Source organism: Kitasatospora sp. NPDC001309, from assembly GCF_042896295.1.
Classification (GTDB): domain Bacteria; phylum Actinomycetota; class Actinomycetes; order Streptomycetales; family Streptomycetaceae; genus Kitasatospora.
In genome coordinates, this window is record NZ_JBIAXC010000027.1 from 1 (window position 1) to 113385 (window position 113385).

Annotated in this window: 102 protein-coding genes, 9 tRNA genes and 1 pseudogene (1 of these 112 only partly in view); 82 read left to right on the top strand and 30 right to left on the bottom strand. The window is 72.6% G+C overall.

Annotation, left to right across the window (positions count from 1 at the left end; all coding sequences use genetic code 11):
• The first annotated feature begins 557 nt into the window (after positions 1-557).
• Positions 558-1091, top strand: a complete 534-nt coding sequence (locus ACFY2K_RS25135) for an NUDIX hydrolase (RefSeq protein WP_380528932.1) — start codon at positions 558-560, stop codon at positions 1089-1091.
• Here ACFY2K_RS25135 and ACFY2K_RS25140 read toward each other — a convergent pair whose 3' ends face one another.
• Positions 1092-2195 carry a hypothetical protein gene (locus tag ACFY2K_RS25140; RefSeq protein WP_387714205.1) on the bottom strand — a complete coding sequence of 368 codons (1104 nt, stop codon included), beginning with the start codon at positions 2193-2195 and terminating at the stop codon, positions 1092-1094. It lies immediately after the preceding gene.
• 380 nt (positions 2196-2575) lie between these two features.
• Between ACFY2K_RS25140 and ACFY2K_RS25145 the strand changes: the two genes are divergently transcribed.
• The 5 genes from ACFY2K_RS25145 (at position 2576) to ACFY2K_RS25165 (ending at position 5571) form a co-directional block, all read left to right on the top strand.
• The gene (locus tag ACFY2K_RS25145; RefSeq protein ID WP_380528935.1) at positions 2576-3103 is read left to right on the top strand and encodes an ATP-binding protein; all 528 of its coding nucleotides are present in this window, start codon (positions 2576-2578) and stop codon (positions 3101-3103) included.
• The gene (locus ACFY2K_RS25150; protein ID WP_380528936.1) at positions 3097-3300 is read left to right on the top strand and encodes a hypothetical protein; all 204 of its coding nucleotides are present in this window, start codon (positions 3097-3099) and stop codon (positions 3298-3300) included. The genes ACFY2K_RS25145 and ACFY2K_RS25150 overlap by 7 nt, the downstream gene beginning before the upstream one ends.
• Before the next feature lie 22 nt (positions 3301-3322).
• Entirely contained in the window at positions 3323-4441 is a 1119-nt protein-coding gene (locus ACFY2K_RS25155) for a radical SAM protein (protein ID WP_380592499.1), read from the top strand.
• 2 nt (positions 4442-4443) lie between these two features.
• Entirely contained in the window at positions 4444-4641 is a 198-nt protein-coding gene (locus tag ACFY2K_RS25160; RefSeq protein ID WP_380409893.1) for a hypothetical protein, read from the top strand.
• An 84-nt stretch (positions 4642-4725) separates the two neighbouring features.
• Positions 4726-5571 (top strand): GNAT family N-acetyltransferase, encoded by an 846-nt coding sequence (locus ACFY2K_RS25165; RefSeq protein WP_380528941.1) that lies wholly within the window; start codon positions 4726-4728, stop codon positions 5569-5571.
• On the opposite strand, the gene ACFY2K_RS25170 is transcribed toward ACFY2K_RS25165, so the two are convergent.
• Positions 5472-6323, bottom strand: coding sequence for a hypothetical protein (locus tag ACFY2K_RS25170; protein ID WP_387714211.1), 852 nt, complete (start codon positions 6321-6323; stop codon positions 5472-5474). The genes ACFY2K_RS25165 and ACFY2K_RS25170 overlap by 100 nt on opposite strands.
• Positions 6324-6514: 191 nt before the next feature.
• Positions 6515-7243: a gamma-glutamyl-gamma-aminobutyrate hydrolase family protein gene (locus ACFY2K_RS25175; RefSeq protein WP_380528945.1), complete on the bottom strand. Its 729-nt coding sequence runs from the start codon at positions 7241-7243 to the stop codon at positions 6515-6517.
• A gap of 158 nt (positions 7244-7401) precedes the next feature.
• Here ACFY2K_RS25175 and ACFY2K_RS25180 point away from each other — a divergent pair, with 158 nt between their 5' ends.
• The 3 genes from ACFY2K_RS25180 to ACFY2K_RS25190 all read left to right on the top strand — a co-directional run bounded on the left by ACFY2K_RS25180 (position 7402) and on the right by ACFY2K_RS25190 (position 10989).
• A complete protein-coding gene (locus tag ACFY2K_RS25180) occupies positions 7402-8802 on the top strand; it encodes a glutamine synthetase family protein (RefSeq protein ID WP_375890874.1) in 1401 nt (466 codons plus the stop codon).
• Positions 8803-8861: 59 nt separating this feature from the next.
• Entirely contained in the window at positions 8862-9650 is a 789-nt protein-coding gene (locus ACFY2K_RS25185) for a 3-oxoacyl-ACP reductase (RefSeq protein WP_387714215.1), read from the top strand.
• Between the two features lie 109 nt (positions 9651-9759).
• A complete protein-coding gene (locus ACFY2K_RS25190; protein WP_387714218.1) occupies positions 9760-10989 on the top strand; it encodes a DUF2510 domain-containing protein in 1230 nt (409 codons plus the stop codon).
• Positions 10990-11130: 141 nt separating this feature from the next.
• Here ACFY2K_RS25190 and ACFY2K_RS25195 read toward each other — a convergent pair whose 3' ends face one another.
• From ACFY2K_RS25195 to ACFY2K_RS25205, 3 genes are all read right to left on the bottom strand, one after another.
• Positions 11131-12054 carry a lytic polysaccharide monooxygenase gene (locus tag ACFY2K_RS25195; RefSeq protein WP_375890880.1) on the bottom strand — a complete coding sequence of 308 codons (924 nt, stop codon included), beginning with the start codon at positions 12052-12054 and terminating at the stop codon, positions 11131-11133.
• Positions 12055-12296: 242 nt separating this feature from the next.
• Positions 12297-12698, bottom strand: coding sequence for a hypothetical protein (locus ACFY2K_RS25200; protein WP_380644496.1), 402 nt, complete (start codon positions 12696-12698; stop codon positions 12297-12299).
• Between the two features lie 58 nt (positions 12699-12756).
• Positions 12757-13968 carry an alanine racemase gene (locus ACFY2K_RS25205; RefSeq protein WP_380528951.1) on the bottom strand — a complete coding sequence of 404 codons (1212 nt, stop codon included), beginning with the start codon at positions 13966-13968 and terminating at the stop codon, positions 12757-12759.
• Positions 13969-14059: 91 nt separating this feature from the next.
• Between ACFY2K_RS25205 and ACFY2K_RS25210 the strand changes: the two genes are divergently transcribed.
• Positions 14060-14833: an SseB family protein gene (locus tag ACFY2K_RS25210; RefSeq protein ID WP_375890885.1), complete on the top strand. Its 774-nt coding sequence runs from the start codon at positions 14060-14062 to the stop codon at positions 14831-14833.
• A 61-nt stretch (positions 14834-14894) separates the two neighbouring features.
• Here the strand turns inward: ACFY2K_RS25210 and ACFY2K_RS25215 are convergent, their stop codons facing one another.
• Entirely contained in the window at positions 14895-15272 is a 378-nt protein-coding gene (locus tag ACFY2K_RS25215; RefSeq protein ID WP_360230223.1) for a DUF1844 domain-containing protein, read from the bottom strand.
• 499 nt (positions 15273-15771) lie between these two features.
• Here ACFY2K_RS25215 and infC point away from each other — a divergent pair, with 499 nt between their 5' ends.
• From infC to ACFY2K_RS25275, 12 genes are all read left to right on the top strand, one after another.
• Positions 15772-16521 (top strand): translation initiation factor IF-3, encoded by a 750-nt coding sequence (infC, locus tag ACFY2K_RS25220; RefSeq protein WP_380528973.1) that lies wholly within the window; start codon positions 15772-15774, stop codon positions 16519-16521.
• A gap of 137 nt (positions 16522-16658) precedes the next feature.
• Entirely contained in the window at positions 16659-16853 is a 195-nt protein-coding gene (gene rpmI / locus ACFY2K_RS25225) for a 50S ribosomal protein L35 (RefSeq protein ID WP_030055648.1), read from the top strand.
• A gap of 109 nt (positions 16854-16962) precedes the next feature.
• Positions 16963-17358, top strand: a complete 396-nt coding sequence (gene rplT, locus ACFY2K_RS25230; protein WP_030055649.1) for a 50S ribosomal protein L20 — start codon at positions 16963-16965, stop codon at positions 17356-17358.
• 125 nt (positions 17359-17483) lie between these two features.
• Positions 17484-18350 (top strand): TrmH family RNA methyltransferase, encoded by an 867-nt coding sequence (locus tag ACFY2K_RS25235; RefSeq protein WP_380528955.1) that lies wholly within the window; start codon positions 17484-17486, stop codon positions 18348-18350.
• Between the two features lie 115 nt (positions 18351-18465).
• The gene (locus ACFY2K_RS25240; RefSeq protein ID WP_375890888.1) at positions 18466-19569 is read left to right on the top strand and encodes an ATP-binding protein; all 1104 of its coding nucleotides are present in this window, start codon (positions 18466-18468) and stop codon (positions 19567-19569) included.
• A gap of 223 nt (positions 19570-19792) precedes the next feature.
• Positions 19793-20914 (top strand): phenylalanine--tRNA ligase subunit alpha, encoded by a 1122-nt coding sequence (pheS, locus tag ACFY2K_RS25245; RefSeq protein WP_375890889.1) that lies wholly within the window; start codon positions 19793-19795, stop codon positions 20912-20914.
• The gene (gene pheT / locus ACFY2K_RS25250) at positions 20914-23415 is read left to right on the top strand and encodes a phenylalanine--tRNA ligase subunit beta (RefSeq protein ID WP_380592486.1); all 2502 of its coding nucleotides are present in this window, start codon (positions 20914-20916) and stop codon (positions 23413-23415) included. Before pheS ends, pheT begins: the two co-directional genes overlap by 1 nt.
• 110 nt (positions 23416-23525) lie before the next feature.
• Positions 23526-23963 carry a GntR family transcriptional regulator gene (locus ACFY2K_RS25255; protein ID WP_380528959.1) on the top strand — a complete coding sequence of 146 codons (438 nt, stop codon included), beginning with the start codon at positions 23526-23528 and terminating at the stop codon, positions 23961-23963.
• Positions 23960-24886, top strand: coding sequence for an ATP-binding cassette domain-containing protein (locus ACFY2K_RS25260; protein ID WP_375890895.1), 927 nt, complete (start codon positions 23960-23962; stop codon positions 24884-24886). Before ACFY2K_RS25255 ends, ACFY2K_RS25260 begins: the two co-directional genes overlap by 4 nt.
• Positions 24883-25848 (top strand): hypothetical protein, encoded by a 966-nt coding sequence (locus tag ACFY2K_RS25265; protein WP_387714226.1) that lies wholly within the window; start codon positions 24883-24885, stop codon positions 25846-25848. Before ACFY2K_RS25260 ends, ACFY2K_RS25265 begins: the two co-directional genes overlap by 4 nt.
• Before the next feature lie 119 nt (positions 25849-25967).
• Positions 25968-26810 carry a chitosanase gene (locus ACFY2K_RS25270; protein ID WP_380592482.1) on the top strand — a complete coding sequence of 281 codons (843 nt, stop codon included), beginning with the start codon at positions 25968-25970 and terminating at the stop codon, positions 26808-26810.
• 264 nt (positions 26811-27074) lie between these two features.
• Complete coding sequence (locus ACFY2K_RS25275; RefSeq protein WP_380644500.1) at positions 27075-28160, top strand: sugar ABC transporter substrate-binding protein; 1086 nt, start codon at positions 27075-27077, stop codon at positions 28158-28160.
• A gap of 76 nt (positions 28161-28236) precedes the next feature.
• Here ACFY2K_RS25275 and ACFY2K_RS25280 read toward each other — a convergent pair whose 3' ends face one another.
• Positions 28237-29106 (bottom strand): 3-hydroxybutyryl-CoA dehydrogenase, encoded by an 870-nt coding sequence (locus tag ACFY2K_RS25280; RefSeq protein ID WP_375890902.1) that lies wholly within the window; start codon positions 29104-29106, stop codon positions 28237-28239.
• A gap of 285 nt (positions 29107-29391) precedes the next feature.
• Here ACFY2K_RS25280 and ACFY2K_RS25285 point away from each other — a divergent pair, with 285 nt between their 5' ends.
• Positions 29392-30210: an SDR family NAD(P)-dependent oxidoreductase gene (locus ACFY2K_RS25285; protein ID WP_387714231.1), complete on the top strand. Its 819-nt coding sequence runs from the start codon at positions 29392-29394 to the stop codon at positions 30208-30210.
• A 51-nt stretch (positions 30211-30261) separates the two neighbouring features.
• Here ACFY2K_RS25285 and ACFY2K_RS25290 read toward each other — a convergent pair whose 3' ends face one another.
• Complete coding sequence (locus ACFY2K_RS25290) at positions 30262-31191, bottom strand: polysaccharide deacetylase family protein (protein ID WP_375890906.1); 930 nt, start codon at positions 31189-31191, stop codon at positions 30262-30264.
• Positions 31192-31410: 219 nt separating this feature from the next.
• Here ACFY2K_RS25290 and ACFY2K_RS25295 point away from each other — a divergent pair, with 219 nt between their 5' ends.
• Both ACFY2K_RS25295 and ACFY2K_RS25300 read left to right on the top strand, forming a co-directional pair.
• The gene (locus ACFY2K_RS25295) at positions 31411-32301 is read left to right on the top strand and encodes an SAM-dependent methyltransferase (protein WP_380644527.1); all 891 of its coding nucleotides are present in this window, start codon (positions 31411-31413) and stop codon (positions 32299-32301) included.
• Positions 32302-32439: 138 nt separating this feature from the next.
• A complete protein-coding gene (locus tag ACFY2K_RS25300) occupies positions 32440-32997 on the top strand; it encodes an HD domain-containing protein (protein WP_380592476.1) in 558 nt (185 codons plus the stop codon).
• Positions 32998-33074: 77 nt separating this feature from the next.
• On the opposite strand, the gene ACFY2K_RS25305 is transcribed toward ACFY2K_RS25300, so the two are convergent.
• Together ACFY2K_RS25305 and ACFY2K_RS25310 are read right to left on the bottom strand one after the other, a co-directional pair.
• A complete protein-coding gene (locus tag ACFY2K_RS25305; RefSeq protein WP_375890911.1) occupies positions 33075-33452 on the bottom strand; it encodes an RNA-binding S4 domain-containing protein in 378 nt (125 codons plus the stop codon).
• A 52-nt stretch (positions 33453-33504) separates the two neighbouring features.
• Positions 33505-33909 carry a VOC family protein gene (locus ACFY2K_RS25310; protein WP_387714236.1) on the bottom strand — a complete coding sequence of 135 codons (405 nt, stop codon included), beginning with the start codon at positions 33907-33909 and terminating at the stop codon, positions 33505-33507.
• A gap of 83 nt (positions 33910-33992) precedes the next feature.
• Between ACFY2K_RS25310 and ACFY2K_RS25315 the strand changes: the two genes are divergently transcribed.
• The 16 genes from ACFY2K_RS25315 (at position 33993) to cobA (ending at position 54311) form a co-directional block, all read left to right on the top strand.
• Positions 33993-35204, top strand: coding sequence for a methyltransferase (locus ACFY2K_RS25315; RefSeq protein ID WP_387714238.1), 1212 nt, complete (start codon positions 33993-33995; stop codon positions 35202-35204).
• A gap of 133 nt (positions 35205-35337) precedes the next feature.
• On the top strand, positions 35338-36366 hold the full coding sequence (argC, locus tag ACFY2K_RS25320) for an N-acetyl-gamma-glutamyl-phosphate reductase (protein ID WP_375890916.1): 1029 nt from the start codon (positions 35338-35340) through the stop codon (positions 36364-36366).
• A gap of 17 nt (positions 36367-36383) precedes the next feature.
• Positions 36384-37532: a bifunctional glutamate N-acetyltransferase/amino-acid acetyltransferase ArgJ gene (gene argJ / locus ACFY2K_RS25325; protein WP_380529874.1), complete on the top strand. Its 1149-nt coding sequence runs from the start codon at positions 36384-36386 to the stop codon at positions 37530-37532.
• A 163-nt stretch (positions 37533-37695) separates the two neighbouring features.
• Complete coding sequence (gene argB / locus ACFY2K_RS25330; protein WP_375890951.1) at positions 37696-38571, top strand: acetylglutamate kinase; 876 nt, start codon at positions 37696-37698, stop codon at positions 38569-38571.
• Positions 38568-39773, top strand: coding sequence for an acetylornithine transaminase (locus ACFY2K_RS25335; RefSeq protein ID WP_380529868.1), 1206 nt, complete (start codon positions 38568-38570; stop codon positions 39771-39773). Before argB ends, ACFY2K_RS25335 begins: the two co-directional genes overlap by 4 nt.
• 23 nt (positions 39774-39796) lie before the next feature.
• Complete coding sequence (locus ACFY2K_RS25340; protein WP_375890920.1) at positions 39797-40342, top strand: arginine repressor; 546 nt, start codon at positions 39797-39799, stop codon at positions 40340-40342.
• Positions 40343-40472: 130 nt separating this feature from the next.
• Positions 40473-41903 carry an argininosuccinate lyase gene (argH, locus tag ACFY2K_RS25345; protein WP_375890922.1) on the top strand — a complete coding sequence of 477 codons (1431 nt, stop codon included), beginning with the start codon at positions 40473-40475 and terminating at the stop codon, positions 41901-41903.
• A 108-nt stretch (positions 41904-42011) separates the two neighbouring features.
• Entirely contained in the window at positions 42012-42269 is a 258-nt protein-coding gene (locus ACFY2K_RS25350; protein ID WP_375890924.1) for a hypothetical protein, read from the top strand.
• Positions 42270-42519: 250 nt separating this feature from the next.
• On the top strand, positions 42520-43038 hold the full coding sequence (locus ACFY2K_RS25355; RefSeq protein ID WP_387714242.1) for a GNAT family N-acetyltransferase: 519 nt from the start codon (positions 42520-42522) through the stop codon (positions 43036-43038).
• Positions 43039-43586: 548 nt separating this feature from the next.
• A complete protein-coding gene (locus ACFY2K_RS25360) occupies positions 43587-44627 on the top strand; it encodes a methionine ABC transporter ATP-binding protein (RefSeq protein WP_380529863.1) in 1041 nt (346 codons plus the stop codon).
• Positions 44628-44632: 5 nt separating this feature from the next.
• On the top strand, positions 44633-45361 hold the full coding sequence (locus tag ACFY2K_RS25365; protein WP_380529872.1) for a methionine ABC transporter permease: 729 nt from the start codon (positions 44633-44635) through the stop codon (positions 45359-45361).
• 58 nt (positions 45362-45419) lie between these two features.
• On the top strand, positions 45420-46244 hold the full coding sequence (locus tag ACFY2K_RS25370) for a MetQ/NlpA family ABC transporter substrate-binding protein (RefSeq protein WP_375890929.1): 825 nt from the start codon (positions 45420-45422) through the stop codon (positions 46242-46244).
• Between the two features lie 208 nt (positions 46245-46452).
• Positions 46453-47088, top strand: a complete 636-nt coding sequence (locus ACFY2K_RS25375) for a GNAT family N-acetyltransferase (RefSeq protein ID WP_375890931.1) — start codon at positions 46453-46455, stop codon at positions 47086-47088.
• A gap of 163 nt (positions 47089-47251) precedes the next feature.
• Entirely contained in the window at positions 47252-48508 is a 1257-nt protein-coding gene (cbiE, locus tag ACFY2K_RS25380) for a precorrin-6y C5,15-methyltransferase (decarboxylating) subunit CbiE (RefSeq protein WP_375890933.1), read from the top strand.
• A 484-nt stretch (positions 48509-48992) separates the two neighbouring features.
• A complete protein-coding gene (gene cobT, locus ACFY2K_RS25385) occupies positions 48993-52958 on the top strand; it encodes a nicotinate-nucleotide--dimethylbenzimidazole phosphoribosyltransferase (protein ID WP_387714247.1) in 3966 nt (1321 codons plus the stop codon).
• A 105-nt stretch (positions 52959-53063) separates the two neighbouring features.
• Positions 53064-54311, top strand: a complete 1248-nt coding sequence (gene cobA, locus ACFY2K_RS25390; RefSeq protein ID WP_375890936.1) for a uroporphyrinogen-III C-methyltransferase — start codon at positions 53064-53066, stop codon at positions 54309-54311.
• 37 nt (positions 54312-54348) lie between these two features.
• Here the strand turns inward: cobA and ACFY2K_RS25395 are convergent, their stop codons facing one another.
• Entirely contained in the window at positions 54349-57090 is a 2742-nt protein-coding gene (locus ACFY2K_RS25395; RefSeq protein ID WP_375890937.1) for a SpoIIE family protein phosphatase, read from the bottom strand.
• An 89-nt stretch (positions 57091-57179) separates the two neighbouring features.
• On the opposite strand from ACFY2K_RS25395, the gene ACFY2K_RS25400 reads away from it, so the two are divergent.
• Positions 57180-57986 carry a TrmH family RNA methyltransferase gene (locus ACFY2K_RS25400; protein ID WP_375890939.1) on the top strand — a complete coding sequence of 269 codons (807 nt, stop codon included), beginning with the start codon at positions 57180-57182 and terminating at the stop codon, positions 57984-57986.
• 1501 nt (positions 57987-59487) lie between these two features.
• On the opposite strand, the pseudogene ACFY2K_RS25405 reads toward ACFY2K_RS25400, so the two are convergent.
• Positions 59488-60831, bottom strand: a pseudogene (locus ACFY2K_RS25405) (serine/threonine-protein kinase); the annotation flags it as partial.
• A gap of 406 nt (positions 60832-61237) precedes the next feature.
• Here ACFY2K_RS25405 and ACFY2K_RS25410 point away from each other — a divergent pair.
• Complete coding sequence (locus ACFY2K_RS25410) at positions 61238-61438, top strand: hypothetical protein (protein WP_360230161.1); 201 nt, start codon at positions 61238-61240, stop codon at positions 61436-61438.
• Positions 61439-61718: 280 nt separating this feature from the next.
• Here the strand turns inward: ACFY2K_RS25410 and ACFY2K_RS25415 are convergent.
• From ACFY2K_RS25415 to ACFY2K_RS25445, 7 genes are all read right to left on the bottom strand, one after another.
• A tRNA-Val gene (locus ACFY2K_RS25415) sits at positions 61719-61790 on the bottom strand.
• 44 nt (positions 61791-61834) lie between these two features.
• A tRNA-Val gene (locus ACFY2K_RS25420) sits at positions 61835-61906 on the bottom strand.
• Positions 61907-61950: 44 nt separating this feature from the next.
• Positions 61951-62022 (bottom strand) — tRNA-Val (locus ACFY2K_RS25425).
• Positions 62023-62066: 44 nt separating this feature from the next.
• Positions 62067-62138 (bottom strand) — tRNA-Val (locus tag ACFY2K_RS25430).
• A 41-nt stretch (positions 62139-62179) separates the two neighbouring features.
• Positions 62180-62251: transfer RNA gene (locus ACFY2K_RS25435), tRNA-Val, on the bottom strand.
• Between the two features lie 34 nt (positions 62252-62285).
• Positions 62286-62359, bottom strand: a tRNA-Cys gene (locus ACFY2K_RS25440).
• A gap of 40 nt (positions 62360-62399) precedes the next feature.
• A tRNA-Gly gene (locus tag ACFY2K_RS25445) sits at positions 62400-62472 on the bottom strand.
• 332 nt (positions 62473-62804) lie between these two features.
• On the opposite strand from ACFY2K_RS25445, the gene ACFY2K_RS25450 reads away from it, so the two are divergent.
• From ACFY2K_RS25450 to ACFY2K_RS25460, 3 genes are all read left to right on the top strand, one after another.
• Positions 62805-63884, top strand: coding sequence for a chorismate-binding protein (locus tag ACFY2K_RS25450; RefSeq protein ID WP_387714252.1), 1080 nt, complete (start codon positions 62805-62807; stop codon positions 63882-63884).
• Positions 63885-63909: 25 nt separating this feature from the next.
• On the top strand, positions 63910-64740 hold the full coding sequence (locus tag ACFY2K_RS25455; protein WP_387714255.1) for an aminotransferase class IV: 831 nt from the start codon (positions 63910-63912) through the stop codon (positions 64738-64740).
• Positions 64741-64813: 73 nt separating this feature from the next.
• Positions 64814-65659: a GNAT family N-acetyltransferase gene (locus tag ACFY2K_RS25460; RefSeq protein ID WP_375890048.1), complete on the top strand. Its 846-nt coding sequence runs from the start codon at positions 64814-64816 to the stop codon at positions 65657-65659.
• 44 nt (positions 65660-65703) lie between these two features.
• On the opposite strand, the gene ACFY2K_RS25465 is transcribed toward ACFY2K_RS25460, so the two are convergent.
• Positions 65704-66204, bottom strand: coding sequence for a DsbA family protein (locus ACFY2K_RS25465; RefSeq protein ID WP_380532803.1), 501 nt, complete (start codon positions 66202-66204; stop codon positions 65704-65706).
• Between the two features lie 111 nt (positions 66205-66315).
• Here ACFY2K_RS25465 and ACFY2K_RS25470 point away from each other — a divergent pair, with 111 nt between their 5' ends.
• Positions 66316-66798: a hypothetical protein gene (locus ACFY2K_RS25470; RefSeq protein ID WP_375890044.1), complete on the top strand. Its 483-nt coding sequence runs from the start codon at positions 66316-66318 to the stop codon at positions 66796-66798.
• 24 nt (positions 66799-66822) lie between these two features.
• Here ACFY2K_RS25470 and ACFY2K_RS25475 read toward each other — a convergent pair whose 3' ends face one another.
• Both ACFY2K_RS25475 and ACFY2K_RS25480 read right to left on the bottom strand, forming a co-directional pair.
• A complete protein-coding gene (locus ACFY2K_RS25475) occupies positions 66823-67392 on the bottom strand; it encodes a CGNR zinc finger domain-containing protein (protein WP_360230149.1) in 570 nt (189 codons plus the stop codon).
• A 440-nt stretch (positions 67393-67832) separates the two neighbouring features.
• Complete coding sequence (locus ACFY2K_RS25480; RefSeq protein ID WP_030056266.1) at positions 67833-68246, bottom strand: SsgA family sporulation/cell division regulator; 414 nt, start codon at positions 68244-68246, stop codon at positions 67833-67835.
• Between the two features lie 402 nt (positions 68247-68648).
• Between ACFY2K_RS25480 and ACFY2K_RS25485 the strand changes: the two genes are divergently transcribed.
• Both ACFY2K_RS25485 and ACFY2K_RS25490 read left to right on the top strand, forming a co-directional pair.
• A tRNA-Val gene (locus ACFY2K_RS25485) sits at positions 68649-68720 on the top strand.
• Between the two features lie 212 nt (positions 68721-68932).
• Positions 68933-69004: transfer RNA gene (locus tag ACFY2K_RS25490), tRNA-Val, on the top strand.
• Positions 69005-69082: 78 nt separating this feature from the next.
• On the opposite strand, the gene ACFY2K_RS25495 is transcribed toward ACFY2K_RS25490, so the two are convergent.
• Positions 69083-69850 carry an exonuclease domain-containing protein gene (locus tag ACFY2K_RS25495; RefSeq protein WP_375890042.1) on the bottom strand — a complete coding sequence of 256 codons (768 nt, stop codon included), beginning with the start codon at positions 69848-69850 and terminating at the stop codon, positions 69083-69085.
• 145 nt (positions 69851-69995) lie between these two features.
• Here ACFY2K_RS25495 and ACFY2K_RS25500 point away from each other — a divergent pair, with 145 nt between their 5' ends.
• The 4 genes from ACFY2K_RS25500 (at position 69996) to ACFY2K_RS25515 (ending at position 74497) form a co-directional block, all read left to right on the top strand.
• Positions 69996-70550 carry a DUF4365 domain-containing protein gene (locus tag ACFY2K_RS25500; RefSeq protein WP_360230145.1) on the top strand — a complete coding sequence of 185 codons (555 nt, stop codon included), beginning with the start codon at positions 69996-69998 and terminating at the stop codon, positions 70548-70550.
• Positions 70551-70582: 32 nt separating this feature from the next.
• The gene (locus ACFY2K_RS25505) at positions 70583-71743 is read left to right on the top strand and encodes a hypothetical protein (RefSeq protein WP_380593129.1); all 1161 of its coding nucleotides are present in this window, start codon (positions 70583-70585) and stop codon (positions 71741-71743) included.
• Between the two features lie 87 nt (positions 71744-71830).
• The gene (gene thrS / locus ACFY2K_RS25510; RefSeq protein WP_380526822.1) at positions 71831-73810 is read left to right on the top strand and encodes a threonine--tRNA ligase; all 1980 of its coding nucleotides are present in this window, start codon (positions 71831-71833) and stop codon (positions 73808-73810) included.
• 126 nt (positions 73811-73936) lie between these two features.
• On the top strand, positions 73937-74497 hold the full coding sequence (locus ACFY2K_RS25515) for an HIT domain-containing protein (protein WP_350507180.1): 561 nt from the start codon (positions 73937-73939) through the stop codon (positions 74495-74497).
• A gap of 74 nt (positions 74498-74571) precedes the next feature.
• Here ACFY2K_RS25515 and ACFY2K_RS25520 read toward each other — a convergent pair whose 3' ends face one another.
• Positions 74572-76218: a hypothetical protein gene (locus tag ACFY2K_RS25520; protein ID WP_380644662.1), complete on the bottom strand. Its 1647-nt coding sequence runs from the start codon at positions 76216-76218 to the stop codon at positions 74572-74574.
• A 199-nt stretch (positions 76219-76417) separates the two neighbouring features.
• On the opposite strand from ACFY2K_RS25520, the gene ACFY2K_RS25525 reads away from it, so the two are divergent.
• A complete protein-coding gene (locus ACFY2K_RS25525) occupies positions 76418-76864 on the top strand; it encodes a thiol-disulfide oxidoreductase DCC family protein (protein WP_387714262.1) in 447 nt (148 codons plus the stop codon).
• On the opposite strand, the gene ACFY2K_RS25530 is transcribed toward ACFY2K_RS25525, so the two are convergent.
• Positions 76852-78900 (bottom strand): elongation factor G-like protein EF-G2, encoded by a 2049-nt coding sequence (locus ACFY2K_RS25530; protein ID WP_387714265.1) that lies wholly within the window; start codon positions 78898-78900, stop codon positions 76852-76854. The two genes, ACFY2K_RS25525 and ACFY2K_RS25530, sit on opposite strands and share 13 nt — an antisense overlap.
• Positions 78901-79133: 233 nt before the next feature.
• On the opposite strand from ACFY2K_RS25530, the gene pgsA reads away from it, so the two are divergent.
• From pgsA to ACFY2K_RS25610, 16 genes are all read left to right on the top strand, one after another.
• On the top strand, positions 79134-79781 hold the full coding sequence (gene pgsA / locus ACFY2K_RS25535; RefSeq protein ID WP_380526828.1) for a phosphatidylinositol phosphate synthase: 648 nt from the start codon (positions 79134-79136) through the stop codon (positions 79779-79781).
• A gap of 16 nt (positions 79782-79797) precedes the next feature.
• Positions 79798-80763 carry a phosphatidylinositol mannoside acyltransferase gene (locus ACFY2K_RS25540; RefSeq protein WP_380526830.1) on the top strand — a complete coding sequence of 322 codons (966 nt, stop codon included), beginning with the start codon at positions 79798-79800 and terminating at the stop codon, positions 80761-80763.
• A gap of 45 nt (positions 80764-80808) precedes the next feature.
• On the top strand, positions 80809-81984 hold the full coding sequence (locus tag ACFY2K_RS25545) for a glycosyltransferase family 4 protein (RefSeq protein WP_375890026.1): 1176 nt from the start codon (positions 80809-80811) through the stop codon (positions 81982-81984).
• Positions 81985-82090: 106 nt separating this feature from the next.
• The gene (locus ACFY2K_RS25550) at positions 82091-82471 is read left to right on the top strand and encodes a 5-carboxymethyl-2-hydroxymuconate Delta-isomerase (RefSeq protein WP_380593126.1); all 381 of its coding nucleotides are present in this window, start codon (positions 82091-82093) and stop codon (positions 82469-82471) included.
• 43 nt (positions 82472-82514) lie between these two features.
• Positions 82515-83060 (top strand): hypothetical protein, encoded by a 546-nt coding sequence (locus tag ACFY2K_RS25555; RefSeq protein WP_375890023.1) that lies wholly within the window; start codon positions 82515-82517, stop codon positions 83058-83060.
• Between the two features lie 128 nt (positions 83061-83188).
• Entirely contained in the window at positions 83189-84100 is a 912-nt protein-coding gene (pdxS, locus tag ACFY2K_RS25560; RefSeq protein ID WP_375890021.1) for a pyridoxal 5'-phosphate synthase lyase subunit PdxS, read from the top strand.
• A gap of 96 nt (positions 84101-84196) precedes the next feature.
• Positions 84197-84814, top strand: coding sequence for a pyridoxal 5'-phosphate synthase glutaminase subunit PdxT (gene pdxT / locus ACFY2K_RS25565; RefSeq protein ID WP_375890020.1), 618 nt, complete (start codon positions 84197-84199; stop codon positions 84812-84814).
• 90 nt (positions 84815-84904) lie between these two features.
• Positions 84905-85663, top strand: a complete 759-nt coding sequence (locus ACFY2K_RS25570) for a YebC/PmpR family DNA-binding transcriptional regulator (RefSeq protein WP_375890018.1) — start codon at positions 84905-84907, stop codon at positions 85661-85663.
• A gap of 163 nt (positions 85664-85826) precedes the next feature.
• Positions 85827-86396: a crossover junction endodeoxyribonuclease RuvC gene (ruvC, locus tag ACFY2K_RS25575; protein ID WP_375890016.1), complete on the top strand. Its 570-nt coding sequence runs from the start codon at positions 85827-85829 to the stop codon at positions 86394-86396.
• On the top strand, positions 86393-87004 hold the full coding sequence (ruvA, locus tag ACFY2K_RS25580; protein ID WP_380406865.1) for a Holliday junction branch migration protein RuvA: 612 nt from the start codon (positions 86393-86395) through the stop codon (positions 87002-87004). The genes ruvC and ruvA overlap by 4 nt, the downstream gene beginning before the upstream one ends.
• 61 nt (positions 87005-87065) lie before the next feature.
• On the top strand, positions 87066-88136 hold the full coding sequence (gene ruvB / locus ACFY2K_RS25585; RefSeq protein WP_375890012.1) for a Holliday junction branch migration DNA helicase RuvB: 1071 nt from the start codon (positions 87066-87068) through the stop codon (positions 88134-88136).
• Between the two features lie 260 nt (positions 88137-88396).
• Positions 88397-88816 (top strand): preprotein translocase subunit YajC, encoded by a 420-nt coding sequence (gene yajC, locus ACFY2K_RS25590; RefSeq protein WP_375890010.1) that lies wholly within the window; start codon positions 88397-88399, stop codon positions 88814-88816.
• A 147-nt stretch (positions 88817-88963) separates the two neighbouring features.
• On the top strand, positions 88964-90799 hold the full coding sequence (secD, locus tag ACFY2K_RS25595) for a protein translocase subunit SecD (protein WP_375890008.1): 1836 nt from the start codon (positions 88964-88966) through the stop codon (positions 90797-90799).
• 4 nt (positions 90800-90803) lie between these two features.
• Positions 90804-91904 carry a protein translocase subunit SecF gene (secF, locus tag ACFY2K_RS25600; protein WP_380593125.1) on the top strand — a complete coding sequence of 367 codons (1101 nt, stop codon included), beginning with the start codon at positions 90804-90806 and terminating at the stop codon, positions 91902-91904.
• Between the two features lie 29 nt (positions 91905-91933).
• Positions 91934-92485, top strand: a complete 552-nt coding sequence (locus ACFY2K_RS25605; RefSeq protein WP_375890004.1) for an adenine phosphoribosyltransferase — start codon at positions 91934-91936, stop codon at positions 92483-92485.
• 96 nt (positions 92486-92581) lie between these two features.
• The gene (locus ACFY2K_RS25610) at positions 92582-95098 is read left to right on the top strand and encodes a RelA/SpoT family protein (RefSeq protein WP_375890002.1); all 2517 of its coding nucleotides are present in this window, start codon (positions 92582-92584) and stop codon (positions 95096-95098) included.
• A gap of 93 nt (positions 95099-95191) precedes the next feature.
• On the opposite strand, the gene ACFY2K_RS25615 is transcribed toward ACFY2K_RS25610, so the two are convergent.
• Positions 95192-96421, bottom strand: coding sequence for a DUF349 domain-containing protein (locus ACFY2K_RS25615; protein WP_375890000.1), 1230 nt, complete (start codon positions 96419-96421; stop codon positions 95192-95194).
• A gap of 265 nt (positions 96422-96686) precedes the next feature.
• A complete protein-coding gene (locus ACFY2K_RS25620) occupies positions 96687-97526 on the bottom strand; it encodes a peptidylprolyl isomerase (protein ID WP_380593124.1) in 840 nt (279 codons plus the stop codon).
• A 238-nt stretch (positions 97527-97764) separates the two neighbouring features.
• Here ACFY2K_RS25620 and ACFY2K_RS25625 point away from each other — a divergent pair, with 238 nt between their 5' ends.
• The 7 genes from ACFY2K_RS25625 (at position 97765) to rpsD (ending at position 105501) form a co-directional block, all read left to right on the top strand.
• On the top strand, positions 97765-98472 hold the full coding sequence (locus ACFY2K_RS25625) for an MBL fold metallo-hydrolase (RefSeq protein ID WP_360230103.1): 708 nt from the start codon (positions 97765-97767) through the stop codon (positions 98470-98472).
• Positions 98473-98483: 11 nt separating this feature from the next.
• Positions 98484-99746, top strand: a complete 1263-nt coding sequence (gene hisS, locus ACFY2K_RS25630) for a histidine--tRNA ligase (protein WP_375889996.1) — start codon at positions 98484-98486, stop codon at positions 99744-99746.
• Complete coding sequence (gene aspS / locus ACFY2K_RS25635; protein ID WP_375889994.1) at positions 99743-101533, top strand: aspartate--tRNA ligase; 1791 nt, start codon at positions 99743-99745, stop codon at positions 101531-101533. Before hisS ends, aspS begins: the two co-directional genes overlap by 4 nt.
• A 98-nt stretch (positions 101534-101631) precedes the next feature.
• The gene (locus tag ACFY2K_RS25640; protein ID WP_375889993.1) at positions 101632-102150 is read left to right on the top strand and encodes a GNAT family N-acetyltransferase; all 519 of its coding nucleotides are present in this window, start codon (positions 101632-101634) and stop codon (positions 102148-102150) included.
• Positions 102151-102270: 120 nt separating this feature from the next.
• Positions 102271-103092: a polyphosphate kinase 2 gene (gene ppk2, locus ACFY2K_RS25645; RefSeq protein ID WP_375889991.1), complete on the top strand. Its 822-nt coding sequence runs from the start codon at positions 102271-102273 to the stop codon at positions 103090-103092.
• A gap of 51 nt (positions 103093-103143) precedes the next feature.
• Complete coding sequence (locus ACFY2K_RS25650) at positions 103144-104574, top strand: replication-associated recombination protein A (protein ID WP_387714279.1); 1431 nt, start codon at positions 103144-103146, stop codon at positions 104572-104574.
• Between the two features lie 312 nt (positions 104575-104886).
• The gene (gene rpsD, locus ACFY2K_RS25655) at positions 104887-105501 is read left to right on the top strand and encodes a 30S ribosomal protein S4 (RefSeq protein WP_030240707.1); all 615 of its coding nucleotides are present in this window, start codon (positions 104887-104889) and stop codon (positions 105499-105501) included.
• A 100-nt stretch (positions 105502-105601) separates the two neighbouring features.
• Here rpsD and ACFY2K_RS25660 read toward each other — a convergent pair whose 3' ends face one another.
• Positions 105602-105919 (bottom strand): tetratricopeptide repeat protein, encoded by a 318-nt coding sequence (locus ACFY2K_RS25660; protein WP_375889988.1) that lies wholly within the window; start codon positions 105917-105919, stop codon positions 105602-105604.
• 48 nt (positions 105920-105967) lie between these two features.
• Complete coding sequence (locus ACFY2K_RS25665) at positions 105968-108187, bottom strand: ATP-binding protein (RefSeq protein ID WP_387714281.1); 2220 nt, start codon at positions 108185-108187, stop codon at positions 105968-105970.
• Between the two features lie 218 nt (positions 108188-108405).
• Between ACFY2K_RS25665 and ACFY2K_RS25670 the strand changes: the two genes are divergently transcribed.
• The 5 genes from ACFY2K_RS25670 to mltG all read left to right on the top strand — a co-directional run.
• Entirely contained in the window at positions 108406-108885 is a 480-nt protein-coding gene (locus ACFY2K_RS25670; protein WP_375889985.1) for a DUF948 domain-containing protein, read from the top strand.
• 4 nt (positions 108886-108889) lie between these two features.
• A complete protein-coding gene (locus tag ACFY2K_RS25675; RefSeq protein ID WP_375889983.1) occupies positions 108890-109321 on the top strand; it encodes a DUF6167 family protein in 432 nt (143 codons plus the stop codon).
• Entirely contained in the window at positions 109321-111990 is a 2670-nt protein-coding gene (alaS, locus tag ACFY2K_RS25680) for an alanine--tRNA ligase (protein WP_375889982.1), read from the top strand. The genes ACFY2K_RS25675 and alaS overlap by 1 nt, the downstream gene beginning before the upstream one ends.
• Positions 111990-112469 carry a Holliday junction resolvase RuvX gene (gene ruvX, locus ACFY2K_RS25685; RefSeq protein WP_380526855.1) on the top strand — a complete coding sequence of 160 codons (480 nt, stop codon included), beginning with the start codon at positions 111990-111992 and terminating at the stop codon, positions 112467-112469. The genes alaS and ruvX overlap by 1 nt, the downstream gene beginning before the upstream one ends.
• A gap of 159 nt (positions 112470-112628) precedes the next feature.
• A protein-coding gene (gene mltG, locus ACFY2K_RS25690; protein WP_380532164.1) for an endolytic transglycosylase MltG crosses the window boundary here: on the top strand, positions 112629-113385 show its 5' portion. Its footprint extends 479 nt past the window's final position; only the first 757 of its 1236 coding nucleotides appear in the window; it begins with the start codon at positions 112629-112631; the stop codon falls past the right edge of the window.

Consider the following 113385-nt stretch of genomic DNA (forward strand, 5'->3'; position numbering starts at 1 on the left):
CTCGCCCCCACCCCCCCCCTCCCCACCCCCCACCCCCCACCCCCCACCCCTCCTTCCGCCCGCGCCGTCGACCTCTCGTGCACAGGAAGTCGGTCCGACCGACTTCCTGTGCGGAACTGGAGATGCGGGACGGATTTTCAACGCGCCGCTTCGGCGAAGCCGACGCGGCGCGTTGAAGGATGAGGTGAGACGGGCATCGGGCACTTGACCTGCACTGAAACAACTGGAATGGACAGAACAACCAAGCGCGGCCCCTCGGATCGAGGGGCCGCGCTTGGTTGATGAATGACAGCACATCAAGAAGGATCGAGAGTCGGGAACCCGAGGGCGGCATGGAAAAGACCAAGGAAGCCGCCGATGGAAGACTGAAACGTTGCGGCGCCTCCTCGGCATGCCGAGGAGGCGCCGCAGTAACCGCCGTGCACCTCAGGCCGGGACCATCGGGGCCGTCAGTTGCCATCACCAATTCTCGTCACTCTGACGCGAATTCGCCGAGAGTGGCTGCCTTGGTTGCCGATGTCTGAGATGCTGAGGGTCCATCGAGGGAGGCTTCAGCCATGCAGTGGAAGATCCATGGGGAACGTCCGATCTACGAGAACCCATGGGTCAACCTGTGGCTGGCCGACATCGAGCAGCCCGACGGCCACCGCTGGGAACACCACGTGGTCAAGCTGCGGCACCTCGCGGTGGCGGCCGTAGTGAACGACCAGAAGCAGGTCCTCATGATGTGGCGGCACCGCTTCATCACCAACACCTGGGCCTGGGAACTCCCGATGGGTCTCATCGAGCCGGACGAGACCCCGGCAGAGGCGGCGGCCCGCGAGACGCTTGAGGAGACAGGCTGGAAGGTGGGTGAGGTCAAGTCGCTGATCTACGCCCAACCGGCCAATGGAATCACCGACTCGGAGCATTTTGTCTTCCGGGCTGATGCTGTCGAGTACATGGGCCCGCCGACAGAGCGCAACGAGTCCGACCGGATCGAGTGGGTCCCCCTGTCCGAGCTGCGCGGCATGATCGACCGACGCGAGATCGTCAGCAGCGGCACGCTCGTGGGCGTGCTGTACGTGCTGTTGGACGAGGCCGGCCTTTGATCACCCGGTCATGCCGGTGATCCGGTCGGACAGTTCCGCGACCGGGGCGCTGCTCCGGTAGGGCCTGAGGAGTTGGCGGAACTCCTGGAGGTGGACCCTTACCCTGGGGGACTCGACAGCCTCCGCGAGTGCGAGGGCCTCCCCGGCGGTCGCGCATGCCAATTCGACCTCTCGCTGCTGGAGTTGGGTGCGTGCGAGCCAGAAGGTGTGGAAGGCGCGCCCTCTGAGGTTCGCCATCGGCTCGGCTTGCAATCCTTCGGCGATGAGAGGCTCAGCAGCTCCGGCTTCACCCAGCTGGCCAAGGACGATGCCAGTGTCCACGGTTAGCTTGGTGTGGTCGAAGTACTGAACCCAGACAGGGTCGTCATCGCCATCGGCGATGCGCTCGAAGTGGTGATGCGCCTCGGTGATCGCACGATGGGCTGCCTCCCGATCGTACGTACTTGCGTGGCCGAAGGCTTCGCGCATCGACAGCATGGCCAGCAGCCTTGGTGTACCCGTGGCGAGGCGCGCGTTGTCCTGTGCGGCCCGGGCGAGCGTGATCGCATCCTGCGGCTTGTCCTGGTATGTCGCCTGGAGGCTGAGGCAGGCGAGCACATTGGCGACGAACGTACGGTCGTCGATGTCTCGCGCGAATCGAAGCGATTCGGTGAAGTAGCCCTGCGCTGCGCTGTACTGTCGCGCGTCGAAGTACGTCCAGCCGGCAAGGCGGGCGAGCTCGGCGGCGATGCCGTGGAGACTGTGCCGGTAGTTCGGGTCGGCGGTGTCCCGCATGACGCACGTCACGTACCTGAGTTGGCCGATCACTGCGGGCCGGAGTGCCTCACCGCCGTGTTGGTCGTCTCGCCTCCAGTAGTCCTCGATGGATACCTGGAGGGAGCGAAGGATGTTCGGTGTGGCTCTGGATCCGGCTGCGATGGCCAGGATGTCATTCAGGTCACCCCCGCTCGGCGCATCCCTGGCCGACTGCGAAGCGGGCACGGGGCCGACCGTCACAGGTGACCCGTGGCAAGAGGCGGACGACCGTTCCCAGTTGCGGTCTGCCAGGCCGAGCATGTGACCGGGGATTCGTAAGCCATCCGCGATGCGCTCGATGACGGCCATGTTCGTGATCTTCGGCCGCCCCTTCATCACCTCCCCCACTCTGCTGGGTGTCAGCTCACATGCTCGCGCGATGCGTGAAGGGTGGAACCCTGCTCTGCGCTTCGCAAGTTGGAAGATCCGTGCGAAGTCTCGGTCCGCGCAGGCCGCCCTCATCTCGGGGTCCGCAAGCAGGCGACGCGGAAGCCCGGACGACCCCAATGACTCACTCACGACCGGCCCCCAGCAGCAGAAGGATCATCGCTCGGTGTCACTTGAGATAACTGACCGCAAGTTTACCCATCGTGGGTACACGCGCTGGCCTTATCTCAAGGCAGCCGTCTCGGGATTCTGGTGGTCGTCCGGAGAGATGCCCGGAGCACCCGACTGAGACGGTCCCACCAATGAACTACATCGACACCGCCACGATCCCGAAGCCGCGCACCTGGGATGTCGAGCCGAACCCGGCGGCCATCCGGCCTGCGCGCCAACTGATCCGGTTCATCGCCGTTTCTTGGCGTGTTCCGTTGACGGACAACGCCTTGCGGGACGTGGAGTTGTGCGCTGATGAGTTGCTGGCCAATGCCATCGAGTACGTGCAGGAGCGCTGCCGCGTCACAGTCCAGTGGACTGGCAGCCGCCTGCGGGTCGAGGTCGCGGACAGCAGCCCGAACCCGCCGGTGAGTAAGACGGCGGACGACATGGCCACCGGCGGCCGCGGCCTTCTGCTGGTCAAGGCCCTGGCTCACTCCTGGGGCTGGCACCCGGTGGATGTGGGCAAGGTGGTGTGGTTCGAGGTGTGCCCCGACGAAGGGGTGACAGGAGATGCGCGACTCGCCGCGCTCGTCTTCGCGGCTCAAGTCCACGCAGCAAAACCACCGGCGGGGGTGCGGGTTCGTAAGTGCGAGCCGACGGCACAGGCCGCATGGTGACCGTCCGTTCCTGGTCCTCCCGGTACGAGATCCGCTTGATCGGCTCCGGGAGCCCCCACTTCGTCCTGCTCGAGTGCTGGGGGATCTACGACCGCGAGCAGCACGAGTACGTGCGCGTTCCGGGTTCCTCGGACCGGATCAGGCGGTTCTACGCCAAATCGGCCGCCGAGGCCCACCTGCGCCACTCCGGCGCCTGACGGATTACTCAGAGGAGGGAAAGTGCACGACCTCATCGCCAGCCCATTCCTGGACGAGTACGTGTTGGTGCGACCCGGTAGCCGTGGGGGCCTCCGGCTGCCGCAGGCCGACTACGAAGAACTGCGCGTCCACGACCCCGCCCAGATGGCCCCCTCCTGGCTCGTGGACGCTGCAGGCGCACAGTGGGCCGACCTTGATGTCGCGGGACGGCCGTTGGCCGAGTTCCTGCTGGTCCGGCAGCCCTCCTCGTGGGGGTACTCCCGGGCGTCGTGGGAGATCAACCTCGGCTGCAATTACGCTTGCAAGCACTGCTATCTGGGGCTCAAGGTCAACTCGGGCATGGCCCTGGCGGACAAGCTCACCTGCCTGCGCATCATGGCCGAAGCCGGTGTGCTGTGGCTCCAGATCACCGGCGGAGAGCCCACGGTGGACAAGGACTTCATGGCTTCCTACCGGACCGCGTTCGAGCTGGGCATGATGATCACGGTGTCGACGAACGCCTCGCTGTTGTGGCGCGAGAACCTGCTCGGCCTCTTCCGGGAGTGCCCGCCCTACCGGGTTACGGTGTCGATGTACGGCGCCGCGAAGGCCAGTTACGACGAACTGACGCAGCGCCCGGGTGCCTGGGACCTGTTCGTCCAGGGGATGAACGCCGCCCGCCACGCCAAGCTGCCGCTGCGGATGAGCATCGTCGTCACCGAGGGCAACGCGGACGAGGAACAGGCGATGATCGATCTGTGCCGGTCGTGGGGGCTGGAGTACAACGTCTTCACCAACATGACGCCGACGATCTACGGCGGCGCCGAGTCGCTGACCGCGCAGTCCAAAGAGCACTTGCGGATGCGACGACCGTTCGCCGGGTGCAACGCGGGCCACACGTTCTTCCACGCCGACCCGCACGGTCTGGTGTCCATCTGCAAGATCGGCCGTGACGACCAGATCAGCCTCCCCGGCGAAGGGATCGACGGCCTCGCCCGGCTCGGCGCCATCGCCGACCGTCTCATGCTTCGCACCGGTGGCTGCTCCGGCTGCCAGCTCTCGGGGTCGTGCACTGTGTGCCGGCCGCTGGCCAAGCACTACCAGGAGGCGAAGGCACCACTCGCAAGTTACTGCCAGCACGGGATCAAGAAAGCAGGATGACCATGACCGCTGTAGCTGTCGAACTCTCCCCGAGGCGCCCGCTGCCGGGTGACGGCCCGTCCCAGCGTCTGCCGTACCTGACGCGGCCCCTCCAGGCCCCCGCCCAGCCGGTCACCGAGATCACCACCGTGGCTGACCTGGACGACATCATGGAGTCGATCAAGTGCTCGTGCTCCGCGGGCGACGACAACCCGCACTGATCGCGTTCGGTCGGTAACGCTCAGGCCCTGGCGCGGTTCGCGTCAGGGCCTGAGGCCTGTGCGGGAGCCGAGTAGCGTGGGTTCATGGGATTCCGCTGGGACTGGATGCGTCCCCGAATGTCCGTGCCGTGCCTGCCGACGCTCGGCCCCCTGCACCCCGAGGGCCTGAGCTCAGAGCTGATGGATGACGTGTTCGCCGTCGCCGGCACCGGGGAGTTCCTTCCGCACGACAAGGACCGGCGATGGTCCGATCGCAAGGGCGAGTGGGTCGTGGTGAACGACATCGTCCAGGACCGGGAACGAACCCTGATCCCGACCCTCACCGACCGTGGAGTCCTACGCGTTCACCTCTACGGGTCCCGAGGGCACCTGTTCGAAGCCCAGGAGGCAGCCGCCAAGCTTGCCGCCGTCCACGGAGCCGGGAAGGCCCGCGTCGTGTGGTTCCAAGAGGGGCCGGACGCCTCTGCCGCGTGTACCCGGGTCCAGCTCAGGAGCTTCGACCGTCCCGCTCCCGCCGTGGACGGGATCGGGGTCCTGTCCGAGGCGGCCGCAGGGGTGGCGGGCACCTTCGACGACTTCTCGGCGAATCTCGCCGACGAGGGGTTCGCCTTCCTGAACTCCAGGCTCGACACCGTCGGCCCGGTCCTGGTCGCGGTGCGCGATGGTCGGGTGGTCGGGGCGATCGGCCCGATGGAGACGATGTCCGACCCGATCGGTCAAGTCAGGCTCCTGCCGCAGTACTTCGGGGTCCTGCCCGAGTGCCGGGGCCTCGGCCTCGGGCGCCTGCTGTGGCGCGCCGCGATGCACTGGGGGCAGGAGCACGGCGCGGACTACCAGCTGCTGCAGACCACCGTCGGTGGCCCGTCCGACCGGCTGTGCCGGAGTGAGGGGCTGATCGATCTCGGCGTGGTCTGCACCCTGGACGTCTGAGATGCCACGAGGGCGGTGCGGGCGCGGGTGGCGCCTCTGATGGTTACAGAGGCGGTGCAGCCGTTGGTGGCGGGGCGTTCCGCCCGGTCGGCGCAGGCGTGGCAGACGCCGGGCCGGGGGACGGGGTCGCGGCACTCGTTGCACTCGGCGTAGCGGGGAGTGGGAGGGCTTTCCGGGGTTCGGGGTGGCGGGAGTTTGTGGCGGAGGCGGTAACCGAGTACGGCTGGTGCCGAGTGGATGGGGGTGGGCAGGCCCGGGAGGAGGGCTTGGGCCAGGTCGGCCGGAGTGCTGCCGCGTTGGAGCCACTGGGCGACCAGGGGCGCCAGCTGCTCGGCCTCGGATTGACCCAGCCGCAGGCGGGGTTCGGGGCGGATCACCCGGAACAGGGCGGCCACCGCCTCGCGGAGAGGCGGGGGGAGGGTGGTTGCTTGCTCCGGTTCCTTTACTACGGGGCGGTCTGCGCGGCCGATGGCCGGTTCACCGGGTGCCGGACGGGTGGCAGCCGGTGTGCTCGGCCACGGGGTGTCGTAGACGTGGTTCTCTGTGCGGACGGTGCCGTCGGGCAGCCGGACCAGTTCGACGCGGTAGTAGCCGGCGTCGGTGAGTTCTTTGAGGGCCTTGCGGATCGCGCCGCGCCCCTGGGGGCTGGTGTCGGCCATGTGCCGTCCGTCCTCGTGCCAGCCGTCGGGGCGGGAGAGGAGGTCGGCGAGGAGGCCTCGGGCGGTGTAGCTCAACCTTCTGTACTGCAACATGGAGTTGGGCAACACGGTGAAGTGACGTGCGTGGTGGGTACGATGTACTCGCATCGGGAGCTCGACTCCTGGTGCCGGACCCCGGAGCGTTGGCGCGCTGCCGGGGTCAACTGTTTGTGGTTCGGGTGCGCAACGTAACACGGCCCTTGCCCGGTCAATTGTCTTTCAAGACAAGGGTGGTTATCGCACTTTCAGGCGAGGGTGGCCGCGTCCAGGGAAGCTGCTGTGGCGGCGCGGACGAGGGCCTGCATGAGGCGGAGGTCGGTGCCCTGTTCGGGGTGCCACTGGACGCCGATGGTGAAGCCGGGGCCCTCGACGGCCTCCACCGTGCCGTCCGGGGCGAGGGCGCTGACGCGCAGGCCGGTGCCGAGGCGGTCGACGGCCTGGTGGTGGAAGGTGGGCACCTCCAGCTCGGTCTCCGGGAGCAGGCCGCCGACCAGGGTGCCGGGCACCGGGCGGACCAGGTGGGCGCCGTAGCACCCCGGTGTGCCCGCGTGGACGTCCACGTCGAGGACGTCCGGCAGGTGCTGCACCAGCGTCCCGCCGCAGACCACGTTCAGCACCTGCATGCCCCGGCAGATCCCCAGCACCGGCATGCCCGCGGCCAGGGCGCCGCGCAGCAGGGCGACCTCCCAGACGTCGCGTTCCGGGGAGTCGACGTCCGTCAGCGGGTGGGCGGGTTCCCCGTAGTACGCCGGGTCGATGTCCGGTCCGCCGGCGATGACGAGGGCGTCGAGCCGGGCGAGGGCCTCGGGGGCGCGCTCGGGGGCGTCGGGCGGGAGCAGGACGGCGAGCCCGCCGGAGTCCTGCACGTAGGCGGTGTACCGCTCCGGCACCAGGGCGACGCGACGGCCGCGCCAGTCGCTCCAACTCGCGTCCACCAGGTAGGTGCTGACACCGATGAAAGGCCTGCGATCCATGGCGCGCATTCTCCTCCCGTACCGTCCGGTACCTCGCCAATCACGCGCCTCGGCGCGCCACACCCGTCCGCCCTCTTCCGCCCCGTGAGCCGCAGGCCGTACGGTTCGCTGTGACCGCTTGATCTCGAAGAGTGATCGTGGAGGAGGAGGGTTTCGGCATGCCCGAGAACGCCATGCCCGAGAACGCCCCCGCGGGTTCGCGGCCCCGGCCGCCACTGACCCTGGACGAGCTGCGGGTCCTGGTGGACGCGGGCGAGGTGCACACCGTCGCGCTCGCCTTCACCGACATGCAGGGCCGGTTGCAGGGAAAACGGTTCGCCGCCCGCTTCTTCCTCGACGAGGTCGCGGAGAACGGCGCCGAGGCCTGCGACTACCTGCTCGCCGTGGACGTCGACCTGAACACCGTGGACGGCTACGCCTTCTCCTCCTGGGCCACCGGCTACGGCGACTTCGCGATGCGCCCCGACCTCGGCACCCTGCGGCTGACGCCCTGGCAGCCCGGCACCGCCCAGGTCACCGCCGACCTGGCCCGGCACGGCGGCCACCCGGTGGACGCCGCCCCGCGCCAGCTGCTGCGCCGCCAGCTCGCCCGGCTCGCCGAGTACGGGCTGAGCGCCGACATCGGCACCGAGCTGGAGTTCCTGGTCTTCCGCGACACCTACGAGCAGGCCTGGCTGGGCGGTTACCGCGGCCTCACCCCGGCGAACCTCTACAACGTGGACTACTCGATGCTGGGCACCGCCCGGGTCGAGCCGCTGCTCGCCCGGATCCGCAACGAGATGGCGGGCGCCGGGCTGACCGTCGAGTCCGCCAAGGGCGAGTGCAACCTCGGCCAGCACGAGATCGCGTTCCGCTACTCCGACGCCCTCACCACCTGCGACCAGCACAGCGTCTACAAGACCGGCGCCAAGGAGATCGCCGCCCAACAGGGCTGCGCGCTCACCTTCATGGCCAAGTACGACGAGCGCGAGGGCAACAGCTGCCACATCCACCTGTCGCTGCGCGACGCCGTCGGCGCCCCCGCCTTCGCCGACCGGGACGGCCGGATGACCGACACCATGCGGCACTTCCTGGCCGGGCAGCTGGCCGCGCTGCGCGAGTTCAGCCTGCTGTACGCGCCGAACATCAACTCCTACAAGCGCTACCGCCCGGGCTCCTTCGCCCCGACCGCCGTCGCCTGGGGCCGGGACAACCGCACCTGCGCCTACCGGGTGGTCGGCCACGGCCCGGCCCTGCGGATGGAGAACCGGGTGCCCGGCGGCGACGTCAACCCCTACCTCGCGGTGGCCGGGATGATCGCGGCCGGACTGGACGGCCTGCAGCGCAAGCTCGACCTGCCCGCGCCCTGCCTGGGCAACGCCTACGGGGTGGAGGAGTACGCCCGGGTGCCCGGATCGCTGCGCGAGGCCGCCGAGTTGTGGGCGGGCAGCGAACTGGCCCGGACGGCCTTCGGGGGCGACGTGGTCGAGCACTACCTGAACATGGCCCGGGTCGAGCAGGCCGCCTACGACGGGACCGTCACCGACTGGGAGCGCTACCGCTCCTTCGAACGGATGTGAGGCGGGACATGACCGAGCCGACCGATAACGTCCCCATCCACACCGAGGAGTGACGGTCCATGACCGAGCAGGACGACATCGTCTGCCGCCGCCTGGTCGGCCGCACCGCCGTGGTCACCGGCGCGGGCAGCGGGATCGGCCTGGCCGCGGCCCGCCGGCTCGCCGCGGAGGGCGCCAGGGTGGTCTGCGCGGACCTGGACGAGGAGAGCGGACGGGCGGCCGCCAAGGTGGTCGGCGGGCTGTTCGTGCACACCGACGTCACCGACCCGTCCATGGTCGAGGCGCTGTTCGACGAGGCGTACGAGACCTACGGCAGCGTGGACGTCGCGTTCAACAACGCGGGCATCTCCCCACCGGAGGACGACTCGATCCTGACCACCGGGCTGGACGCCTGGCGCAAGGTCCAGGAGGTCAACCTGACCTCGGTCTACCTGTGTTGCAAGGCCGCGCTGCCGTACATGCGCCGGCACGGGCGCGGCTCGATCATCAACACCGCCAGCTTCGTGGCCCGGATGGGCGCGGCCACCTCGCAGATCTCGTACACCGCGTCCAAGGGCGGGGTGCTGGCGATGTCCCGCGAGCTGGGCGTGCAGTTCGCCCGGGAGGGCATCCGGGTCAACGCGCTGTCGCCCGGGCCGGTGGACACCCCGCTGCTGCGCGAACTGTTCGCCGCGGACCCGGAGCGGGCGGCCCGCCGACTGGTGCACATCCCGCTCGGCCGGTTCGCCCGGGCCGAGGAGATCGCGGCCGCGGTGGCCTTCCTCGCCAGCGACGACTCCTCGTTCATCACCGCGAGCGAGTTCCTGGTGGACGGCGGCATCTCCGGGGCGTACGTCACCCCGCTGTAGGCCCGCGCCCCTGCCCCGTCGGGGGTTCTCACCGTAATCTCATCGAAAACCTCCGGAATTCCCGGCTGCGCTGATTTCGCGTTTATCCGGCTACCTTTAGATTCTTTCTGTGAGCGAGCAGATCCCCGCCGGGTGGTACCCGGACCCGAAGAACGCCGGCGACCCGAGACCGCAGCGCTGGTGGGACGGCAAGGGCTGGACGGCCGACACCCGGCCCGCACCCTCGGACGCCCCGCAGCCGGAGTCCCCGGCCGCGGCGGCCCCGGGGCCGGAGACGGCCGAACAGCCCAGGGTGCTGGAGGGCGAGGTCCTGGACAGCGGCCCGACGGTCCGCTACCCGGAACCGCCGCCCTTCGGCACCGCCTACGGGATGCCCGGCGCGCCCGGCGAGCTGCCGCGCAAGCCGCGCCGCAAGCCGTCCAAGCTGGTGGTGGCCACCGTCGTGGCCGCCGTGCTCGGCCTGGGCGCCGGCTCGGGGATCACCTACCTGGCGATGGACGGCCACGACAACGGCCGGCCGCAGCGCAGCGCCGCCCGCAACCAGCCGGCCCCGAACGGCGACGGACCGTTCGGCTTCCCCGGCTTCGGCGGCGGCGGCAACGGCGCCAACGGGGGCAACGGCGGCGGGAACGGCGGCGGTGGCAACGGCGGGAGCGGCGGGAACGGCAACCCCGGCGGTGGCGGCGGCAACGGCAACGGCAGCGGGAAGTCCAGGCCGGGCGCCAACAAGGCGATCGACCTGGTGAACGGGCTCACCCTGCCCACCCCCTCCGGCTGGCAGGCGGGCACCACCAACGACGGCTACGCCGCGCTGAGCATCGGCGCCTACAAGTGCCCGGACGGCACCGACAGCTGCACCCTCGGCGGGGTGAACACCGGCCGGATCAGCGGCGGCGGCACCGACGCCCAGGCGGCGGCGAAGGCCGACATCGACAAGGCCGTCAAGGACTCCTACGGCGATGTCACCGGCCACCAGGAGCTCAAGTCCGAGGCCGTGAAGGTCAACGGCCAGGACGGCTACCTGGTCCGCTGGAAGGTGGACGCCGCCAAGGGCAACAGCGGCTACGTCCAGACCGTGGTCTTCCCGACCGCGGACGGCAAGGCGCTGGTCTCGGTGCACTTCGGCTTCGACATCGCCGACAAGGCACCGGACGTCGGCGTGATGGACACCATCGTGAAGGGCATCACCGACTTCAAGGGCAAGATCCCGGGCCTGCCCGGCCTGCCGGGCTCCGGCCCCGGCTCCGGTGCGGGCGGTGGCTCCGGCAGCGGCAGTGGCTCCGGTTCCGGCAGCAGCCCGGACGGCGGCCCGGACGTCTCCGGTACGGCCACCACCTGAGCCCCCCGCTCCTCACACCGTGACGGCCCGCCCGGGAGGAACCCTCCCGGGCGGGCCGTCGCCGTTCACCTCACGGCGCCGGTGGAGCCGCGGAACCGGGCCGGACGGGGGTGGGCCGGCCCGGCCCCGCGTCGTCCGGCGTCAGGAGTCGCGTCGAACAGCCTCGACGCGACGGCGCCGGAGCACCATGCCCGCCCAGCCGACCCCGAGCGCGGCGGCACCGGCGAGCAGCAGCGGCCCGGTGGCGGAGGTGCCGCCCACGGCCGCCGAGGTGGTCGGGAGGGGCTGGCCGGCCGGGGCGTTCGGGTCCCCGCCGTGCCCGTGGTGGGCAACCGTGGACTTGGGGGCGTCGGCGGCGATCTGGGCGTCGCTCGGCGCGGCCGGGGCGGCGAACGAGGAGACGGCCGGGGCCCCGGCGGCGCTGGCGGACTTGCCGAAGTCGACGTCCGAGCAGCTGTAGAACGCCTCCGGGCTGTCGCTGCGCTGCCAGATCATGTAGAGCAGCTGGCGGCCGGTGCGCTGCGGCAGGGTGCCCGGGTAGGTGTAGTACCCGTTGGTGGCGGTGCGGTCGACCTGCACCTGGGCCACCGGCGTCGGGTCGAGGTCCGACCACTTGAGCGGCTTGGTCGGGTCGTAGCCCGGCTTGGTGATGTACACGGTCTGGGTGCCGACGTGCGGCGCGGTGGTGCGGAACTGGAAGGTGAAGCTGCCGGCGCTGACCGGGGTGGCCGGCCAGTCGGTGCGGGGCCAGTCCAGGGCCGCGTACTTGTCGCGGTTGGCCGAGCAGAGCTTGCCGTCCGGGATCAGCGCCTGGTGGTTGCCGTTGGCGTTGGCGATGTTGACCTCGTTCCAGTCGTACAGCGGCTGGGTGCCGCTCGCGGCGACGAGGTCCTTGCAGACCTGGGACACCGGGTGCTCGGGGCCCTCGGCGTAGCAGGCGGCGATCCGGCTGACCGGTCCGGTCATGGTGCCGTGGGCACTGGCGGTGCCGGCGGTGGTCGCGGCCACCGCGAGGACCGCGGCGCCGACCACGCCGACGGACAGGGCACTTCGCTTGATGGACATGGGGTGGGGACTCCTTGGCCGTCGTTCCGGGCGGGTGTGGGGGAGCGGACACGCCTGCCCGTTCGGGGGCCGCCGGCCCGGATCGCGGACCCCCGGCCAGAGCGTAGGATTGGTCTGGACCATAAGGCAATAGCTCGGCGTGATGCGGTTATTGACGGACTGTAGGCGCCCGAGCAGCGCAAAGGCCCGATGGGACACCGGGGTTAGGTGTTCCATCGGGCCCGCTTAAGGCTGGGGAAAGGTCAGCGCTGCACCGTGTTGATGGTGCCGGCCTGGATCACGTCTCCGTTGTTGCCGCCGCTGATCGTGTTGTAGACGTACGTCGAGCCGGGCTCCTGCTGGGGGGTGAACTCCGCCAGGATCTCCCGGAGTTCGCCCGCCGCCTCCGGGTGCTCGCGGAACAGCCGGCGCAGCCGAGTGCGCAGCACGGCCGTCTGGTCCGCCAGCGCCTCCTCGTCGTCGCCGGCCTCCAGCACCTCGGCCCGGATCACCTCCAGCTCGGTGCTGGTCGCCTCGTCCTCCGTGCCGCGCCCGAACATCCGGGAGACCCGCGAACTGACCTGCTGCCAGGCCGCGGTGGCCATCAGCCCGGCCAGCGAAGAGGCACCCGATGTCACCATCTGCTGGACGATCTCGGCTTCCATGCTGCTCCCTCGTCGTTCGTCGTGACGCCACCACGGTAGGGCAGGGCCGGACGAACCGTCAGAGGAACGCCTTCCCCTCGCCCCGGTACGTGGGGACGGTCCGGACGATCCGGTCCCCCTCGATCAGGTGCAGTTCGGCGAAGCGCTCGCACAGCTCGCCCGCCTTGGCGTGCCGGAACCAGACCCGGTCGCCGATCAGCAGGTCGTCGGCGGCCGGGCCGATCAGCGGGGTCTGCACCTCGCCGGCGCCCTCCATCGGGTCGTACTGCAGGCCCGGCGGCAGGTACGGCACGGGGGCGCGGTCCGGTCCGGTCGGGCCGGAGGCCGGGTAGCCGCCGCCGAGCACCGTGACCACCCCGACGCCGGGGCGGCGCACCACGGGCTGGCCGAACAGGGCGGCCGGGCGGCCCCGGAAGGCGCGGTAGTTGTCGAACAGCTGCGGCTGGTAGAGCCCGGAGCCGGCGGCGACCTCGGTGACGGCCCGCTCGGCGACGGTGGACTCCACGCTGCCGGTGCCGCCGCCGTTGACGAACTCCAGCTCGGTGACCTGCCTCAGCCGCCGCACCACGGCCGCGCGCCGCTCGGCCAGTTCGGTCCGGGCCCGGCTCTGCATCAGCCGGACCACCTGGGAGCGCACCGGCCGCCCCGGCACCCGGTCCCCGACCCCGGCGACGTGTCCCTCGTACGCCATCAGGCCGACCACCCGGAACCCGGCCCGGCGCTGGACGAGTTCGGCGAAGGCGCCGAGCTCCTCCGGGGTGCGCAGCGGTGAGCGCCGGGCGCCCACCCGGACCCGGCCGCCGAACAGGTGCAGCGCGGTGTCCAGTTCCAGGCAGACCCGGACCTCGGCGTCGCCGCTGCGGGCCTTGTCGATCAGGTCCAGCTGGGCCGGGTCGTCCAGGACGACGGTGACCCGCTCGGCCAGCTCCTGGTCGCCGGTCAGTTCGGCGTAGCCCGCGCGGTCGGTGGAGGGGTACGCGAGCAGGACGTCGCGCACGCCGGTGCGGGCCAGCCAGAGCGACTCGTCCAGGGTGAAGCTCATCACCCCGGCGAAGCCGTCCACGGCCAACGCCCGGTCCAGCAGGGCCCGGCAGCGCAGGGACTTGCTGGCGACCCGGATCGGCTTGCCGCCCGCCCGGCGCACCAGGTCGGCGGCGTTGGCGTCGAAGGCGGCGAGGTCCACGACGGCCACCGGTCCGTCCAGATGGGCGGTGGCCCGGTCGTAGCGGTGCCGGTCCGTGACAGGGGTGCGCGCAACGAGGATGGGCATGGGCGCAGGGTGCCACAGTGCGCTACCGGTGGGTAGAGGTTGTGTGCACGGAAATGCGGACGGCGGTGCCCGGTGGCATAGGGTCGGCGGGGTGGACCGCAAAGACTTCTCCAACCCGGCGTTCGTCGGCAAGAGCATCCCGAATCCCGGCTTCTCCGACGACGACGGCACGGCGGACGCGGCCCTGACGGCAGCGCTGGCCCGCTGGTCGCAGGACCGTACGGCGGAGCCCGAGGTGCTGGCGGCACTGACCCCGACCCGGTTGATGGTCCCGATCGTGGCCGTCCTGGGCGAGGTCGAGGTGGACGAGCACGGGCACAAGCACGACAAGTCCAGTGACATGGCCGTCCCGGTGCTGGAGGCCCCGGACGGGCGCCGCGCGCTGCCGGCCTTCACGTCACTGGCGGCGCTCGCCCGCTGGCGGGCCGATGCCCGCCCGGCGCCGACCGCGGCCCCGCAGGCGGCGATGGTCGCCTTCTCCGAGCGCGCCGACACCCTGGTGATCGATCCGGCCGGGCCGGTGCCGTTCCTGCTGTCGGGCGCCCGGTTGCGGGCACTGGCGGAGAACCGGCCGTACCTGCCGCCGGTCCGGGACCCGGACGTGCGGGAGGCGGTCCGGGCGCTGCTGGCGGCCGAGCCCGAGGTGGCCGGCGGGGTGCTGGCGCCGGCGGAGGACTCGGACGGGGTGCTCGCGGTGGTGTTCGACCCGGCGCTGGACCAGGCGGGGCTGCAGGAGGCCGCGCAGCGGGTCGGCCGGGCGGTGGCCGGGGATCCGGTGCTGCGGGTGCGGCTGGACCGGGGGCTGGACCTCGCGGTGCTGCCCGCGAGCGCCCAGCTGCCGGGGGAGCCGCTGTACCGGCGCTAGGCACGACGCACAAAGGCTGGCACCTACCAAATTTGGTAGGTGCCAGCCTTTGTGATCTCGATCAGGAGTACACCGGCCCGGTGAACTTCTCGCCCGGCCCGGTGCCCGGCGCGTCCGGCACCAGCGAGGCCTCGCGGAAGGCCAGCTGGAGCGAGCGCAGCCCGTCGCGCAGCGGGGCGGCGTGGAAGTTGCTGATCTCCGGGGCGCCGGCGGTGACCAGCCCGGCGAGGGCGGTGATCAGCTTGCGGGCCTCGTCGAGGTCCTTGTCCTTCTCGCCGCCCTCGGCCAGACCGCACTTGACCGCGGCCGCGCTCATCAGGTGCACCGCGACGGTGGTGATCACCTCGACCGCCGGGACCTCGGCGATGTCGCGGGTGAGGTCGTCGAAGCCGATCGCGTCGTCGTCCGTGCCGGGGGTCTGGGTGGGCTCGCTGCTCAAGGGGGGCTCGTTCCGTCGTGCGGTGTGGGTACAGGTGGAGCGTACAAGGGGGCCGGAACGCGCCGGGAGGGCAGTGCGCCGCGCCGGAGTCCGGCGGAGCGGGGGCGGAATAGCGTTCGACAGCGCGACGCTGTAAGCTTCGAGACTGACCGGCCGGGCTCCCTCATGGGCACCTGGCCAGCAAGTGGAGGCTCCACCCAGGAGGCCCGAGAGGGCAACCGCGAAAGTCTCCCACCCGATCGGCCTCGCGGTCGACGGGTCCCGGTCCGCGACGGGCGCCGAGGCGCCGAGTCGCCCGCAGCGTCCCTCACCGGATGCCGCCCCCGGATGTGTGGAGCCCCGCTTGCACCGAGCGGGGCTTTTTTCGTGTCGCGGTGCACGCGGTGCCGAGAGGTACCGGGCAGCGCAGCACGAATGAAGCCCCGCCCAGTGGTCGAGTCCACTACGTGCGACCGCCGTCCGACGGCCGCATCGCAGAAGGTGCAACCGAGGAGGCCCCATCAGCACCGAGCCCCGCATCAACGACCGGATCCGCGTTCCGGAGGTGCGACTCGTCGGTCCCAGCGGCGAGCAGGTCGGCATCGTGCCGCTTGCCAAGGCGCTGGAGCTCGCGCAGGAGTACGACCTCGACCTGGTCGAGGTCGCGGCGACCGCCCGGCCGCCGGTGTGCAAGCTCATGGACTACGGCAAGTTCAAGTACGAGTCGGCCATGAAGGCCCGTGAGGCGCGCAAGAACCAGGCGCACACGGTCATCAAGGAGATGAAGCTCCGGCCGAAGATCGACCCGCACGACTATGACACCAAGAAGGGTCACGTCGTCCGGTTCCTCAAGCAGGGCGACAAGGTCAAGATCACGATCATGTTCCGTGGTCGTGAGCAGTCCCGCCCCGAGCTGGGCTTCCGTCTGCTGCAGCGGCTCGCCGACGACGTCCAGGACCTGGGCTTCGTCGAGTCCTCGCCGAAGCAGGACGGCCGGAACATGATCATGGTTCTTGGCCCGCACAAGAAGAAGACCGAGGCGATGGCCGAGGCCCGCGCCCTCGCGGACGCCCGCAAGGCCGAGCGACTGGGCCGGACCCCCGGCTCCGACGCCGCCGCGGACGACGACGACCTGCTGGCCGACGACCTGCTGGCCGACGACGCCGAGGTCGAGGACGCCGAGACCGAGGCGCAGGACGCCCCGGCCGAGGAGCCGGCCGCCGAGGCCGAGGCCCCGGTCGAGCAGCCGGCCGCTTCCCAGGGCGCCTGAGCCGCAAGGCTCACTGTCCGGGTTCGGCCCCCAGGGTGACGGGGCGTCCCGCCCGGTCACCACAGATCCATCCAGTTCACGCCCGCGCGGCGCAGGTCGCGCGGGCGTGGACGGGACTGACGAGGAGATACGGCGAAATGCCGAAGCAGAAGACGCACAGTGGCGCCAGCAAGCGCTTCAAGATCAGTGGCTCTGGCAAGGTGCTGCGCGAGCGCGCCGGCCGCCGCCACCTCCTGGAGCACAAGCCCTCGACGCTGACCCGCAAGCTGGCCGGGACCGTCGAGCTGGCCCCCGCTGACGCCAAGAAGATCAAGAAGCTTCTCGGCAAGTGATCGCCCTCCCGCCCGGTGCGAGCCGTGTGCGGGGCAGCTGATCCTTCCCGACCCATTCGAATGACGGACCACGTGAAGTAGTCCGTGGTCCAACCCAAGGAGTAATCAAGTGGCACGCGTCAAGCGGGCAGTCAACGCCCACAAGAAGCGCCGGGTCATCCTGGAGCGCGCCAGCGGCTACCGTGGCCAGCGCTCGCGCCTGTACCGCAAGGCCAAGGAGCAGGTCACCCACTCGCTGGTCTACAACTTCAACGACCGCAAGAAGCGCAAGGGCGACTTCCGTCAGCTGTGGATCCAGCGCATCAACGCTGCGGCCCGTGCCAACGGCATCACCTACAACCGCTTCGTGCAGGGCCTCAAGGCCGCCAGCGTCGAGATCGACCGCAAGATGCTGGCCGACCTGGCCGTCAACGACCCGGGTGCGTTCGCCTCCCTGGTCGAGGTCGCCCAGAAGGCGCTGCCGGCCGACGTGAACGCCCCGAAGGCTGCCGCCGACGCCGCCTGATCTTCCGAGATCGGTTGAGCTCTGACCGGACCCGCAGGCTCTCCTGCGGGTCCGGTTCTGCGTTCCCCCCACCTCCAGCCTCCGTCAGCCTCCGTCAGCCGACGGCGCCCCCAGAGAACGAGACCATGTCGACCACCGAGACCCCCCTGCTCACCTCCCTGCGCTCGCCGCGCGTCGTCGCCGCCCGCCGGCTCGCCAAGCGGAACCAGCGCACCAAGGAGCGCCGCTTCCTGGCCGAGGGCCCGCAGGCCGTCCGGGAGGCCGTCGGGTTCGGCCGGCTGCCGGGGACGGACGAGCACGCCGTGGTCGAGGTGTACGTGGGCCTGGAGGCCGCCGAGCGGCACGCGGACATCGTCGAGGCGGCCCTGGCCGAGGGGGTGCCGGTGCTGACCGCCACCGACGAGGTGATCGCCGACATCTGCGACACGGTGACCCCGCAGGGGATCGTGGCGCTCTGCCGCTTCATCGACACCCCGTTCGCCGAGGTCCTGGCGGCCCGGCCGAAGCTGGTGGCGATCCTCGCCCACGTGCGCGACCCCGGGAACGCCGGGACGGTGCTGCGCACCGCCGACGCGGCCGGCGCGGACGCCGTGGTGCTCACCGACGCCTCGGTGGACCTGTACAACCCCAAGGCCGTCCGGGCCTCCGTCGGCAGCCTGTTCCACCTGCCGGTGGCGGTCGGCGTGCCGGTCGAGGAGGCGGTCGGGCAGCTGCGCGCGGCCGGGATCCGGGTGCTCGCCGCGGACGGCGCGGGGGAGCGCGACCTGGACCGGGAGCTGGACGAGGGCACGCTGGGCGCGCCCGGCGCGTGGGTGTTCGGCAACGAGGCGTGGGGGCTCCCGGAGGAGACCCGCGCGCTCACCGACGAGGTCGTGCGCGTCCCGATCCACGGGCACGCCGAGAGCCTCAACCTGGCCACCGCCGCGGCCGTCTGCCTGTACGCCTCGGCCCGGGCCCAGCGGTCGCCCGGCGGCTGCCGCTCGAACGGCTGATCTGCCCCGGGCGCGCGGCGTTCTCACGTTGCAAGCCCTACTACGGGGGCCTGGGAGGCGCTAGGGTCTGCCTCGGTGGGGGGAACGGCACGGTGGGTAATCGGGGAGGCAACCCATGGTCGGCAGCGGACCCGAGCTCGACCCGGACGACCTGCCGGACGGCCTGGTGGTCGCCGACGCGCTGGGCCGGGTGGTTCGCTTCAACCGGGCCGCGGCCCGGCTCACCGGCGTGCTCCCGGACGCCGCGCTGGGCAGCGCGCTGGAGGACGTCCTGCCGCTGGAGGACCTGGACGGCCGCCGCTGGTGGCAGCTGACCGACCCGTACGGCGGCCTGGCGATCCGTACCCGCCAGCCCGAGCGCAACCTGCTGCTGCCCGGCGGCCGCGAGGTGCTGGTCTCCGCCCGGTACGTCCGGGCGGTGCCCCAGGGGCCGCTGGAGCGCCTGGTGATCGCCCTGCGCGGGACCGAGGCCCGGCGCCGCACCGAGCGCAGCCACGCCGAGCTGATCGCCACCGTCGCGCACGAGCTGCGCTCCCCGCTGACCAGCGTCAAGGGCTTCACGGCGACGCTGCTGGCCAAGTGGGAACGGTTCACCGACGGGCAGAAGCGGCTGATGCTGGAGACGGTGGACGCCGACGCGGACCGGGTCACCCGGCTGATCGCCGAGCTGCTGGACATCTCCCGGATCGACGCCGGGCGGCTGGAGCTGCGCAAGCAGGTCGTCGACCTGGCGGCCGCGGTGCGCCGGCACGTCGAGCGCAAGGTCGCCACCGGGATCCCCGAGGAGCGCTTCGACATCCGGATCAGCGAGCCGCTGACCGTGCTGTGGGCGGACCCGGACAAGGTCGACCAGGTGCTGGGGAACCTGCTGGAAAACGCGGTGCGGCACGGCGAGGGAACTGTCACCATCGAGGTGGCACCGGCCAAGGAGGTCGTCGAGGCGCCCGTCTGGGAGCGCTCCGGCACCCCTCCCCGCATCGTGGAAGGCACCGCGGTCACCGTGAGCGACGAAGGAAGCGGCATCCCCGAGGAGTCGATGCCGCGCGTCTTCACCCGCTTCTGGCGGGGCTCCAAGCGCGGTGGCACCGGCCTGGGGCTCTACATCGTCAAGGGCGTCGTGGAGGCCCACGGCGGCTCGATCCGGGTCGACCGCGCCCCCGGCGGCGGGGCCAGGTTCCGATTTATCCTGCCCGCCGGCATCCCCGACTTCATGCTCTGAGCAGCCCCTGAGGTCGGCCCCGGGCGGGCTTGACGGCAGTCGCGCTACGCGCTGCGACTACACTCGACCTTTGGCGTTGCGCAACGCCCTGTGCGGCTGTGCCGTGGACACCACTCCCCGTGAGCACGGAGAACGGCTGCCCGCGCCCCGGCCCCGCCGGGCGTGACGCGAAGGCGAGCCCACACACCTGAGCACGGACGAGCAGGAGCACGGGAAGATAGAGATGTCGGCACCCAACAAGTCGTACGACCCGGTCGAGGTCGAGGCCCTCAAGCCCGAGGTGGTGGAGCAGGCGCGCGACGAGGCGATCGCCGCCTTCGCCGCCGCCGGCTCCCTGGACGAGCTGAAGCAGGCGAAGGTCGCCCACACCGGCGACCGTTCCGCGCTCTCGCTCGCCAACCGCGAGATCGGCGCCCTCCCGCCGCACGCCAAGGCCGCCGCAGGCAAGCTGATCGGCCAGGCCCGCGGCGCCGTCAACCAGGCGCTGGCCAAGCGGCAGGCGGAGCTGGAGGCGGAGCGGGACGCCCGCGTGCTGGTCGAGGAGGCGGTGGACGTCACGCTGCCGTACGACCGCGCACCGCGCGGCGCCCGGCACCCGCTGACCACGCTGGCCGAGCGCATCGAGGACACCTTCGTCGCGATGGGCTACCAGGTGGCCGAGGGCCCCGAGGTCGAGGCCGAGTGGCTGAACTTCGACGCCCTCAACCTGGGCCCGGACCACCCGGCCCGCTCGATGCAGGACACCTTCTTCGTGCAGGCCCCGGACGGCTCCGCCGACTCCGGCGTGGTGCTGCGCACCCAGACCTCCCCGGTCCAGGCCCGCACCCTGCTCGACCGCGAGCCCCCGGTCTACGTGGTCTGCCCCGGCCGGGTCTACCGGACGGACGAGCTGGACGCCACCCACACCCCGGTGTTCCGGCAGGTCGAGGGCCTCGCCGTCGACGAGGGCATCACCTTCGCCGACCTCAAGGGCACCATCGAGGTGCTGGTCGAGAAGCTGATCGGCGGCGGCCTGGAACTGCGCTGGCGCCCCTCGTACTTCCCGTTCACCGAGCCGAGCGCCGAGATCGACCTGCAGTGCTTCGTGTGCCGCGGCGAGAGCGTCGGCAACCCGGACCGCCCGTGCCGCACCTGCTCCTCCGAGGGCTGGATCGAGCTCGGCGGCTGCGGCGTGGTCAACCCGCGGGTGCTGGTCGCCTGCGGCGTGGACCCGAACCGCTACAGCGGGTTCGCCTTCGGCCTGGGCCTGGAGCGGATCCTGATGAATCGTCACAACGTCGCCGACATGCGCGACATGGTCGAGGGTGACGTGCGCTTCACCCTCCCGTTCGGGATGGAGATCTGATGCGCGTCCCGCTTTCCTGGCTGCGCGAGTACGTCGACCTTCCGGCCGGCGAGACCGGCCGTGACGTGGCCGAGCGCCTGGTCCGGGCCGGCCTGGAGGTCGAGACCGTCGAGCAGATCGGCGCCGACCTCAAGGGCCCGCTGGTGGTCGGCGAGGTGCTCTCCATCGAGGAGCTGTCCGGCTTCAAGAAGCCGATCCGGCACTGCTTCGTCAACGTCGGCGACGCCAACGGCACCGGTGAGCCGCAGGAGATCGTCTGCGGCGCGACCAACTTCGCCGTCGGCGACAAGGTCGTCGTCGTGCTCCCCGGCGCCGTGCTGCCCGGCCCGTTCCCGATCGCGGCCCGCAAGACCTACGGCCAGACCTCGGCCGGCATGATCTGCTCCGCCCGCGAGCTGGGCATGGGCGACGACCACAACGGCATCATCGTGCTCCCGCCGGAGTACGAGCCCGGCACGGACGCCATCGAGCTGCTCCAGCTGGTCGACGACGTGCTGGACATCGCCGTCACCCCGGACCGCGGCTACTGCCTGTCGATGCGCGGCGTGGCCCGGGAGGCCGCCGCCGCGTACGGGCTGCCGCTGGCCGACCCGGCGCTGCTCGACGTGCCGCCGGCCAACTCCTTCGGCTACCTGGTCAAGGTCAACGACCCGGCCGGCTGCGACCGCTTCGTGGCCCGCACGGTCGTCGGCGTCGACCCGACCGCCAAGTCCCCGATCTGGCTGCAGCGCCGCCTCCAGAAGGCGGGCATCCGCCCGATCTCGCTGACCGTCGACATCACCAACTACGTGATGCTGGAGGTCGGCCAGCCGCTGCACGCCTACGACAAGCAGCGCGTGACCGGCCCGATCACGGTCCGCCGGGCGGCCGAGGGCGAGCTCCTCACCACCCTCGACGGGGTCGAGCGCAAGCTCGCCGCCGAGGACCTGCTGATCTGCGACACCAGCGGCCCGATCGGCCTGGCCGGGGTCATGGGCGGCGCCTCCACCGAGATCCTCGACCCGGCCGCCGGCCCGGGCACCACCGAGGTGATCATCGAGGCCGCGCACTTCGACCCGGTCTCCATCGCCCGCACCGCCAAGCGGCACAAGCTGCCCTCCGAGGCGTCCAAGCGCTTCGAGCGCGGCGTCGACCCGGAGGCCACCCGCGCCGCCGCGCAGCGCGCCGTCGACCTGCTGGTGCTGATCGCCGGCGGCACCGCGGAGGCCGGGGTCACCGACATCGCGGCCCCGCACCCGCTGCGCACCATCACCATCGCCGCCGACCTGCCGGACCGGGTCGCCGGGACGGTGTACGGCCGCGAGAGCGTCACCCGGCGGCTGCAGGAGATCGGCTGCTCGGTCTCGGGTGCCGACGTCCTGGAGGTCACCCCGCCGACCTGGCGGCCCGACCTCACCGACCCGTACGACCTCGCCGAGGAGGTCATCCGGCTGGAGGGGTACGACAACGTCCCCGCCCGGATGCCGAACGTCCCGCCGGGCAAGGGCCTGACCGAGGCCCAGCGGGTGCACCGCCGGATCGGCGTGGCGCTGGCCGGGGCCGGCTACGTGGAGGTCAACAACTACCCGTTCCTCGGCGAGGCCGCCTTCGAGGCGCTCGGCCTGGAGCCGGAGGACCGCCGCCGCCGTACGGTCAAGCTGGTCAACCCGCTCAACGACGAGGAACCGTCGCTGCGCACCACGATGCTGCCGGGCCTGCTCGGCACGCTGCGCCGCAACATCGGCCGGGGCAACACCGACCTGGCGGTCTTCGAGACCGGCACGGTGTTCCTGCCCAAGGACGAGCTCTCGGTGGCCCCGCGCCCGGCCGTCGACCGCCGGCCGAGCGACGCCGAGCTGGCCGAGCTGGACGCCGCGCTGCCGGACCAGCCGCGCCGGGTCGCCGTCGCCCTCGCGGGCGAGCGGCTGCCGTCCGGCTGGTGGGGCAAGGGCGACCAGGCCTCCTGGGCGGACGCCGTCGAGGCGGCCCGTACGGTGGCCCGCGCGGCCGGCGTCGAGCTGACCGTCCGCCAGGGCCAGCTGGCGCCCTGGCACCCGGGCCGCTGCGCCGAGCTGGTCGTGGCCGGCACCGACCGGGTGGTCGGTCACGCGGGTGAGCTGCACCCGCGGGTGGTCAAGTCGCTGGGCCTGCCGGCCCGTACGGCGGCGATGGAGCTCGACATCGACCTGCTGACGGCCGACGGCCCGGCGAAGGTCGACGGCCCGGCGGTCTCCGGCTTCCCGGTGGCCACCCAGGACGTCGCGCTGATCGTCGACACCGCCGTCCCGGCCGCCGAGGTCGAGGCCGCGCTGCGTTCGGGTGCGGGCGAACTGCTGGAGGCCATCCGGCTGTTCGACGTGTTCACCGGCGAGCAGGTCGGCGAGGGCAAGAAGTCGCTGGCCTACGCGCTGCGCTTCCGCGCGGCCGACCGCACCCTGACCGCCGACGAGGCCACCGCCGCCCGCGAGGCGGCCGTCGCCGAGGCCGTCACCCGCACCGGCGCGGTGCTGCGCGGCGCCTGATCCGCCGCCAGGGCCTGACAGGGCCCCGTCCGGACCGTTTCGGTCCGGACGGGGCCCTTTGCGTTTCCTTGGGTTGACGGCCTGTCATCCGGTCGTTTATCTCTTTACCTATGGAACTAGATAAAGGCGCTGACCAGCCCTCTCCGATCGAGTTCCGCCTGGACCCGGCCTCCGGCGTCCCGACCTACCTGCAACTCGTGCAGCAGGTCGAACAGGCGCTGCGGATGGGCTGGTTGACGGAGGGGGACCAGCTGCCCCGGGTGCGTGAGGTGGTCGCCGGGCTGGCGATCAACCCCAACACCGTGCTCAAGGCCTACCGGGAGCTGGAGCACCGCGGCCTGGCGGTCGGACGGCGCGGCCAGGGCACCTTCGTGCGCGGGCTGCCCGCCGGAGTGGTGCCGCTGCGCGAACGGGCCGCGCTGCGGCGGGGGCTGCTGGACTGGATGCGCTCGGCGCGGACCGCCGGGCTGGACGAAGGGGGGATGGTCGCGGTGTTCGAGGACGCGCTGCGCGACCTGCGCGAGGGCCGGGACGGGGTGGTGGCGTGACGGCCGCGGACACCGTGATCGACTGCGGCGGGATCGGCAAGCGCTACCGCCGCTCCTGGGCGCTGCGGGACTGCCACCTGGCCGTCCCGGCCGGGCACGTGGTCGCGCTGGTCGGCCCGAACGGCGCCGGCAAGACGACCCTGCTCAGCCTGGCCGCCGGGCTGACCCTGCCGAGCGAGGGCGCGATGACCGTCCTCGGCGACCAACTCCCCGGCTCGCCAAGGGCCTTGGACCGGATCGGCTTCGTCGCCCAGAACGCCGCGCTCTACCCCGGCCTGCCCGTGCGCGATCTGCTCGCGATGGGCCGCCACCTCAACCGGCGCTGGGACGACGCCCGGGCGCGCACTCACCTGGACGGCCTCGGCATCCCGATGGACCGCAAGTACGGCCGGCTCTCCGGCGGCCAGCAGGCGCAGGTCTCGCTCGCCCTGGCCCTCGCCAAACGGCCAGAACTGCTGCTCCTGGACGAGCCGTTGGCCGCGCTCGACCCGCTCGCCCGGCACGACTTCATGGCCGTGCTGCTGACCGCGGTGGCCGAGGACGGCCTCTCGGTGCTGTTCTCCTCGCACGCCGTCAACGAGCTGGAGCAGAGCTGCGACTACCTGGTGGTGCTGACCGGCGGCCGGGTCCAGGTGTCCGGGGAGGTGGACGACCTGGTCGGCGGCCACCGGATGCTCACCGGCCCCACCGCCGAGGCCGACGCGGTCGCCGAACGGCTGCCGGTGGTCCGCGACCGCCGGGCCGGCGCCCAGTCCCACCTGCTGGTGCGCACCGGCGGCCCGGACGCGCCGGTCTCCGCCGGCTGGCGCCAACAGCGCATCGGCCTGGAGGAGTTGGTGCTCGCCTACCTGCGCGAGCCGACCGCCTCCGCGCTGCCCGGCCCGCGCGGGGCCGTCCGCACGAACCAGAAGGTACCGTCATGAGCGCCACCACCCTCGCCCCGCCCCGCTCCGCCGTGCTGCGGGCCGCCGGGCTGCGCCACCGGCCCGCGTTGCTGACCCTGCTCGCGGTGATGGGCGTGGTCTCCGTCGCCCTGTTGCTGCACGGCTGGTACTTGCACGACGGCCTGGACCGCACCGGCGCGGGCTCCTGCGATCCGACCACCACCGCCTGCGCGGCCACGTTCAAGCGGTTCCTGCACCAGTACGCCGACACCATGCCGATGCTCGGCAACGTGTCCTACGTCCTGGGCGGCATGTTCGGTGCCTTCCTCGGCGGCCCGCTGCTGGCGCGGGAGTTCGAGCACGGCACGGTGCGCTTCGCCTGGACCCAGGGGGCCGGGCGGACCCGCTGGACGGCGGGCGGCCTGGTGCTGGGCGGCGCGGTGCTGGCCGTGGTGGCGGCGCTGTTCGGGCTGGTGCTGCGCTGGTGGAACGCACCGCTGGAGCTGCTGGGCGGACAGTTCCACCCGGACCTCTTCGTGCAGGCGTCGCCGGTGCTGGTCGGGCGGGTGCTGGTGGCCTTCGGGGTCGCGGCGCTGGCCGGCGCGGTGCTGCGCCGCACCGTGCTCGCGGTGGGCCTGGGTCTGGCGGCCTCGGTCGCCCTGCCGTTCCTCGCCGTGGCCGTGCGCTCGCACTACATGGCCCCGTTGGACGAGCCGGTGCGCGCCATGACGTCCCTCGCGGTGGACGACCGCTGGGTGCTGAGCGTCTGGTACTCGGACCCGGCCGGGAACCGGCTCTCCGAGGCGGACTTCTACAACCTCGGCGGCGACTACGCCCACCTCCAGTCCCTGGTGCACGACGGCGGGTACACCATGCACGAGGTGTACCAACCGGCGGACCGGTTCTGGCCGTTCCAGTGGATCGAGTTCGGCTGGACGACCCTGCTCGCGGTGGCGCTGTGCGCGGCGGCGGTCTGGTGGGTGCGGCGGCGGGCGGTCTGACCTGCGCCGTCCTTGATTGTTTGAAGTGTTTTCGTCAAAACCCTTGCGGCGGCGGCGGTTCCGGGCGTTTCCTTCTCGTTAGGAAGCTTTCCTAACCGATCGAGGAACCGGAGCGTCCCATGCGTCCTCAGCCCCGTCGCGCCCTCCACATAGCCCTCGCCGCCGCCCTGGTGGCCGCGCCCCTCACCGTCGCGGCCGCCTCGGCCGCCCAGGCCGCCCCCGCGGCCGCGGCCTCCGTCCAGCTCAAGGGCGTCGGCCTCGACGACCCGCACAAGAAGGACATCGCGATGCAGCTGGTGTCCAGTGCGGAGAACTCCTCGCTGGACTGGAAGGCCCAGTACAAGTACATCGAGGACATCGGTGACGGCCGCGGCTACACCGCCGGCATCATCGGCTTCTGTTCCGGCACCGGCGACATGCTGGACCTGGTCCAGCACTACACCGACCTCAAGCCCGGCAACGTCCTCGCCAAGTACCTGCCCGCGCTGAAGAAGGTCAACGGCAGCGCCTCGCACTCCGGCCTCGGCGACGCCTTCGTCAAGGACTGGGCCGCCGCCGCCAAGGACCAGACCTTCCAGCAGGCCCAGAACGACGAGCGCGACCGGGTGTACTTCAACCCCGCCGTCAACCAGGCCAAGGCCGACGGCCTGCGCGCGCTCGGCCAGTTCGCCTACTACGACGCCATCGTGATGCACGGCCCCGGCAACAGCTCCGACAGCTTCGGGGGCATCCGCGCGGCCGCGATGAAGAAGGCGAGGACGCCCGCCCAGGGCGGCGACGAGGCCACCTACCTCAAGGCCTTCCTGGACGCCCGCAAGGTGGTCATGAAGAAGGAGGCCGCGCACTCCGACACCAGCCGGGTCGACACCGAGCAGTCGGTGTTCCTCAACGCCAAGAACTTCGACCTCAACCCGCCGCTCAAGTGGAAGGTCTACGGCGACAGCTACAGCATCAACAGCTGACGCCCGGGCCGACGCCGTGGCGGGAACCCGTTTCCCCGGGTTTCCGCCACCTCGGCGTTTCGATCACCCCCGTTTTGATCACCCCCCCCCCCCGCGAAAAGCCCAAGGGACTGTGAAAGTCCTGTTCATCCCGTAACGAATCGAGCAGGGGCATAACGAACGATCCCTCCCGCATTGACGCATTCGCCCGGTGGCGCTTGACTCCGTCCCCTGCCGCAGGGTTGCGGCGCAGTACAGGAGGCACCACCGATCATGATCAGACCCATGCGTCTCGCGGCCGCGGGCACGGCCACCGTGTCGCTCGCACTCGCCCTCACGGCCTGCGGCCAGACGGTGGCGGGACAGGCGCCGGCGGCGGGCGGGAGCGGGGGTGGCGGCGAGGGCATCGGGCTGCTGCTGCCGGAGAGCGCGTCCTCCACCCGGTACGACGCGTTCGACAAGCCCCTGATCGAGCAGACGGTGACGGGCCTCTGCACCAAGTGCACGGTGAGCTACGCCAACGCGGGAGGCGACGCGACCGTCCAGAAGAAGCAGTTCGACGACCTGCTCGCCAAGGGCGTGAAGGTCATCCTGCTCGACCCGGTCGACGCCAAGCTCACCGGACCGTGGGTGGACGCCGCCAACGCCAAGGGCGTGAAGGTCGTCGCCTACGACCGGCTGGCCCAGGGCAAGGTCGCCGCGTACGTCTCCTTCGACAACCAGCAGACCGGTCAGCTCCAGGGCCAGTCCCTGCTCGACGCGCTCGGCCCGAAGGCCTCCTCGGCCAACGTCGTGATGATCGACGGCGCCGAGTCCGACCCCAACGCCGCGCAGTTCAAGGCGGGCGCGCACCTCGCGCTGGACGGCCGGGTCAAGATCGCCTACGAGCAGTCCGGCGAGTGGAAGCCGGACGTGGCCACCGCGAAGACGAACGAGGCCATCCAGAGCCTCGGGAAGAACGGCATCCAGGCCGTCTACGCCGCGAACGACGGCATGGCCGCCGCCGTCATCGAGGCCCTGAAGGCCGCGGGCCTCAAGAACGTGCCGGTCGGCGGCCAGGACGCCTCCCTCGACGCCGTCCGCCGGGTGCTCACCGGCGAGCAGGCGTACACCATCTACAAGCCGTACAAGCCCGAGACGGACGCGGCGGGCAGCATCGCCGTCCAGCTGGCCGAGGGCATGGACATCAGCACCACCGCCGCCACGCTCACCGACAGCGGCGGGTTGAAGATCCCCTCGCTGCTGCTCACCCCGATCGTGGTGACCAAGGCGAAGGTGGAGGCGACGGTCGTCGACGGCGGGCTCTACAAGGCGTCCGACATCTGCACCCCGCAGTACGCCCAGGCCTGCGCGGAGGCCGGGGTCAAGTAGCGGGGGCCGCGGGGCGGCCGGAAAAGGGGCGGGCCCGTACCGGAGACCGGTACGGGCCCGCCCCTCACGTCCGGGCTCAGGCGCTCGCGGTGTAGTCGTAGAAGCCGCGGCCGGACTTGCGGCCCAGCAGGCCGGCGTCGACCATCCGGGACAGCAGCGGGGGAGCGGCGTACAGCGGCTCCTTGTACTCGTCGTACATCGATTCGGCGATCGAGACGATGGTGTCCAGGCCGATCAGGTCGCACAGCCGCAGCGGGCCCATCGGGTGGGCGCAGCCGGCCTCCATGCCCTTGTCGATGTCGGAGGCGGTGGCCACGCCCGACTCGAACATCCGCACCGCGGACAGCAGGTACGGCACGAGCAGGGCGTTGACCACGAAGCCGGCCCGGTCGCGGGCCCGGATCGGCTCCTTGGCGAGGGCCTGGGTGGCGAAGGCCTCGACCCGCTCGGTGGTGGTCGCCGAGGTGGTCAGGGTCGGGATGACCTCGACCAGCTTCTGCACCGGCGCCGGGTTGAAGAAGTGCAGGCCGATGACCTGCTCCGGGCGGGAGGTGGCGGCGGCCAGCTTCACGATCGGGATCGAGGAGGTGTTGGAGGCCAGGATCGCGTCCCGGCGCTCGACGACCTGGTCCAGGGTCTGGAAGATCTTGACCTTGATGTCCTCGCGCTCGGCGACCGCCTCGACCACCAGGTCGCGGTCGGCGAAGTCGGACAGGTCGGTGGTGAAGGACAGCCGGGACAGCGCCTCGTCCCGCTGCTCGGGGCTCAGCTTGCCGCGCTTGACCGCCGTGTCCAGGGAGTTGGTCAGCCGGGTGCGGCCGAACTCCAGCGCCTCACCGCTGGCCTCCGACACCAGGACGTCCAGTCCGGCCCGGGCGAAGACCTCGGCGATGCCCGACCCCATGAGACCGCAGCCGACTACTCCGACGCGTGCGATGTCACTCACTCAGTTGCCCTTCGGTGGTGCTGGGGGTCGCCCAGCGAACTGGTGGCCCAGCGAGCTCGCTGGTCAACGGGTCGGTGTACCGGAATGGGTGCACCGGTCACCGCCCCGACGACGTTACTACTCCGTACTCGCCAGTAGGTCACCCCCTCCCCGGCACAGTGCCAGCCCGGACGGCCCCCCGATCGGGTGAGGCCGCACCGCCCGCCGGGTGCGCCCGGGCCCGCCGCCGCCCGCCGCCGGACAGAATGCCGCAGACGGGGGCCGGGGACGGGAAGGGAGCACACGGTGCCGACGGGATCGCTCACAGGACAGGTCGCCCTGGTCACCGGCGGCGGCCGGGGCATCGGCCGCGAGATCGCCGTCGGCCTGGCCGCCGAGGGCATGGCCGTCGGCCTGGTCGGCCGCACCCACGAGACGCTGACCGACACCCTCAAGGAGTGCGTCAAGCACGGCTCCCGGGGCGTCGCCGTCACCGCGGACGTCTGCCGCCCCGGCTCGGTCCGGGAGGCCGTCCGGCTGGTCGAGCGCGACCTCGGCCCGGTCGACCTGCTGGTCAACAACGCCGGCCTGGTCGACCGCGCCGAGGTGCCGCTCTGGGAGACCGACCCCAACCAGTGGTGGCAGGTGATCGAGACCAACCTGCGCGGCCCCTACAACCTGCTGCGCTGCGTCCTGCCCGGCATGGTCGCCCGCCGCAGCGGCCGGGTGGTCAACCTCAACTCCGGCTTCGCGCTGCGCCCGGACGGCCGCTACACCGCGTACGCGACCTCCAAGGGCGCGCTGCTCCAGCTCTCCGACAACATGGCGGACACGCTGGCCGAGCACGACGTCGTGGTGCTCGACATCAGCCCCGGCGCGGTGGCCACCGACATGACCGCGGGGATGCCGATGTTCCGGGACATGAAGGCCTGGGGCTCGATCCCGTACATGGTCGCCGTCACCGTGGACGCCGCCCGCGGCCGCTTCGACGCGCTGCACGGGCGGTTCATCCACGCCGGGCGGGACGACCTGGCGGAGCTGGTCGCACAGGCCGACGCGATCCGCGCGGTGGACGCCCGGACGCTGCGGCTGCGCCCGTACAAGGACGACGACCCGATGGCCTGACCGGCTTCGGCGGGAGCTCAGTCGGGGGCGGGGAGTTCCGGTCGGGGCCGGTCACGCACACAGCTGGCTGGCGGTGACAGGCTTGAGCCCCGCCTTGGCCAGCCCGTCCAGGATCGCGGGCAGCGCGTCGATGGTGCACTGGTGCCCCATGTGCAGGGCCACCACCGAGCCGCCGCGCACCGAGCCCAGCACCCGGCGCTGGAGCTCGGCGGCGCTCGGGTCGTTGTAGTCCCGCGGATCGACGTCGAAGGACAGCACGTGCTCGTAGCCGACGGCCTTGGCCTGGTCGCGCACCATCGAGGTGGCGTACTGCGCGGCGGAGGGGCGGAACCAGCGGCCCATCGAGCCGGTCAGCCTCGTCAGCCGGTCGGCGCACTGGGCGATCTCGGCACGGGCCTGGTCCGGTGTCATCGCGGAGATGTTGAGGTGGTTCTGGGTGTGGTTGCCCAGTTCGTGGCCGCCGTCCAGGATCCGCCGGGCCATCTGCGGCTGCTGGTCCAGCCAGCTGCCGACCGCCATCACGGTCAGCTTGACGCCGCGCTGCTCGGCGGCCTCCAGCAGGGTGGTGGCGAGCTTCGGGTCGCCGCTGCCGTGGACGGTGAGCGCCACGTTCTTGCCGGTGCGCGGCCCGTACACCACCTCGTACGGGGTGCCGGCCGCCAGCGGCGTCAGGACGGGCGGGGTCGGCGGTGCGGAGGCCGGCGCCGAGGCCTGGGCGGCGGCCGGGGTCGGTTCGCCGCCGGGCTGCGGCTCGCCCGCGGCGCCCGGGGTGGTCGGGGCGGGGGAGGCGGGCCCCTCGCCGCCGTTCCAGGCCGGGTCGGTGGTGTGCTGCGGGTCGACACTGCCGGGGTGCGCGGCGAGCGTCCCGGTGTCGGCCCGGCGGGGCGTGCCGCTGCCGCAGGAGGTGAGGAGTCCGCCGGCGGCGGACAGGGCGGCCAGCTTGGCGGCGGTGCGCAGTACGGTGCGGCGGTCGGCAGTCATCGGCAGCCAGCATAGAGAGGACGGACCCTCCCGGCGATCCGGCAGCGCCGTCCGACGCCGTCCGGCGCACCGTCTTTGACGTGCACACACTCCGTCTTCCGGGTGTTGCAGGAACCTGAACTCCCGCTGTTTCCACGGCGTGTCGTTGGATACGATCACCGCGCACCGCGTGTTACGGGGCAGTAGGCACATTCCGGCATTGCGCATTGGGGGCGGAACATGATGCACCACGAGGACACCGCGGCCGTCGACCAGGACACCCGCACCGGCTGGGAGTGGGCCAGAGCGGACGACTGGCAGCCGCCGAGCGAGCTCGACACCGGCATCCCGCACACCGCCCGGATGTACGACTACTACCTGGGCGGCAAGGACAACTTCGAGGCCGACCGCCAGGCCGCCCAGGCCGCCATCGCCGCCTACCCGGCGCTGCCGCTGCTGGCCCGCACCAACCGCCAGTTCCTGGGCCGGGCCGTCGAGTTCGCGGCGGGCCGGGGGATCCGCCAGTTCGTCGACATCGGCACCGGCATCCCGACCGTCGGCTCCACCAACGAGGTCGCCCAGCGGGTCGCCCCGGACGCCCGGGTCGTCTACGTCGACAACGACCCGATCGTCGCCACCCACGCCCGCGCCCTGCTGGCCGGGCACCCGGCCGGGCACACCTCGGTCATCGAGGCCGACCTGCGCGACCCGGAGGCGATCCTGCGCCACCCCGCGCTGGGCGCCGCCATCGACCTGTCCCAGCCCGTCGCGCTGATGCTCGTCGCCGTCCTGCACTTCATACGCGACGAGGAGGGCGCCCAGCAGATCGTCCGCACCCTGCGCGAGGTGCTCGCCCCCGGCAGCGCCCTGATCCTCTCCCACGGCAGCCCCGACTTCGCCTCCCGCGAGAGCGCCGCCGAGGGCACCCGGATCTACCGGAGCGCCAGTGCGCCGCTGGTCCTGCGGCCCCGGGCCGGTGTCGAACCCTTCTTCGGGGACTTCGAGTTCGTCGGCCCCGGCCTCGTCCAACTCCCGCTCTGGCGCCCCACCGCGGGCCACCTGCGCACCACCGAACTGCCCGAGGGCTGGCAGGACGTCTCCGCCTACGCCGGTGTCGCCCTCAAGCCGTGACCGGACCCGGCCCACTCGTGGGTCCGTGACGACGGCCGGCCCCGGCGCCCCCCTCCGGCGCCGGGGGCCGGCCGCCCCACACCGAGCAGACTACGTCCGGGCACTGACAATCCCTCACCCTCCCGGCTACCCTGCGGCGTGACCACCGACCTGCCGCCGCTGCCCACCGACGTCGCCGAACTGCTGCGGAGCGTCGACGCCCCGCCCCGACTGGTCGCCCACCTCGCGCTGGTGCACCAGGTCGCCGAGCAGGTCGTCGAGTTCTGCGCCGCCGAGGGCCTGGCCTTCGACCACCACGCCGTCCGCTACGGCGCCGCCACCCACGACATCGGCAAGGTCGTCCACCCCGAGGAGCTCTCGGGCCCGGGCTCCGCGCACGAACCCGCGGGCCACGCCCTGCTGTCGGCCCGCGGCGTCCCCGAGGAACTGGCCCGCTTCGCCCGCACCCACGCGAGCTGGGGCGAGCCCGGCACCACCACCGAGGACCTGCTGGTCAGCCTGGCCGACAAGGCCTGGAAGAACCAGCGGGTCCGCGACCTGGAGGACCGGGTGGTCGAGCGGCTGGCCGCCGCCACCGGCCGCGAGCGCTGGGAGGCCTTCCTCGCCCTGGACGACCTGCTCACCCGGATCGGCGAGGACGCCCCGCGGCGGCTCGCCCTGCAGGCCGCGCATCCGGTGCGTACCGGGAGGAATTGACGCGACAGCGCGCGGCGGGCGGTGTGGGGTTCCGCGGCGACACCGCCGCCGGGTGGGGCCCTTCCCCGTGCGAGCGGCTACCGCCCGCCGCGCAGCTGGTCCAGGTCGCGGCGCTCCCGCTTGGTCGGGCGCCCCGCGCCGCGGTCCCGTTCGAAGGTCGGGGCCACGAACTCGCGCGGCGGCCGCGGCGGACTGTTGTCGACCAGGCACTCCGCCGCGACCGGGGCGCCGACCCGCTTGCGGATCGGCTTGGTCACCACGACGACCCGCTCGTACCCCTCCTCGCGGACCCGGACCTCGTCCCCGGGCCTGAGGGTCTGCGCCGGCTTGGCCCGCTCGCCGTTCACCCGGACATGCCCGGCCTTGCAGGCCGCCGCCGCCAGCGCACGCGTCCTGGCCAGCCGGACCGACCAGATCCAGACGTCCACCCGCACGCTTCCCTGTTCCTCAGCCATCCCGCGAGCCTACCCACGCCGAGGTCCGGTCCGGGCTCGGCCCGGACCGGCCCTAGGCCGCGAGGGGGACTTCCTGGACGGCCCAGCCGTTGCCGTCCGGGTCGTTGAAGAACACGAAGTTGTTCCAGGCCTCGCCGTGCCCGTTCACCCGGGCTCCGGCCACGAAGTGCTGGACGGGGCTGACCACCACGCCCCGCGCGGTGAGCTCCGCGTGGGCCTTCTCGATGTCCCGCACCACCAGTTGGAGGCCCTTCACCGAGCCGGGCGGCGACTCGATCACCCCGGCGCCGACCACGATCGAGCAGCGTGAGCCGGGGGGAGTCAGCTGGACCACCCGGACCCCGTCGCGCAGGCGGGTGTCGTGGTCCACGGTGAAGCCGGCCTGCTCCTCGTAGAAGAGCTTCGCGCGGTCCACGTCCGACACCGGGACCACCACGACTTCGAGCTTCCAGTCCATCGCCCTCACCCCTCTCGGTCGGGCTCTTCCAGTATCTGCCCGAAACCGTTCCCCGGCGGACCTTCGGATAGCCTGAGAACACGATGAATCCGCAGACCACGCCCGCTTCGTCACCCTCGGCCACCGCCTTCGCGACCCCCTGGGGCTCCCTCGACCTCACCCGCTTCCCCGCGGACCCCCGCGAGCGGCTGCGGGCCTGGGACGCCGCCGACGAGTACCTGCTGCGCCACCTCGCCGGCGAGGCCGACAGCGCCGACGGCGCCGCCACCGAGCTGGCCGGCCGCCGGATCGCCGTCCTCGGCGACCGCTGGGGCGCGCTGGCCACCGCGCTGGCACCGTACGGACCGGTCCAGATCAGCGACTCCCACCTCGGCCGGCAGGCCACCCGGGAGAACCTCGCCCGGGCCGGCGCCGCCGTCGACGAGGAGCGGCTGCGCACGACCCGGGACACCCCGCCGGAGCGCATCGACGTCCTGCTGGTGCGGGTGCCCAAGAGCCTGGCCCTGCTGGAGGACCAGCTGCACCGGCTCGCCCCGGCCCTCCACCCCGGCACGGTGGTGATCGGCACCGGCATGGTCGCCGAGATCCACACCTCCACCCTGCAGCTGTTCGAGAAGGTGCTCGGCCCGACCCGCACCTCGCTGGCCGTCCGCAAGGCCCGGCTGATCTTCTGCACCCCCGACCCGGCGCTCGACCCCGGCCCCAGCCCGTGGCCGCACCGCTACGCGCTGCCGCCGGACATCGGCCCCGCCGCCGGGCGCACCGTGGTCAACCACGCGGGCACGTTCTGTGCCGAACGGCTCGACATCGGCACCCGGTTCTTCCTGGCCCACCTGCCCACGCCCGCCCCGGGCGACCGGGTGGTGGACCTCGGCTGCGGCAACGGCGTGGTCGGCACCGCGGCCGCGCTGGCCGGGCCGGGCGCGGAGCTGGTGTTCGTGGACGAGTCCCACCAGGCGGTGGCCTCCGCCGAGGAGACCTTCCGCGCCAACCTGGGCCCGGACGCCCCGGCCGAGTTCCGCACCGCCGACGCGCTCGACCCGGCGGTGTTCGCCCCGGGCTCGGTGGACCTGGTGCTCAACAACCCGCCGTTCCACTCCCACCAGGCCACCACCGACGCCACCGCCTGGCGGATGTTCACCGGCGCCCGGCGGGCGCTGCGGCCCGGCGGTGAGCTGTGGGTGGTCGGCAACCGTCACCTCGGCTACCACGTCAAGCTGCGCAAGCTGTTCGGCAACTGCCAACTCGTCGCGGGGAACCCGAAGTTCGTGGTGCTGCGAGCCGTGAAGCGCTGACCGGGGGCCGTCGGCGGCACGGTCCGCCGGTGCCCGGGCCGGTCGCACCGGCGGGGAGCCCGGGGGTGCCGGGCTCAGCCTTGCATGGATTTTCCCTCCCGCGTATATTCATGCCACGACCAAGGAGGAAGCCATGGCTTTGCGAGTCGCCGTCGCCGGCGCGAGCGGGTACGCGGGCGGTGAGGTGCTGCGCCTGCTGCTCGGCCACCCGGAGGTGGAGATCGGGGCGCTGACCGGCGGCTCGAACGCGGGCACCAGGCTCGGCGCGCTGCAGCCGCACCTGATCCCGCTGGCCGACCGTGTGCTCGAACCCACCACCCCCGAGGTGCTGGCCGACCACGACGTGGTGTTCCTGGCGCTGCCGCACGGCCAGTCCGCCGCCGTCGCCGAGGCCCTCGGCCAGAACGTCCTGGTGATCGACTGCGGCGCCGACTTCCGGCTCAAGGCCGCCGCCGACTGGGAGCAGTTCTACGGCTCCGCCCACGCCGGAACCTGGCCCTACGGCCTGCCCGAACTCCCCGGCCACCGCGACGCGTTGAAGGGCAGCAACCGGATCGCCGTGCCCGGCTGCTACCCGACGGCCGTCTCCCTGGCGCTGTTCCCGGCCTACGCGGCCGGCCTCGCCGAGCCGGAGGCCGTGGTGGTCGCCGCCTCCGGCACCTCCGGCGCCGGCAAGGCCGCCAAGACCCACCTGCTGGGCAGCGAGGTGATGGGCAGCGTCAGCCCGTACGGCGTCGGCGGCGTGCACCGGCACACCCCGGAGATGGTGCAGAACCTCACCCCGCTGGCCGGCGAGCCGCTGACCGTCTCCTTCACCCCCACCCTCGTCCCGATGCCGCGCGGCATCCTCGCCACCTGCTCCGCCAAGGCCAAGCCGGGCGTGAGCGCCGAGGAGCTGCGCGCCGCGTACGCCGAGGCCTTCGCCGACGAGCCCTTCGTCCACCTGCTGCCCGAGGGGCAGTGGCCGCAGACCAGCAGCGTCTACGGCGCCAACACCGCCCTGGTCCAGGTCGCCCTGGACGCCACCGCCGGGCGGATCGTCGCGATCAGCGCGATCGACAACCTGGTCAAGGGCACCGCGGGCGGCGCGGTGCAGAGCATGAACATCGCCCTCGGCCTGCCCGAGGAGCTGGGCCTTCCCCTGAACGGAGTCGCACCGTGACCACCCCCGACACCGGCGTGACCGCCGCCAAGGGCTTCCGGGCCGCCGGCGTGACCGCGGGCATCAAGGCCTCCGGCACCCCGGACCTCGCCCTGGTGGTCAACGACGGCCCCTCGTACGCCGCGGCCGGCGTCTTCACCGCCAACCGGGTCAAGGCCGCGCCCGTGCTCTGGTCCCAGCAGGTCCTCAAGGGCGGCCGGGTCTCCGCCGTCGTCCTCAACTCCGGTGGTGCCAACGCCTGTACCGGCCCGGCCGGCTTCCAGGACACCCACGCCACCGCGGAGAAGGTCGCCGCCGAGCTGGACCTCAGCGCCGGCGAGGTCGCCGTCGCCTCCACCGGCCTGATCGGCGTCCGGCTGCCGATGGACGTGCTGCTGCCCGGTGTCGCCCTGGCCGCCCGGGAGCTCAGCGAGACCGGCGGCGAGTCCGCCGCGATCGCCATCAAGACCACCGACACCGTGCACAAGACCGCGCAGGTCACCAGCCCGGCGGGCTGGACGGTCGGCGGCATGGCCAAGGGCGCGGGCATGCTCGCCCCGAGCCTGGCCACCATGCTGGTCGTGCTCACCACCGACGCCGACCTGGACAGCGCCGCCCTGGACGCCGCCCTGCGCGGCGCCACCCGCACCACCTTCGACCGGATCGACTCCGACGGCTGCATGTCGACCAACGACACCGTGCTGCTGCTGGCCTCCGGCGCCTCCGGCACCGCCCCGGACGCGGCCGAGTTCGCCGAGGCCGTCCGCACCGTCAGCGCCGACCTGGCCCGCCAGCTGATCGGCGACGCCGAGGGCGCCAGCAAGGACATCCGGATCGACGTCACCGGCGCGGCCACCGAGGACGAGGCCGTCGAGGTCGCCCGGACGATCAGCCGCAACAACCTGCTCAAGTGCGCCATCCACGGCGAGGACCCCAACTGGGGCCGGGTGCTGTCCGCGATCGGCACCACCTCCGCCACCTTCGAGCCGGACCGGCTCGACGTCGCCATCAACGGCGTCTGGGTCTGCCAGGACGGCGGCGTCGGCGAGGACCGCGACCTGGTGGACATGAAGGGCCGTGACGTCGTCATCACCGCGAACCTCAACGCCGGTACGGCGAGCGCCTCGCTGTGGACCAACGACCTCACCGCCGACTACGTCCACGAGAACAGCGCCTACTCCAGCTGAGCCGCGGCACCCGGGCCCGGCCGCACCGCCGAGCGGCCGGGCCGCCGATCCGCGACATCCTCCCCCCGCCTGCGGCCGGGGGGACCCCCATCGACGAGGGAATCCCGTGCAGATCGCACCCAAGGGCGAACAGGCCCGCAACAACACCGCGTTGCCCAAGGCCATGACGCTGATCGAGGCGCTGCCCTGGCTGGAGCGCTTCCACGGCAAGACCATCGTGATCAAGTTCGGCGGCAACGCCATGGTCGACGAGAGCCTCAAGGCGGCCTTCGCCCAGGACGTCGTCTTCCTCCGCTACGCCGGACTGCACCCCGTCGTGGTGCACGGCGGCGGCCCGCAGATCAGCGCCCAACTGGACCGGCTGGGCCTGGAGTCCAGCTTCACCAACGGCCTGCGGGTCACCACCCCCGAGACCATGGACGTGGTCCGGATGGTGCTGGCCGGCCAGGTGCAGCGCGAGCTGGTCGGCCTGCTCAACGAGCACGGCCCGTTCGCCGTCGGCATGACCGGCGAGGACGCCCACACCATGACGGCGGTCAAGCGCTACGCCGTGGTGGACGGCGAGCAGGTCGACATCGGCCTGGTCGGCGACATCGTCAACATCGAGGCCGGCGCCGTGAAGGCACTGATCGCGGACGGCCGGATCCCGGTCATCTCCTCGATCGCCCGCGGTGCCGACGGCCACGTCTACAACATCAACGCCGACACCGCCGCCTCCGCCCTGGCGGTCTCGCTCGGCGCCGAGATGCTGGTGGTGCTGACCGACGTCGAGGGCCTGTACAAGGACTGGCCGAACTCCGACGACGTGATCAGCCAGCTCAACGCGAGCGAACTGGACGCACTGCTGCCGGGCCTGGCCAGCGGCATGCTCCCCAAGATGGAGGGCTGCCTGCGCGCCGTCCGCTCCGGCGTGGGCACCGCCCGCGTCCTGGACGGCCGGGTGCAGCACAGCCTGCTGCTGGAGATCTTCACCGACGAGGGCATCGGCACGATGGTCGTGCCGGACGACGAGCCGACCGTGACCGGGGGACTGGCATGACGCACAACGAGCAGCTCACCGACCGGTGGCAGCACGCCTTCACCGACAACTACGGCACCCCCCGGATCCCGCTGGTGCGCGGCGAGGGCGTCAAGCTCTGGGACGCCGACGGCAAGGAGTACACCGACCTGCTCGGCGGCATCGCCGTCAACGCCCTCGGCACCGCCCACCCGGCCGTGGTCGAGGCGGTCAGCCGGCAGATCGCCACCCTCGGCCACGTCTCCAACCTCTTCATGGCCGAGCCGACCATCGCGCTCGCCGAGCGGCTGCTGGCGCTGGACGGCCGGGAGGGCGGCCGGGTGTTCTTCTGCAACTCCGGCGCCGAGGCCAACGAGGCCGCCTTCAAGATCAGCCGACGGACCGGCCGCACCCACCTGGTCGCCCTCCAGGGCGCCTTCCACGGCCGGACCATGGGCGCCCTCGCGCTCACCGGCCAGCCCGCCAAGCAGGCGCCGTTCCGCCCGCTGCCCGGTGACGTCACCCACGTCCCGTTCGGCGACGTCGAGGCGCTGCGCGCGGCCGTCACCACCGACACCGCCGCCGTCTTCCTGGAGCCGATCCAGGGCGAGAACGGCGCGATCCCGCTGCCCGACGGCTACCTGAGGGCCGCCCGCGAGATCACCCGGGCCACCGGCACCCTGCTGGTCCTGGACGAGATCCAGACCGGCATCGGCCGGACCGGGTACTGGTACGCCCACCAGGCCTGCGAGGGCGTCGAGCCGGACGTGGTCACCCTGGCCAAGGCGCTCGGCGGCGGCCTGCCGATGGGCGCGGTGCTGGCCTTCGGCCCGGCCGCCGAGCTGCTCACCCCGGGCCAGCACGGCACCACCTTCGGCGGCAACCCGGTGGCCGCCGCGGCCGGGCTCGCGGTGCTGGACACCATCGAGTCCGAGGGCCTGCTGGAGCACGTCCGCAAGATCGGCGACCGGCTGCGGCACGGCGTCGAGGCGCTCGGCGACCCGCTGGTCTCGCACGTGCGCGGGGCCGGACTGCTGCTCGGCATCGTGCTGACCCGGCCGCTCTCGGCCCGGGTCCAGGCGGTCGCCCAGCAGGCGGGCTTCCTCGTCAACGCGGCCGTCCCGGACGCCGTACGGCTGGCGCCGCCGCTGGTGCTGAGCGAGCAGGAGGCGGACGCCTTCCTCGCGGCCCTGCCGGAGATCCTCCGAACGGTGCGCGAGAGCGCCCCGGCCGATGCGAGTTGACCATCGTCCGGGAGAATAATCACATGACCGATTCCCGCTCCGGCTCCGCCGCCGGCCCGACGCCGCAGGTCCCGCAGACCCGCACCGCGCGCCACCGGCGGATCGTGGACCTGCTCACCCGCCAGCCCGTGCGTTCGCAGAGCCAGCTCGCCAAGCTGCTCGCCGACGACGGACTCGTGGTCACCCAGGCCACCCTCTCCCGGGACCTGGACGAGCTGGGCGCGGTCAAGATCCGCAACCGGGACGGCGCGCTGATCTACGCCGTCCCCGCCGAGGGCGGCGACCGCACCCCGCGCGCACCGATGGGGGAGTCGGCCAGCGAAGGCCGGATGGCCCGGCTGGCGGGCGAGCTGATGGTCTCCGCGACGGCCTCCGGCAACCTGGTCGTGCTGCGCACCCCGCCGGGCGCCGCGCAGTTCCTCGCCTCGGCGATCGACCAGGCCGAGGTCTTCGAGATCATCGGCACCATCGCGGGCGACGACACCGTGCTGCTGATCAGCCGGGACCCGGCGGGCGGCCAGGCGCTGGCCGACCACCTCATGCAACTCGCCCAGGCCAAGGCGCAGTAGGGCCGCGGCAGCCACAGCCCCGGCAACCACAGCCCCGGTCGAAGGATCCCCTTCGACCGGGGTTTTGTGTTCCATACGGAGTGATGCATACTTATGCCACCCACTGCACATGTGTGAAGGAGCCACCGCGATGACCGCCCAGCAGTCCTCCGACGTCCGCCTCTGGGGCGCGCGCTTCGCCGACGGCCCGTCCGAGGCGCTGGCCAGGCTCTCCGCCTCGGTCCACTTCGACTGGCGGCTCGCCCCCTACGACATCGCCGGCTCCAAGGCCCACGCCCGGGTGCTGCACAAGGCGGGCCTGCTCTCCGACGAGGAGCTGGCCGGCATGCTGGCCGGCCTCGACCGGCTGCTCGCCGACGTCGAGGCCGGGACCTTCGTCGGCACCGTCGCCGACGAGGACGTCCACACCGCCCTGGAGCGGGGGCTGCTGGAGCGCCTCGGCGCCGACCTCGGCGGCAAGCTGCGGGCCGGGCGCTCGCGCAACGACCAGATCGCCACCCTGTTCCGGATGTACCTGCGCGACCACGCCAGGACCATCGGCGGCCTGCTGCTCGACCTCCAGGGCGCCCTGGTCGGCCTGGCCGAGGCGCACCCGGACACCGCGATGCCCGGCCGCACCCACCTCCAGCACGCCCAGCCGGTGCTCTTCGCCCACCACGTCCTCGCGCACGTGCAGGCCCTCGGCCGGGACGCCGAGCGGCTGCGCCAGTGGGACGCCCGCACCGCCGTCTCCCCGTACGGCTCCGGCGCGCTGGCCGGCTCCTCGCTCGGCCTCGACCCGCAGGCCGTCGCCGCCGACCTCGGCTTCGAGGGCGGCTCGGTCGGCAACTCCATCGACGGCACCGCCTCGCGCGACTTCGTCGCCGAGTTCGCCTTCGTCACCGCGATGATCGGGATCAACCTCTCCCGGATCGCGGAGGAGGTGATCATCTGGAACACCAAGGAGTTCGGCTTCATCACCCTGCACGACGCCTTCTCCACCGGCTCCTCGATCATGCCGCAGAAGAAGAACCCGGACATCGCCGAGCTCGCCCGCGGCAAGTCCGGCCGCCTGATCGGCAACCTCACCGGCCTGCTCGCCACCCTCAAGGCGCTGCCGCTCGCCTACAACCGGGACCTCCAGGAGGACAAGGAGCCGGTCTTCGACTCCTGCGACACCCTGGAGGTGCTGCTGCCCGCGTTCACCGGGATGATGGCCACCCTGACGGTGCACCGGGAGCGGCTGGAGGAGCTGGCCCCGGCCGGTTTCTCGCTCGCCACCGACATCGCCGAGTGGCTGGTCAAGCAGGGCGTGCCGTTCCGGGTCGCGCACGAGGTGGCCGGAGCCTGTGTCAAGGCCTGCGAGGCCCAGGGCATCGAACTGTCCGACCTGACCGACGAGCAGTTCGCCGCGATCTCCGAGCACCTGACCCCCGAGGTCCGCACGGTGCTCAGCGTGCACGGCGCCATCGCCGCCCGCGACGGGCGCGGCGGCACCGCCCCCTCGGCCGTCGCGGTCCAGCTCGCCGAGGTGAAGGCGGACCTGGCGCGGCAGCAGGAGTGGGCCCAGCCCCAGGGCTGACCCCTGGAGCAGCGCGGGAGGGGCGCGGCGGTCCGACCGTCGCGCCCCTCCCGCGTGCGCGCCCCGGTCCGGGCGTAACCGGCCCCGCCCGGGCCCGTCATGCACGGTGTGTGCACCCCCCTTTCTCCCGTCCCCTCGGCCGAGGACGTCTACCTCGCCGAGCAGCGCCGCCGCGTGGTCCGCGAGACCGTCGCCGCCCTGCCCGGCCGCTGCCCGGAGCTGATCGCCGCCCTCGCCGAGGATCCGCCGCCCACCTACCGGGAGCTCTCCGAGCGCCTCGGCATGCCGCGCGGCTCGATCGGCCCCACCCGGTCCCGCTGCCTGGCCTGTCTGCGCCTCCTCCTGCACGCCGAGCGCTACCCCTGACCGGGGGCCCGCCTCACCCGGGCGCCCCACACCCGCTCCCGCCGCTCACCGCCCGTCACCGGTCGCTCGCTCCACCCCCCAGCGCGGCGTGACCCTGGCCACGTCTGCCCCGCCGAAGGTTGAGGGAACCTGACACCCGGGTAGCACGCTGGCGAACGTCACTCTTGACGGTGGCGAATACGCTCGGATACTGAGCGTGAGCGCGCCACCCTCTGCGCGCCGGGCACGACGACTGGGGAGGCCCCTCCACATGGGCATGAGCGTGATCATCTCGGCCGCTGCGGCCGAGGACGCGGAGCAGATCCTCAAGCTCCAGTACCTGGGCTACCAGCCCGAGGCGGAGCTGTACGGCGACTGGGCGATCGAGCCCCTGACCCAGAGCCTGGAGAGTCTGCGAGCCGAACTGACCGAGCAGCACGTCCTGGTCGCCCGGCTGGGCGACGAGGTGGTGGGCGCCGTCCGCGGCCACGTCGACGCCGAGGGCATCGGCCGGATAGGGCGTCTGGTGGTCCACCCCCGGATGCAGCGGCACGGCCTGGGCGGCCGGCTGCTGGACGCGCTGGAGCGCCGGATGGCCGAGGCGCCCCACCCGGTGACGGCCTACCGGCTGTTCACCGGGCACCGGAGCCTCGGCAACCTGCGGCTCTACGCCCGCCAGGGCTACCGGCAGACCGCCGTCGAGCGGGTGACCAGCCGACTGAGCTTCGTCCACCTGGAGAAGTCCGCCGCGACCCCGCTGGCCGGGACCTCGCTGGCCGCGACCGCCTGAGCTCCGCCCGCTCCGGCAACCTCGACGCCGCCACCATCCGGACGCCCCGGTGGCGGCGTCGAGTCGTATCCCCCCAGCTCCGCACGGGTCGTGTCCGCAATGCGGACAGCCCTGTCGAACAATTGGGCGCTGTACGACTCATCTGTTTTACTGGCTCACATGACTGCGACGACGAACTGGACCCCCACCGGCACGCTGCCGGCAGGTGAGCGTGCCATGTGCCGTCGAATGTGTCACTGCTGAGGGCCACCGCCCCCGGGCACCCCGTCGAGGGTGCCTCCCCCTCGCGCCCCGAAGCGAGAATCCGGCGTCGCTCCCGCCCGTGCGAGCGCGCCCTCCTCCCGGAACCCTCCCCTCCGGCGTGCCCGCCCACCCGCGGCCGTCGATGACTCGTTAGGGCCACGCCGTCGCGCGGCCCGGTCGTTCTACGGCCACGATCAAGGGGTGGCAGGTCCGGATCCCCCTGGCGGGGCGTCGCAGGACACCGCCGACCGCGACCCGGTCGGCCGGTGGACACCGCCGCCCGCCCCCGACCCACGGAAGCACCTGTGATCACCACCACGGACCTGACGAAGGTCTACCGTTCCCGAGGCCGCGAGGTGACCGCCCTCGCCGGCGTCGACCTGCACGTCCGCCCGGGCGAGGTCTACGGAGTCGTCGGCACCAGCGGTGCCGGCAAGTCCACCCTCATCCGCTGCGTGAACATGCTGGAGCGCCCGACCTCCGGCACGGTCACCGTGGACGGGGTCGACCTGACGGCGCTGTCCGGCGGGGAGAACCGGGCCGGCAAGGACCTGCGCGAGGCGCGCCGCCGGATCGGCATGGTCTTCCAGCACTTCAACCTGCTCTCCTCCCGTACGGTGCAGCAGAACGTCGAGCTGCCGCTGGAGATCATCGGCCTGGACCGCACCCAGCGCCGCCGCAAGGCCGCCGAGCTGCTCGACCTGGTCGGCCTCGGCGACAAGGCCCGCAGCTACCCCAACCAGCTCTCCGGCGGCCAGAAGCAGCGGGTGGGCATCGCCCGCGCCCTGGCCGGCGACCCCAAGGTGCTGCTCTCCGACGAGGCCACCTCGGCCCTCGACCCGGAGACCACCCGCTCGATCCTCAAGCTGCTGCGCGACCTCAACCAGCAGCTGGGCCTGACGGTCCTGCTGATCACCCACGAGATGGACGTCATCAAGTCCGTCTGCGACTCCGCCGCCCTGATGCGCGGCGGCCGGGTGGTGGAGTCCGGCGAGCTGACCGACCTGCTGGCGGAGCCCGGCTCCGAGCTGGCCCGCGAGCTGTTCCCGCTGAGCGAGTTCGGCACCGGCCACCCCGGTACGACCGTGCTGGAGATCACCTTCCAGGGCGACGCCCCGGCGCAGCCCTTCGTCTCCCAGCTGGCCCGCACCTACCAGATCGACATCAACATCCTCGGCGCCGCCGTGGAGACGATCGCGGGCCGGATGGTCGGCCGGATGCGGGTCGAGCTGCCCGGCGGCCACCAGGACAACGTGGTGCCGATCGGCTACCTGCGCGAGCAGGGTCTGCAAGTGGCCCTGATCGATTCGGACGGCAACGGCAGGGCGAACGGAGCGGTGGCATGAGCGGCCTGAGCTGGGACCAGATGCAGGACCTGATGTGGCCGGCCACCCAGGAGACCTTCCAGATGGTCGGTGTCGCGACCCTCTGCACGGTCGTGCTCGGCCTGCCGCTCGGGGTGCTGCTGGTGCTCACCTCCAAGGGCGGGGCGCTGCAGAACCAGCCGGTGAACAAGGTGCTCGGCGCCGTGGTGAACCTGGCCCGGTCGCTGCCGTTCATCATCCTGATGATCGCGCTGATCTCCTTCACCCGCTGGCTGACCGGCAACTCCCTCGGCTGGCAGGCGGCGACCGTGCCGCTGACGGTCGGCGCCATCCCGTTCTTCGCCCGGCTGGTGGAGACCAACGTCCGGGAGGTCGACCGCGGCCTGATCGAGGCGGTGCAGGCGATGGGCGGCAGCACCTGGACGCTGGTGCGCAAGACGCTCGTGCCCGAGGCGCTGCCCGGCATCGTGGCCTCCGTCACCACCACGGTGATCGCCCTGATCGGCTACTCCGCGATGGCCGGCACGGTCGGCGGCGGCGGCCTCGGCGACCTCGCCTACCGCTACGGCTACCTGCGCTTCGAGACCACCTTCATGTGGATCATCGTGGCCGAGATCGCGATCATCGTCACGGTGATCCAGCTGGTCGGCGACTACGCCGTGCGCCGGCTCGGCGACCGGGGCCGCGGCGGCGGACGCACCCGCCTGCTCCGCCCGCGGGCCACCACCCCCGACGAGGACCTCGTCGCCTCCTAGACCTCCCTCGTCCGACCTCCGGACGCGGCTCCCCGCACCACGCAGAAAGGCACTTTTCGTGCGCAACGTTCTGAAGTTCTCCAGTGTCCTCGCCACCGCCGGCCTCGCCCTGTCCCTGGCCGCCTGCGGCAGCTCGGGCTCCTCCTCCTCGGACCCGAACGCACCGCTCAAGGTCGTGGCCAGCCCGACCCCGCACGCGCAGATCCTCAAGTTCGTCCAGGACAACCTCGCGGCCAAGGCGGGCCTCAAGCTCGACATCAAGGAGGTCACCGACTACGTGACCCCCAACACGGCGGTGCAGGACGGTTCGGCCGACGTCAACTACTTCCAGCACGTCCCGTACCTGGACGACTTCAACAAGAAGAACGGCACGGACATCGTCCCGGTCGAGCCGGTCCACCTGGAGCCGCTCGGCGTCTACTCCAAGAAGGTCAAGTCGATCGGCGACCTGCCGTCCGGCGCCACCATCGGCCTGCCCAACGACGCCACCAACGAGGGCCGCGCGCTCAAGCTGCTCGCCGACAACAAGCTGATCACCCTCAAGGACGGCGCCGGCACCGCCGCCACCCCGGCGGACGTGACGGCCAACCCGAAGAACTTCAAGTGGAAGGAGCTGGAGGCGGCCCAGCTGCCCCGCTCCATCGCCGACCTCGACGCCGCCGTGATCAACGGCAACTACGCGCTCGACTCGGGCCTCAAGCCGGCCACCGACGCGCTGGTGCTGGAGAAGGCCGAGGGCAACCCGTACGCCAACATCATCGCCGTCAAGAAGGGCAAGGAGAACGACCCGCGGGTGAAGAAGCTGGCCGAGCTGCTGCACTCCGACGAGGTCAAGAAGTACATCAACGACACGTTCCAGGGTTCGGTCATCCCGGCCTTCTGAACGATCTGATCGTCGTACGGTCATACCTTGTGACGCCCGACCGGGCCCCCGCCGCACCTCGGCGGGGGCCCGGTCGGGCAGTATGCACCAGGGACACCACGGCAGACCGGGTTCTGACGTACCGTCGTGCGCGCGGCGCACCGCATGGCAACCGGGGCGCGACGGAGGCGTACGGTGTTGTGTTCACGACCCGGCGAGGAGAGACGGCATGGCAGCGAGCTTCCCCGAGACCGCCATCAGCACCGAACGGCTGCTGCTGCGGCCCCTTGCGGAGGACGACGCCCCGGGGCTGGCCACCATGATGGCCGACGACCTCGTACTCGCCTGGACCGACCTCCCGCACCCCTTCACCGAGGAGTACGCGACCGAGCTCGCCCGCACCCTCGCCCCCGCCCACCGCGCCCACGGCCGCGGCATCGTCTTCGCCGTCACCGAGCACCTCACCCAGCGCCTGGTCGGCCTGGTCGAACTGCGCAACACCGACTGGCGGCTGCGCAGCACCGAGATCTCCTACGTCACCGCCGCCTGGGCCCGCGGCGAGGGCTACGCCCCGGAGGCCGTCCTCGGCGTCGCCCAGTGGCTGTTCGAGGACCGCGACTTCCTGCGCCTGGAACTGCGCACCGCCGCCGGGAACACCGCCGCCCAGCAGGTCGCCCAGAAGATCGGCGGCATCAGCGAGGGCGTGCTGCGCAGCGCCTGGATAGTCCGCGGCGAGTCCGGGGAGCTCGTCGCGGAGACCCGCAGCGACCTGATCCTGTGGAGCCTCCTCCCGGAGGACCTGGAGTCGCCCGAACTGCACCGCGACGGCTGGCACGGCGACCACCGCTACGTGCTGCGCGACTGATCCGCCACGCCCTTCCCCGCTGGTCACCCCCGCGGCGCGGACATGTGTGCGAGTTGTCGACCTCAGGGGGACGGTACCCGGTAGCCTCTCCACCGGCGCCGCACAGCCGGCGCGACGAGCCGCGCGAGGAGTCGCGCAACGAGTCGAGGGAGAACGGCCGCAGATGGCTGACCGGATCACGGTCATCGGGTGGGACGGCACGCCACTGACCGAGGCCGCCGGCGCGGCCCTCGCCGCGGCGACCCTGGTCGCCGGAGCCTCCTACCAACTGGACGCCCTCCCGGTGCCGGAGGACGCCGAGCGGATCGCCCTCGGCAACATCCAGCAGGCCGCCCGCACGATCGCCGAGCACCGCGGCGCCGCCGTCGTGGTCGCCGAGGGCGACCCGGGCTTCTTCGGCGTGGTGCGCACCCTGCGCCGCCCCGAGTTCGGCCTCGAACTCGAAGTCCTGCCCGCCGTCTCCTCCGTCGCCACCGCCTTCGCCCGGGCCGGGATGCCCTGGGAGGACGCCCAGGTGGTCAGCGCCCACGGCGGCCGGCTGCGCCGCGCCGCCAACATCTGCCGCGCCCACCCCAAGGTCGCCGTGCTCACCGCCCCGGGCGCCGGTCCGGGCGAACTCGCCCTGATGCTGCGCGGGGTGCACCGGACCTTCGTGGTCTGCGAGGCCCTCGGCACCCCGGAGGAGGACGTCACCGTCCTCACCTCCGACCGGATCGCCGACCACGTCTGGCGCGACCCCAACGTGGTGCTGGTGATCGGCGGCGGCGCCCAGGCCGGCGCGGTCGGCGAGGCGGCCGGCTGGCTGGCGGGGCGCCCGCTGGGCTACCCCGGCGCGGAACGCGGCTGGGCGCTCCCCGGCGACGCCTACGCGGGCGCCGGGCGCACGGAGGGCGAGCCGGGCGCGTCGGAGGCACTGCCCGCGCACGTGCGCGCCCTGGTGCTGGCCCGTCTGGGTGCACGTCCCGGCGACCTGGTCTGGTCGGTCGGCGCGGGCAGCGGCGCCCTCGCGGTGGAGGCGGCCCGGTTCGGCGCCGCCGTGGTCGCGGTCGAGGCCTCCCGCTCGGCCTGCGCCCGGCTCACCGTCAACGCCCGCCGCTACGGGGTCGAGGTGGAGACGGTGTACGGGCAGGGGCCGGAGGTGCTGGGCGGACTCCCGGAGCCCGACGCGGCGGTGGTGGAGTCCGGCGGCCTGGACGTGGTGCGCGCGGTGCTGGCCCGCAGACCGGAGCGCTTCGTGGCGCTGGCCCGGACCTTCGCCGAGGCCGAGGAGGTCCACCGGGCCATCGTCGGGGCCGGCTACCGCGCGGACGGCGCGCTGCTGCAGTCGACCCCGCTGCGGGCCGGCGAGGAGGGCGGCGCACTGGCGCTCGGGGCGGGCGCGGGCGGTGCACTGCTGCTCTGGGGTGAGCAGATCGTGTGAAGGCCTCGGGTGCGGGCCGGGGCCGCCGGACCCACCGCGCGGTGATCCAGGTCGCATCCGGACACCGATTCGAGAGGTCACCGCGCCGGGCCGGTAGTGTGGCGTCCCAGGCGGTTCCATCCGCCGACGACCCACCCGATTCGGTCGGTTTGTCACCTTTTTGACGTGGTGCAATCCGGTTCCGCTCGGAGTGTGGGCAATTCGACGGGCCGCGTGCCGGACCTGGAGAATGCCGTAGGGTCCGGTGCGGTCGTGCCGGTTGCTCCGGGTTGTCGTTGACTCAGATGGTGCACCGCCTTCACCGGCGGTGCCCGGGCCGGGGTGCCGCAGCGCGCCGGAAGGACTTGGGCCGCAGCGCCACGGCGCGGCGGCCACGTGTGGTTGAGGGGCGGGTCGGTGCAGGCCCGGCCCGTGCGGATGGGCGCTGCGGTCGGTGGATCGCGTCGCCAAGGGGCGCGGCAGCGGCCTGGAAGGAGCTTTGACAATGACCGATGGCGGCCACGTCCCGGGCGAGGGACTGCCGGAGCACCTGCACGCCGGGCCCGACCCGCTCGGCGGACCGGAGGGCGTCGCGGGCGTTGCACCTCTGCAGGGCGTCGCGACCGACAGCGGCGTGATCCCCAACCCGGCGGCGCCGCTCGGCGGCCTGCCGGGCGCGGTGCCCCCCGGCGCGGGCGTGATCCCGCCGCAGGGCCAGCCGAACTTCACCGCCTCCGGCGTGCCGGCCCCGGCCGCCCCGGGGGACGGCTGGGCCGTCGACCAGGGCGCCCAGCGCCCGGCCTTCCACTTCGTCGACCAGCCGGACGGGCTGGACGACGAGGACGACGTCCTGCTGATGCCCGGCCCGCAGGGCTCCTGGGGCGCCGAGCAGGCCCCGTTCGCGCAGCCGGACGGCACCCCGGTCGAGCCCTCCTGGCCGCCGGTCGACCCGCCCGTGCTCGGCGGCGAGCAGTTCCAGCAGCCGCCGGCGCAGGGCGCCCAGGCGCAGCCGTACCCGCAGCAGCCGATGACGCAGGCTCAGCAGCCGCGGCGCCCGCTGCACGCCGGCCCGCCGATCCCGGACCCCTCGCTGATGACCGGCCAGGTGCCGGTCCGTTCGCTGGCCGACCGCGGCCCGTCGCTGGGCGGCACGCCCGCGCACGGCATCCCGGTCGTCGGCCGGCCGCCGATGGGCGAGCCCGTCGCGCAGGCTCCCGGCGCCGTGCCGCAGGCCGCCCCGGTGGCGCCCGCCGCGCCGGTGCCGCCGACTCCCTCCACGGTCGAGGGCGGGCCGGAGGTTCACCAGGCCGCCCAGGCCCAGGGCTACCAGCAGGTGCCGCTGGCCTCGCCGCCGGTCGAGGGCCTGATGGCGGTCGAGGCGATCGGTGCGATCGAGGTGATCGAGGTCGTCGGGACCCCGGACGCCGTCCTGGCCGCACCGCCCGCCGAGGGCGTTCCGGTCCAGCCGGCCGCCGAGGCCGTCCAGCCTGACCCGGCCGGCGTGGTCGAGCCGGTCGCGGCGGAGACCGTCGCTCAGCCGGCCGCCGAGGCGGTCGCGGTGGAGAGCCCCGCGGTCGAGACGGTGCTCGTCGACGCCCCGGCCGTGGAGACCCCCGTCGTGGAGACCGCCGCGGTCGAAGGTGCCGCCGTCGAGGTCGTGGCCGTCGAAGGTGCCGGCGAGTCCGCCGCGCCCGTCGAGTCGGCCGAGGCCGCCGCCCCGGCCGGTCAGCCGCGCCGGATCTCCGCCTTCCTCGCCGCGCCGACCCCGCACGGCCTGCCCAAGGTCGAGGCGGCCCAGCAGGCCCCGGCGGCCGTCGCGGCGGTCCAGGAGCAGACCGTCCCCATAGCGGCCGCCGACGCGCCGCAGGCCGCCGAGCAGGCCCCTGCCGTCGAGCAGGCTCCGGCCGTCGAGGCCGTCGAGGCGGTCCAGGAGGCCGGGCAGCCCGCCGAGGCCGCGCAGGCGGTCGTCGCGGAGCCGGTGGCCGAAACCGCCGCCGGTACGGGGGAGATGCCCTCCGGTCAGGTCGTCGCCGAGGCTGCCGAGCAGGAGCCCGCCACCGAGCCGGTCCAGGCCGAGGCCGTCGCTGTCGAGGCCGTCGGTGCCGAGCCGACCGCCGAGCAGCCGGAGCACTCGGAGCAGGCCGAGCAGCCGCAGCCGGAGGCCGTCCCGGCCGAGCCGACCGCGGAGACCCCGGCCGAGCCGGTCCCCGGGCAGCCGGAGCAGACCGAGCAGCCGACCGTCGAGCAGGCCGCCGCCGAGGCCGTGCAGCCCGCCGAGGCCGTCGCTCCCGAGGCCGCGCAGCAGCCCGTCCCCGAGCAGGTCACCGAGGTCACCGAACAGCCGGTCGGCGTGGTCCCCGAGACCGCCGGGACCGCCGAGACCGCCGAGGTCGTCGAGCAGCCCGCCGAGGCCCCTGCCGCCGAGCAGCCGCAGCCGGAGCAGGCCGAGCAGCCCGGGGCCGAGCAGCCGCAGGCCGAGCCCGTCGCCGCCGGACCGGAGGCCGTCCAGGAGGAGGCCCCCGCCGCCGAGCAGCCGCAGCCGGAGGCCCAGGCCACCGAGGAGCCGCAGCCCGAGGCCCCGGCCGCCACCGAGCAGCCGCAGGCCGACCAGCCGTCGGCCGAGCAGCCCGCCGAGCAGCAGCCCGAGGCAGCCGTCGAGCCGACCGACTCCCCGGCCGCCGAGGACGAGCAGCCCGCCGAGCCCGCCGAGCCCCGCGGCCCCGCCGCCCCCGGCTACGACGACGCCGGCCGCGACGCCGTCCACCAGGTGATCCGCGAGCGCCGCGACATCCGCAACGGCTTCCGCCCCGACCCGATCCCGCACGAGGTGCTGATCCGCGTCCTGGAGGCGGCCCACACCGCGCCCAGCGTCGGCTACTCCCAGCCCTGGGACTTCGTGGTCATCCGCTCGGCGAAGACCCGTCGGAAGATGCACGCCCTGGCCGAGCGCCAGCGCGAGGCGTACGCGGACTCGCTGCCGAAGGGCCGGGCCAAGCAGTTCCGGGAGATCAAGATCGAGGCGATCCTCGACACCCCGGTGAACATCGTGGTCACCGCCGACCGCACCCGCGGCGGCCGGCACACCCTGGGCCGGCACACCCAGCCGCAGATGGCCCCGTACTCGGCCGCGCTGGCCGTCGAGAACCTCTGGCTGGCCGCCCGTGCCGAGGGCCTGGGCGTCGGCTGGGTGAGCTTCTTCGACGACGAGGAGCTGGTCCGCGAGCTCGGCCTGCCCGAGCACCTGGAGGTCGTCGCCTACCTGTGCGTCGGCTTCGTCGACGAGTTCCCGGACGAGCCGGAGCTGGAGCAGCAGGGCTGGGCCAAGAAGCGCCCGCTCGCCTGGGTGGTGCACGAGGAGCAGTACGGCAACCGCGCGCTGCCCGGCGAGGAGCCGCAGAACCTGCTCGCCGACACCCTGCGCGGGATCCGCCCGCTGGACGCCAAGGCGCTCGGCGAGGCCTGGGACCGCCAGAAGCGGATGACCAAGCCGGCCGGCTCGCTCGGCATGCTGGAGATCATCTCCGCCCAGCTGTCCGGCCTCTCCCGCAAGTGCCCGCCGCCGATCCCGGAGCCCGCCTGCGTGGCGATCTTCGCGGGCGACCACGGCGTGCACGCCCAGGGCGTCACCCCGTGGCCGCAGGAGGTGACCGCCCAGATGGTCGGCAACTTCCTGGCCGGGGGAGCGGTGATCAACTCCTTCGCCAAGCAGATCGGCACCGAGGTCTGCGTCGTGGACGTCGGCGTCGCCGCCGAGCTGCCGCAGGCCGTCCAGCAGGGCCGGGCCACCGGCCTGCTGCCGCGCAAGGTCAAGCCCGGCACCGACGACATGACCCAGGGCCCGGCGATGACCCGCGAGGAGGCCCTCCAGGCCATCGAGGTCGGCATCGAGACCGCCCGCGACCTGGTCGCGGCGGGCAACAAGGCGCTGGTCACCGGCGACATGGGCATCGCCAACACCACCGCCTCGGCCGCCCTGATCTCGGTGTTCACCGGCCTCGACCCGGCCGAGGTCACCGGCCGCGGCACCGGCATCGACGACGAGACCCACGCCCGCAAGGTCGAGGTCATCCGCGCCGCGCTGGCCCTCCACCAGCCCGACCCGAACGACCCGATCGGCGTCCTCTCCGCCGTCGGCGGCCTGGAGCACGCGGCCATCGCCGGCTTCCTGCTGGGCGCCGCCTCGCTGCGCACCCCGGTGGTGCTGGACGGCGTGATCGCCGGTTCGGCCGCGCTGGTCGCCAAGGCGATCGCCCCCGAGGTGCTGGCCGCCTGCATCGCCGGCCACCGCTCCGCCGAGCCCGGCCACCAGGCCGCGCTGGCGAAGCTCGGCCTGCGTCCGCTGATCGACCTGGACCTGCGGCTCGGCGAGGGCACCGGTGCCCTGCTGGCGCTGCCGCTGGTGCAGAGTGCGGCCCGCGCGATGCACGATGTAGCCACCTTCGACTCCGCCGGGGTCACCGAGAAGGCCTGACGCACCACCTCACCGCTCCGCGGACCGGCCCGAGGGCGCGCCGGCCCGCGGAGCGGCGTATCTCCGTACTTCCCCACACCCTCATCCCGATCAGGAGCACCGCCGATGAGCGCGCCCACCCCGCACCCCAGCACCGAGGGCCTGACCCCCTACCCGGTGGGCCTGCTGCTGGCCGGCCGTCGCGTCGTCGTGGTCGGCGGCGGACAGGTCGCGCAGCGGCGGTTGCCCGCTCTGATCGCCTCCGGCGCCGACCTGCACCTGATATCCCCCGCCACCACCCCGGCCGTCCAGGCCATGGCGGACGCGGGCGAGCTGACCTGGCACGCCCGCCCGTACGCGGACGGCGACCTGGCCGGGGCCTGGTACGCCCTGGTGGCCACCGACGACCCGGCGGTCAACACGGCGATCAGCGCCGAGGCCGAGCGCGAGCGGGTGTTCTGCTCCCGCAGCGACGACGCCTCCGCCGCCTCCGCCTGGACCCCGGCCAGCGGCCGTGACGGCGGCGCCACCGTCGCGGTGCTCACCGGCGACCCGCGCCACTCCGCCGCCCTGCGCGACGCCGTCGTCGGCGGTCTGCGGGACGGCTCGCTGGCCGCCCGCTCGTACCGCACCCGCGGCGCCGGCGTCGCCCTGGTCGGCGGCGGCCCGGGCGACCCGGACCTGATCACCGTGCGCGGCCGCCGGCTGCTCGCCGACGCCGACGTGGTGGTCGCCGACCGCCTCGCCCCGCGCGAGCTGCTCGCCGAACTGCCCGAGCACGTCGAGGTGATCGACGCCGCCAAGATCCCCTACGGGCGCCAGATGGCCCAGGAGGCGATCAACCAGGCGCTGATCGACCACGCCAAGGCCGGGAAGTTCGTGGTCCGGCTCAAGGGCGGCGACCCGTACGTCTTCGGCCGCGGCGGCGAGGAGCTGCTGGCCTGCGCCGAGGCGGGCATCCCGGTCACCGTGGTGCCCGGGATCTCCAGCTCGATCAGCGTCCCGGAGTCGGCCGGCATCCCGGTCACCCACCGCGGCCTGACCCAGGAGTTCACCGTGGTCTCCGGCCACGTCGGCCCGGACGACCCGCGCTCGGTCACCAACTGGACGGCCGTCGCGGGGATGAGCGGCACCCTGGTGCTGCTGATGGCCGTGGACAAGATCGGCGCCATCGCCGCCACGCTGGTCGAGCACGGCCGCCCGGCCGACACCCCGGTCGCGATCGTCCAGGAGGGCACCACCGCCGCCCAGCGCCGGGTGGACGCCACCCTGGCCACGGTCGCCGCCGTGGTCGAGGCCGAGGGCGTCAAGCCCCCGGCGGTCATCGTGGTCGGCGACGTGGTCAACGTCCTGGCCGCCGCCTTCCAGCGGTAGCAGGCCCACGGAGTGGGAAGTCGGCCCGTCCGACTTCCTACTCCAACGGCTGCTCCGTCCAGATGACCTTCCCGGTCGCCGTGTAGCGCGTCCCCCAGCGGTCCGCGAACTGCGCGACCAGGAACAGCCCGCGCCCGCCCTCGTCCTCGGTCGCCGCGTACCGCAGGTGCGGCGAGGTGCTGCTGCCGTCCGACACCTCGCAGATCAGCGAGCGGTCGCGGAGCAGCCGCACCCGGATCGGCCCGGAGCCGTACCGGATCGCGTTGGTCACCAGCTCGCTCAGGATCAGCTCGGTGACGAACGCCGCCTCGTCCAGCCCCCAGTCGGCCAGCCGCCGGGCCACCTGCGCCCGGACGGCACCCACCGCCGCCGGGTCGGCCGGCACCTCCCACTGCGCGACCCGGTCCGGCGCCAGCACCCTGGTCTCCGCCACCAGCAGCGCGATGTCGTCCTGCGGGTGTGCCGGCAGCATCGCCCCGAGCACGTCCGCGCAGGTCTGCTCGGGCGTCCGCGGCGGCCCGCCCAGCGTCGTCCGCAGCAGCTCCAGGCCCTCGTCGATGTCCCGCTCGCGGTCCTCCACCAGCCCGTCCGTGTACAGCACCAGCCGACTGCCCTCGGCCAGCTCCAGTTCGACGGTCTCGAACGGCAGCACCGCCAGCCCCAGCGGCGGCCCGGTCGGCAGCTCCGGGTACGTCACCCGGCCCTGGGGGTCCACCACGGCCGGCGGCGGGTGCCCGGCCCCGGCCAGGGTGCAGCGCCGCGACACCGGGTCGTAGATCGCGTACAGGCAGGTCGCCCCGGTCAGCCCGGCGCTCCCGGCGCCGCCCGCCTCCTCCTGGTCGATCCGGTTCACCAGTTCGTCCAGATGGCCCAGCAGCTCGTCCGGCGGCAGGTCCAGCGTCGAGAAGTTGTGGATCGCCGTGCGCAGCCGCCCCATCGTCGCCGCCGCGTGCAGCCCGTGCCCGACCACGTCGCCGACCACCAGCGCCACCCGGGCGCCCGGCAGCGGGATCACGTCGAACCAGTCCCCGCCCACCCCGGCCTGGGCCGGCAGGTAGCGGTGCGCCACCTCCAGCGCGCTCTGCTCGGGCAGGCTCCGCGGCAGCAGGCTGTGCTGGAGGGTCACCGCCATCTCGTGCTCCCGGGTGTAGCGCCGGGCGTTGTCGATGCACACCGCCGCGTGCGCCACCAGTTCCTCGGCCAGTGTCAGGTCCTCCGGCTCGAACGGCTCGGCCCGGTCCGCCCGCCAGAACCGCACCACCCCCAGCAGCACCCCGCGCGCCCGCAGCGGCACCCGCACCAGCGAGTGCACCCCGTACGCCAGCACCCGCGCCGAGCGTTCCGGGTCCTGCTCCCGCCAGCCCCGCGCCTCGGCCAGCCGCGGCTCCAGCCCGGGCGCGCCGCTGTGCAGCGCCCCGGCCAGCGGGGTGGCCGGCACCACCTCCAGGACCGTCCCCACCGGGTGGAACGGCGCGTCGTCCCTGATCCCGGCGAGCGCGGTGCGGTGCATCCGGCCCAGCGTGCCGACCGACGGGGGTTCCTCGCCCGCCAGGACCTGCTCGGCCAGGTCCACCGTGACGAAGTCCGCGAACCGCGGCACCGCGACCTGCGCGAGCTCCTCCGCTGTCCGGGTCACGTCCAGCGAACTGCCCACCGTCAGCCCGGCGTCGTACAGCAGCCGCAACCGCCGCTGCGCGCCCTCTGCCCGGCCGGTCAGCGCCATCAGCTCGGTGGAGTCGCGCAGCGTGGCGACGCAGCCGGGCGGGCCGCCGTCCCGGTCGGTCAGCCGTACGTTCACGGCGAGCAGCCGCTCCCCGGCCAGCACCACCTCGTCGCTCACCGGCCGGTCGGCGGTCAGCAGCTCCAGCGGCGCGGGCTCCAGGCCCAGCTCGGTCACCGGGCGGCCCTCGGCGTCCGGCGGCAGGTCCAGCAGCCGGCGCGCCTCGTCGTTGCAGAGCAGCAGCCGCCCGTCCCCGCCGACGATCATCACGCCCTCGCGCACCGCGTGCAGCACCGCCGCGTGGTGCTCGTACATCCGGGTCATCTCGACCGGGCCCAGCCCGTGCGTCTGCCGCCGCAGCCGCCGGCTGATCAGCGCCGTCCCCAGCGTGGCCAGCCCTATCGCGCCCGCCGCCGCGCCCAGCACCAGCGGCAGCTGGCGCTCGCTCGCGGTGGACACGTTGCTCAGGGTGACCCCCGCCGAGACCAGCCCGACCACCGAGCCGTCCGGCGCGTACACCGGGACGACCGCCTGCACCAGCGGGCCCAGCGTGCCGGTGAGGTGCTGGGTCACCACCTGGCCGTGCAGCGCCGGCTCGTACGTGCCGATGAACTTCTGGCCGATCCGGGCCGGATTGGGGTGGGTGTAGCGGATGCCCTGGTTGTTCAGCACCACGATGAAGTCCACACCCGAGGAGATCCGCGCGGACTGCGCCTTCGGCTGGAGGATCGCGGTCGGATCGGGGGAGCGCAGCGCGTCCACCATGCCCGGTGAGTTGGCGAAGGCCTGGGCGACCGCCACCGACCGGTTGCTCGCCTCGTGGTCGGCGTCGTTGTGCGACTGCACCACCAGCGCCACCGCGGCCCCCGCGACCAGCAGCAGCACGATCAGGATCTGCAGCGCGAACACCTGTCCGGCCACCGACCAGTGCCGGTCCGGTCTCGACCGCTTCGCGCGTGGCAGCTCTAGCCGACCGTGTGGGCGCCCACCGGGGGAGCCGGCGTCGCCGGTGGCACCAGAGGCCGACGGAGCCCAGGATCGGCCCGGATTTCGGGCCATACCGTCATATTTGCACTCCGAGTAGCCTGGGACCACCCCGTCACCTCCGCCGTTTGGCCTTCCCCGTCCCGGCTTGGCAAGATCACAGGGTGTCCGAACCCAGCACCATCACCGACCCGGCCGACCCGCGCCTCGCCGACTACACCGGCCTGACCGACGTCGAACTGCGCCGCCGCCGCGAACCCGCCGAGGGCCTGTTCATCGCGGAGGGGGAGAAGGTCATCCGCCGCGCCCTCGCGGCCGGCTACCGGATGCGGTCGATGCTGCTGACCGCCAAGTGGCTCGACGTGATGGCCGACGTCATCGCCGAGGCCGACGCCCCGGTCCACGTCGTCGAACCCGGCCTGGCCGAAGCCGTCACCGGCTACCACGTCCACCGCGGCGCCCTCGCCTCGATGGAGCGCAAGCCCCTCCCGGACGCCGCCGACCTGCTCACCGGGGCCCGCCGGGTCGCCGTGCTCGAAGGCCTGGTCGACCACACCAACCTCGGCGCCATCTTCCGCAGCGCCGCCGCCCTCGGCATGGACGCCGTCCTGCTCTCACCCGACTGCGCCGACCCGCTGTACCGCCGCGCGGTCAAGGTCTCCATGGGCGCCGTCTTCGCCGTTCCGTACGCCCGCCTCGACCCCTGGCCCGCCGCCCTCGACACCGTCCGCGACGCCGGCTTCACCCTCCTCGCCCTCACCCCCGCCGACACCGCCGTCGACCTCGCCACCCTCGCCCCGCACACCCTCCCCAGGACCGCCCTCCTCCTCGGCGCCGAAGGCGACGGCCTCACCCCCCGCGCCATCGCCGCCGCCCACCACCCGGTCCGCATCCCCATGGCCCACGGCATCGACTCCCTCAACGTCGGCGCCGCCGCCGCCGTAGCCTTCTACGCCGTCACCACCCCCTGACCCCAGAGGTCGCCCCGCCACAGGCCGCTCACCCGGCGAACCTGGTGCCACCCTTGGCCGGCACCAGAAGTCGGCCGGTTCGACTTCTGCTGCGCCCCCGGAAGCTCTTGCACCTGCTCAAGACCCGTTGCCTGCGCCGAAAATCGGCAGCCCCGACCTCCGCCGTTCGCCCGGCGGGCCGGCACCAGAAGTCGGCGAGCCCGACTTCTGATGCCCGCCGCCTGTACCGCGTCGGCTACCTCACCACTGCGGCCCTGCTCAACCTCTCGCGCCCGCCCGCCGCCAACGCCTCGGGCTGCCCACCAACCCCCGCCGGGCCCCAGAAGTCGGCCCGCCTGACTTCTGGTGCGGCGGCGGGGGCTCTTTCACCTGCTCAAGCCCGGTGCCTGCGCCGGAAGTCGACGGGCCTGACCCCCGCCGCTCGCCCGGCGACCCCGCCTCCGGCTGGCGCTAGAAGTCGGCGGGCCCGACTTCTGACGCCCGCCACCTGAGCCGCGCAGGCTACCTCGCGACTGGGCCCTTATCGCCAGACCGCAGCACGAACGGCCGCCCTGCTCGACTTCTTACGCTCGCCCGCAGCTGCCCACCAAGCCCCACCGTGCGCCAGAAGTCGGCCGACCCGACTTCCTGCGCGGTCTTTTCCAGGCCCGATGTCGCCGCTGCTGTGCCGGAAGCCGCTCCGCTCGCCGCGGGACCACCCGGTCAGCTGCGCACCCTGAGCCCGCAGCCCCACCGCCGCACCAGAAGTCGGCCGACCCGACTTCCAGTGCTCGACGCCGACGCGCCCGCTGCCCGCCGCCTGGGCTGTGCCGTCCACCTCACGCCCCTGGCACAGGGCGAGGCGCCAGAAGTCGGCCAGCCCGACTTCCTGTGCCAGCTCGCTCGCTCAGCCCGTCGGGGCGGTGGGTGGGGCCGGGGCGGCGGCCGGGGGAGGGGTGGTGAGGCCGGTGCCGCCGGAGGCGCCGGCGCCGGGCCAGGACTCGTCGAGGGTGCCGTCGGCCCGCGCGGTGTAGCGGGTGGAGATGATCGCGCCGGTGGCGGCCACGCGTTCCTCACGGACGACGGCGCTGCCGTCCAGGCGCCAGGCGGCGGTGGCCTGCGGGTCGGCGGTGGAGGTCCGGGAGGTGGTGGCCACGGGTGAGTCCCCGGCGAAGGTGTAGAGCTGGACGAGGTCGACCGGCGCCGATCCCTCCACCCGCCGCAGCACCACGACCGTGGCCGGCTGCCCCTTGTACCGGGCGGGCAGGACGGCGCTCAGCGCGATCTGCGGCCCGCCGCCCACCGAGCGCCCGTCCTTCAAGGTGACGGCCGGCCCGCCCGCCGCGTCGGGGTAGCTGCGGTTGGGCCAGTCCACCACGGGACCGGGCCCCTGCGCGGGCGCCAACGCACTGTCCGCGGTGCCGCGCGCGGCGGCCGGGAGCGGGGTTGGGAGCGGGGTCGCCGAGGCCTGCGGTGCGACATCCACGGAACTCCCGGGCACGGCCAGTTCGCCGCCGCCGCCACCGCCGCCACCCGTACCGGCCGTCGCGCTCTGCCCGACCGCCGGTCGCGCCCCCTGGTTGCTCCGGTTCTCGCAGCCCTGCGCCGCCGCGATGGCCAGCGCGACGCCGATCGTCACGGTGACGAAGACGACCAGCCGCTGCCGCAGCAACCGCTGCCGTGCCGTGCCGGGCCGTCCGCCGGGTGCGGGGGTGTGCTGCCGGTCCCGGGGGCGGGGCCGGGCCGGCGGCGGGGTCTGTGAGCGGTCCCGCAGTCGGCGGGTGACGGGCGTGGCCTCGGGCCGGGGGAGCGGGGCGCCGTGCGGGCGCCGCGCGGCGCCCGCGGGCGCCTGCCCGCCGGCCCGGCCCGCACCGGCCCGGGCCCGCGCGGCCGGTGCGGCGGGTTCGGGTGAGCGCCCGGGGCCCGGTACGCCCGGCCGCCCGTTCTCCTGCTGGGGGTGCTGGGGGTGCTGGGGTGCCTGCGGCGCACCGGCGGGTGCGGCGGCCGCGGTTCCCCGTCTCACCCCGCGCCCGCCGGCGGCGGCCGTGCCGCGGGCCGCCAGCTCGCTGAGCCGCTCGTGCAGGGCGGCCGCGCCGGGCCGCTCGGCGGGTTCCTTGGCGAGGCAGGCCCCGATGAGCGGGGCGAGCGGCGGGGGGACGGCGGACAGGTCGGGTTCCTCGTGGACGACCCGGTACAGCATCACTTCGGAGGACGCCCCGGAGCCGAACGGGGTGTCCCCGGTGAGCGCGTACGCGAGGGTGGCGCCGAAGGCGAAGACGTCGGTGGCCGGTGTGACGGCGACGCCGCGGACCTGCTCGGGGGCGAGGAAGCCGGGGGAGCCGACGGCGGTGCCGACGTGGGTGAGGGTGCTGGCGCCGCGCGACCAGGCGATGCCGAAGTCGATGATCCGCGGGCCGCGCGGGGAGAGCAGGATGTTCGAGGGCTTGAGGTCGCGGTGGACGACTCCGGCCTCGTGCACCTTGACCAGCCCGTCGGCCAGGGCGGCGCCGATCCGGGCGGCTTCGGGCCAGCTCAGCGGCCCTTCGTCGCCGACCCGCTTGTAGAGGGAGGGGCCGGGGACGTAGGCGGTGGCCAGCCAGGGGCGGTCGGCCTCGATGTCGGAGCCGACGACCCGGGCGGTGCAGCCGCCCCGGATCCTGGAGGCGGCGGCGATCTCGCGGGCGAAGCGGGTGCGGAACTCCTGGTCCTCGGCGAGTTCGGCCCGGATGAGCTTGAGGGCGACGCGCTGGCCGCGGCGGTCGGAGCCGAGGTAGACCACGCCCATGCCGCCGGCTCCCAGTCGCCGGTGCAGGCGGTACGGCCCGACGATGCGGGGGTCCTCACGCCTCAGCCGCATCATCGCCATGTCTCGTTCCCCGTCAGCCTGTGGGTGAGGCCCCGTCGGTTGGGGCATCGTCAGTTCCTGTCCGGCACAGCTTACGGACTGCCCGCTGCGGTGTGCTGATACGCAACACCTCAAGCCGCCGTGCGATTGTCCGATCGTGAGCTGAGCAGCAGGTCACAGGGGTGCCGAATCGCCTCTCGGGGTTGCCCCTCAGGGTTCCCCCGGGGGCGGTGCGCGACCTTCCTCCCCCTCCGGTAGTACGCCTTGAGTCTGAGCGTCATCCTCCGGGATGCCCGAGGAACAGTACGACGGCATGACGCCCGAAAGGCCCCCCGGCCAATAGCGTTGTGTCCAGCGGTGGACGGGGAGCTCGTCCCCCGAGGTAAGCCGTCCACCGCGCCAACTCGACCGGATCAGGAGCAGGGCCATGGCATCGCAGCAGACGGGAACCACCCGCCGGCGTCGACCGCCCTTCATCCAGCCCCAGTCCGCCGAGCGCCCCACCCGGCACCCCGCCGTCGCGCTGGCCATGGCCCTGCCGTGCGCCGTGCTGCTGGTGATGCTGTTCGGCGGGTGGGAGCAGATGGCGAACCAGGCCGAGGCCCTGGCCGATCTGATCGGCCGCTGAGGCGGACGGCACGGCCGCGGAGCCGTCAGGAGAAACAGAGAACACCAGAACGGGCACTGTTCCCCTGGGGACGGGGAGCAGTGCCGCCGGGGAGGCCGCGGGCCGCGATGACACGCGGACGGGCGAGAGCGGTGCGCAGAGCACCCCGGCAGGCGGAGACGCCGCGTACGGACGTCGGTGAGGGCGACCGTACGCGGCTCTTCTCCGCCCTCTTCCTCGAACCCGGAACGCAAGAGGCCGAGGCCGCGACCCTGACGGATCGCGGCCTCGGCCGTTACTGTGCGCGATACTGGGATTGAACCAGTGACCCCTACCGTGTCAAGGTAGTGCTCTCCCGCTGAGCTAATCGCGCCTGGTGAGGCGGTTGTGCAGCGAGCCCCGATGGGCTCGTTACTGTGCGCGATACTGGGATTGAACCAGTGACCCCTACCGTGTCAAGGTAGTGCTCTCCCGCTGAGCTAATCGCGCCTGGTGAGGCGGTTGTGCAGCGAGCCTCGAAGGGCTCGTTACTGTGCGCGATACTGGGATTGAACCAGTGACCCCTACCGTGTCAAGGTAGTGCTCTCCCGCTGAGCTAATCGCGCCTGGTGAGGCGGTTGTGCAGCGAGCCTCGAAGGGCTCGTTACTGTGCGCGATACTGGGATTGAACCAGTGACCCCTACCGTGTCAAGGTAGTGCTCTCCCGCTGAGCTAATCGCGCCTGGTGAGGCGGTTGTGCAGCGGACCTCGTGAGGTCCGACGTGCGCGATACTGGGATTGAACCAGTGACCCCTACCGTGTCAAGGTAGTGCTCTCCCGCTGAGCTAATCGCGCGGGGAGGTCTCCCGGTGGAACCGGGAGAACCCCTTGGAGGTGGAGACGGGATTTGAACCCGTGTACACGGCTTTGCAGGCCGTTGCCTCGCCTCTCGGCCACTCCACCAGGCAACGCATGAAGAACGACCTTACACTGTTCTCCATCGAGCGGACGACGAGATTCGAACTCGCGACCCTCACCTTGGCAAGGTGATGCTCTACCAACTGAGCTACGTCCGCCTGTCTCCCCGGGACCTTCACCGCTTTTCCTCGGCTGCGCTCCCTGGCGACGTGTTGAACTCTAGCGGATTCCCGGGCCAGCTAAAAATCCGTTCCCGCAGCGTGCCGAGGGGATGCCGACGGAGTGCCGTTCCGTCAGCCCCTCCGGCCGGTCACCGGCCACCACCTCCGGCGCTCCCGGACGATCATCCGCAGGCCACCCGGCGCACACCGGCGCGACGCACTCAGCTGCTCGTACGCGGGGGCGCGGCGGGCTCGGGCCGGACCCGGGGCACGCCCCCGACCTACACTTCAAGCACCGCCACCCCCCAGCACCACCGCGCAGGAGAACCGTGTCCGGCCATCCCGACCCCCGCACCCCGCTCGCCCGCTTCGGCGGCCGCCTGGCCACCGGACTGCGCGACGTCACCTCGGACCCGGCCGCGCTCGACTCCTCCGGCTACTGGGCCGTCGCCTACGACTTCGAGGGCCGGCTGACCTGCGCCCGCTTCGACGAGGTCCGCCCCGCGCCCGCCCCGCCCTCCGGCGCGGGCTGGCACGGCCCGGACGTCGGCAGCTGGCACAGCTCCCTGGACCGCGCCGCCTACACCGCGGGCGTACGCCGCATCCGCGCGCACATAGCCGCCGGCGAGGTCTACCAGGCCAACCTCTGCCGGGTGCTCTCCGCGCCGCTGCCCGACCCCGACCGCAGCGACATCGACGCCCTCACCGGCCTCCTCGCCCGCGGCAACCCCGCCCCCTACGCCGGGACCGTCCGACTGCCCGACCACGGCGTCGAGATCGCCACCGCCTCCCCGGAGCTCTACCTGCACCGCACCGGGCGCACCGTCTCGTCCGGCCCGATCAAGGGCACCGGCCGCACCGAGGACGACCTCCTCGACAAGGACCACGCCGAGAACGTGATGATCGTCGACCTGGTCCGCAACGACCTCGGCCGGGTCTGCGGGACCGGTACCGTCACCGTGCCCGACCTCTGCGTCGTCGAGAAGCACCCCGGCCTGGTCCACCTGGTCTCCACCGTCGAGGGCACCCTGCGCGACGGCGCCGGCTGGCCCGAACTGCTCGACGCGACCTTCCCGCCCGGCTCGGTCACCGGCGCCCCCAAGTCCAGTGCCCTGCGGATCATCGACGCCCTGGAGACCGCCCCCCGCGGCCCCTACTGCGGCGCGATCGGCTGGGTCGACGCCGACCGCGGCGAGGGTGAACTCGCCGTCGGCATCCGCACCTTCTGGCTCGACCGGCAGGACCCGCGGGTACCGGTCCTGCGCTTCGGCACCGGCGCCGGCATCACCTGGGGCTCCGACCCGGAACGCGAGTGGGCGGAAACCGAGCTCAAGGCCGCCCGACTCGTCGCGATAGCGTCGGGCAGCGAGCCCGGCATCGACACCGCCCCCGAGCCGCACCGTGTCTAGGAACCGTGTCTAGGAGCAGCCCTCGATGAACACCCGCACCACGAGCTGGGTCAACGGAACCCTGGTCGACTCCGCCCACGCCGCCGTCTCGGTCCTCGACCACGGCCTCACCACCGGCGACGGCGTCTTCGAGACCATGAAGTCCGTCGACGGCCGGGCCTTCGCGGTCACCCGCCACCTCGACCGGCTCACCCGCTCCGCCCGCGGCCTCGGCCTGCCCGACCCGGACCACGACGTGGTCCGCGAGGCCTGCGCCCAGGTCCTCGCCGCCAACCCGGCCCCGCTCGGCCGCCTGCGCGTCACCTACACCGGCGGCGACGCCCCCCTCAGCTCGGAGCGCGGCACCACCGGCCCCACCCTGGTGGTCGGCTTCAACGCCATCGGCCCCCGCCCCGACGAGACCGCCGTCGCCGTCGTCCCCTGGCGCCGCAACGAGCACAGCGCCGTCGCCGGCCTCAAGACCACCTCGTACGCCGAGAACGTGGTCGCCCTCGCCGCCGCCCACCGCACCGGCGCCTCCGAGGCCCTGTTCGCCAACACCGCGGGCCGACTCTGCGAGGGCACCGGCTCCAACGTCTTCGTGGTCCTCGGCGGCCGCCTGCTCACCCCGCCGCTCGCCTCCGGCTGCCTGGCCGGGATCACCCGGCAGCTGGTCGTCGACTGGTGCGGCGCCGAGGAGGCCGACCTCCCGCTCGGCGTCCTCGAGGAGGCCGAGGAGATCTTCCTGACCTCCACCACCCGCGACGTCCAGGCCGTCACCCGCGTCGACGACCGCCGGCTGCCCGGCACCGGCCCGGTCACCGCCAAGGCCATGGCCGTCTTCGCCGAGCGCAGCGGCGACGACCTCGACCCCTGACCCCGGGGAAACGGCCGGGCAGACGCCCCGGGCAGCGCGGATAACCTTCCCGGCGAGGGGAAGGGACCACGACATGACCACCACGCTGCGCCCCGAGGGCCCGGAGACACCCACCACGGCCGGCGGCCGCACCAGACGCTGGCGGATCCTCGCGAACGGCCACCAGGTCGGCGCCCTGCGCACCAGCTCGGCCCGTCACGACAGTGAACTCTGGGGTGAGATAGCGGAGTTGGAGATCACGGAGGGCCGCGGTCGGGGCCGCGGCACCTTCGGCGCCCTGGCCGCGGAGGAGGTGCTGCGCGCCTGGGGCTGCACCCGGGTCGACGTCGTCGTCCCCGAGTCCGCCCCGATCGCCCGGGGGCTGGTCGCCGCCCTCGGCTACACCGAGCGGATGCGGAACCTGGGCAAGAGCCTGACCGCCGCCCCGCCGCTGCCCGCCGGTGTCACCGCCCGCCCGATCGACGCCGCCGAGTTCCCCGCCTGGATCGACCGGGCCGCGCGGGAGTACGTCCAGTCCCTGCGGGACTCCGGCCTCACCGAGGCGCAGGCCCGCGCCAAGTCACGCCTGGACCACCGCAACGTCCTCCAGCAGGGCGTCGAGACCCCCGGCGTCGCCCTGCGCCGCCTCCACGGCCCGGGCGGCGCCCCCGAGCCGCTCGGCTCGCTCTGGGTGAACCTCCACCTGCGCGACCTGCCGGACGGCACCCCGCTCGCCTGGGTCATGGTGGTCGAGGTGGACCGGGCCCACCGAGGCCGGGGCCACGGCCGCACCCTGATGCTGCTCGCCGAGCGGGAGTGCCTGGCCGCCGGAGTGCGCGAACTCGGCCTGAACGTCTTCTCCGGCAACCGGGCCGCCCTCCGGCTCTACGCCTCACTCGGCTACCGGGTCGTCAACCGCTGTTACGGCAAGCCGCTGTGAGCAGTTGACGCAGCATCAGACCGACGGGGCGTCAGGTAAGCCGGTCAGGAGGCCTTCGCCGCTTCGATGACCGCGACGATCCGCTCGCGCAGCCCGTCCTGGCTCTTCCCGCCGTCCAACCGCTCGCGGCCGATCACGTACGTCGGCGTCCCGGTGACCCCGATCGCCTTGCCCTCGGCCTGGTCGGAGTCCACGATCAGCATGTGCCGGCCGTCGACCAGCGCGGTGTCGACCTCCTCGGCGTCCACCCCGACCTCCCGGGCCACCTCCAGCAGCAGCTTCTGCCCCCGGGCGTCCAACTCCTCGACCCGGGCCAGCAGCGCCTCCACGAACGGCCACCCCAGCCCCTGGGCGAACGCCTCCTCGGCCGCCTCCGCCGCGGCGTAGGCGTGCTTGTGCTTCTCCAGCGGGAAGTGCCGCAGCTCGACGGAGAGCGCGTCGCCGTACTGCGCGCGCAGCGCCCGTACGTCGTCCAGGGCGGTGCGGCAGTCCGGGCACTGGAGGTCGCACCAGAACTCGAGGCGGGGGAGGGAACCATCGATCATTCCCCCAGTGTTCCACTAGTGGGTGCCCGCCCCCGCCCGGCGGTGCGCCCGAGGGCGGACCGAGAGGGAGGCACCGATGTCCAGGACCACCGGAAGCGAAGGGGCGCACCCGTGCTGACCGCGGCGATCAGTTTCCTCCTCACGGCCGGCGGCGTGGCCGTCGCGGGCCTGCGGGCCCGGCGGCGGCGCTTCCGCTCGGCGACCCGCTGGTTCGCGGTCGCCCTGCTGCCCGCCGGGCTCTACCTGACCGGACTGTTCCCGCTGGCGAGCACGATCGGCCGGGAGTTCGCCGACTGGGCGGCCAAGCTGGTCTTCGACCCCCGGGTGTGGACGGGCCTGGTGCTGCTCGGCGTTTCCGCCGCGCTGCTGTTCGCCAGCCGCTGGCCGGGCCGGCGCGGTGAGGTGGAGTCCTCCGCAGAGCGTCCGGCCGCGGCCGGAGCGGCTCCGGAGCGTCCGGCGGTGGCCCAGGCACCCAAGGCGCCCAAGGCGTCGAGGGACCCCAAGGCGTCCGGCAAGCCGCAGGCGGGCAAGCGGGACGACGGCCTCGGCGACTTCGCCGACATCGAGGAGATCCTCCGCAAACGCGGTATCTGAGCCGGGCGGGAGGTGCGGCGCCGGTCAGGCGGGGGCGACGGCCTCCGCCGACCGTTGGCGCGCCCGGTAGGCGGCGACGTGCAGCCGGTTCCCGCAGGTGCGGCTGTCGCAGTAGCGCCGGGAGCGGTTCCGGGAGAGGTCCACGAAGACCCGCGCGCAGTCCGGCGCCTCGCACCGGCGCAGCCGCTCCCGCTCGCCCGCCATCAGGATGAAGGCCAGCGCCATGCCGAGTTCCGCCGCGAGGTGGGGCCCGAGCGCGGCGTGCGGGGCGAAGTAGTGGATGTGCCAGTCGTGGTGGTCGTGGTTGACCAGCCGGGGCGTCGTCCCGGCGGCCGCGACGATCGCGTTGACCAGCTCGGCGGCCGCTTCGGTGGACTCCGTCCAGAACACCTCGCGCAGCCGGGTGCGCAGCTCCTGCACCTGGCGCAGGTCGTCCTCGGTCAGCGAGTCGATCTCGCTGATCTCCTGGCGGCCCACGAAGGCGTCCAGCGCGGCGACGTCCGGCAGTCGCTCGTCGCCGCACACCTCGGGCGCGGTGTTGAGCAGATCCACGAGGATGCTCAGCGCGCACTCGGTGTCATGGGTGATCAGCACGTTGGGACTCCTCGCGCAGGGGGACTCCGGTACCCCGCGTCCACGGTTACCCCAGACCATACCGGCCCTTGCGGCATAAGGGCGGCGCCTTCGTTCGAAGGCCTGTACGGATTCCGGCGGAGTGTCCCGGTCTGGGCGCGGCCCGGGTGTCGGCGGCCCCGCCGAGCCCCTCGCCCCGCGGCCCGGGAGGAGCCGCCGGGGACCCCGGAAACGACGGTGGCGCCCGGCAGCGAGGCCGACCACCCGTGACGGATGGCCGGCTCCGATGCCGGGCGCCTGCGGTGCTGTGGCCCCGCTCCGGTGGGAGCGGGCCGTTCACCGGCCCCGAGGCCGCGTGGTGCGCGGCTGAGTCCGCTGCCGTGCCCCCGAGTAGGACGGCAGCGATGACGGCAGGAAGTACGGCCCCGCCGACAGCGGGGCTGGACCGCCTCCGGTCGGGGTCAGCTTTCGGCGAGGATGTGGGACAGCTCCCGGTCGAGGTCGAAGTGACGGTGTTCGGTGCCGGGGGGCACCGCGGCGTCCGTCCGCTTGAGGAACGACTCAAGCGCGCGGGCCGGGGCTTCCAGCAGGGCTTCTCCTTCCGGAGAGCTCAGGGCGATGCAGACCACCCCTTGCCCGTGGCTGCGCGACGGCCACACCCGGACGTCGCCGGTACCGGTGGGTCGGTGCAGCCCCTCCGCGAGGAGATCTCGGGCGAACACCCACTCCACGGTCTCGTCGGCGCCCGTGTGGAACGTGGCGTGCACGGCGTAGGGGTCGGCGGTGTCGTAGCGCAGGCCCGCGGGGACGGGCAGTGAGGACTCGCTGGACACGATGAGGCGCAGGTGCAGCTCGCAGCTGACCGTGGTGTTCATAAGCGCCATGGCCTTTCGCTCAGTGTGCGCTCGGGGAATCGCACGTCGGCGAACGGACCATCCCACCCCCAAGACCGATGTAAACCCCTCTGTCCCGATTCGGGCGCGAGTCGTACCCCTTACGGCGCATTGCGGAATCGCCCCGGAGTACCCGCCCGGGGCATTACCGGCGGTTCTTCTCGGTCGGATTCCGGTTCGGCGTGCAGGCGGTCCGTCGGAGTGCCGGGCGGGCCGGGAACAGGGGAGCGGGTGGTGCGGCCGGGCCCGACGAGTCGTGCGCGCGGGCGGGGAGGGACGGGACGGGTGGCGGGGAGGCCCCAGCCCCGGGCGTTGGGGCGGGGTCGCCGGCGGGCGGGGTGTTCGGAGCACCCTCCGGGATGCGGTAATGTTTTCCCTGCACCCGGGCGATTAGCTCAGCGGGAGAGCACTTCGTTCACACCGAAGGGGTCACTGGTTCGATCCCAGTATCGCCCACCGGAATGCATTGTGATATGTGAGGCCCAGTCGATTATCGGCTGGGCCTCACATGTATTTCCGGAAATCCATCCGAAGAGCCGGTATCGAATCCGGCTGAGGGCCAGTCATCTTCCGTGCGGAGCGCGAGTTCTGTGGGTGCGTCGGCCGTACCCCGGAAGAGCGAGTTGTACGACCGCCCCCGAATGGTGCTAGAGTTCTTCTCGTTGCCCGGGCGATTAGCTCAGCGGGAGAGCACTTCGTTCACACCGAAGGGGTCACTGGTTCGATCCCAGTATCGCCCACCCGGACAGCACGCAGGCCCTGACCAGGAAACCGGTCGGGGCCTGCGGCGCGTTCCGGGCCGTCGTGCCGGTGAAGGGCTATGCCGCCGCCCGGCACCCGTGCTCCGGCTCCAGCCGACGACCGCAGACGCACCGGGCCGGCCGCAGCGGCCACGACAGGTCCACCCGCTCCGGCGTTCCCGAGCGGTCGAACCAGGCCTGCAGCCCCCGGGCCTGCGCCGCGTGCCAGACCGCCTGCCGCAGGTGCAGCTCCGCCGCCGTCAGCCCGCCGAGCGCCGCCGGATAGCGGGCGCCTATGCGCCGGATCAACGACAGGGCCGCCGTCGCGTCCGCCGCCGCGTCGTGCGCCCCGGCGAGGTCCACCCCGTAGTGGGCGCACAGGTCGGTCAGCGTCCGCCGGCCCTTGCGGTAGCGGTCCACGTGCTTGTCCAGTACCCGCGGATCCAGTACCACCAGCCCCGCCCCGTCCAGCCCGGTGCTCAACGGCAGGCCGTGGTGGCGCCGCAACTCCCGGTCCAGCAGGGTCAGGTCGTAGGGGGCGTTCATCACCACCACCGGGCGGCCGGCCCGCGCCTGGGCCGCCAGCGCGCGGGTGACCTCGGCCACCACCGTGCGGGCCGGGCGCCCGTACGTGCGGACCTGGTCGTCGGTGATGCCGTGCACCGCCCGTGCCCCGTCCGGGATCGGCACGCCAGGATCGGCGAGCCAGGTGGTGGTCTGCGCCGGTGCGCCCGGGGTGAGTTGGACGACCAGGGCGGCGGAGACGATGCGGTCGGACTCCACGTCCACGCCGGTCGTCTCGGTGTCGAAGGAAGCGAGCGGGCCGGTGTACCAGTGCTGCTGCATGACTGCCCCTCAGGCGTGCGTTCCGCGCCCTGGTGATACCCGGTTCTGACGGTCGCTCAACCCGTTTGGCCCAGCTCCGACCGGGGATCCTGCCACTGGGCCGCTCGGCCCGGACGGGCCCGGAGCCGGGGGAGGCCACGGGGCGATGGCACTGACACAGCCGCAGCCCGACGGCGCGGCGACCACACTCAGGGGGAACCTCGCGGTCACCGCCTGCATGGAGACGCTGCAGGTCGGCTACCTGCACGCGGTCGCCGCGGCGGCCGGCTGCTCGCTCTCCCAGCCGTTCCCGGACAACGGCATCGACTGGCAGGTCAGCCACGGCTCCCGGGAGCACGACGTGGACGACGAGGTCACCATCAAGATCCAGCTCAAGGCGACCCAGCAGATCGCACCCGGTCCGGCCGGGCCGTTCTTCAGCTTCACCCTGGACAACGACCACCTGCGCAAGCTCGCCCGAGCCCGGGTCGCCGTCCCGCGGATCCTGGTCGTGATGCTGCTGCCGCGCCGGGTCGACCACTGGCTCCGGGCCCGCCCGGACGCCCTCGAACTGCGGCACTGCTGCTACTGGGTCAACCTGGCCGGCCACCCCGTCACCGGGAAGCGGCGCACCAACGTCCGGGTGCCCACCGACAAGGTCTTCGACGACCGCGCGCTCTGCGACATCATGGCCCGGGTCGGCGCGGGCGGCAGCCCGTGACCGCCCGGCCCCGGCAGCGAGGAAGCACGCCCATGACCCTGCCGAACGGACCGGAGGTCCGGGCCCTGCCCGACCCGGCCACGGTCGACCCCGCGGTGCTCGCCACCCTGCTCGCCCGGCACGGCTGGATCCGGCGCGGCGGCCCCGCCGCCCGGTACGGCCGCTGGACCCCGCCGGACGGCGAACCCGGCACCAGCCTCCTCCTCCCCACCGCCGACGGCTTCGACGACGCCGTCGACCTCCTCACCGACGCCGTCACCGCGCTCTCCCGCTCCCGCACCCCCTCCGCCCGCTCGATCCTCCTCGCCCTCGTCGTCCCCGGCGACGAGCTCAACTGGCGCCGCGAACTGCCCGGCCCCGCCGACGCCACCCCCTGGGACGACGCCGAACGGCTCCAGCGGGCCGCGCGCTCGATGCTCGCCGCCGGGGCCAAGGCCGGCCGGACCACCGCCGGCTACTTCGGTGCCCGGCTGGACGGCCTCGCCGGGGAGTTCCTGGACCGCGTCCTCCTGGTCGAACAGGGCGCCGTCGACCAGGGCGCCGCCCTCACCGCCTACACCCCCGCCCCCGAGGGCCGCACCGCCGTCACCACCCTGGTCCGCGCCCTGGAGGCGCTGCGCGACGCGGTCGACTACCGCCGGGTCAGCGGCGGGCCCGAGGCCTTCGAGAACGCCGTCCGCTCCGGGGTCAGCCGCGAACTCGTCCGGTCCGTCGAGGACCTCGTCCGCGGCGCGACCGCCGCCCGGCTCACCGTCGCCTGGTCGCCCGCCGCCGGCACCCCGGGCGGATTCGGCGACCGCCGGATCGAGCTCGACTTCTCCCCCGGGGACCTGCCCGCCCTCGCCGAGGCCGCCGAACTGCTGGAGCGGATCGAACCCGCCGTCGACGTCACCGTCGTCGGCGTGGTCGTCCGGCTCAAGCGCGCCGACCCCGCCGGACCGGGCTCGATACGGCTCCGGGTGCTCGGCGGCGCCGAGGTCCGCGAACTCAAGGTCGGACTGCCCGACCCCGACTACCGGCTCGCCGCCGAGGCCCACCTCACCGGCGTCCCGGTCCGGGTCTCCGGCCGCCTGGAACGCCGCGACGGCTTCCGCCGGCTGACCCGCCCGCACGGCCTGGAGCTGTGCGGTTGGGCGGACGACGACCGCGAGCGGCTGCTCAAGGGGCTCCAGGAGAGAGGGGAGAGGTCCTGAGTGCGCGGTGCGGCTGGTGCTCTCGGTACCATCGTCACGCGCAGCGCAGTGTTGCGTCCTCTGAATCCAGCACGTCAGGAGAGACCGGTGACGGACGTCCGGGTAATCATCAACCGCGAACCCGATCGGGAAGAGCGCGTGGTGACCACGGGCACTACGGCCGCCGAGCTCTTCGCCGACGACCGCTCGATCATCGCCGCCCGCGTCGGCGGCCAGCTCAAGGACCTCGCGTACGCCGTCCAGGACGGCGACGAGGTCGAGCCGGTCGCGATCGGCAGCAAGGACGGCCTGGACATCCTGCGCCACTCCACCGCGCACGTCATGGCCCAGGCCGTGCAGCAGCTCTACCCCGAGGCCAAGCTCGGCATCGGCCCGCCGGTCAAGGACGGCTTCTACTACGACTTCGACGTCGAGAAGCCCTTCCACCCCGATGACCTCAAGGCCATCGAGAAGCGGATGCAGGAGATCATCAAGCGCGGGCAGAAGTTCTCCCGCCGCGTGGTCACCGACGAGGCCGCCGCCGAGGAGCTGGCCGCCGAGCCGTACAAGCTGGAGCTGATCGGCCTCAAGGGCTCCGCCGCCACCGCCGGCGAGGGCGCCGACGTCGAGGTCGGCGCCGGCGAGCTCACCATCTACGACAACCTGGACGCCAAGAGCGGCGAGCAGTGCTGGGGCGACCTCTGCCGCGGCCCGCACCTGCCCAGCACCCGCCACATCCCGGCGTTCAAGCTGATGCGCAACGCCGCCGCGTACTGGCGCGGCAGCGAGAAGAACCCGATGCTGCAGCGCATCTACGGGACCGCCTGGCCGACCAAGGACGAGCTCAAGGCCCACCTCGACTTCCTCGTCGAGGCCGAGAAGCGCGACCACCGCAAGCTCGGCAACGAGCTCGACCTCTTCTCCATCCCCGAGGAGATCGGCTCCGGCCTCGCCGTCTTCCACCCCAAGGGCGGCATCATCCGCCGCGCGATGGAGGACTACTCGCGCAAGCGGCACGAGGAAGAGGGCTACGAGTTCGTCTACACCCCGCACGCCACCAAGGGGAAGCTCTTCGAGAAGAGCGGCCACCTCGACTGGTACGCGGACGGTATGTACCCGCCCATGCAGCTCGACGAGGGCGTGGACTACTACCTCAAGCCGATGAACTGCCCGATGCACAACCTGATCTTCGACGCGCGCGGCCGCTCGTACCGTGAACTGCCGCTGCGCCTCTTCGAGTTCGGGACGGTGTACCGCTACGAGAAGTCCGGTGTGGTGCACGGCCTGACCCGTGCCCGCGGCTTCACGCAGGACGACGCCCACATCTACTGCACCCGTGAGCAGATGGCGGAGGAGCTCGACTCCACGCTGACCTTCGTGCTCAACCTCCTCCGTGACTACGGTCTGACCGACTTCTACCTGGAGCTGTCGACCAAGGACCCGGTCAAGTACGTCGGTTCGGACGAGACCTGGGAGGAGGCCACCCGCGTCCTGGCGAGCGTGGCCGAGAAGCAGGGCCTGCCGCTGGTCCCGGACCCGGGCGGCGCGGCCTTCTACGGCCCGAAGATCTCGGTGCAGGCGCGGGACGCCATCGGCCGTACCTGGCAGATGTCGACCATCCAGCTCGACTTCAACCTGCCCGAGCGCTTCGACCTGGAGTACACGGCGGCGGACGGTTCGCGTCAGCGGCCGGTCATGATCCACCGTGCGCTGTTCGGTTCGATCGAGCGGTTCTTCGCGGTGCTGCTGGAGCACTACGCCGGTGCCATGCCGCCGTGGCTGGCTCCGGTCACCGTGACCGGCATCCCGATCACCGACGAGCACGTGCCGTACCTGCTGGAGGTCGCGGCCGAGCTCAAGAAGCAGGGGATCCGGGTCGAGGTGGACACCTCGGACGACCGCATGCAGAAGAAGATCAGGAACGCCCAGAAGACCAAGGTCCCGTTCATGCTGATCGCCGGCAACGACGATGTCGAGGCGGGCGCGGTCTCCTTCCGTTACCGCAACGGCGAGCAGAAGAACGGCGTGCCGCGTGACCAGGCCATCGCCGAGATCGTTGATGCCGTGGCGCGCCGTATCCAGGTGTGAGTTCCCCGCCTGAGCGGGGGTGACCCTAACGGCGTTCCGGTCGCCGAGGCAGTCGCCGAGGTTAAGCGCGGGGCAGGCTCTTCAAGAGTCTGCCCCGCGCGGCTTTGCAAGCACCCCCGGGCGAATATGCTGATCAGCATGACGACTGAGCCGGAACTGCAGCGGGGTGTCGGTGAGCCGGACGGCTTCCGCCGCCTGTGGACCCCCCATCGGATGGCGTACATCCAGGGTGAGAACAAGCCCACCGGCCCGGCTCCGGACGACGGTTGTCCGTTCTGCTCGATCCCGTCGCTGAGCGACGAGGAGGGGCTGGTCATCGCCCGGGGGAGCGCCGTGTTCGCGGTGCTGAACCTGTACCCGTACAACGGCGGGCACCTGATGGTGGTCCCGTACCGGCACGTGGCCGACTACACCGACCTCGACGAGGCGGAGACGGCCGAGCTGGCGGACTTCACCAAGAAGGCGATGACCGCGCTGCGGGCCGCCTCGGGGGCGCACGGGTTCAACATCGGGATGAACCAGGGCGCGGCGGCCGGGGCCGGGATCGCGGCGCACCTGCACCAGCACGTGGTGCCGCGCTGGGGCGGGGACACCAACTTCATGCCGGTGGTCGGCCACACCAAGGTGCTGCCGCAGCTGCTGGCGGACACCCGCAAGATGCTGGCCGAGGCCTGGCCGCAGGGCTGAGCCGGCCGGACGCGCGAAGAGGGGCCCGCCACCGAGGAGTTCGGTGGTGGCCCCTCTTCACGTGTCGCTCCCGGTCAGTCGGCGCTGAACTCGTCGACCTTGTACGGGCGGGGGCTCTGCGCCTCGGACTTGATGATCGAGGTGCGGGTCTTGAAGAAGCGGTCCGCGTCGAGGTCGTGCTCCTGGAGGAACTCCAGAGTGGCGGTGTGCACCGCGCTGAGCACCGGCACGGAGGCGTTCATGGCGTTGTCGACCATGGAGCGGTTGTTCCAGGCGGTGCCGACCCAGGAGTGCCGGAGTCCGAACGGCTCGGGCAGGCCGAGGCCGCCGCCGAGCCAGCCGAGCAGGCCGGGCATCTTGTGGAACGGTGCGCGGACGGCCTGGCGGACCACCTCGTCGTTGTCGATCAGGGGGAGCTTGACGGTGCGCTCCTCCCAGAACCGCACGGTCTTGGCGACCGACTTCTCCTTGTCCTTGGGCTTGTCGAAGAAGACGCCCTTGACCGGGCCGAGCGCGTAGCCGGCCACCGAGATGTTCAGCACGTTGGCGAGCAGGGTCACCGTGACGGTGAAGGTGATGATCAACTTGCCGTCGTGGGTGATGAACTGGGTGGCCAGGTAGTGCCGGGGGCCGCCGGAGAAGGTCTGCTTGTCGGCGAGGCTCTGCACGGCGAAGTCGCGCATCCGCTCGCCGTCCATGTCGGCGCCGCCGGGGCGGCTGATCTCGTCCGCGCCCTCGCCGATGTCGAAGACCGCCCACTGCTTGATGGCCACGTTGGGGATGCCGCTGTTGGCGACGTGGCTGACCCCGAGGCCCTTGAGGTGGGCGGAGATCCGGCGGACCAGGTCCCAGGGGTGGAAGGCCCGGAAGTCGGCGTGGCCCTCGGCGGGGTGCAGGGTGTCGGCCAGGCGCCACTCGCCCCAGCGGCGGCCGGCACCGAGGATGCCCTTGGGGCCGGCGTAGTGGTGGACGTTGGTCTCCTGCTCGGCGTCCAGCCGGCCGAGCTTGTCGCGCAGGTCGTTGGCCTTCTTGTCCAGGTCGTCGCGGGGGACGGCCTTGGCGACGGTGGCGGCGACGGCGTTGCCCTCGACCAGGGCCTGCCAGCGGGCGCGGAGGTCGGTGGCGGAGCGTTCGACGATCCGGCGGGCGAGGTACCAGCCGAGCACCGGGGCGAGCATGGTGATCCGCAGGTAGACGCCGAGGACGCCCGCCGCCGGCGGGAACAGCGCCAGGTAGCCGGCCAGGACGGCGACCGCGATCAGGGCGAGGGCGCCGTAGGTGTCGGCCCCCCGGGCGCTGTCCCGCTTGAGCCAGGCGCGCAGTTGGAAGGCGCCGAGCCAGATCAGGGTGCCGGGGAGGAAGAGCAGGCCGGTGACGACGGTGACGGTGCTGAGCTGCCGGTCGCGGGCGTGCCGGAGTTCCTCGGCGGCCAGGCAGTGCTCGACGACCTGGCGGGTGTCGACGCCGAAGGAGGGGACGAGGGGCTTGCGGTCGCCGCCGAGGGCGCGCGAGACCAGGGCCTTGCTGAAGGCCTCGCCGAGGTTGGGGCGGAAGAGCGCGAAGCGGCCCTTCTTCTCCTTGGCGTCGGTGACGTCGGTGACGAACTTGCCGATCTCGCCGTCGCGGTAGGCGGCGGAGGAGAGCGCCTGGGTGACGGCCGTCTGCGGGCCGGTGTCGGTCCGGGGTATCTGCGCACCCGGGGTCATGTCGAGTGTGGCCACGGTGGCGTCTGCTCCTCCCCTTGTCAGCGGCAGGTTACCGTGCCGTGGCACCCCTGCGCGGATGATCGTCTGAACTACCGTCACGAAGCGGTGCGTTCCGGCCGCACCGGGGCCTGAGGGGCATGATGCCCAGCTTCGGCCGGGTCGATACCCGCCCGGGCCGACGGCGTGAGGGTGGAGGAGGATGGAGGTGAAGGCGATGAAGGGGGTTGTCGTGGTGAAGGATCCGGTACTGGTCTTCGACGGGGACTGCGCGTTCTGTTCGTCCTGCGTGCGCTGGGGGGAGCGGTACCTGCGGCAGACGCTGGCCTCGGGTGGCTGGGAGGCGGTGCCGTTCCAGTTCGCGGACCTGGCGGAGCTGGACACGGTGGCGGGCGGCCGCGGTGAGGTGGCGGCCGAGCGGGCCGAGCGCGAGGTGCTGTGGGTGACGCCGGCCGGCCGGGTGTACGGGGGCGCGCAGGCGGTGGCGCGGCTGCTGCTGCGCACCGGGGGCGCGTGGGCGTACCTGGGCGCGCTGTTGACCTTGGCGCCGGTGCGGCCGGTGGCGGCTGCGGTGTACCGATGGGTGTCGCGGAACCGGCACCGGATGCCGGGGGGTACGGCGGCGTGCGCGCTGCCGAACCGGAAGCCGGCTCAGTCGGTGTAGCGCCCGGCCAGGGCGGCGGGCATGGGTTCGTGGCGCAGGTAGGCGCGGGAGAACTCGGCGGTGCCGTGGGTGAGGGAGCGCAGGTCGACCGGGTAGCGGACGAGTTCGAGTTCGGGGACCTCCGCGCGCAGCAGGGTCAGCCCCTGGCCGCCGGTTTCGGTGCCGAGGACGCGGCCGCGGCGTGCGGAGAGGTCGCCGAGGACGGCGCCGAGGTACTCGTCGGGCAGCAGGACGCTGACGGCGGCGACGGGTTCGAGCAGCCGGATGACGGCGTGTTCGGCGGCGTCGCGCAGGGCGAGGACGGCGGCGTTCTGGAAGGAGGCGTCGGAGGAGTCGACGGAGTGCGCCTTGCCGTCGGTGAGGGTGACCCGGACGTCGACGAGCGGGAAGCCGGTGGCGACGCCCTTGGCGAGCTGGGCGCGGACGCCCTTCTCGACGGAGGGGATGAAGTGCTTGGGGACGGCGCCGCCGACGACGTGCTCCTGGAACTCGAAGCCGGAGCCGGCCGGGAGGGGTTCGACCTCCAGGTCGCAGATGGCGTACTGGCCGTGGCCGCCGGACTGTTTGACGAGGCGTCCGTGGCCGGCGGCGGCGGTGCCGAAGGTCTCGCGCAGGGCGACCTTGGGTTCGACGGTGTCGACGTGGACGCCGTGGCGGGTGCGCAGCCGGTCGAGGACGACCTCGGCGTGGGCTTCGCCGGTGCACCAGAGGACGAGCTGGTGGGTGTCGGGGTTCTGTTCGAGCCGTAGGGCCGGGTCCTCGGCGGTGAGCCGGGTGAGGGCCTGGGAGAGCTTGTCGTCGTCGGCCTTGCTGTGGGCTTCGACGGCGATCGGGAGCAGGGGCTCGGGGAGGGTCCAGCCGTCGAGTTCGACGGGGTGGCCGGGGTCGTGGACGGTGTCGCCGGCCCGGGCGGTGGTGAGTTTGGCGGCGCAGACGAGGTCTCCGGCGACGGCGTGCGGGACGGGGCGCTGGAGTTTGCCGAAGGGGCTGGTGAGGCCGGTGACGCGTTCGTCGCCGTTCTGGTCGGCGGTGTGGGCGGGGCCGACGAGGTGGATCCGGCTGTCGGGGCGCAGGGTGCCGGCGTAGACGCGCAGCAGGCTGATCCGGCCGACGTAGGCGTCGCCGGTGACGCGGACGACCTGGGCGGCGAGCGGGGCGTCGGGGTCGCAGGCGGGGGCGGGGCGGGTGCGTTCGGTGGGGTTCGGGAAGGCGTGGGTGATCAGGTCGAGGAGTTCGGCGGCGCCGAGGCCGTTGTCGCTGGTGGGGACGGCGGGGTGGAGGGTGCAGTCGAGGACTTCGCGGCGCAGCCCGGCTTCGAGGGAGTCGGTGTCGAGGGGGTCGCCGGAGAGGTAGCGCTCCATGAGGGTGTCGTCCTGGCCGGAGATGGCTTCGACGAGGCTCTCGTGGGCGGGGCCGGTGTCGGGGAGGGGATCGGCGTCGCCGTAGGTGTCGCCGGTGAGGAGGTCGACGCTGCCGTCGGGGTGTCCGTCGTGGAGGACGGGCAGGAAGAGCGGGCGCAGGGTGTCCGGGCCGAGCTCGAAGGCGTCGTGGCAGCTGGTGAGGATGTCGTCGAAGCCGGTGCGGGCGAGGTCGAGTTTGGCGACGGCGATGGCCCGGGGGATGCCCTCGGCGGCGCACTCGCGCCAGAGGGCGCGGGTGGGGGCGGTGACCGGGTCGGTGGCGGAGACGACGAAGACGGCGGCGTCGGCGGCGTGCAGGGCGGCGCGCAGGTCGGCGGCGAAGTCGGGGTGGCCGGGCGGGTCGATCAGGTTGATCTTGACGCCCTTCCATTCGAGGGGGAGCAGCGAGAGCTGGACGGAGCGCTGCTGCTGGTGCTCGATGTCCTCGTGGTCGGAGACGGTGGTGCCGTCGGCGACGCGGCCGGGGCGGGCGGTGGCGCCGGCGGCGAGGGCGAGGGATTCGGCGAGGGTGGTCTTGCCCACACCGCTGGAGCCGACGAGGACGACGTTGCGCAGGTCCGTGGGGCCGGTGACGGCGGGTGCCTGGCCGGCTCGTGCGGTGCTGCGGTCGGGCATCGGGGTCTCCTCCCGTGGCGCCGAAGCTGTCCTTGGCAGTCTAGGGTCGGGTGTCGTTCCGGCGCGTGTCGTGCTGGGCCCTGGTGGCCGGGGGCCGTCCGGCGGTGCGTGCGTCGGAGCGTGTCCCGGGCGTGGCTACGATGGGTGCGTCGGGCGGGCTCATTCGTCCGGCCGTCTGCCGCGTGTGTTGCGCCAGGCGGGTACCCGGGAGAATCGGAGCGGCTGGGAAGGCCATGCTCAACAAATACGCGCGTGCCTTCTTCACACGTGTTCTGACCCCGTTCGCCGCGTTCCTGATCCGGCTGGGCGTGAGTCCGGACGCCGTGACGCTGATCGGTACGGCCGGTTCGGTGGCCGGGGCGCTGGTGTTCTTCCCGCGCGGGGAGTTCTTCTGGGGCACCATCACGATCACGCTGTTCATCTTCTCGGACCTGGTGGACGGGAACATGGCCCGTCAGCTGGGCCGGACCAGCAAGTGGGGCGCCTTCCTGGACTCCACGCTGGACCGGGTCGCGGACGCGGCGATCTTCGGCGGTCTGGCCATGTGGTACGCGGGCAAGGGCGACGACAACCTGCTCTGCGCGGTGGCGATCTTCTGCCTGGCCAGTGGCCTGGTGGTGTCGTACACGAAGGCGCGGGCGGAGAGCCAGGGCCTGCCGTGCGACGTGTCGGGGCTGGTGGAACGGGCCGAGCGGCTGGTGATCAGCCTGGTGGCGGCCGGGGTGGCCGGTCTGCACGTGTTCGGGGTGCCGTACGTGGAGTGGCTGCTGCCGGTGGCGCTGTGGCTGGTGGCGGCGGGCAGTCTGGTGACGGTGGTGCAGCGGATGGTGACCGTGCGCCGTGAGGCGTTCGAGGCCGACCGAGCGGCGGCCGGGAGCTGATGGGGGGCGTCCTGCGGTGACGGACCGACTGGTGTACTGGGCGTACGCGCTGGGCTGGGCGGTGTTGAAGCACCTGCCGGAGCCGGTGGCGCGGTGGCTGTTCGACCGGCTGGCGGACTACGCCTGGCGTCGTCGCGGGCCGCGGGTGCGGCAGCTGGAGGCGAACCTGCGCCGGGTGCGTCCGGGCCTGCACGAGGCGGCGCTGCGGCGGTTGTCGCGAGCCGGGATGCGTTCCTACCTGCGGTACTGGATGGAGTCCTTCCGGCTGCCGGTGTGGAGCCGGGAGCGGGTCCTGCGGGACGTCCAGGTGGGCGGCTACGAGCGCATAAGGGAGGCGCTGGACTCCGGGCGGGGTGTGGTTGTGGCGCTGCCGCACATGGGCAACTGGGACTTGGCGGGCACCTGGATAGCGCAGCTGGGCCACCCGTTCACGACGGTCGCGGAGCGGTTGAAGCCGGAGCGGCTGTTCGACCGGTTCGTGGAGTTCCGGGAGGGCCAGGGCATGGAGGTCCTGGCGCTGTCCGGCGGCGGAGCGAACGTGATCGGCACGCTGGCGCGGCGGCTGCGCGCGGGCAAGCTGGTCTGCCTGGTGGGCGACCGGGACCTCTCGGAGGCCGGTATCGAGGTGTCCTTCTTCGGTGAGGTGACCCGGATGCCGGCCGGGCCTGCGGCGCTGGCCCAGCGCACCGGCGCGGCGCTGCTGCCGGCGACGCTGTGGTACGACGGTCCGGTGCTGCGGGGGATGATCCACCCCGAGGTGCCGGTCCCGGAGGAGGGCGACCGGAAGGCGCGGACGCTGGCGATGACCCAGGCGATCGCGGACGTGTGGCAGCAGGGCATCAGCGAGCACCCGCAGGACTGGCACATGCTGCAGAAGTTCTGGCCGGCCGACCTGCCGGCCCGTGAGACGGTGGGGGGCGGGTCCGCGGCCGGGCGCGCCGACGCGGCGAAGGAGCCCGCCGCCGGGGCCTCCGGCGCCTGAGCCCGGCTGCCCGTCCGACCCTGCCCGAAGGAGCTTGAGGAACCCGTGAAGATCGGCATCGTCTGCCCGTACGACTGGGACGTCCCCGGTGGGGTGCAGTTCCACATCCGGGACCTCGCCGAGCACCTGATCGGTCTGGGGCACGAGGTGTCGGTGCTGGCGCCGGCCGAGGACGACGAGGCGCTGCCGCCGTACGTGGTCTCGGCGGGGCGGGCGGTGGCGGTGCCGTACAACGGGTCGGTGGCCCGGCTGAGCTTCGGCATCCTGTCGGCGGCCCGGGTGCGGCGGTGGCTGCGCGAGGGGCGTTTCGACATCCTGCACGTGCACGAGCCGGCCTCGCCGAGCCTGTCGATGCTGGCGGCCTGGTCGGCGACCGGGCCGATGGTGGGCACCTTCCACACCTCGAACCCGCGCTCGCGGGCGATGATCGCGGCCTCGCCGATCCTGCAGCCGGGGCTGGAGAAGATGCGGGCCCGGATCGCGGTGTCGGAGTACGCCCGGCGGACCCTGGTGGAGCACCTGGGCGGGGACGCGGTGGTGATCCCCAACGGGGTGGACGTGGAGTTCTTCGCGGAGGCCGAGGCGGACGAGCGGTGGACGGGCGGCGCGGCGGCGGGGGAGCCGGGCACGATCGGCTTCATCGGCCGGATCAACGAGCCGCGCAAGGGCCTGCCGACGCTGCTGGCGGCGCTGCCGCGGATCCTGGCGGAGCGGCCGGGGGTGCGGCTGCTGGTCGCGGGCAAGGGCGACGAGGAGGAGGCGGTGGCCGGCCTGGCGCCCGAGGTGCGCGCGCAGGTGGAGTTCCTGGGCATGGTCTCGGACCGGGAGAAGGCCCGGCTGCTGCGCAGCGTGGACCTGTACGTGGCGCCGAACACGGGTGGCGAGAGCTTCGGGATCATCCTGGTCGAGGCGATGTCGGCGGGCGCCCCGGTGCTGGCCAGCGACCTGGACGCGTTCAAGCAGGTGCTGGACGGCGGGGACGCCGGGGAGCTGTTCCCGGTGGAGGACGCGGACGCGCTGGCCCGTACGGCGCTGCGGCTGCTGGGGGATCCGGGGCGGCTGGAGGAGCTGCGCAAGGCGGCTTCGCGGCACGTGCGGCGGTTCGACTGGTCGACGGTCGGCGCGGACATCCTGGCGGTGTACGAGACGGTGACGGCCGGCGCCGCGGCGGTGGTCGAGGAGGACGAGCGCAGCGCCCCGAGCCGAAGGACGCGCCGGTGACGGGAGCGGGGGCGCGGGCGGTTCGGTCCGGCCCGGGGCCGACGGCCGGGGCTTGCGTGGGGTTAGGGTCGGGCCGACCGCACCACTGTGACCCCTGGGGGAAACGATGCCGCAGATCTCCGTCGACTACTCGTCCAGCCTGGCCGGGGCCTTCGAGCGCCGGGCGCTGGGCCTGGCGATCAACCGGCTGGCGGAGGAGACGATCGACGCCAAGCCGGGGTCCTGCAAGACGGTGTTCCGGCCGAGCGAGGACCTGGTGGTGGGCTCCGACGGGTCGGTGGACGACGCCGGGGTGGACGCCCAGGTGTACGTCGAGTTCCAGGTGTTCCCGGGCCGTACGCCGGAGGCGAAGGCGGCGCTGAGCGAGGGCGTGGTGGCGCTGCTGGCGCAGCACGTGCGGCCGGCGCCGGGGACGCGGCTGTTCACCGCGGTGAACGTCGAGGACATCGACCGGGAGAGCTACCGCAGCGGCGTCGTGCAGGGCTGACGTCGGGCGGGGCGGCCGGTGACACCCGGTAACGTAGCGGTCCGTGACTACCTGGATCTGGGCCGGCGTGGCCGTGGTGCTGTTCGGCATGTACCTGAGTTGGACGGCCGGCCGTCTGGACCGGCTGCACGCCCGGATCGACGCCGCGCGGGCGGCGCTGGACGCGCAGCTGGTCCGGCGGGCCTCGGTGGCGATGGAGCTGGCGACGTCCTCGTTGCTGGACCCGGCGGCCTCGCTGCTGCTGCTGGACGCGGCGCACGCGGCCCGGCAGGCCGAGGACGAGCACCGCGAGGTGGCGGAGAGTCAGTTGAGCCTGGCGCTGCGGGCGGTGTTCGAGGAGTCGGAGCAGGTGGCGGCGCTGGTCGCGGAGCCGGGCGGTGATGAGGCGGTTCGTGATCTGACGGCCGCGGTGCGGCGGGTGCCGATGGCCCGCCGCTTCCACAACGACGCGGTGCGGGCGGCGCGGGCGGTGCGGGAGCACCGGCTGGTGCGGTACTTCCGCTTGGCGGGCAAGGCGCCGTTCCCGATGGCCTTCGAGATGGACGACGCCCCGCCGCCCGCCCTTACGCCCGAGGGAGCGCCTGCTTAGGCTGTCCTCGGATACGGCCCGTTTGTCGCATCCCGTCGTCCGGGCTGGACTTGGTGGCGCATGGTTGGGCCACCTGATCTGCCTACCATAGGGCGATAGCACTGGTTAATCTTCGAGTGAGGTCTCACGTGTCCACCACCCCCACCACCGCAGACCAGCCGCAGATCGGTACCGCCCGGGTCAAGCGCGGCATGGCCGAGCAGCTCAAGGGCGGTGTGATCATGGATGTGGTCAACGCCGAGCAGGCGAAGATCGCCGAGGACGCCGGCGCGGTGGCCGTCATGGCGCTGGAGCGGGTTCCGGCCGACATCCGCAAGGACGGCGGCGTGGCCCGCATGTCCGACCCGAACATGATCGAGGAGATCATCGAGGCGGTCTCCATCCCGGTGATGGCCAAGTCCCGCATCGGGCACTTCGTGGAGGCCCAGGTCCTGCAGTCGCTGGGTGTCGACTACATCGACGAGTCCGAGGTGCTGACCCCGGCCGACGAGGTCAACCACTCCGACAAGTTCGCCTTCACCACCCCCTTCGTCTGCGGCGCCACCAACCTGGGCGAGGCCCTGCGCCGCATCGCCGAGGGTGCGGCCATGATCCGCTCGAAGGGCGAGGCCGGCACCGGCAACGTCGTCGAGGCCGTCCGCCACCTGCGCCAGATCAAGAACGAGATCGGCCAGCTGCGGGCGCTGGACCACAACGAGCTGTACGCCGCCGCCAAGGAGCTGCGCGCCCCGTACGAGCTGGTCAAGGAGGTCGCCGAGCTCGGCAAGCTGCCGGTCGTGCTGTTCTCCGCCGGTGGCGTGGCCACCCCGGCCGACGCCGCGCTGATGCGCCAGCTGGGCGCCGAGGGCGTCTTCGTCGGCTCCGGCATCTTCAAGTCGGGCGACCCGGCCAAGCGTGCCGCTGCCATCGTGAAGGCCACCACCTTCTTCGACGACCCGAAGATCATCGCGGACGCCTCCCGCAACCTGGGCGAGGCCATGGTCGGCATCAACTGCGACACCCTGCCGGAGACCGAGCGCTACGCCAACCGCGGCTGGTAGTCACTCCCGCCCTTCGCCCGGCCCGCCGCAGCGCTTCGGTGTGCGGCGGGCCGCGCCGCGTCCTTCCGTAGTAACGATCGATAGAGGTTGAAGACCGTGAGCACTCCAGTCATCGGCGTCCTCGCCCTCCAGGGCGACGTCCGCGAGCACCTGGTGGCGCTGGCCGAGGCCGACGCGCTGGCCCGTCCGGTGCGCCGCGCCGAGGAGCTGGCCGAGGTCGACGCACTGGTGATCCCCGGCGGGGAGTCCACCACCATGTCCAAGCTGGCCCTGCTGTTCGGCGTGATGGACCCGCTGCGCGCGCGGGTCGCGGCCGGCATGCCGGTGTACGGCACCTGCGCGGGCATGATCATGCTGGCCGACAAGATCCTCGACGGCCGGGAGGACCAGGAGAGCGTCGGCGGCATCGACATGACGGTGCGCCGCAACGCCTTCGGCCGGCAGAACGAGTCCTTCGAGTCCGGCCTCGCCTTCAAGGGCCTGGAGGAGGAGCCGGTGCACGGCGTCTTCATCCGCGCCCCCTGGGTCGAGGCGGTCGGCGCGGGCGTCGAGGTGCTGGCCGAGCTGCCCGGTGCGGACGGTCCGGAGAGCCGGATCGTGGCCGTGCGCCAGGGCAACCTGCTGGCCACCTCGTTCCACCCGGAGCTCACCGGCGACCACCGCGTGCACGCCTACTTCGTGAAGATGGTCGAGGAGCACCTCGCCGCCCGGTAGGGCTCCGGTAGCCGTGTGCGCCTTACCCGTGACGACACCGGTAAGATCTCTCCTGTTTCATTTCCCTTTGGCGACGTAAAGGAGCTGGCGATGTCCGGCCACTCTAAGTGGGCTACCACCAAGCACAAGAAGGCCGTGATCGACGCCAAGCGCGGCAAGCTCTTCGCCAAGATGATCAAGAACATCGAGGTGGCGGCGCGCACGGGCGGTCCCGACCCGGCGGGTAACCCGACCCTCTACGACGCCATCCAGAAGGCGAAGAAGAACTCGGTCCCGATCGACAACATCAACCGCGCCGTCAAGCGCGGTGGCGGTCTGGAGGCCGGCGGCGCCGACTACCAGACCATCATGTACGAGGGCTACGGTCCGAACGGTGTCGCCGTCCTGATCGAGTGCCTCACCGACAACCGCAACCGCGCGGCCTCCGACGTGCGCGTCGCGATGACCCGCAACGGCGGCTCGATGGCCGACCCGGGCTCGGTGTCGTACCTGTTCAACCGCAAGGGCGTCGTGATCGTCCCCAAGGCGGACGGCGTGGACGAGGACAAGCTGTTCGAGGTCGTCCTCGACCAGGAGCCGGAGGAGATCAACGACCTCGGCGAGTCCTTCGAGATCGTCTCCGAGGCCTCCAAGATGGTCGCCGTGCGCACCGCGCTGGTGGACGCCGGTGTCGACTACGACTCGGCCGAGGCCAACTTCCTCCCGAGCATGCAGGTCGAGCTGGACGTCGACGGCGCCCGCAAGATCTTCAAGCTGATCGACGCGCTGGAGGACAGCGACGACGTGCAGAACGTCTTCGCCAACTTCGACATCTCCGACGAGGTCGGCGCGCAGCTCGACTCCGAGTGACACGGCGTCGTCCGTGCCACGGTGAGTGATCGTTCTCACGGCCCGGCCCGGTGGTCCCAGGACCGCCGGGCCGGTGTCGTCGGCGGGGTTGTCGGACCCGGGCGGTAGCCTTCGCGAAGGCCGCTCGCCGTGAGCGGCGGATCGGCGAGGGACGGGGCGTGGCGTGCGGGTGCTGGGTGTTGACCCGGGGCTGACCAGGTGCGGGGTCGGCGTGGTCGAGGGCATGCCGGGCCGGCCGTTGCGGATGGCCGGGGTGGGCGTGGTGCGCACGCCGGCCGACGCCGAGATCGGGCAGCGGCTGCTGCTGGTGGAACAGGGGCTGGAGAGCTGGCTGGACGAGCACCGGCCCGACCTGGTCGCGGTCGAGCGGGTCTTCGCCCAGCACAACGTCCGCACCGTGATGGGCACGGCCCAGGCGAGCGCGGTCGCGATGCTCTGCGCCACCCGGCGCGGCATCCCGGTCACCCTGCACACCCCCAGTGAGGTCAAGGCCGCCGTCACCGGCTCCGGCCGGGCCGACAAGGCCCAGGTCACGGCCATGGTGCAGCGCCTGCTGCGGCTGGACGCGCCGCCCAAGCCCGCGGACGCGGCCGACGCGCTGGCGCTGGCGATCTGCCACATCTGGCGCGGCGGGACGACCAACCGGCTGCAGGCCGCGGCCCAGGCCGCAGCCGAGGCCGCCCGCTCCGGGCCCGCCCGGGGCCCCTTCTCCGTGAAAGGCAGTAGTCGGTGATCGCCTTCGTGCAAGGACCGGTGGCGGCCATCGCCTCCGGCATCGCGGTGGTCGAGGTCGGTGGGGTCGGCATGGCCGTCCAGTGCACCCCGAACACCCTGGCCGGCCTGCGGCTCGGTGAGCCCGCCCGGCTGGCCACCTCGCTGGTGGTCCGCGAGGACTCGCTGACCCTGTTCGGCTTCGCCGACGACGACGAGCGGGCCGTGTTCGAGATCCTCCAGGCCGCGCCGGGCGTGGGCCCCAAGCTGGCCCAGGCGATCCTGGGCGTGCACAGCCCCGACGCGCTGCGCGCCGCGGTGGCGGGCGGGGACGAGAAGGCGCTGGTCGCGGTGCCGGGCATCGGCAAGGCGAAGGCGGCCAAGCTGCTGCTGGAGTACAAGGACAAGCTGGGCGCCCCGCACGGCGCGGTGCCCGCGCAGAAGCCGATCGCCACCGGCCCCGCGCCGTGGAGCGAGCAGCTGCACTCCGCGCTGACCGGTCTCGGCTACGCCCCGCGCGAGGCGGACGACGCGGTCGCCGCCGTCACCCCGGAGGCGGAGGCCCAGCAGTCGCCGGACGTCGGCGCCCTGCTGCGGCTGGCCCTGCGCGGCCTCAACCGCGCCCGCTGAACTCACCCGACGACCTGCCCGTCCGTCGACACCGACACCGCAGACCCTGGAGCCCGCGAGGATGTACGACTCGGAACCCGCCGACCGGCTGGTGACCGCCGCCGCCGACGGCGAGGACCAGGCGGTCGAGGCCGCGCTGCGCCCCAAGCTGCTGGACGAGTTCATCGGCCAGGAGCGGGTGCGCGAGCAGCTGTCCCTGGTGCTCCAGGCGGCCCGCCAGCGCGGCAGCGCGCCGGACCACGTGCTGCTGAGCGGCCCGCCCGGCCTGGGCAAGACCACCCTCTCCATGATCATCGCCGCCGAGCTGGGCGCCCCGATCCGGATCACCTCCGGCCCGGCCATCCAGCACGCGGGGGACCTCGCGGCGATCCTCTCCTCGCTCACCGAGGGCGAGGTGCTCTTCCTCGACGAGATCCACCGGATGTCCCGGCCGGCCGAGGAGATGCTCTACATGGCGATGGAGGACTTCCGGGTCGACGTGATCGTCGGCAAGGGCCCGGGCGCCACCGCCATCCCCCTGGAGCTGCCGCCCTTCACCCTGGTCGGCGCCACCACCCGGGCCGGGCTGCTGCCGCCGCCGCTGCGCGACCGCTTCGGCTTCACCGGGCACATGGAGTTCTACGCCCCGGCCGAGCTCCAACGGGTGGTGCACCGCTCGGCCACGCTGCTGGACGTCGAGATAGACCCGGCCGGCGCGGCCGAGATCGCCGGGCGCTCGCGCGGCACCCCGCGCATCGCCAACCGGCTGCTGCGCCGGGTCCGCGACTACGCCCAGGTCCGGCACGACGGCGTGGTCACCCCCGCGATCGCCGCCCGGGCGCTGGACGTCTACGAGGTGGACGCCCGCGGCCTGGACCGGCTGGACCGCGCGGTGCTGAGCGCGCTGCTGCGGCTGTTCGGCGGCGGCCCGGTCGGCCTGTCGACCCTCGCCGTCGCGGTGGGGGAGGAGGCCGAGACGGTCGAGGAGGTGGCCGAGCCGTTCCTGGTCCGCGAGGGCCTGCTCGCCCGCACCCCGCGCGGCCGGATCGCCACCGCCGCGGCCTGGCAGCACCTGGGCCTGACCCCGCCGGTCCAGACCACGCGGGGCAGCGTCCCGCCCCAGCCGGAGCTGTTCCGGCCGGACGGAAGTTGACCGCTCTCGGCCGAACGGGTGAGACCCGGCCGTCGGTTCCCGCCCCCGCCCGGCGCTGTGCCCCGGGGAGGAGACGGGGGCGAACTCCCGGGAATCCGTGCAGGCGGAGGGTCGCCACTTTCGGCGGCAGGATGCGATGCTTGGCGTTGTCCGATCAGTTCGGGGTCGCCTAGACTCCGCCGGACCGCCCCTCTCACCTGACGGGCCGACCCATACCACACAGGCCGCCGGCCGGCGGCCCGTAAAGGACCCTGGCTGCAGTGAACCTCATCATCCTTCTCCTCCCGATCATCGCGATCGTGCTCATGTTCCGGTCGCAGAAGAAGCGCCAGCAGCAGCAGCAGAGCATGCAGACCTCGCTGGAGCCCGGGGCGGGAGTGCGCACCATCGGCGGCCTGTACGCCCAGGTGAAGGCGGTCAACGACGAGACCGTCGAGCTGGAGATCGCGCCCGGCGTGGTCACCCACTTCACCAAGAGCGCCATCGCGGCCGTCCTGGACCCCCAGGAGTACGACGCGATCATCAACGGTCGCCCCGCCGACGACGAGCTGTCCGAGCCGGAGGCCGAGGACACCGACGCCGCGCCGGTCGAGGACAAGCCGCTGACGCTCACCAAGGACAGCGCCGAGAAGGGCGATGTCAAGGGGGATGTCGAGGGCGGGGCTCCCGCGAGCAAGTAGTACGGCCGGGCAACCCGCCCGGTCGCGCGGCGCAGTGCCGCGAGCCCACAGGACCTCAGGGCCGCAGACCCGCCATGCCCCCGTCCCGCCACGAGCCGGACGGGGGTCCGGTCGGCGACGTGGCATGGACAGGGAGAAACGAGCAAGGTGGCAACACCCAAGTCGCGCCCGCGCGACGGCTACCCAGGGCGGGCGCTGGCCCTCATCCTGGTCGTCACCGTCGGACTGGTCGCCCTCATGTTCGGGACGGGCAACACCAAGCCCCGGCTCGGTATCGACCTCGCAGGCGGCACCAGCATCACGCTGACCGCGAAGTCGAAGGATCCCAAGGCGATCACCAAGGCGAACATGGACATCGCCGTCGGGATCATGGAGCGCCGCGTCAACGGGATGGGTGTCTCCGAGGCGGAGGTCCAGACCCAGGGCTCGGACACGATCATCGTGAACATCCCCAAGGGCGGCGACAAGCAGAACGCGGCGGACCAGGTCGGTACCACCGCCCAGCTGTTCTTCCGTCCGGTCCTGGCGGTCGCGCCGAGCGGCTTCACGCCGCCCGCGCCGCCCACCGGCACCCCGTCCGCGGGCGCCTCGGGCACCCCGAGCGCCGCCCCGTCGGGCAGCGCGACGCCCACGGCCGGCGCGAGCGGCTCCGCGAGCCACGCTCCCACCCCGTCCGCCAGCGCGAGCGCCACCAAGCAGGGCCGCTCCGTCGGTGAGGCCCTGGCCGCCGAGGGCTCCACCCCGAGCCCCGCCGCCACCGGCGTCAGCGGCACCCCGTCCGCCCCCGCCACCGGGTCGGCCGCCCCGAGCGCCCAGGCCACCCAGCCGAGCGCCGCCGACGTGAGCGCGGCGATGACCCAGGGCACCGTGCCGCCGGAGCTGGCCACCGCGTTCGCCAACCTCGACTGCACCAAGCCGGAGCAGCGCTCGACCCAGACCGGCGCCGTGGACAAGGCCGTCGTCGCCTGCTCGCAGAAGCCCGTCAAGGGCGGCTACTACGAGAAGCTGGCGCTCGGCCCCGTCGCGGTCAAGGGCTCGGACGTCTCCAAGGCCCAGCCCAGCCTCGACACCCAGACGGGTGCCGGCTGGCAGGTCCAGCTGCAGTTCAACGGCACCGGCACCGACGCCTTCACCAAGGTCACCGGCCAGCTCGCCTCCCAGACCCCGCCGAACAACCAGTTCGCGATCGTGCTGGACAACGAGGTCGTCTCGCACCCGCAGGTCAACGGCCCGATCCCCGGCGGCAGCGCCGTGATCACCGGCCAGTTCAGCCAGCCCGAGGCGCAGGACCTCTCCAACGTGCTGAGCTACGGCGCCCTGCCGCTGGAGTTCAGCAAGGGCGACGTCACCACCGTCTCCCCGGCGCTCGGCAGCGACCAGCTCAAGGCGGGTCTGATCGCCGGCGCGATCGGCATGCTGCTGGTGGTCGCCTACTCGCTGATCTACTACCGCGGCCTCGGCCTGGTCTCGATCGCCGGTCTGCTCGTCTCGGCGGCCCTGACCTACTCGATCATGAGCCTGCTCGGCGGCGGGATCGGCTTCGCGCTGAACCTGCCCGCGGTCTGCGGCGCGATCGTCGCGATCGGTATCACCGCAGACTCCTTCATCGTGTACTTCGAGCGCATCCGCGACGAGGTCCGCGACGGCGCCCCGCTGCGCCCGGCCGTCCAGCGGGCCTGGCCGCGGGCCCGACGCACCATCCTGGTCTCGGACTTCGTCTCCTTCCTCTGTGCCGCGGTGCTCTACGTGGTCTCGGTCGGCAAGGTCCAGGGCTTCGCGTTCACCCTGGGTCTGACCACCGCGCTGGACGTCGTGGTGATCTTCCTCTTCACCAAGCCGATGATCACGCTGCTGGCCCGGCGGAAGTTCTTCTCCGACGGCCACCCGTGGTCCGGCCTGGACCCGAAGCGGCTGGGCGCCCGCCCGCCGCTGCGCAGCACCCGTCGCCGTAACTCCTCCTCTGCCGCCGTGAAGGAGGCCTGACACCGTGTCGCGCTTCTCCAATCTGGGCCACCGGCTCTACCAGGGCGAGGTCAGCTTCGACTTCGTCGGGCGCCGCAAGCTCTGGTACTCGATCTCCGGCGTGATCGTGCTGATCGCGGCGATCGGCCTGGCGATGGGCCTGCACCTGGGCATCGAGTTCAAGGGCGGCTCGGTCTACACCGTGACCAAGCCGGGCCTGTCGGTCTCCCAGGCCCAGGACACCGCCGACGGGATCGTCTCCTCGCACCCGCTGGTGCAGTCGACGGACAGCAACAAGATCCGCATCCAGGTCAGCAGCGACGAGACGAAGAGCTCGGACGAGATCCGTTCGCAGCTCTCGCAGAAGCTCGGCGTGCCGCTGGACACCGTCGAGGCCCAGGTGATCGGCCCCAGCTGGGGCAAGCAGATCTCCAACAAGGCGCTCACCGGCCTGGTCGTCTTCATGGTCCTGGTGACGGTCTACCTGGCGATCGCCTTCGAGTGGCGGATGGCGGTGGCCGCCCTGGTCGCCCTCATCCACGACCTCCTGATCACCATCGGCGTCTACGCCCTGGTGGGCTTCGAGGTCACCCCCGGTACGGTGATCGGCTTCCTGACCATCCTCGGGTACTCGCTCTACGACACGGTCGTCGTCTTCGACACCGTGAAGGAGAACGCCAAGGGGATCACCAAGCAGAACAAGCTCACCTACAGCGAGGCGGCCAACGCGGGCCTCAACCAGACCCTGGTGCGCTCGCTCAACACCACCGTGGTGGCGCTGCTGCCGGTCGCCGCGCTGCTGTTCATCGGTGGCGGCCTGCTGGGCGCCGGCACCCTGAACGACATCTCGCTCGCGCTGTTCATCGGCCTCGCGGCCGGTGCCTACTCCTCGATCTGCGTCGCCACCCCGCTGCTGGCGCAGCTCAAGGAGGAGCAGCCGGAGATGAAGGCGCTGCGCAAGCGCGTCCTGCAGCACCGGGCCGCCGCGGCGGCCAAGGGCGAGGGCACCGACGCGACGGCGACCGACGAGGGCCCGGAGGACGACGAGCCTGCGGGTATGGTCGGTCAGCGCGGCCGGTCGGCCGGCACCACCCGTGCCAAGGGCCGTCCGTCCACCAAGCGCTGAACCGCACCCGACCCTGAGGACAGAACACCGTGACCACCGCCGACACCGCACTGGCCGAGCTGCTGAACAGCCGGATCCGGGACGTCCCGGACTACCCGAAGCCGGGTGTGCTGTTCAAGGACATCGCGCCGCTGCTCGCCGACGCCGAGGCCTTCGGCGCCCTCACCCGGGCGCTGGCGGACCGGGCGCTGGAGCTCGGGGCGACCAAGGTGGTGGGCCTGGAGGCGCGCGGCTTCGTGCTGGCGGCTCCGGCGGCCTTCGCGGCCGGGCTCGGCTTCGTGCCGGTCCGCAAGGCCGGGAAGCTGCCCGGCGAGGTGTTCCGGCGCTCGTACGAGCTGGAGTACGGCTCGGCGACGCTGGAGGTGCAGTGCGACGCCTTCACGCCCGGTGAGCGGGTGCTGGTGGTGGACGACGTGCTGGCCACCGGTGGCACCATCGGTGCCTCGCTGGACCTGGTGAAGGAGGCCGGCGCCGAGCTGGCGGGCGTCGTGGTGCTGATGGAGCTGGGCTTCCTGGACGGCCGCGAGCGGCTGGCCGGGCACCTGGGCGACGCCCCGCTGGAGACGCTGGTCACGGTCTGAGGGGCAGGACGGAAGGACGGCGGTCGGATCATCCGACCGCCGTCCTTCCGTTTCCGGGCCCGGCCCGATGAACACCGGGCCGCCCGGCTCGGTACCATGAAGATTCATCCCCTCCCGGTAGTGCCCGGACCGCACGGGCCTCGGCGGGGGTCGGCCCCGGTGCCCCGAGGAGTGTCCTTGCCCGACGAGGTTGTGCCCACGGCCGCAGCGGCCGCCCCCGAGAACCACCCCACGCCCTCGGGGGCCACCCCGGCACGCCCGGCGCCGGCCTCCTCGCGCCAGCTCGCCCCGCTCGGCCGCGGCTCCGGCAGCGGCGGCGGGATGCGCGCCCGGCTGGCCCGCCTCGGCGGCCAGCGCTCCAGCGTGCTCAACCCCGTCCTGGAGCCGCTGTTCCGCTCGATCCGGGCGAACGACCCCAAGGCCGACCCGGCGCTGCTGCGCGACATCGAGCGCGCCTACGCCGTCGCCGAGAAGTGGCACCGCGGGCAGAAGCGCAAGAGCGGCGACCCGTACATCACCCACCCGCTGGCGGTCGCGACCATCCTGGCCGAGCTCGGCATGGACGCCGCGACCCTGATGGCGGGGCTGCTGCACGACACCGTCGAGGACACCGACTACGGCCTGGAGACCCTGCGCAAGGACTTCGGCGACTCGGTGGCCCTGCTGGTCGACGGCGTCACCAAGCTGGACCGGGTCAAGTTCGGCGAGGCCGCGCAGGCCGAGACCGTCCGCAAGATGGTCGTGGCGATGGCCAAGGACCCCCGGGTCCTGGTGATCAAGCTCGCCGACCGCCTGCACAACATGCGCACCATGCGCTACCTCAAGCGGGAGAAGCAGGAGAAGAAGGCCCGCGAGACGCTGGAGATCTACGCCCCGCTGGCGCACCGGCTGGGCATGAACACCATCAAGTGGGAGCTGGAGGACCTCGCCTTCGCGATCCTCTACCCCAAGATGTACGACGAGATCGTCCGGCTGGTCGCCGAGCGCGCCCCCAAGCGGGACGAGTACCTGGCGACCGTCATCGACCAGGTCCAGGCGGACCTGCGCGGCGCCCGGATCACCGCCTCCGTCACCGGCCGGCCGAAGCACTACTACTCGGTCTACCAGAAGATGATCGTCCGGGGCCGGGACTTCGCCGAGATCTACGACCTGGTGGGCATCCGGGTCCTGGTCGACACCGTCCGCGACTGCTACGCGGCGCTGGGCACCATCCACGCGCGGTGGAACCCGGTGCCGGGGCGGTTCAAGGACTACATCGCGATGCCCAAGTTCAACATGTACCAGTCGCTGCACACCACGGTGATCGGTCCGGGCGGCAAGCCCGTCGAACTCCAGATCCGCACCTTCGACATGCACCGGCGGGCCGAGTACGGCATCGCCGCGCACTGGAAGTACAAGCAGCGCGCCGTCGCCGGGGCCTCCAAGATCCGCACCGACACCCCGACCCAGGTCCGCAAGGACGACAAGGCCGGCGCCGTCAACGAGATGGCCTGGCTGCGACAGCTGCTGGACTGGCAGAAGGAGACCGCCGACCCGGGCGAGTTCCTGGAGTCGCTGCGCTTCGACCTGGCCAGCAACGAGGTCTTCGTCTTCACCCCCAAGGGTGACGTGATAGCCCTGCCGGCCGGCTCGACCCCGGTCGACTTCGCCTTCGCGGTGCACACCGAGGTCGGCTACCGGACCATAGGGGCCCGGGTCAACGGCCGTCTGGTGCCGCTGGAGTCGACCCTGGAGAACGGCGACGCCGTCGAGGTGTTCACCTCCAAGGCGGAGAACGCCGGACCCTCCCGGGACTGGCTGGGCTTCGTCAAGTCCCCGCGCGCCCGCAACAAGATCCGCGCCTGGTTCTCCAAGGAGCGCCGCGAGGAGGCGATCGAGCACGGCAAGGAGGCGATCGTCCGGGCGATGCGCAAGCAGGGCCTGCCGATCCAGCGGATCCTGACCGGCGACTCGCTGGTCACCCTGGCCCACGAGATGCGCTACCCCGACATCTCCTCGCTCTACGCCGCCATCGGCGAGGGGCACGTCGCCGCGCAGAACATCGTCCAGAAGCTGGTCCAGGCGCTCGGCGGCGAGGAGGGGGCCACCGAGGACCTCGCCGAGACGGCCACGCCGACCCACGACAACCGGCGGGCCGTGCGCCGCCGGGCCAAGGGCGACCCCGGCGTGATCGTCAAGGGCGTCGAGGACGTCTGGGTCAAGCTGTCCCGCTGCTGCACCCCGGTGCCGGGTGACCCGATCGTCGGCTTCGTCACCCGCGGCAACGGCGTCTCGGTGCACCGCGCCGACTGCGTCAACGTGGAGTCGCTGAGCCAGCAGCCCGAGCGGATGATCGACGTCGAGTGGGCGGCGACCCAGTCCTCGGTCTTCCTGGTGGCCATCCAGGTCGAGGCGCTGGACCGCTCCCGGCTGCTCTCGGACGTCACCCGGGTGCTCTCCGACCAGCACGTCAACATCCTGTCGGCGGCGGTCCAGACCTCCCGGGACCGGGTGGCGATGAGCCGCTTCACCTTCGAGATGGGCGACCCGAAGCACCTGGGCCACGTGCTCAAGGCGGTCCGCGGCGTCGAGGGCGTGTACGACGTCTACCGGGTCACCTCGGCCCGCAAGTAGCCGCAGCGCACGAGGAAGGCCCCCGGGGAGCTCCCCGGGGGCCTTCCTCGTGCAGTGCACTCAAGTGCACTGAGCGGGCTCAGCGGGCCGGAATCAGCCGCTGAACTCCTCCTGGCTCCGGTGGGCCTGCTCCAGCAGGGTCTCCACACCGGAGAGCTCGGCCTCCAGCTTGGCGACCTTGCCGGCGTTGCCCGCCGAGCGGGCCTTGTCCAGGTCGGCCCGGAGCTTGTCGGCCTTCGCCTCGAACAGGCCCACCATGCCGGCCGCGCGGGCCTTGGCCTCCGGGTTGGAGCGCTTCCACTCGCTGTCCTCGGCCTCGCGGATGGCCCGCTCGACCGCGTTCAGCCGGCCGTCCAGCTTCGGACGGATGTCGCGCGGGACGTGGCCGATGGCCTCCCAGCGCTCGTTGACCTCGCGCAGCGCGGCCTTGGCGGCCTTGAGGTCGGTGATCGGCAGGATCGCCTCGGCCTCGGTGGCCAGCGCCTCCTTGAGCTTCTGGTTCTCCACCTGCTCGGCGTCGCGCTCGCTGAACACCGCGGAACGGGCCTGGAAGAACACGTCCTGGGCGCCGCGGAACCGCGCCCACAGCTCGTCCTCGACGTCCCGCTGCGCCCGGCCGGCGGACTTCCAGCGCGCCATCAGGTCGCGGTAGGCGGCCGCGGTGCTGCCCCAGTCGCTGGACGAGGAGAGCGCCTCGGCCTCGGAGACCAGCGCTTCCTTGGTCTGCCGGGCGTGCTCGCGCTCGGCGTCCAGGGTGGCGAAGTGCGCCTTGCGGTGCTTGGAGAAGACCGAGCGGGCGTGCGAGAAGCGGTGCCACAGCTCGTCGTCGCTCTTGCGGTCCAGCCGCGGCAGGCCCTTCCAGGTGTCCACCAGGGCGCGCAGCCGGTCCCCGGCCTCCCGCCACTGGGTGGACTCGGCGAGCTGCTCGGCCTCGGAGACCAGCGCCTCCTTGGCGGTGCGGGTCTCGTCCTGGGCCTTGGCGCGGGCGGCCTTGCGCTCCTCCCGCCGGCTCTCGATCTCACCGGTGAGCGTGTCCAGGCGCTTGGCCAGCGCGTCCAGGTCGCCGACCGCGTGTCCCTCGGTGACCTGGGCGCGGAGGTGCTCCAGCGCGGTCTGGGCGTCCTTGGCGGCCAGGTCGGTGGTGCGCACCCGCTTCTCCAGCAGGCCGATCTCCACCTCGATGCCCTGGTACTTGCGCTCGAAGTAGGCGAGGGCCTCCTCGGGCGAGCCGGCCTGCCAGGAACCCACGACGCGTTCGCCGTCCGCCGTCCTGACGTACACCGTGCCCTGCTCGTCCACACGGCCCCACGGGTCGCTGCTCATAGCGCGTCCTCCACATGACGTCGCGCCCGCTCCGGGGCGGCGCACGACCGTCGTCCACAGTTGATGTGCGGCGGACCGATGAGTCCGCCGTCCCCGTCCGCCGTGCCTTGCTGCCGAGGGTGACGGCTAGGCGGGTCCGGGCACCCTATACAACGCCAACATAGGCGACCAGGACCGGTGCTGTCCGCATCCGGGCCGGGCGATTTCGGTCCGGGACCGGGCGGGGGGCGCTGCGCGCGCCCGCCGCCGGTGGTCCCGGGTTCGGTCAACCCTTGGACACCGTAACCGAGTTGAGGGTGACGTCGGCCATCGGGTGGCCGTCGCCGGCGCCCTCCAGGGTGCCCGCGGCGGCGATCTTCTGGACCACGTCCAGGCCGCCGGTGATCTTGCCGAACGGGGTGTAGTTCGGCGGCAGCTGGGTGTCCTTGTAGACCAGGAAGAACTGGCTGCCGTTGGTGCCCGGGCCCGCGTTGGCCATCGCCACGGTGCCCGCCGGGTAGGTCGCGCCGGTCAGGTTCTCGTCCGCGAACTGGTAGCCGGGGCCGCCCGAACCCTTGGCGGTCGGGTCGCCGCACTGGAGCACGAAGATGCCGTCGGTGGTGAGCCGGTGGCACTTGGTGTGGTCGAAGTACTGCTCGCCCGCCAGGAAGTTGAACGAGTTCACGGTGTGCGGGGCCTTGGCCGCGTCCAGCGTGACGGTGACCTTGCCGCAGTTGCTGTCCAGCGACATGGTGTACGAGGCACCCTTGTCGATCGACATGGCCGGCTCGGCCTTGAACTGCTTGCCGTTGGGCGAGCCCGCCGCCGGGGCGGCGCAGCCCTCGACCGGCTTGCGGGTCGGGGTGGCGGCCGGGTCGGCCTGGGCCGGGTCGCTCTGGCTCGGCGCGGCCTGCGGGGTGGCGGCGGCCGAGGTGCCCTTGTCCTTGTCGGAGCTGAACGCGCCGCCGGCGAAGAGCCCGCCGCCGGCCAGCACCACCACCGCGAGCGAGGCGCCCAGGATCGTGTTGCGGCGCCGCCGGGCGGAGGCCGCCTCGGCCCGGCGCTGCATCTGGCGCTCGTACTTCTCGCGGGCGAGCTGCCGCCGCCGCTGTTCGCTGCTGACCACCGGCCGTGTCTCCTGAGCATGTGCGGGAAAAGTGGATGGGTTCCGGAGCGGATCATCGCACCCATCGGCGGCCAAGTGTAGGGACCGGGCCCGTAAGGACGCGGTGAACCTGTCGTGGCCCCGGCCCGCCACCGCCTATCTGGTTCGCAACCGGACCCGGACCGCCGGTAGGCTTCCCTTACGTCATCACTACTGGTAGCCACCGCAGCCCACCGCCGCACCCACCCGAAGGACGCGCGTGTTCATCGCCGGATTCCCCGCTGGAGCCTGGGGCACCAACTGCTACCTGGTCGCGCCGGCGGCGGGCGAGGAGTGCGTCATCGTCGACCCCGGGCACCAGGCCGCGCAGGGCGTCGAGGAGCTCATCCGTGAGCACCGGCTCAAGCCCGTCGCCGTCCTGCTCACCCACGGCCACATCGACCACGTCGCCTCCGTGGTCCCGGTCTGCGGCGCCCGCGGCGTCCCGGCCTGGATCCACCCCGAGGACCGGTACATGATGTCCGACCCGGAGAAGGCGCTCGGCCGTTCCCTGGGCACCCAGTTGATGGGCGAGCTCACCGTCGGGGAGCCCGACGACGTGCGCGAGCTCACCGACGGCAGCGTGCTGGAGCTGGCCGGCCTGCGGCTCACCGTGGACCACGCCCCGGGCCATACCGGGGGGTCGGTGACCTTCCGGACGCCCGGTGCCGAGGACCTCCCCCCGGTGCTGTTCTCGGGCGACCTGCTGTTCGCCGGCTCCATCGGGCGTACCGACCTCCCGGGCGGGGACGGCGAAGCGATCATGCGCTCGCTGGCCCGGGTGTGCCTGCCCCTCGACGACTCCACCGTGGTCCTCTCCGGCCACGGCGGTCAGACCACCATCGGCCGCGAGCGCGCCACCAACCCCTACCTCCGACAGGCAGCGGGGGCGGCCGGCGCCCCGGCTTTCCCGCGACGAGGAATGTGACGGAAGAGAAGTTGAGCACCTTCACCGCCCCCAAGGGCACCTACGACCTGCTGCCCCCCAGCTCCGGGACCTTCCTGGCGATCCGCGAGCGCATCGCCGCGCCCGCCCGCCGGGCCGGTTACGGCTACGTCGAGACCCCGGTCTTCGAGGACGTGAAGCTGTTCTCCCGCGGTGTCGGCGAGTCCACCGACATCGTCTCCAAGGAGATGTACACCCTCACCACCAAGGGCGGCGACGAGCTCGCGCTGCGCCCCGAGGGCACCGCCTCGGTGCTGCGCGCCGCGCTCCAGGCCAACCTGCACAAGCAGGGCAACCTGCCGGTCAAGCTCTGGTACTCCGGCTCGTACTACCGCTACGAGCGCGCCCAGAAGGGCCGCTACCGCCAGTTCTCCCAGGTCGGCGCGGAGGCGATCGGCGCCGAGGACCCGGCGCTGGACGCCGAGCTGATCATCCTGGCCGACGACGCCTTCCGCGCGCTGGGCCTGAGCGACTACTCGCTGCTGCTCAACAGCCTCGGCGACAAGCAGTGCCGCCCGGTCTACCGCGCCGCCCTGATCGAGTTCCTCTCCGGCCTGGACCTGGACGAGGAGACCCGCCGCCGTGCGGAGATCAACCCGCTGCGCGTGCTGGACGACAAGCGCGAGTCGGTGCAGGAGCAGCTGGTCGGCGCGCCGATGCTGCGCGACTTCCTGTGCGAGGAGTGCAAGGCGTACGACGAGAAGGTGCGCGAGCTGCTCACCGCCGCCGGCGTCGCCTTCGTCGACGACCCGAAGCTGGTCCGCGGCCTGGACTACTACACCCGCACCACCTTCGAGTTCGTGCACAACGGCCTCGGCGCCCAGTCCGCGATCGGCGGCGGCGGCCGCTACGACGGCCTGTCCGAGATGATCGGCGGCCCGGCGCTGCCGTCCGTCGGCTGGGCGCTCGGCGTGGACCGCACCTACCTGGCCCTGGAGGCCGAGGGCGTCGCCCTCGACCTGCCGCCCGCCACCTCCGTCTACGCCGTCGCGCTCGGCGAGGAGGCCAAGAACCTGCTGTTCGCCAAGGTGGTCGAGCTGCGCCGGGCCGGCGTCGCCACCGACCTCGCCTTCGGCGTCAAGAGCATCAAGAACGCCATGAAGTCCGCCGACCGGTCCGGCGCCCGCTTCGCCCTGATCGCCGGTGACCGGGACCTCGCCGAGGGCGTCGTCCAGCTCAAGGACATGAGCACCGGCGAGCAGTCCCCCGTCGCCCTCGACGCACTCGTCACCACCTTGAAGGAGAAGCAGCTGTGATCCGCACGCACGACGCGGGCACGCTCCGCCCGGAGCACGCAGGCACCACCGTCACCCTGGCCGGCTGGGTCGCCCGCCGCCGCGACCACGGCGGCGTCGCCTTCATCGACCTGCGCGACGCCTCCGGCACCGTGCAGATCGTGGTCCGCGACCTCGACTCGGTGCACGGCCTGCGCGCCGAGTACTGCGTCAAGGTCGTCGGCGACGTCCGGGTCCGCCCCGAGGGCAACGAGAACCCGGACATCCCGACCGGCGCGGTCGAGGTCGTCGTCAGCGACATCGAGGTGCTCTCCGAGGCCGCCCCGCTGCCGTTCCCGGTCGCCGAGTACGAGCCGGGCACGGTCAACGAGGAGGTCCGGCTGCGCTACCGCTACCTGGACCTGCGCCGCGAGGGCCCGGCCAAGGGCCTGCGGCTGCGCTCGAAGGTCAACAACATCATCCGCCGGGTGATGGAGGAGAACGACTTCCTCGACATCGAGACGCCGTACCTCACCCGCTCCACCCCCGAGGGCGCCCGCGACTTCCTCGTCCCGGTCCGCCTGCAGCCCGGCCACTGGTACGCCCTGCCGCAGTCGCCCCAGCTGTTCAAGCAACTGCTGATGGTGGCCGGCATGGAGCGGTACTACCAGATCGCCCGCTGCTTCCGCGACGAGGACTTCCGCGCCGACCGCCAGCCGGAGTTCACCCAGCTGGACATCGAGGCCTCCTTCGTCGACCAGGAGGACATCCTGGCCCTCGGCGAGAAGATCGTCGGCTCGATCTGGCGCGAGGTCCACGGCTACGAGATCCCGAACCCGCTGCCGCGGATGACCTACGCGGACGCCATGGGCCGCTACGGCTCCGACAAGCCGGACGTCCGCTTCGGCCAGGAACTCACCGACCTCACCGAGTACTTCAAGGGCACCGAGTTCCGCGTCTTCCAGGCCCCGTACGTCGGTGCCGTGGTCATGCCGGGCGGCGCCTCGCAGCCGCGCAAGCAGCTGGACGCCTGGCAGGACTGGGCCAAGGCGCGCGGCGCCAAGGGCCTCGCCTACGTGCTGATCGATGGCGAGACCGGCGAGCTGCGCGGCCCGGTCGCCAAGAACCTCTCCGCGGAGCACCTGGCCGGCCTCGCCGCCGCGGCCGGTGCCAAGAACGGCGACGCGGTCTTCTTCGCGGCCGGCAAGGAGCGCCCCTCGCAGGAGCTGCTCGGCGCTGCCCGCCTGGAGATCGGCCGCCGCTGCGAGCTGATCGACGAGTCCCAGTGGGCCTTCCTCTGGGTCGTCGACTTCCCGATGTTCGAGCCGATCGAGGACGACAAGGGCCAGTTCCAGGGCTGGCACGCGGTGCACCACCCGTTCACCGCCCCGACCGCGGAGTCGCTGGACACCTTCGACACCGACCCGGGCGCGGCCCTGTCCAACGCCTACGACCTGGTCCTCAACGGCTCGGAGCTGGGCGGCGGTTCGATCCGTATCCACCAGCGGGACGTCCAGAAGCGGGCGTTCGACGCGATCGGCCTGTCCGAGGAGGAGGCGGCCTCGCAGTTCGGCTTCCTGCTGGACGCCTTCAACTACGGCCCGCCGCCGCACGGCGGGGTCGCCTTCGGCCTCGACCGGATCGTCACGCTGCTCGGCGGCTACGACACCATCCGCGACGTCATCGCCTTCCCGAAGACGTCCACCGGTGGTGACCCGCTGACCGGCGCGCCGACCCCGATCACCCCGGCCCAGCGCCGCGAGGCCGGCGTGGACGCCCAGCCCAAGGTCCGCGAGGACGCCAAGCCCGAGGCGCAGCCCAAGAGCTGACGCCTCGTCATACGCGCTAACCTGCAACGGCCCCGGACGGTCCACCCACCGTCCGGGGCCGGTCCACAACGTGGTGTGACACAGGGAGGGTTGACTCGATGCAGGTCACCACGAGAGTCGAATGTCCGCAGGACGCCCCGGCGACCAGGCGCGTGCTCATGGCCGCGTTCCCCGGGCCGGACGAGGCGGACCTGGTGGATGCGCTGCGCCGCGACCCGGCCTGGCTGCCCGGGCTGTCGCTGGTCGCGGTCGACGACGGCGGGCTGGTGATCGGCCACGCCCTGCTGACCCGGCTGCGGGTCGGTGACGGCGGCGGGGCCGGTGACGCGCTGGCGCTCGCGCCGGTGGCGGTGGCGCCCGAGTGGCAGCGCCGGGGCGTCGGCGAACTCGTCGTCCGGGCGGCGCTGGCGGCCGCCGAGGAGGCGGGGGAGAAGCTGGTGGTGGTGCTCGGCGATCCCGGGTACTACGGACGGTTCGGCTTCATCCCGGCCGGGCGGCACGAGGTCTCCGGCCCGTTCGAGGTGCCGGAGGCGTACTTCCAGGTGCTGCCGCTGGCGGCGTACGACGGCGACCCGCGCGGGCTGTGCCGCTACCCGGAGCCCTTCGTCGCGGTCTAGCGGACGTCTCGGGGGCGTCCCGCGATCCGGTTCGCCCCTTCCTCCGGTCCGACCTGCGGGGTCACCGTTCTGCGCCTACGGTGAAGGGTCATCGGCAGTAGTCGGACGGAGGACCCGAGAGTGGCCAAGGGGCAGCAGCGGACCGCGAAGCCGGAACGACTGGCGAAGAAGCCGTACGAGCGGGAACTGCTGCGGCTGCAGCAGGAGCTTGTGAAGCTCCAGGAGTGGGTGCGGGTCGAGGGCGCCCGCCTGGTGGTGGTCTTCGAGGGGCGGGACGCGGCCGGCAAGGGCGGGGCGATCAAGCGGGTGACGGAGTACCTGAACCCGCGCATCGCCCGGGTCGCGGCGCTGCCCACCCCGACCGAGCGGCAGAAGACCCAGTGGTACTTCCAGCGGTACGTCGAACAGCTCCCGGCGGCCGGGGAGATCGTGCTGTTCGACCGCAGCTGGTACAACCGGGCCGGGGTCGAGCGGGTGATGGGCTTCTGCAGCGACGAGGAGTACTGGCAGTTCCTGCACCAGTGCCCGACCTTCGAGCAGATGCTGATCGAGGCGGGCATCCTGCTGCGCAAGTACTGGTTCTCGGTCAGTGACACCGAGCAGGAGCAGCGGTTCCGGGACCGGCTGGAGGACCCGATGAAGCGCTGGAAGCTCTCCCCGATGGACGTGGAGTCGATCACCCACTGGGAGGACTACTCGCGGGCCAAGGACGAGATGTTCGTCTACACCGACATCCCGCAGTCGCCCTGGCACGTGGTGGAGAGCGACGACAAGCGGCGGGCCCGGATCAACATGATCGCCCACCTGCTCTCCACCGTCCCGTACCACGAGGTCGCCCCGCCGCGGATCGAGCTGCCGCCCCGCCCGGCCCCGCACGGCTACCAGCGGCCCCCGCGCGACCTGCAGAAGTACGTCCCGGACCACGCCGCCGGGCTGCGGTAGCCGGCATCGCGCGGGGGCGGCCCTGTCGGCGGGCTCAACTAGGCTTCCGGTGTGGACGAACCGGACCTCTTCACCGCCGCCGCCGAGGAACTCCAGGCCAGGGAGCCCGGCCGGGCCCCGCTGGCCGTACGGATGCGCCCGCGCACCCTGGACGAGGTGGCCGGGCAGCGGCAGCTGCTGAAGCAGGGCTCGCCGCTGCGCCGGCTGGTGGCGGGCTCCCGCGGGCCGGCCGCCACCAGCTCGGTGATCCTCTGGGGGCCGCCCGGCACCGGCAAGACCACCCTGGCCCACGTGATCAGCCAGGCCGTGGAGGGCCGCTTCGTCGAGCTCTCCGCGATCACTGCCGGGGTCAAGGAGGTCCGGGCGGTGATCGACGGCGCCCGGCGGGCGGTCGGCATGTCCGGCCGGGAGACGGTGCTGTTCCTGGACGAGATCCACCGCTTCTCCAAGGCCCAGCAGGACTCGCTGCTGCCCGCCGTGGAGAACCGCTGGGTCACCCTGATCGCGGCGACCACCGAGAACCCGTACTTCTCGGTGATCTCCCCGCTGCTGTCCCGTTCGCTGCTGCTCACCCTGGAGTCGCTCACCGACGATGACGTCCGGGCGCTGCTGCGCCGGGCGGTGGAGGACGAGCGCGGCCTGGAGGGCGCGCTGGAGCTGACCCCGGAGGCCGAGGACCACCTGGTGCGGCTCGCCGGCGGGGACGCCCGGCGGGCGCTGACCACGCTGGAGGCGGCGGCCGGGGCGGCGCTGGAGAAGGGCGAGCCGAGCATCTCGCTGGCCACCACCGAGACCGCCGTGAACCAGGCGGCGGTGCGCTACGACAAGGACGGCGACCAGCACTACGACGTGGCCAGTGCGCTGATCAAGTCGATCCGCGGCAGCGACGTGGACGCCACGCTGCACTACCTGGCCCGGATGATCGAGGCGGGGGAGGACCCGCGGTTCATCGCCCGGCGGCTGATGATCTCGGCCAGCGAGGACGTCGGCCTGGCCGACCCGACGGCGCTGCAGACGGCGGTGGCGGCGGCCCAGGCGGTGGCGCTGATCGGCTTCCCGGAGGCCCGGATCATCCTGTCCCAGGCGGCGATCGCGCTGGCGCTGGCGCCCAAGTCCAACTCGGCCTACCTGGCGATCGACGCGGCGCTGGCGGACGTGCGGCAGGGGCTGGCCGGGGCCGTCCCGCCGCACCTGCGGGACGCCCACTACGGCGGCGCGGGCAAGCTCGGGCACGGCCAGGGCTACCAGTACCCGCACGACCTGCCGGAGGGCATCGCCACCCAGCAGTACGCGCCGGACTCGGTGCACGGCCGGGAGTACTACCGGCCGAACCGGCGCGGCGGCGAGGTGCGGTACGCGGACACCGTGGACTGGACGCGCGGGCGGCTGCGGGGCGAGCGCCGGAGCGCCGAGAAGCAGGCGGACAGGGCTGAGAGGAAGGCTGGGGAGGCCGGGGAGGCGCCCGGGGAAGAGGGCGCGTGATCCACCGGTATACTCAGTCGGAGTGCCAAGTCCCGGGACGGCGGCGGGGGAGACCCCACCGACCGGCCGCACCAGCGGGACATCGGCCGTAGGCCTCCTCCGGGAGGCCCGCACCAGGAGCGTCGCGCACCGTTTCGGTGTCGCGGACGGCCCGGTTTTCCGGGCCCTCCGTGTGACCAGCACTTCATGTGCCCGGCTCCGGAGAGCGGCTGATCCCTTCGCGCAGGCGTCGGGGTTATCTCCGGGTCGCGACATGCGACCTCCGTCAACACCTGGTGAAAGCCGTATTCGTAAGCAAGGAAGGTTTGGTTCATGGCGAACCAGAAGCGTCCCAAGGTCAAGATCGCGCGTGCGCTCGGCGTGCCGCTGACCCCGAAGTCCGTCAAGTACTTCGAGGCCCGCCCGTACCCGCCCGGCCAGCACGGCCGTGGTCGCAAGCAGAACTCGGACTACAAGGTCCGTCTGCTCGAGAAGCAGCGTCTGCGCGCCCAGTACGACCTGAGCGAGAAGCAGATGGCCCGCGCGTTCGACCGCGCGAAGAAGGCCGAGGGCAAGACCGGTGAGGCGCTTGTCGCCGACCTGGAGACCCGTCTGGACTCCCTGGTCCTGCGTTCGGGCATCGCCCGCACCATCTACCAGGCCCGCCAGATGGTCGTCCACGGCCACATCGAGGTCAACGGCGGCAAGGTCAACAAGCCGTCGTTCCAGATGAAGCCGGGCTTCGTGGTCACCGTCCGCGAGCGCTCCAAGGAGAAGGTCCCCTTCCAGGTCGCCCGTGAGGGTGGCTACGCGGGTGAGGGCCAGACCCCGAAGTACCTCGAGGTCAACCTGAAGGCCCTGGCCTTCCGCCTGGACCGTGCGCCGCAGCGCAAGGAGGTCCCGGTGATCTGTGACGAGCAGCTGGTCGTCGAGTACTACTCGCGCTGACCCGCGCTCGGTTCGCAGTTCGCCGAACCGGCAGCGAGCCCCCGTCGCCTTTCGAGGCGGCGGGGGCTCGTCCCTTTTCCGGTGCCGGTCGGCCCTCCGGCTACAGCTCCGCGCCGGTCATCGCGGCGGCCAGCCGCAGGTGCGGGCGGGCCTCCTCGCCGCGGCCCTGGCGCTCCAGGGTGCGGCCGAGCATCAGCCGGGCGTAGTCCTCGGCCGGGTCGAGGTCGAGGATCCGGCGCAGTTCGGCCTCGGCGCGGCCGAGCTGGGCGGAGTGGAAGTAGCTGCGGGCCAGCAGCAGCCGGACCGAGAGGTTGGCCGGCTCCTCGGCCAGCACGCCTTCCAGCATGCGGGCGGCGTCGCTGTACGCCTTGGACTCGAAGTAGAAGTTCGCGAGGCGGTACTCGTCGTGGACGGCCATGGTGCTCCTTCCGGGTGGATCCTTGCCTCCTCAAGCAATCCGCAAGCTTCAGCTATTCCGCACCGGCGCCGGGGCCGGTGCGGGCGGCACCGAACAGGGTCCGGGGCCGGGTTCCGGGCCGCCCGGCGCGCCCCCGTCGCCGAGCGCCCGGCCGACCGCGGCGTCCAGGTCCAGCCGCCCGCCCACCAGGTAGCAGTCCTCGTACTCCTGCTCGGTGAGCCCGGCCCGGGCGCGCTCGGCGCACTCCTGGTGGGTGCCGAAGAAGGAGCGGGACCCCAGGAAGGGGTTGCCGACCGCGCGCCAGATCCGGTGCGCCGCGCCCTGCAGCACCCGGGCCTCGCACAGGGCGGCCGGCTCGCCCGGCGAGGGCGGCTCGGTCTCCAGCAGTGCCAGCAGGTCGATCCCCAGCACGATGCCGAGCAGGTCGTGGAAGCGGTGGTTCAGCCGGACGCACTCGCGGGCCAGCACGCGGGCCGGCTGGACGGCGCCGTCCAGGAAGTGCGAGTACGCCATCGCGTACAGCACGTAGCCGTACGCCCACTGCTCGCCGTGCTCCTCGCACACCTCGCGGGCCTGGCCGAACCAGAGCTCGGCGCTGTCCGGATCGCCCTGGAACAGGTAGGCGAGGCCCAGCTCGACCATCGCCATCACCACGTTGCTGTTGAGCTCGCCGATGGTCCGGTAGTGCCAGAGCGCCTCCTCGAACAGCTCGGCGGCGCGCTCCGGGTCGTCACCGATCAGGGCGGCGCAGCCCTGGCGGTGGACGGCGTAGGCGAGGGCCCGGTCGTCGCCGGTGTCCAGGGCCTGGCGGCGGCACTCCTCCAGGGCGGGGCGGGCGACGCCGAGGTCGCCCTGGAGGGTGGCCATGTAGCCGGTCACCCAGAGGGCCTTTGCCCGGACCTCGGTGGGCTCGCGGTCCAGGGCGAGCGCGCGGTCCAGCCAGTGCCGGCCCTCGCCGAGGTGGCCGCAGCCGACCCAGTAGAACCACAGGGTGCCGGCCAGCAGCAGGGCGATCTGCTCCTCGCCGGGCTCGGCGAGGCAGAACTCCAGCGCGGCGCGCAGGTTGGCGTGGGCGAGCAGGGTGCGCTCGGCGGTCTCGGCCTGCCGGGGGCCGAACCACTCGACCTCGCCCCAGGTGGCCACGCCCAGGTACCAGTCCCGGTGGCGGCGCAGCAGCCGGTGCTCCTCGCCGGCGGCGCGCAGCCAGTGGCCGCCGTACTCGCGCAGGGTGTCCAGCAGGCGGAAGCGGACGCCGAAGGCGCTGTCCTCGCGCAGTACCACCGACTTGGCGACGAGTTCGTCGAGCAGGTCGAGCACGTCCTCGGGCTCGATGCCCTCGCCGGCGCAGACGTACTCGGTGGCCTCCAGGTCGAAACTGCCGGCGAAGACCGACAGGCGGGCCCAGAGTAAACGTTCCTGCACTGTGCAGAGCTCGTGACTCCAGCCGATCGTGGTGCGCAGCGTCTGGTGTCTGGGCAGGGCCGTCCGGGAGCCGCCGGTGAGCAGCCGGAAGCGGTCGTCCAGCCGGGCCGTGATCTGCTCCACCGACAGCGCGCGCAGCCGTCCGGCGGCCAGCTCCACGGCCAGCGGGATGCCGTCGAGCCGACGGCAGAGCAGGCCGACCGCCTCCGCGTTCGCCTCCGTCACCGCGAAGGACGGCAGGACGGCCCGCGCCCGGTCGGCGAACAGCCGCACCGCGTCCGGCAGCGGGGCCGGGGCGTCCGGCCGCTCCTGCGGCGGGTCGACCGGCAGCGGGGTCAGCGTCAGCAGGTGCTCGCCCGAGGCCCGCAGCGCGGTGCGGCTGGTGGCCAGCACCCGCAGCCCGGGCAGCGCGCGCAGCAGCGCGTCGGTCAGCTCGGCGCACGCCTCCACCAGGTGCTCGCAGCCGTCCAGCACCAGCAGCAGGCGGCGCCCCGCCAGGTGCTCGCCCAGCACGTCCAACGGTGGCCGGGCGGTGCCGTCGGTCAGCCGCAGCGCCTCCAGCACGGCGTGGCCGAGCAGCAGCGGGTCCTGCACCGGGGCCACGTCCACCAGCCAGGTGCCGTCCGGGAAGGCCTCGGCCGCCCGGTCCGCCGCCCGCAGCGCGAGCCGGCTCTTGCCGACCCCGCCGGGCCCGGTCACCGTCACCAGCCGCGCCCCGGCGAGCAGGCCCGCCAGCTCGGCCAGTTCCCGCCCGCGCCCGACGAAGCCCGTCACCTCGGCGGGCAGCCGGCCCGGCTCCGACTCGCGCGGCCACGCCGCGGGCTGTGCTGTCCAGTCGCCGGCCAAGCGCTGCTCCCCGTTGTTCCCGGCCCGGACCGCGGCGGTCCGGACGTGCGTCGGGCCGTACGGGCGACGGCCCGCCTGGCTGAACGAGGTGACCGGACGGTAGGTTACGCGCGCGGTTCGCACATCCGGGCGAGGCCACGGCCGTGACCCGGTCCGGAAAGCGGACCCGGGCGCGATAGGGTTCGGTTGGGAACCGCAAGGCGAGGGAGCGCGCAGAAGTGTCCGTGGGAGAGCTGGCCGGCTTGCTCGTCGCCGTGTTCTGGGCGGTCCTGGTCACCCTGCTCGCGGTGGTGCTGGTGCGACTCTCCCGGGTGTTGAAGGAAGCCACCGTCCTGGTCTCCGCGGTCACCGAACAAGCCGTCCCGCTGTTGGCCGACGCCGGTGCCGCGGTGCGCAGCGCCAACGAGCAGCTGGACCGGGTGGACGAGATCACCGCCAACGTCCAGGACGCCGCCGCCAACGCCAAGGCGCTCTCCTCCACCGCGGCCGCCACCCTGGGCGGACCGCTCATGAAGGTCGCCGCGTTCAGCTACGGCGTCCGCAAGGCCGTCGCCAAGCAGCAGGGCACCCTGCCGAGCGTGCCGGTGCAGCCCGCCGAGCGCGACGAGCTGGCCCGGCTGATCCGGGCCGAGGTGCGCGCCGCGACCGCGCCCAGGAGCGGCCTGTTCTCCCGGGTCCGGCGAGCGGTGAGGGGCTGACTGGATGGCACGGATCTTCTGGATGGCGGTCGGCGCCGGCGCCGCGGTGTGGGCCATGAACAAGGCCAACGGCGCCGTGCAGCGGCTCACCCCGGACAGCCTCTCCGGCACCGCCGCGCGCGGTGCGCTGCACCTGGGCGACCGGGCCAGGCAGTTCGCCCAGGACGTGCGCTCCGGCATGGCCGAGCGCGAGGAGCAGCTCAAGGACGACCTCGGACTGCACGGCACGGCCGTGGCGGAGCCCCGGAGCACCCGCCGGGTGCTGCGCGGCGAGCCGCAGTACCGAGCTATCTCGGCGGTGCCCGGTCGCCCGGCCGCCGCCCTGCCCCCCGCCCGCGCCCTGCCCGACGGCGGGGGCCGCACCGTCCCACAGACCATTGAAGAAACGCCCCGCCGAGCCCTGCCGCGGGGCGGAACGAACCGGAAGGACCACTAATGGAGTCGGCTGAGATCCGCCGCCGCTGGCTGCGCTTCTTCGAGGAGCGCGGCCACACCGTCGTTCCGTCGGCGTCCCTGGTCGCCGACGACCCCACCCTGCTGCTGGTCAACGCCGGCATGGTGCCGTTCAAGCCCTACTTCCTGGGCGAGGTCAAGCCGCAGTTCTCGCGCGCCACCAGCGTCCAGAAGTGCGTGCGCACCCTCGACATCGAGGAGGTCGGGAAGACCACCCGGCACGGCTCCTTCTTCCAGATGTGCGGCAACTTCTCCTTCGGTGACTACTTCAAGGAAGGAGCCATCAAGTTCGCCTGGGAGCTGCTCACCACTCCCGTCGCGGACGGTGGCTACGGCCTGGAGAAGGAGAAGCTCTGGATCACCGTCTACAAGGACGACGACGAGGCCGAGCAGATCTGGCGCGACGTCATCGGCGTGCCCTCCGAGCGCATCCAGCGCCTGGGCATGAAGGACAACTTCTGGTCGATGGGCGTCCCCGGCCCGTGCGGCCCGTGCTCGGAGATCAACTACGACCGCGGCCCCGCGTACGGCGAGGAGGGCGGCCCGGCGGTCAACGGCGAGCGCTACCTGGAGATCTGGAACCTGGTCTTCATGCAGTACGAGCGCGGCCACGGCGACGGCAAGGACGGCTTCGAGATCCTCGGCGACCTGCCGAGCAAGAACATCGACACCGGTCTCGGCCTGGAGCGCCTCGCCGCCATCCTGCAGGACGTCGACAACCTCTTCGAGATCGACACCAGCCGGATGATCCTCGACCGCGCCGCCGAGCTCACCGGCCACACCTACGGCGCCGACCACAAGTCGGACGTCTCGCTGCGCGTGGTCACCGACCACATCCGCACCGCGCTGATGCTGGTCGGCGACGGCGTCACCCCCGGCAACGAGGGCCGCGGCTACGTGCTGCGCCGCATCCTGCGCCGCGCCATCCGCAACATGCGCCTGCTGGGCGCCACCGAGCCGGTGGCCAAGGAGCTCATCGACGTCGCGATCAAGGCGATGGCGCCGCAGTACCCCGACCTGGAGAGCGACCGCAAGCGCATCGAGACGGTCGTCGTCGGCGAGGAGGCGGCCTTCCTGCAGACCCTCAAGGCCGGCACCAACCTGCTGGACGTCGCGGTCACCGAGACCAAGCAGTCCGGTGGCGTGGTGCTCTCCGGCGACCAGGCCTTCAAGCTGCACGACACCTACGGCTTCCCGATCGACCTCACCCTGGAGATGGCCGAGGAGCAGGGCCTCCAGGTCGACGAGGCCGGCTTCCGCCGTCTGATGCAGGAGCAGCGGGACCGCGCCAAGGCGGACGCCAAGGCGAAGAAGATGGGCCACGCCGACGTCGCCGCGTACCGCGAGGTCGCCGACAAGTCCGGCGCGAGCGTCTTCACCGGCTACAGCCTGACCGAGGGCGAGGCCACCGTCGTCGGCCTGCTGGTGGACGGCGTCCCGGCGCCGGCCGCCTCCGAGGGCGACGAGGTCGAGCTGATCCTCGACCGCACCCCGTTCTACGCCGAGGGCGGCGGCCAGCTCGCCGACCACGGCCGGATCCGGCTGGAGTCCGGGGCGGTCGTCGAGATCCGCGACGTGCAGCAGCCCGTCCCGGGCGTCGTCGTCCACTCGGGCGGCGTGCTGTTCGGCGAGGTCGTGCTCGGCGCCTCGGCGTACGCCACGATCGACATCGACCGCCGCCGGGCGATCGCCCGCGCCCACTCGGCCACCCACCTGACCCACCAGGCGCTGCGCGACGCGCTCGGCCCGACGGCCGCCCAGGCCGGCTCCGAGAACGCCCCGGGCCGCTTCCGCTTCGACTTCGGCTCGCCCGCCGCCGTTCCGGGCAGCGTGCTGGTGGACGTCGAGCAGAAGATCAACGACGTGCTGGGCCGCGAGCTGGAGGTCACCGCCGAGGTCATGACGATGGACCAGGCCCGCAAGGCCGGCGCCATCGCGATGTTCGGCGAGAAGTACGGCGACGAGGTGCGGGTCGTCTCGATCGGCGACTTCTCCAAGGAGCTGTGCGGCGGCACCCACGTCGGCAACACCGCCCAGCTGGGCCTGGTGAAGCTGCTCGGCGAGTCCTCGATCGGCTCCGGCGTGCGCCGCGTCGAGGCGCTGGTCGGCGTCGACGCGTACAAGTTCCTGGCCCGCGAGCACACCGTGGTGGCCCAGCTCACCGAGCTGGTCAAGGGCCGCCCGGAGGAGCTGCCGGAGAAGATCTCGGGCATGCTCGCCAAGCTCAAGGACGCCGAGAAGGAGATCGAGCGCTTCCGCGCCGAGAAGGTGCTGGCCGCCGCGGCGGGCCTGGCCGACTCGGCCGAGGACGTGCACGGCATCGCCGTGGTCGCCGCGCAGGTCGCCGACGGCGTGGGCGCGGACGAGCTGCGCAAGCTGGTCCTGGACGTGCGCGGCCGCCTGGGCGCCCGCCCGGCCGTGGTCGCCGCGTTCACGGTGGCCAACGACCGCCCGCTGACCGTGATCGCCACCAACGAGGACGCCCGCGGCCGCGGCATCAAGGCCGGCGAGCTGGTCCGCACCGCCGCCAAGACCCTCGGCGGCGGCGGTGGCGGCAAGGACGACGTCGCCCAGGGCGGCGGCTCCAACCCGGCCGCGGTCGGCGAGGCGATCGCCGCGGTGCGCGGCCTGGTCGCGGAGCGCGCCAGCTGATGGAGCAGGAGGAGAGGCCCTTCCGGCGTGGGCGGCGGATCGCCGTCGACGTCGGTGACGCCCGGATCGGGGTCGCGTCCTGCGACCCCGACGGGGTGCTCGCCACACCGGTGGAGACCGTTCCGGCCGGGGTGAAGTCGCAGGCCAGGATCGCCGCGATCGTCGAGGAGTACGACGCGATCGAGGTGGTCGTCGGGCTGCCGCGCTCGCTCAGCGGCAAGGAGGGTCCGGCCGCGGAGAAGGTCCGGGCCTACGCCACGCGGCTGGCCAACCGGGTCTACCCGGTGACGGTGCGGCTGGTGGACGAGCGGATGACGACCGTCACCGCGACCCACGGGCTGCGCGCCTCGGGGGTCAAGGCGAAGAAGGGCCGCTCGGTGGTCGACCAGGCCGCCGCGGTGGTGATCCTCCAGACCGCCCTTGAGTCCGAACGGGTGAGCGGACGCCCGCCCGGTGAGAGCGTCGAGGCGACCGGCTGACCGGCCTGCTCTAACGTCCCGAAGAGGGGTCCGTGCGGACACGTCCGCACGGACCCCTCTTTCGTTCGTTTCCGTGTCCGTTTCGGATCGATCTGCATCGATTCGCGTCGGCTCGGAGCGATTCTCAGCGATTCGGGACCGCCGAGGGGACCGCGAGCCATGACCGACCAGGACTTCCACCCGGGGCTCACCCCGGGACACCTGGGTGCGCCGGTGCTGGAGCCGGAGGGCCGTCCTCCGGGTGCGCCCCGGCCGCGCTCCGATGCGCCGGATCCGCACCGACGGCGTAACGGACTGGCCTGCGGACTCACCGCCTTCGCCCTGGTCGCCGTCTTCGGCGGGATCGGGCTCACCGGCTACACCTGGTTCCAGCACCAGCGCAAACCCGCGGCGGCCGCCGACTACGCGGGGCAGGGCAGCGGCAGCGTCCAGGTCTCGGTGCCGGAGGGCGCGGGCCTGTCCCAGATCGCCTCCGCGCTGGTCCGCAACGGGGTGGTGGCCAGCTCGCTCGCCTTCACCCGGGCGGCGAAGGGCAGCGCGGCCGCCGCCGGGCGGATCCAGCCCGGCACGTACACCTTGAAGCAGAAGATGTCGGCCGCCGCCGCGCTGTCCGTCCTGATCGACCCGGCCAACGCCAACGGCCTCACCATTCCCGAGGGGTGGCGCGGCTACCAGATCTTCGCGGCGATCGACAAGAAGCTCAACCTCCCCGCGGGCACCACCCAGAAGGCCGCCCAGGACCAGGGCGCCGAACTCGGCCTCCCGGACTTCGCCAAGGGCAGCCCTGAGGGCTACCTGTTCCCGGCCACCTACGCCGTCACCGACGGGACCACCGCGCTGGACCTGTTGAAGCAGATGGTCGAGCGGGCGGGCAAGGAGTTCAGCCGGGACGACGCCAACGTCGTCGCGCAGAACC

Bases quoted from the DNA above. Each gene is read 5' to 3' on its own strand.
- ACFY2K_RS25290 (WP_375890906.1), bottom strand. From the start codon at position 31,191: ATGACTGCCGACCGCCGCACCGTACTGCGCACCGCCGCCAAGCTGGCC.
- ACFY2K_RS25505 (WP_380593129.1), top strand. From the start codon at position 70,583: ATGACCCTGCCGAACGGACCGGAGGTCCGGGCCCTGCCCGACCCGGCC.
- ACFY2K_RS25465 (WP_380532803.1), bottom strand. From the start codon at position 66,204: ATGATCGATGGTTCCCTCCCCCGCCTCGAGTTCTGGTGCGACCTCCAG.
- cobT (WP_387714247.1), top strand. From the start codon at position 48,993: ATGACCGATGGCGGCCACGTCCCGGGCGAGGGACTGCCGGAGCACCTG.
- argC (WP_375890916.1), top strand. From the start codon at position 35,338: ATGGCTTTGCGAGTCGCCGTCGCCGGCGCGAGCGGGTACGCGGGCGGT.
- ACFY2K_RS25310 (WP_387714236.1), bottom strand. From the start codon at position 33,909: ATGGACTGGAAGCTCGAAGTCGTGGTGGTCCCGGTGTCGGACGTGGAC.
- ACFY2K_RS25255 (WP_380528959.1), top strand. From the start codon at position 23,526: ATGGAACTAGATAAAGGCGCTGACCAGCCCTCTCCGATCGAGTTCCGC.
- ACFY2K_RS25295 (WP_380644527.1), top strand. From the start codon at position 31,411: ATGATGCACCACGAGGACACCGCGGCCGTCGACCAGGACACCCGCACC.
- ACFY2K_RS25615 (WP_375890000.1), bottom strand. From the start codon at position 96,421: ATGAGCAGCGACCCGTGGGGCCGTGTGGACGAGCAGGGCACGGTGTAC.
- ACFY2K_RS25515 (WP_350507180.1), top strand. From the start codon at position 73,937: ATGCTGATCAGCATGACGACTGAGCCGGAACTGCAGCGGGGTGTCGGT.
- ACFY2K_RS25315 (WP_387714238.1), top strand. From the start codon at position 33,993: ATGAATCCGCAGACCACGCCCGCTTCGTCACCCTCGGCCACCGCCTTC.
- ACFY2K_RS25340 (WP_375890920.1), top strand. From the start codon at position 39,797: ATGACCGATTCCCGCTCCGGCTCCGCCGCCGGCCCGACGCCGCAGGTC.
- rpsD (WP_030240707.1), top strand. From the start codon at position 104,887: ATGGCGAACCAGAAGCGTCCCAAGGTCAAGATCGCGCGTGCGCTCGGC.
- ACFY2K_RS25500 (WP_360230145.1), top strand. From the start codon at position 69,996: ATGGCACTGACACAGCCGCAGCCCGACGGCGCGGCGACCACACTCAGG.
- ruvB (WP_375890012.1), top strand. From the start codon at position 87,066: ATGTACGACTCGGAACCCGCCGACCGGCTGGTGACCGCCGCCGCCGAC.
- ACFY2K_RS25180 (WP_375890874.1), top strand. From the start codon at position 7,402: ATGCCCGAGAACGCCATGCCCGAGAACGCCCCCGCGGGTTCGCGGCCC.
- ACFY2K_RS25675 (WP_375889983.1), top strand. From the start codon at position 108,890: ATGGCACGGATCTTCTGGATGGCGGTCGGCGCCGGCGCCGCGGTGTGG.
- ACFY2K_RS25305 (WP_375890911.1), bottom strand. From the start codon at position 33,452: ATGGCTGAGGAACAGGGAAGCGTGCGGGTGGACGTCTGGATCTGGTCG.
- ACFY2K_RS25175 (WP_380528945.1), bottom strand. From the start codon at position 7,243: ATGGATCGCAGGCCTTTCATCGGTGTCAGCACCTACCTGGTGGACGCG.
- alaS (WP_375889982.1), top strand. From the start codon at position 109,321: ATGGAGTCGGCTGAGATCCGCCGCCGCTGGCTGCGCTTCTTCGAGGAG.
- ACFY2K_RS25395 (WP_375890937.1), bottom strand. From the start codon at position 57,090: ATGGCCCGAAATCCGGGCCGATCCTGGGCTCCGTCGGCCTCTGGTGCC.
- ACFY2K_RS25240 (WP_375890888.1), top strand. From the start codon at position 18,466: ATGGTCGGCAGCGGACCCGAGCTCGACCCGGACGACCTGCCGGACGGC.
- cobA (WP_375890936.1), top strand. From the start codon at position 53,064: ATGAGCGCGCCCACCCCGCACCCCAGCACCGAGGGCCTGACCCCCTAC.
- ACFY2K_RS25170 (WP_387714211.1), bottom strand. From the start codon at position 6,323: ATGTTGCAGTACAGAAGGTTGAGCTACACCGCCCGAGGCCTCCTCGCC.
- ACFY2K_RS25195 (WP_375890880.1), bottom strand. From the start codon at position 12,054: ATGTCCATCAAGCGAAGTGCCCTGTCCGTCGGCGTGGTCGGCGCCGCG.
- ACFY2K_RS25200 (WP_380644496.1), bottom strand. From the start codon at position 12,698: ATGGAAGCCGAGATCGTCCAGCAGATGGTGACATCGGGTGCCTCTTCG.
- ACFY2K_RS25150 (WP_380528936.1), top strand. From the start codon at position 3,097: ATGGTGACCGTCCGTTCCTGGTCCTCCCGGTACGAGATCCGCTTGATC.
- pheT (WP_380592486.1), top strand. From the start codon at position 20,914: ATGCGCGTCCCGCTTTCCTGGCTGCGCGAGTACGTCGACCTTCCGGCC.
- ACFY2K_RS25460 (WP_375890048.1), top strand. From the start codon at position 64,814: ATGACCACCACGCTGCGCCCCGAGGGCCCGGAGACACCCACCACGGCC.
- ACFY2K_RS25375 (WP_375890931.1), top strand. From the start codon at position 46,453: ATGGCAGCGAGCTTCCCCGAGACCGCCATCAGCACCGAACGGCTGCTG.
- ACFY2K_RS25270 (WP_380592482.1), top strand. From the start codon at position 25,968: ATGCGTCCTCAGCCCCGTCGCGCCCTCCACATAGCCCTCGCCGCCGCC.
- ruvX (WP_380526855.1), top strand. From the start codon at position 111,990: ATGGAGCAGGAGGAGAGGCCCTTCCGGCGTGGGCGGCGGATCGCCGTC.
- pgsA (WP_380526828.1), top strand. From the start codon at position 79,134: ATGCTCAACAAATACGCGCGTGCCTTCTTCACACGTGTTCTGACCCCG.
- cbiE (WP_375890933.1), top strand. From the start codon at position 47,252: ATGGCTGACCGGATCACGGTCATCGGGTGGGACGGCACGCCACTGACC.
- ACFY2K_RS25135 (WP_380528932.1), top strand. From the start codon at position 558: ATGCAGTGGAAGATCCATGGGGAACGTCCGATCTACGAGAACCCATGG.
- ACFY2K_RS25495 (WP_375890042.1), bottom strand. From the start codon at position 69,850: ATGCAGCAGCACTGGTACACCGGCCCGCTCGCTTCCTTCGACACCGAG.
- ACFY2K_RS25455 (WP_387714255.1), top strand. From the start codon at position 63,910: ATGAACACCCGCACCACGAGCTGGGTCAACGGAACCCTGGTCGACTCC.
- ACFY2K_RS25265 (WP_387714226.1), top strand. From the start codon at position 24,883: ATGAGCGCCACCACCCTCGCCCCGCCCCGCTCCGCCGTGCTGCGGGCC.
- ACFY2K_RS25550 (WP_380593126.1), top strand. From the start codon at position 82,091: ATGCCGCAGATCTCCGTCGACTACTCGTCCAGCCTGGCCGGGGCCTTC.
- ACFY2K_RS25185 (WP_387714215.1), top strand. From the start codon at position 8,862: ATGACCGAGCAGGACGACATCGTCTGCCGCCGCCTGGTCGGCCGCACC.
- rpmI (WP_030055648.1), top strand. From the start codon at position 16,659: ATGCCGAAGCAGAAGACGCACAGTGGCGCCAGCAAGCGCTTCAAGATC.
- ACFY2K_RS25530 (WP_387714265.1), bottom strand. From the start codon at position 78,900: ATGCCCGACCGCAGCACCGCACGAGCCGGCCAGGCACCCGCCGTCACC.
- ACFY2K_RS25275 (WP_380644500.1), top strand. From the start codon at position 27,075: ATGCGTCTCGCGGCCGCGGGCACGGCCACCGTGTCGCTCGCACTCGCC.
- ACFY2K_RS25480 (WP_030056266.1), bottom strand. From the start codon at position 68,246: ATGAACACCACGGTCAGCTGCGAGCTGCACCTGCGCCTCATCGTGTCC.
- ACFY2K_RS25235 (WP_380528955.1), top strand. From the start codon at position 17,484: ATGTCGACCACCGAGACCCCCCTGCTCACCTCCCTGCGCTCGCCGCGC.
- ACFY2K_RS25160 (WP_380409893.1), top strand. From the start codon at position 4,444: ATGACCGCTGTAGCTGTCGAACTCTCCCCGAGGCGCCCGCTGCCGGGT.
- argB (WP_375890951.1), top strand. From the start codon at position 37,696: ATGACGCTGATCGAGGCGCTGCCCTGGCTGGAGCGCTTCCACGGCAAG.
- ACFY2K_RS25165 (WP_380528941.1), top strand. From the start codon at position 4,726: ATGGGATTCCGCTGGGACTGGATGCGTCCCCGAATGTCCGTGCCGTGC.
- ACFY2K_RS25145 (WP_380528935.1), top strand. From the start codon at position 2,576: ATGAACTACATCGACACCGCCACGATCCCGAAGCCGCGCACCTGGGAT.
- ACFY2K_RS25205 (WP_380528951.1), bottom strand. From the start codon at position 13,968: ATGCCCATCCTCGTTGCGCGCACCCCTGTCACGGACCGGCACCGCTAC.
- ACFY2K_RS25660 (WP_375889988.1), bottom strand. From the start codon at position 105,919: ATGGCCGTCCACGACGAGTACCGCCTCGCGAACTTCTACTTCGAGTCC.
- ACFY2K_RS25570 (WP_375890018.1), top strand. From the start codon at position 84,905: ATGTCCGGCCACTCTAAGTGGGCTACCACCAAGCACAAGAAGGCCGTG.
- ACFY2K_RS25355 (WP_387714242.1), top strand. From the start codon at position 42,520: ATGGGCATGAGCGTGATCATCTCGGCCGCTGCGGCCGAGGACGCGGAG.
- pheS (WP_375890889.1), top strand. From the start codon at position 19,793: ATGTCGGCACCCAACAAGTCGTACGACCCGGTCGAGGTCGAGGCCCTC.
- ACFY2K_RS25140 (WP_387714205.1), bottom strand. From the start codon at position 2,195: ATGGCCGTCATCGAGCGCATCGCGGATGGCTTACGAATCCCCGGTCAC.
- ACFY2K_RS25640 (WP_375889993.1), top strand. From the start codon at position 101,632: ATGCAGGTCACCACGAGAGTCGAATGTCCGCAGGACGCCCCGGCGACC.
- ACFY2K_RS25335 (WP_380529868.1), top strand. From the start codon at position 38,568: ATGACGCACAACGAGCAGCTCACCGACCGGTGGCAGCACGCCTTCACC.
- ACFY2K_RS25410 (WP_360230161.1), top strand. From the start codon at position 61,238: ATGGCATCGCAGCAGACGGGAACCACCCGCCGGCGTCGACCGCCCTTC.
- ACFY2K_RS25525 (WP_387714262.1), top strand. From the start codon at position 76,418: ATGAAGGGGGTTGTCGTGGTGAAGGATCCGGTACTGGTCTTCGACGGG.
- ACFY2K_RS25610 (WP_375890002.1), top strand. From the start codon at position 92,582: ATGAAGATTCATCCCCTCCCGGTAGTGCCCGGACCGCACGGGCCTCGG.
- argH (WP_375890922.1), top strand. From the start codon at position 40,473: ATGACCGCCCAGCAGTCCTCCGACGTCCGCCTCTGGGGCGCGCGCTTC.